Source organism: Pseudomonas sp. ANT_H4 (assembly GCF_008369295.1).
GTDB lineage: Bacteria > Pseudomonadota > Gammaproteobacteria > Pseudomonadales > Pseudomonadaceae > Aquipseudomonas.
Genome location: NZ_VOBG01000011.1, coordinates 1 through 112,134, shown reverse-complemented (window position 1 = coordinate 112,134; position 112,134 = coordinate 1). Strand labels below are relative to the sequence as shown.

Here is a 112,134-nt window from a genome sequence, read left to right as displayed (position 1 = left end):
AGGAGGCACTGGCCAGCGCCAGTATTCCGCAACGGCTCGCCGTGATCGGCTCATCCGTGGTGGCCTTGGAGCTGGCGCAAGCCTTTGCCCGGCTGGGTAGCCGCGTCACCATCCTGGCGCGCAACTCGCTGTTCTTCCGCGAAGATCCGGCCATCGGCGAGGCGCTGACCGCAGCCTTCCGCATGGAGGGCATCGACGTGCTTGAGCAGACACAAGCCAGTCAGGTGACCCACGCCAACGGCGAATTCGTACTGACCACCAACCACGGTGAACTGCGCGCCGACCAACTGTTCGTCGCCACCGGCCGCACGCCCAACACCCAAAGCCTGAACCTGGAAGCGGCGGGTGTACTGTTGGATGAACGCGGCGCCATTCAGATCGATCAGGGCATGCGCAGTAGCGCAGTGGATATCTATGCAGCCGGCGACTGCACCAACCAGCCGCAGTTCGTCTACGTCGCGGCGGCGGCTGGCACCCGTGCGGCGATCAACATGACCGGCGGCGAAGCTACGCTTAATCTCGATGCCATGCCGGCGGTGGTGTTCACCGATCCGCAGGTGGCCACCGTCGGTTACAGCGAAGCGGAAGCACAGCGCGCAGGCCTCGAAACCGACAGTCGCACGCTGAGCCTGGACAACGTGCCGCGTGCGCTGGCCAACTTCGACACGCGAGGGTTCATCAAGCTGGTCGCCGAAGCGGGTTCTGGTCGGTTGCTCGGCGTGCAGGCGGTGGCCCCGGAAGCGGGCGAGCTGATTCAGACGGCGGTGCTGGCTATTCGCAACCGCATGACCGTGCAGGAGCTGGCCGACCAGTTGTTCCCCTACCTAACCATGGTCGAGGGCCTGAAGCTCGCGGCGCAGACTTTCACCAAGGACGTAAAGCAATTGTCCTGCTGCGCTGGATGAATGGAGAGCACCATGAAATTTGCCCGCTACATTACCGAGATCGCCGAACGTCTCACCCCGACCAACCGGCCCAAAGGTTTTGCGGAGTTCTTGGTCGCGCTACTGGGTGAACTTGCCAAGGGACGCCCGATTTCGCGAACTACGCTTGCCAGGACTCTTGGCTGGCCCGCTGAGCAAGTGGCGGCTGTGCTCGAACAAGCCACCAGTACCGAATACGACAACGATGGGAACATCATCGGCTATGTCCTCACCTTGCGCGAGACGTCGCATGTCTTGGAAATTGACAACCGCCGGCTGTATGCCTGGTGCGCGCTGGACACCCTGATGCTCCCGGCGTTAATCGGCCGTACAGCTCGCGTCTCGTCGCATTGCGCTGCAACTGGAGCACCCGTTTCGCTTACGGTTTCACCCAGCGAGATACAGGCTGTTGAACCTGCCGACGTGGCAGTGTCACTGGTATTGCCGCAGGAGGCGGCCGACGTTCGTCAGTCCTTCTGTTGCCATGTGCATTTCTTCGCATCTATCCCAGCGGCAGAAGATTGGGCCTCCAAGCATCAAGGATTGACTATCGTAAGCGTCCAAGAGGCGTTCGGCGTGGGCCAGGAGCTTAATCGACATCTGTTGCAGACCCTTCCAATGAGAACATCGTGATTGGATTTCGACTCAATGTCCTACGGAGTGGGCATCGGATTTCTCTTTCCGACTTTGATCCGGTGATCCCAGCCATCGCCAAAGTCATAGACCTAGCGGAATGTCCTTTTCCCGTTCAACGCTTTGATCAGAGTCTTGCGGGTCTCCGAGTTCACGGGAGGCCCCCATCCATCGGAGTCGGGAATACCGTAACTCTCACCAGCTATTTCAAACTCATGCAGATGGTCATCGTGCCAGCCCATTGCGATCTGGATCACCGCGTGCAATTTGCCTAAGGTGATGTTCTCGGGCACCGCCACACGGCGCCAGATGGCAGGTTCGATCCACTTCAATTCAATGTGCAGTAGCAACAAATCAGGTTCGGGTTTTGGCAAGCGAACAGTTTTGACCATGGATCAGGCGGCCTCGCAGAGTTCCGTGGAGGCGAGAGAAACGTTCCAGGGCAGCAGTTCGTCGACCCGATTGATCGGGTGGTCGGCGATGCGCTCCAGCACGTGTGTCAAATAGGCTTGCGGGTTCAGGTCGTTGAGTTTGGCTGAACCCACCAGGCTGTAAATCGCAGCCGCTCGTTCGCCGCCGGCGTTGGAACCGACGAACAGATAATTTTTTCTGCCTAGCGCGACAGCACGTAGCGCGCGTTCGGCAGCGTTGTTGTCGATCTCAATTCGCCCGTCATCGCAATAGCGCACCAAGGCCTGCCACCGATTGAGGGCATAGAGAATCGCACCGCCCAATGCCGATTTTTTCGACAGTTGAGTCAGCGTCTGGTTGAGCCACGCGTGGAGTTGTTCCAGCAGCGGACTGGCTCGGCTTTGCCGAACCACTTTTCGCAGGTTGGGCGGTTGCCCTCGAATCTCGCTTTCGATGGCATACAGGGCCGCAATCCGTTGCAGCGCCTCGGCGGCAAGTGGTGAAGCCAGGTCTTTGTAGACCTCGTAAAACTTGCGCCGGGCGTGAGCCCAACACGCCGCTTCCTCAATGGTGCCCGTGGCATATAGTTGAGCAAAACCGGCATAGCCGTCCGCCTGCAAGATCCCGCTGAAGCGCTTGAGATGCGCGCGGGGATGTTGCCCCTTGCGATCCGGCGAGTAGGCAAACCAGACCGCCGCCGGTGTCGCGTCCCCCGTAGGTCGGTCGTCCCGCACGTACGTCCACAGGCGCGCCGATTTGGTCTTGCCGTTGCCCGGCGCGAGCACGCCAATCGGCGTGTCGTCGGCATGGACTTTGTGTCCGCTCATGACGTGGTGCTCAAGGGCGTTGATCAGTGGTCGCAGCAACTGACTGCTCTGGCCAACCCAGTCGGCCAGGGTTGAGCGCTCCAGCTCCACGCCCTCACGGGCGTAGATCTCGGACTGCCGATACAACGGCAAATGATCGACAAACTTCGAGACCAGCACATGGGCCAACAACCCTGGGCCGGCAAGACCTCGGGCGATCGGGCGACTCGGTGCCGGCACCTGGGCGAAGTGCTCGCAGCAGCGGCAAACCCACTTCGGACGGACATGGCGAATGACTTTGAAACGTGCCGGAACGTACTCCAGCACTTCGGACACATCCTCACCTAAATGGCGAAGCGTCCCACCGCAGCCAGTGCATTGCGACTCGGGCTGATGAACGTGGGTTTCGCGAGGTAGGTGTTCAGGCAATGGTTTACGGCGCGAAACTGCGCGAGGTGCCGGCTCGACTGGAGGTGTCATTTCGGCTTGGCTGATTTGCAGCTCATCAAGGCTCAACTGGAGCTGGTCGATCATCGCTTCCAGTTGCTCGGAGCTGCGACCGAACTGCGTACGACGCAGCTTGGCGATCATCATCTTCAAGCGCTCAATCTCTGCGTGCTGGGCAGCGATCAGCGCCTTCAAGGCTTGAAGATCATTCGGCAGGGAGTCGGTCACGAGGGTCATGCCCGAATATTACTGGGGATTTTTTCAGCGCGGCAAGTCAGACCGCGAGGACGGGTGCTGTACGAATTGGCCGGCGCCAATCAATGCCCTCCAACAGCATCGACAACTGCGCGGTCGTCAGCGACACGCTGCCGCTGGTTGCTTGCGGCCAGACAAAGCGTCCTTGCTCCAACCGTTTGCAAAACAGGCACAAGCCGTCGCCATCCCACCACAACAGTTTGATCCGGTCACCACGCCGTCCGCGAAAGGCGAAGATCTGACCGGAGAAGGGATCGGCTTCCAGTTGAGTCTGCACCATGGCCGCCAAACCGTCGAAGCCACGACGCATGTCCGTGACGCCAGCGGCGATCCAGATACGGGTTCCAGCGGGAGGGGCAATCATCGCACTAACTGCTGCAAGACGAGTTGCAGCGTCTGCGGGTCTGGTGCTCCGGTGATACGCAACTTGGCTTTTCCTACCTCAACTGCGATCTCGGAATGACACTCTGCCTGTGGCTGGAAGACTGGCGGCAGATCCATTGGCGCCTCGATCACCTGGACTGGCAAAAACGAAGCACTCTGGCTGACCGGGCCGAATAGCCCTTCTTGGTATTGCTGCCGCCAGCGAAAGACCAGATTGGCATTGACGTCATGTTCGCGAGCGATCAATGACACGGAGGCGCCAGGCTGGAAGGTGGCCTCGACGACTTGGCGTTTAAAGTCCAGCGGAAAGTTGGGGCGGCGACCGGCTCGACGGGCTGGGGCAACTGTATCCAAGATAGTGTCCACTAAAAAATGGTGTCCACTATCTTGGCCAATTTGGAGGGCTGTCAGGAGAGGGTGCTGGCCGGACGGTTACGAATGTTAAAGCTACTCCCCTCAATGAACCCCTCTGGTTTTTGCTCAACGGCCACTGCAACCTGCCCCATACTCATGCCAAGGGCAATGAGGGAAAGCCCATAAAAGCTTTTATTATTCATGTAGCACTCCAGGCTATAGCTTGGCAGAGTTTCTATGTGAAATATTTTTATGATTATGGGAGTGCAGGTAATTTACCCTGCGTTCCGTCGTCGATAATTCCACATGGAACATAACTGTAGCGTGACCTGAAAATTACTTTTTTGTCAGCAAAAAGTAAGGCGTTGTTGAATTTTCAGTGAGTTTTTTTACGCGTTCCTGTATTTGGCTGGTAAGCGATCAACCGCCATGAGGGCAATTGCTTCCCAACACTTGGTATTCGATAGTGTTGAGCTTGCCACTCGAGTCTTCGTAGGTCATACGCGAAGGGACCAACCCACAATACTTAGCGGCTGTTGGAGTCACGCTAACCACTTTTGCGATATCGAGGTCCAACCCATACTTATAGTGGACAATTTCAGGCACGGCTTTACCGTTTTTGCTGGCATATTGCTCCATTGTTTGCTGATTCTCTTGCAACATCCGACCGTAGACGCGATCCCCTCCGCCTTCAGCCAAGGCCGCGGAAGAAGCTGCCAATATTGCAATAGCGATGCCTGCATTCAATATTTTCATGATTTTCTCCGCGCTCTAACTAATTTATAGTCAAATAGTAGTCCGCGATACCTGTCAGAAGGCTGCCGCTAACATTACTAATCTGTCAGGTATGATCTTTGCTCTGTTAATGGCATTCCGAGCGGTGCACCTATTGTGGTTTACGCCTCGTCAGCTAAATAGGCTCGGATGGTGTTAAAACCCATGCGAAACGAAATGCTAACCGACTAGAAGCTGACAGAAATGTAATATTAATTTCTATCGACTGTCCGCCGAGCGTGGCCTAGGGTGAAATATGAACCATTGGGCAGGCGCTAACTTGAATGCTATGAAACAGTATCTTGCGCGCATTACGCTTGGCGTTTGTCTGCAATATCCTCATCCGCGATCAGTCAAAAATGATCAGCTGTTTTTAATGGAAATTGTCGAATGCCGCTGCTCCCAGTGCCACTGCTAGCGTTGTCTTTCCTTGGATGCAATGGAGAACATAGCTATGAGCGACACCCCGATGACCCCTCGCATGGTCACTCACCAACACCTGCTGCCTTGCGTTGAGGCGTGCAGTCACTGCCAAAAAACCTGTCTGAATACAGCGATGACCCGTTGCCTTGAGGTGGGGGGTAAACACCTTGAGGCCGAACATTTTCGCCTAATGATCAACTGCGCCGAAATCTGTCAGACGTCGGCCAATTTCTTGTTGAGTGGTTCCACCTTCCACCACCACGTTTGCGAGGTTTGCGCCGAGATCTGCGAGGCCTGTGCCAAGAGCTGCGAACAGGTCGGTGATATGGAAGATTGCGTCAAGGCCTGTCGCGAATGCGCAAAGAGCTGCCGCGAAATGGCTGGTGCCCAAGGTTAGTCGATCCCCCATGCAGGTACAGAAATAGCGATATCCGTGCGCGGGGGCAATGGTATGCATGTGCCAACCCTCCGGCCTCTAACAGGAGATTCACAATGTCACAGCATATCAAGCACAACAGTTCTGGTCGGTTCACTTTGTCGATGAGGGCGGCAGCGATGGCTGTCGCGGTAATGGTAGCAGCGCCGACGTGGACCAATGCCGCAGAACCCGCGAAAAGTGAAACGATGCCGATGACTTCCGAGCAGATGGATCAAACGAAGATCACGAAACAACTGGGCGGCATGTCCATGACCGGTGATGTGGATTATGACTTCGCGGCCAACATGCGCATGCACCACCAAATGGCAGTCGAGATGGCGCAGGCCGAACTCAAGAACGGGAAAAATCCGGAGATGCTCCGTATGGCCAAGGACATAATTGCCGCACAGAAGAAGGAAATGGCTGAATTCGATCAGTGGATTAAAGCGAATGAAAAACCATGACTATGGTGATGCCAAAGTCGATCTGTGCGCTGCATCCTTGAAAGAAATAGCCGCGCCGGTTTGGACGGTAATTTGCTGCCGATGCATATCACCTTGAACTGGTAGTGGACGAAAACTAAGCTCCGCTTGGTCTATAGATCTCCAGAACCATTCGAGATAGGCCAAAGGTCAGAGGCACTGATCTGAGCCCGAGACGATGCTCTGACTCTGTCACTGCGCCTTGAGAAGCCCAATCGCTTGAGCGCGGTAGAGACATTCCGAGTCCAGAACGTGGGCCAAAGCGTTCTTTTCGGGCTAATTTCGATGACTGCATGATGGCCGGTACTGGCTAATGACGCTGGCGTCCGACAGCATCGGCAACAACTGGAGAGCCAGATGACAAGCAAGCGGGCTCAATGTCATGTGCTGGATTGCCTTATTGTCGGTGCAGGCCCTGCCGGGCTGACAGCAGCTATCTATTTGGCGCGGTATCGCCGACAGGTTCTACTGGTCGATGCCGGCCAGAGCCGTGCAGGGCTGATCCCGATCACCCACAACTATCCGGGTTTTCCTCTGGGTGTTTCGGGCGCCGAGTTGTTGACACGGCTACGCAAACAGGCAGAGCGCTACAATGTTTATGTCCGACGAGCCACCGTGAAAGCGCTATCAAAGCAAGGAGACGACTTCATCGCCGATATCGATGATGACCGCGTTGTGGCGTCGACTGTGGTTCTTGCCACCGGCGTTATTGATAAACACCCAGAGATACCCGACCTGCGTGAGGCCACTCTCGGTGGCTATGTGCGTTGGTGTCCGATTTGCGACGGATACGATGTCATCGACCAGGACGTTGCGCTTCTCGCCTCCGCCAAGGAAGGCTTCAGACATGCGCTATTTCTTCGTACCTACACCCGCCAGCTCACACTATTTGTGCAACCGGGTGGCAGAGAACTAGACAACGAAGAACGTCTCAGAATTGCACAGGCAGGCATCCGGCTCATCGAGGATCCGATCGCGCAAATCCGCATGATCAAAGGGCATCGTGTGGCGCTACGCTTGGCTAGCGGTGGCGAACTCAGTTTCGACACCCTATACCCGATGCTTGGCTGCAACGCACGGACCGAGTTGGCGAAAAGCGTCGGCGTAAATGTTGACAGCAATGGCGAGCTGTTAGTGGACACCGACCAGCGGACGTCAGTCCAGGGGTTGTACGCGGCGGGCGATGTAGTCAATGCGCTCAATCAGATTAGTGTTGGAGTCGCCCATGCGGCGACTGCGGCGACCGCGATACACAACACCCTCAAGGACAACTATCGCTGACAAGTTAATATCCAAGGACGATCTGCTTCGGCCATACGGCGACAGCAAATACTGCCAAGTGGCGACTTTACGGTGCTGGCGAGGTGGGGCTCGGACTGAGCCGTGGCCTTTACCTAGGGGGGTGGTCGGTATTGCTGCGCTGCATGGTGGTAGCGTTAATGACAACCTGGTGGCTCCTGCCTGAGAAGCCCCCGCACCTCATCGTACAACTCTGTACCATAAGACTTTCAAAATGACGCCCCGGGGGCTATGCGCAGACTTTTTACCGCTAGGAGGGATTCCCTTGGAGAACGCAGTCGAAGCCAATTGGCATGGACATGATTACCAAGCTCGCTTTTTTTGGATTTATGCGTCGGCGCTTAGAGATCCCGATCAGACCAATGTGATTGAAGTATCCTACGAAACGGATGGGCCGAAAGCGTGCGATGACATCATCGTTTGCTATGATCCGGGCAGACCCAGCTACGGCCCTCACCGGGTGGTTGTCGATTACCATCAGATTAAGTACCACGTCGCCTTGGGTGGACGCTTTGGGTATGAAGATCTCATCAATCCGGCTTTCATTGGTGCTAAGTCCTTTTCAGTACTGCAGCGGCTCAAGCAGCAAAGAAAGATGCTCCTGCCAATTTCGCATTCACACTCGTAACCATCGATAACATCTTGGACGGCAATCCTCTCCCAGACATTATATCGGCGAAGGACAATAGCCTGCGCTTCGACAAGCTACTCATAGGCGGTGAGGCGGGCATCAAGGCATCGATAGAATCTTGCCCGATGAAAGCTGCCGGCATAGCGATGATGGGGATGTGGAGCCGGACTGTTGCCACGAGATGGGCAGCCCCTCCGATCATGGCGAGCCCTGCAAGCCCGGTCAGGAGTGCAAGACCTCCAGCATGCTGCAAGTGTCGATCGTGAAGCCTCCCGTCACGCAGTCCAGCCCCATTGCGGTTTCCTTCTCCAGCGATTTCCTTCCCGTTCAAGCCCTTTCCGGGGTATGGCGACCTCCGCGCGTTTGATTCCTGTTCCACACTGAGTTTCATCCCGCACCGTCTGGATGGCTTGCCTGCATGCGCTAGAGCGCTGCGCAGTGGATCATCGCAGCAATCGTGAACATACACCCAAACGCTATTGCACAGGCTGGCCCGTCGTGGCTGCCCTGGCGGTGACCGTGCAGGCATTGCCCAACGACCGCCCCTGACACTCAATGAAGCCTTATGGTTGGCCGAAGATAATGCCCCTTCGCTGACCGTCCAGGCGGCCAAACTGGAGATCGGGTTGCCGGCGGCGCTGATTGCCCAGGTGGAACGCAGCGGTAAGATTCAGCCGATCTTAGCCCTCACCAGCCCCATACCTGAAGAGCGCCTGGTCCGAACATGAAGATACTGGCGACAGTACTGAGCGCGGCCTGGTCGCCGCGATTCGTGAAGGCGCCGTGCAGCGTGTTCGACCCAAGGCCATGACAGTGGTGATCATTGCCGGCCTGCAGCCGATTCTCTGGGGCAGCGGTGCGGGTTCCAAAGTGATGAAGCGGATCGCTGCACCGATGACCGATGGTGGGAGGGGTGATCACCGCTCCACTGTTGTCGATGCTGGTGTTGCCGGCGGCCTATTGGTTGATGCGACGCAAAGGGAGGAAATCAGCGTCCGGCACAGAAAGGTAACTGGGCTGCCAGGAACCCGGGTAACTTGGCGATGAGCACGGGTTGCCCAGTCATTTCGGCACTTGATTCTTATCTACAGCTATTAAGAAAAGCTTCTTACACCCTGCAATTACGAAGATGTAATTTTCGCTTCATCTTAATGACAGGTTCGCACGTTTATACTTTTACCACGTGAGCGGAGGAGTTGAACGTGAGTATCTTAAAAGCAGTACTGGCAGTTTCGGTTATTTCCGCCTCGTCCTTGGTAATGGCCGAAGGCGGCGGCGACCGTGTCTATGGTCGCATGATTCAGGACAACGAAAAGGCGATGCAGGAGTACGCTGTATCCCGCGGCAAGAACCCGCCCGAGGTAACCCACTATCGGTACGGCATGAAGCTGGACATCGCCAAGCTCGTGCATATAACCTCTACCGGTTCCAGCTGCGAGGTTATGCCGGTTCAAATGACCTATGAGGACTCCAACGGCAATCTGCAGATTCTTGAGTATCGCGAAATGGGGACAGCTTGTCGGAATCAAAACTGAACTGCAGATTGAACTTACAGAACGCTGACTGAAAAGTAACTTAAAGTCGCTCTGCCGTTATTTGGCGTGTGTGAATATGGTGTGAGCACACGGACGATGCCCTGCGCACTATGGCAATTACTACAAGAAACTTGACAGAGATCACACTGCCAGAAAACATAGGAGCGCTACATGAGTAGTGAAGCCCTGTTGGGTCTATCACTGATTGCTCTCAGCGTCAGTGCCGGACAGGTCACAATGGCTACTGAAGAGAAACCAAAAGGTTTCGTCGAGGGCTGCGGCCTCACCATTTTGAACCGCAATATCTACTTCAATCGCGATTTCCGCAAAGGGCAGGCGAGCCGCACAGGCAACGGCTACTCGGAAGAATGGCCTCATGGGATCATAGGAGGATTTGTGTCTATCTTCACCGAGGGCGCTGTGGGCGCTGTGGGCTTTGGGGGCGACGCCTTTGCGATGCTGGGCCTGAACTCGACTCTGGCGACGGGCAATCCGGTAGTGGCGGCTCCTGCCTGAAAGCTTTTGCGGTATCACTATGGCCAACACCAGTATCGATGGCTTGGCCCTTCAGGGTGGCCGCCTCCATTCAATGAGCGAGCCCAATTTCAGCAGCATGCGCGATGGCCTCACTACGTTCTACGCAGGCACCGTCGACTCCCCCTGGATCGCTTATTTTGGCGGCGACTATACGGTCAACGACAACGTCGGCATCAGTCTCTATACAAGCCGACTCAAGGTGCCTGGAATCAGTACTACGCCGGCACCACGTTGAGCTAGCTGCTCTCAGATGATGTCGCCCTGATCGGTGGACTCAACTACTACAACGCCGTCGATGAAGGGAAACAACAGTTGGGTAGCTTCGATAACAACATCTGGAGCGGTAAGGTCGGGGTACAGTTCGGTGCTCATACCGTGATGGTCGGCATTCAGCGCAACAACGGGAGTGACGACTTCGACTACCTGCGCCTGTCCACTCGATCTACCTGGATAACTCCATCCAGTACATCGACTTCAACTCGCCCAAGGAGAAGTCCTGGCAGGTGCGCTACGACCTGGACGGGCAGGATACGGACTACACCAACGCCAACGAGGTTTACATGCGTCGCGACGAGGACGGCAATCCGCTGACCAATCAAAAGCGTTGGGAGAGCGACATCGAAGCCAATTAGGTTGTTCAAGCAGGAACACTGAAGGACGTGTCCTTCCGCATGCGCCAAGCGACTATCGGCGCAACCGATTTCGAGTCGGATCTGGATGAGGTTCGCCTCATCGTCGAACACCCGCTCGCAGTGCTTTAAGCTACGTCGGCGAGCGGCCTCCACCGGCGCTCGCCTTTTTTTCGTACCAAGGAAGACGATGAGCCATCCGGCTCTACAACAGCCTATTTCTAACCATCCAGGGCCTGAAGAGGAAAGAGGATGCTTAGGTTTATAGACAATTATGCTTGGCAGCATAAATTATAAACGCGAACATAATTGTCCATAAAGCGGCCATCAGCCTCGGCAGGCAGCTGGCTTCTTTTGGAGAAAATGGGTGTTTACGGAGCGCGTTGCCAGGATTCCGAGCGCCCGACCTTGAGAGGGAAAGTCGAGCGCTCGGCATCTAGCAGAGATGCTACTTGGTGGGGTAGTCGGCAATGACTTGGTCGGTACCGGCCTTGGTCAATCCGGTCACTTGATAGGCGTGCTGGGTGCCACCTGCCTCCATTCCAGGCGAGCCCGCCGGCATTCCAGGAACGGCTATGCCGACCAGATCATTTCGCTTGGAAAGCTCGATGACCTGGGCAGCAGGCACGTGGCCCTCTACGAACTTACCATCGATCACTGCGGTATGGCATGAAGCCAGCCGCGGAGCAACGCCCAGTCGCTGCTTAACCGAGGTCATGTCGTGCTCAACATGATCGATAACCTGGAAGCCGTTCGCTTCGAGGTGCGAGATCCATTTTTTGCAGCATCCGCAGTTGGCATCACGGTGCACATCGATTGTCAGGGCATCCGCTGCTTGAGCGGTCGACGCTACGAACAAGGCGGCCAGCACCGCCAGGCGCGCCCCTTTGCTTTTAACTTTCATGTACGTGCTCTTTGCCATCGGCAGGGGTGTGAGTTTTGGGGGCAGCTACCGGGGCCTTTTCCTCATGGGCATGCCCGGTGTCATGATGACCGGCACCGCTTTTCGCCTTTGAGCTATCTGCAGCATGGTGATCTGCACCGTTTGCAGGCTCAGCGGTATTCGAGGAGTGATGATCCGCACCGCCTGCAGCATCGCCGTGATGGTCGGCATTGGCATTTACTGCTGAACTGTCCGAAGCATGGTGATCGACGCTGGCGCTTTCATGCTGCCCCTCATGGTTGTGCATCTGGGTTTCGCCGCCCCCATGCTCGTGACCGCCGCTTGATGCAACCAGGGCTCGATACTGTTCAGCATTAAGTTTTGGCAGTTCGTTTAAGAATGCCACCATGCCCCAGATGTACTGATCGCCCATGCTCTTGCCCCAAGCAGGCATGCCCGTGGCTTTGATGCCATGCTTGATCACCCAGAAGGTTGCAGCCGGATTAGCATCGACACCGACCTTGGCCAGGTTCGGCGGAGCTGGATAGAGAGCTTGGCTTAGTTCGGTCTGGGCGACACCTGGGGCCAAGTGGCAGCCAATACACATGGAGTTGTAGTTGCCTGCCCCGGCACGGATCATGGCCTCGCCATTGAGGTTGGGAACCTGAATGTCCTGGGAGCGCACCTCAATAGAACGATCACGGGCCATCGACAGGAATGCATACACAGCTGGGAAGTGGGGATCATCGGCACCAACATTGACCAGGCCAAAATAGGCACCGGCAACAACCGCAGTGCTTCCGACGACGCCCGCCGCCACTAAGGTCTTAATTGTTCTTTTCATGTCCGCCCCTTAGAACCACATGCGAATACCGGCTACAAATCGAGCCTCGTTGGTATCTTCCCCTTCGTCGCCGGCAAAATCGGCGGTGTTGCCATAGGAGCGACTCCAGGTGACTCCGATATAGGGAGCAAATTCACGAACAATCTCGTAGCGCAGTCGCAAGCCCACTTCGGTATTGGCCAAACCAGAGCCAATCCCACGCTGAGGATCGTTTTTGCCGTAGAAATTCACTTCGGCTGTCGGCTGCAAGATCAGGCGATTGGTGAGCAGAATGTCGTATTCGCCTTCTAATCGAGCGGCGGTCTGGCCGTTTTCGCCGATGAAAGCGGTTGCTTCAGCTTCGAAGTTGTAGAGGGCCAAGCCCTGAATGCCGAAGGCGGCCCAAGTCTGCGGCGACTCCGGTTTGAAGTCCTGGCGGACACCCGCGACGACATCCCACCAAGGACCGATCGAGTGCCCGTACAAGGCCTCCAGCTCAGCATCTTCGGTGACGCCATTGGTGCGTTCGCCCTCGGAGCGAAGCCAGAGACGATTGATGTCTCCGCCGATCCAACCGATCGCATCCCAGGCTAGTGTGCTGCCTTCATCGGCATCCTGGTATTCGAGCTGGTCGAGCAGGAAAAAGTTGTTGATGGCACTGTCGTGCACCTTGTGGCCCGGCAAGGGCGGAAACGCGGCTTCACGATCTGCGTCCGTTAGAACCGGGATTGGGCTGCGGCTAGATCAGGTGCAGCCCGGCACACAACGCCGGGGCATCTGGTCGTCGATTCAACGCATTACGAACGTTCCCACCATCCCTGCCTGATAATGTCCCGGAAGGGTGCAGGCAAAGTTCAGGTTGGACGCATCGGCGAATGTCCAGACGAATTCCTTCGTCGTCCCAGGCTCAACGAGGATGGCGTTAGGATCGTCATGTTTTGCCTCAATGACCTCCGGATATCCCGGAGGATCGGAATCGCTAGGGGCAGTGAAGTGCTCCCGCCAGACGATCGACTTCGCCTTGCCCGTCGGCGTCAGCGTGCCGTCTTTGAATAGAGCCGCCATCTCGCGTTGATGTTTCAGCTGCGATTCGGCCTTGCCGATGTTGAATTCGTGCATCAGCGCCCCTTCGTTCTTTAATACGAAGCGGACGGTCTCGCCAGGCTTCACATCGATCGACTTCTGGCCGAAGCTAATGTCATCCATCTTGACGAAAACGGTACGCGTAGCAGGGGTTGCTTGGGCCTGTCGGCCAATGCTGGTTTCACTGCCAGGAGTTTGCGCAAAGGCTGGAGTTGTCGCTCCGAAGAGAAGTGCGGTGATCAACAGTTGGAGACGTGAACGTTTCATGATGAAACCTCACTGAGGTGGTTGGAAATCCTATGCTATTCCCCGGTTCCTGCCGGGGGGCTTACCCCAAAACTACAAATTAGTCAGCTTGAAAAAACGCGGCGCCGTTGTGGCGCCGCTAGGCCAAAGGAGCAATCACGGAAGGCCTTGAAGGGGGATTCTTATCGATGGCACTCTTTGTCAGCCATCATTAGCTTGTGCTCCCGCATCATCTGCCCGAGGGCGTCATCCACCAATTTGTCGTGCTTTTCCATCCAAGCGAGATGCTGTTCCGTAGATATACCGGGAGCTGGGTGTTCTTTGTGAAGCTGGCTCATCATCTCTTCGAGCATCTTCATGTGCTCCTTCATGTGCACATGGCGCTGGCCAGGAGGAGCCTTCTCCGCCTGGATCAATACGGCTTCGGCCTTCTCCCGCATTTTCTCGATGCGCTCTAGGGCGCGATCACTCCCTCCTTCAGCCCAGACAGCTGAAGACAGCAGGAGCGAAACAATCAGAAATAAAGATTTAAGCAGTTTCATAGGACAGTCTCCTCACAAGAAGCTGTGGCCGGCCCCTCTGGTTGTTGTTCATACGAGGGCCGAGAGCACAACCTAGTGCTCATGCATGCACCCTAGACAAAGCTCCCTGACAGAGGCATGAAGCTAGGATTACATTTTCGTAAGCTTCAGGTTGGGGGGGGGCATTTGGCTGCACACTCAGGTCACTCTAAATTTGGAAACCGCCCACATGAAACTTCTGGTAGCTGAAGATGAGCCAAAAATAGGCACTTACCTGCAGCAGGGCCTCACTGAGGCTGGGTTCAACGTCGACCGCGTCATGACGGGAACGGATGCACTTCAGCATGCACTGAGCGAAGCGTATGACCTGTTGATTCTGGACGTGATGATGCCGGGCCTGGACGGCTGGGAAGTACTGCGGATGGTGCGAGCAGCGGGGAAGGATGTCCCAGTGCTGTTTCTGACGGCACGTGACGGCGTCGAAGATCGCGTGAAAGGATTGGAGCTGGGTGCCGACGACTATCTGGTCAAGCCATTCGCTTTTTCCGAATTGTTAGCCCGGGTCAGGACGCTGCTCCGCCGGGGCAATAGCTCGCCCACGCAGACCACCATGAAAATAGCAGATCTTGAAGTTGACTTGTTGAAACGTCGTGCCATACGCAGTGGAAAGCGGATTGACCTGACGGCAAAGGAGTTCTCGTTACTCGAACTACTGCTGCGCCGGCGCGGCGAAGTGCTTCTGAAGTCTTTGATTGCTTCCCAGGTCTGGGACATGAATTTCGATAGCGATACCAATGTGATCGAAGTTGCAGTTCGGCGTTTGCGAGCGAAAATTGACGATGATTTCGACATGAAATTGATCCATACCGCCCGAGGTATGGGCTATATGCTTGATGCCCCGGAGTCGGAATGAACCATCTGTCACTGACAGCGCGCATGAGCTTGATGTTCATGCTTGCGGTGATCGCCGTCCTCACCGTAGCAGGACTGAGCTTCAATGAACTCAGTCGGCATCACTTCAGAATGCTTGATCGGCAAACGCTGATTGAAAAGCTCGAATCGACTCAGAAAATTTTGAGCAGCGCACGTGGTCGCGCAGGCTTCATTGAGGTGCAGCCTCAGCTTAATGCCCTGCTGGGGGCGCATGAAGACCTGGCGGCGATCATCCTCGCAAATGATGGCACAGTTCTTTTTGCCGAGCCGAGGCCTTTCAATGTCCCCGAGAAATATCGACTCCACACTGACCACGGCATGTGGGAATGGCAAGAAGGCGGGCACATGTACCGCGGGATAACAGCGCAAGTGTCTGGCCCTTATCAACCCGAGCCCCTCACAGCCTTGCTGATCCTCGACGTCACCAATCACATGCACTTCTTTGAGACGCTGCTGCGATGGTTCTGGATCGGGCTGATCATCAGCGCCCTGATAAGTGCCGCGTTAGGATGGGTTGTCGCTCGCAGTGGGCTGAGACCTTTACGACAAGTGACCCAGGTGGCTACGTCGATGTCCGCAAGGTCACTGAAAGAGCGTATCCCACTGGAGCCAGTCCCCCTTGAGCTGCAGCAGTTGGTCACCTCGTTCAATGCGATGCTTGCCAGGCTAGATGATGCGTTTGTTCGGCTTTCGAATTTCTCTGCCGATATCGCCCATGAACTGCGTACTCCGGTGAGCAACCTCATGACACACACAGAGGTGGTGCTTACCAAGAAACGCGATGTCGACGCCTATGAAGAGAACCTCTACTCGAACCTGGAAGACCTGAAGCGCATGTCGCGGATAATCGACGAAATGCTGTTCCTGGCTAAATCGGACAACGGCTTGATCATTCCGGAGCTGACGCGTATCGAGCTCAGCGAGGTGGTCGCCAAACTGTTCGAGTACTACCATCTGCTGGCGGACGAGTGCGGCATCCACCTGACCGTATCCGGTTCAGGCAATGTCCTGGGTGACAAGTTGATGCTGGATCGTGCGATCTCAAATCTGCTGTCCAATGCACTGCGTTATACCCCCGAAGGGAAGACGATCTCAGTAACGATCCGTCAGACTGGTAACGCCGTCACCCTAACTGTTGAGAACCCTGGCGAGGCCATCAAGCCTGAGCACCTGGGTAAACTCTTCGACCGTTTTTATCGCGCCGATCCCGCCCGTCGCGAAGGCAATCCGAGCAATGCGGGGCTTGGCCTGGCTATTACCCGCTCCATCGCTGAGGCTCATCAAGGCAAGATCTGGTGTACCTCTGCCAACGGCTGGACCGCCTTCCACCTGGAGTTCCCGGCGTTATGAGGGGCACGGGAGATAGTCAAGGCTGGTCACACTTGGCCCTTGACTCCGAAAGTTGACTGGAAAGCACCGCGTTATCTTGCAGAAGGAGCTGCTTGTCTGTGGTCAACTCGGTCAGTTGGGTTTCAACTCGGGTTAAGCGTTCCGCCAGCAGGGCACGCTCCCGCTCGCTTACGGCCAGGTTCGTCTGCGTCTCAGCCAAAGCCTGCGCGCCATGCCCATGACGCTGCTCCAGTGTCTGATGCATTTGTTTCACCTCGGTGAGTTGAAGTACCACCTGCCATGCGCGCTGCGGATTTGAGTGAGCGCTTCCTGGGTCGTGAGCAGCGTGTTCTGTAGGTGTGTTGCCGCTGACCGAAAACTGACCCATCAGGTCAGTTTTGACTGGCAGCATTACATCCCACTCATCGAACGCAAGCCCGGTGCGCTGCGCAATGGCGCGCCGTTTGTCGATCTGCCCAAGCCGTTGCGGCTTCTCAAGCAGGGCCTGAGACGTCACACCAACGGTGATCGAATCATGACGCAGGTAGTGGCTGCTGTGCCCATCGCTGGTCTCGACCCAGTGCTGGTGGCGGTGGAATTGGTGCTTGAGTCGGGAAGCCTGAGCGCCGATCACATCCTGAATGTTCTAGCCCGACTGACCTCCACTGCACCACCTCCTTCCGTAGAAACCAACCTACAACTCAAGGCAGCGCCTGTTGCCAATACGGCACGCTACGACCGGCTCCGTGCCACCGATGAGGAGACTCGCAATGCGTGATCTTATGGCGGAACTCAAAGAACTGCGTCTGCATGGCATGGCCAGCGCCTGGGAAGAACTGGCGTCCCAAGGCGAAGCCTCGACGGCGTCGTCGAAATGGCTGCTCGAACATCTGCTCCAACAAGAACAAGCAGATCGCGCCGTACGCTCGGTTAACCACCAGATGAACATGGCCAAACTGCCCATGCATCGTGACTTGGCAGGCTTCGATTTCAGCGCTTCCAGCGCAGATGCCCGTCTGGTCAAAGATCTGTCCAGCTTGGAGTTCACAGAGACCGCGCAGAATGTCGTGTTCATCGGCGGGCCCGGAACCGGCAAAACACATTTGGCCAGCGCCCTGGCCGTGTCCGGAATCACAACCCATAACAAACGCGTGCGCTTCAAACTTGGTTTCGGCTGACCAGTTCTGAGTCGATTGCTTGTTTTCGGACACTGCACTTCCTTCAGAACTGAGCTGCTTGCGCCAGTTGGACAAAGACATTTCGCTGACCCCTTCGCGCCGGGAAACCTCGGCCATCGACAGGTTCAGCGGGGGAAGCAGCATCTTGAGTAATGCGGCTCTGCGTTCAGGTGAATAGTACGGCACGACCAGTCTCTTTCCGCCCCCGATGTGCTTCGGAAAATTCGGAGAGGCGACAACTATCCTGACACCGGGGGGACTCCTCCGTTGCAGCGAATGCGATTATCCAGCCCTGTGGAATCGTACCGGCGTCAAAGCTAGAACAGATATTGGCCCATCAGCGAATACTGGGCGAGCACGAGGAGGCGGGACAGAGCATAGTGGGCCCAAATGTGCCACGCATAGTGGCTGAGGACTTGTAATGACTCGTTCGAGAAATCTAACCCCCGATGCTGTTGAGCAGATCGTCTCCATCCTTGACGGCTGGTCTGGGAAATTGACTTGGGACCTGCTGATCATAAGCGTCGCACGTCGTTTGCGGAGGACCTACACGCGTCAAGCGTTGCATAAGCATGAATGGATAAAGCGCGCGTTCATGTTGCGTAAGCAAATACTGTCAACTTCGGTTGGGACGAGAAAAGTCGTCAGCTCCGAAGTGCAAGTGGCAAACGACCGCATTGCACGTTTGGAAGGTGAAAATGGGCGCCTGAAAATGGAGAATGATCGACTACTCGAACAATTTGTGCGATGGGCCTATAACGCTTACAGCGGGGGCTTAGATGAGCAATTTCTATCCCGGCCTCTGCCCGTCATCAATCGAAAGCAGACGCCCTAGGCGGTGTACGAAAAGTAATGTCGTGAACATCGCAGGTGCACCCCCCGAAATCGATGGAGCCCTATATGGCTACTGAAATGCGGCGGAACACGGCATCTATGACGCTTCTGACCGATTACTCGAAAGGCCGCGCATTTTGCACCCTGCGCTTGAACTGCAAGATCGCGAGTTTATCCCTATTGTTCACAGGGAGTGTCAAAACTGCTCTGACCCACTCATCATATGACCCGGATTGTCATCTCGGCATGTTGTCCGCTGGCGGACGGAAACCCCATCGGCAAGTGCCGAAGCCTCAATATGGGACTTCGAAAGGCGTTAGCACCACCCACTTCCCATCCGTTGAAAATTCGGTTGCACAGGATGAAAGCTGTCCGAAGAGTTTGAAGGACACATCTGACAAGCAACCACAGATATGCGTGGAATCAGCCCTCGATAAAAACCTTCAACGGTGGTTCGTGCATCAGGAAGTTCTGGTGCGAGATGTTCCAGGCATAAGCGCCCGCGAGAGTGAATACCAGCAGGTCACCAATCGCTAGCTGCGCCACTGGTTGTTGTCTGGCAAGGACGTCCTTTGGCGTACACAACTGGCCCACCAGCGTCACGGACTGATCGCTGATTTGTGCCGGCTGCGAGCCTCGCAGTACCGTGAACGGATGGTCGTGGCCTTGAGCCGCAGGCGTGCGAAAGTGATGGGTACCGCCACGTCCGATGGCAAAAAACTCGCCGTGACTGCTTTTGATGTCCAGCACCTGCATGACGTAGTAACCACAGGCAGCGCTGATGAAGCGGCCGATCTCGAAACGTATGCGGGTCGCGCCCATGTCGTACTCATTGATCAACCCCTGCAGGCCCTGACAAAACCGTGGCCAGTCGAATGACTTGGCCGCGTCCTGATAGTTGATGCCCATCCCTCCGCCGACATTCAGTAGCGGCAGTTGCAGGTCGTGGTCGGCGCACAGCTGGCGGAAGGTCAGGAAGTAGCTGCGAATCAATTCAAGGTGCGCATCGACATCCAACTGGTGCGACAGCAGATGAAAGTGCAGCCCCTTGAGCTCCAGAGACGGTTCTTCGCGCAGCAATTGCAGGGCGCTTGCCAGACCTTCTTCATCCAGACCGAACGGCGTGGGTTTGCCACCCATGACCAATCGGCTCTGCGGTGTCTGGGCCAGCTTCAGATTCAGCCGCAGCATCACCGGAGCCCGCACACCGCGTTCGCGGGCGATGCGCGCCAGACTTCGCAGTTCGGTCACGCTCTCCACGTGAAACGCCGAAATCCGGTACTGCAGGGCGATATCCAGTTCGCGATCGAGTTTGCCGGGGCCACCAAAGATCAGCGGCTGGTCGGGGCACTGTTCATGCAGCCACGTCAGCTCGCCGCCGGAGGCAGCCTCGAAACCGTCCACCCACGGCGCCAGGGTTTTCAGCACCAGGGCTTCCGGGTTGGCCTTGGCGGCGTAGAACAATTCGCAGTTTTCGGGCAGTACCTGACGCATTGCCTTTACGTGCCGTTCAAGGGCAGGCAGGTCGTAGACGTAGGCGCACAATGGCGCGTCGTGTTCAGTCTTGAGCTGCTCGATGCGTTGGGTGACGGAGGCAGGAAGGCTCATGCGTGTTTCCTCTTTTCATTCATCGCCAGCGGGCTGGGCAGTAAGGTGTAACCGGCCTCGCGGTCGGCGCGCATCATCAGGCGCGTCATGAAGTTTTCCTTGCTTGGGAAGGGCGCGCCGGCGCACAACTCACGCAGTTCTGTCGGATGGCCCAGACGCGTGGATTGCGCGTGCAGCAGGTCGCCGATTCGGTCCCACAATTGTTGTTCCAGCGCGCCGCTGCCGTTGGCCAGATGGAAGATAGCTTCGCCGAGATTGTTCACCAGTGCGCAGTAGCCCACTCGTTGCCAGGCCTTTTGCGCGCTGTAGTACACCGAGCTGCGGGTACGTTCATCCAGCGCACTCAGGCGTTCAGCGGGCCAGATTTCAGGGACCAGCTTGGTGCCTTCCAGATCGCGAATCCAGACCTGGCTAGGCAGTCCGTTTTCCGCGAAGCCAATGACCGTGTTCTGCAAATGCGGCTCCAGCGCCACGCCCTGACGGAACAGGCAATACAGCACACCGCCGAGCATCTGACTGGCATAGGCATCCAGCCAGTTCAGCGTGGCTTGCTCAATGGTCAGGCCCGTGTTGTCGGCGTAGCGCTGTACCTGTTGGCGGCAGACACTGCGACCCTGTTTATCCCAGGTGAACAGTGCCATTGCCACTTGTGGCTGGTACCGCTCGCGGTCGACGACGGGAAGGTTTTCCCGGTAAACGATGCCGAAGCATTCGGTGACTTCGCGGGCCTCCTCCAGCGTACCCAGGGCGCTGAGGTCCAGGCTGGTGGCGCAGGGTTCGGGCATCAACATGAAGCCCGGTTGTTGCGTCGCCAACTCGCTCATGATGGGGCCGAGCAGGCGAGTGAGGGCGACGGCGCTGTCGAGTTCATACCAAGCGTTCTTGCGCACGCAGTTGGTCAGGCGCACGTGCATCGAGAACTTCATGAAGTAGGCCATCTGCGGATGGTAGAGCGTGCGCACCGACGACGTCGGGTACATGGCCTGACCCAGGGGGCCGAGGTAGGTGATCAAACCCTGTTGCTGCGCCCGCCGCACCAGCGGGTCGGCAAGCACGCGGGCGACCTCCCAGGGGTGGCACGGATAGGCGTCGTCGCGCCCCGACAGTTGGCGCAGAGTACTGCGTGGATCTTCACCCTGATGACGAATCAGCGTCGGATCAACCTTGAACCAGTGCAACTGAAAGCGCGCCCCAACTTCCGGCGAGCAGGCCAGCAAATCGTCATGGGAGATGCCCTCGCGACTTTTCGGTGTCGGATGCAGGGCATGGCCCCACAGTTGATGTTGCTCGGACGTCAGCAGGCTGTCGGCTGCTTGGTTGGCCGGGAGTGAATGCCGCAGAAAGGTGCGGGTGATCTGCAGGCTGTTGCCGATCTGTTGCAGCATCTCGCCGACGCGGTCGGCTCCACTCAGCGGGGTACAGAGCAGGCGCGCCAGTTCGTGGGCGTTCAACGGTCGCCAGCTCTGGTTATTGCCTTTGAAGTAGGGGGCGCTGATGTAGTGGCAGCGGCCCAGAAGACTGGCGCGGTCGATGCGTACGACCATGCGGCCACTGGGCAGGTGAATGCTGATGCAACGGCCATTGGCCTGGCGCAGGCTCATCGGCAGATCCTGGGCTTGATCGTTCAGGTTCACTTCGTTGCGGGGCAATGCGTATTCGCGCAAATAGCAATTGAGCAGGCACTCGATGCCATGCCGTTGGGCTTCGCCATCGAGGGCATGGTCATGCTGGGATACGGTGTTCAACGATACGGTATTGATAGCGAGCGTCATGCCGGAATCTCCCGGGAGGTCATCAATAGAGGGTGCGCGAGTACCATGGCCGCCATGGCCGCCAGGCACGCAACGAGAAAGGGGGACGCAATGCCGAAGGTCTGACTGACCAGAGCGGCTGCGACACCAGCAGCGGTACCGGCCCATTTGCCACTGGAGTCGAACCAGCCGAACAGGCGACCGGCGCTGCCTTTTCGGCTGCGTTGGCTCAGGCAGCGGTGCAGCCCGACAAAACTGAGCAACATGCCGGCTCCGCTGAGCAGACGCAGAATGAACAGGGGTTCGGCCTGCACGCTCCAGAATTGCAACGCGTTGCTGATTGCCAGCAGTGCCAGCCCCGGCAATAGCAGGTTGCCCTGATGCTTCTGAACCCAGGGCAGGGCCAGCAGGTAAACCAGATGCGGCAGGCTGTAGAGCACGCCGATCATGGCATCGCTGCCAATTCCCAGTTGCTCGCCGAAGGGCATGAAGTAAGGAAAGGTGACGACCATCGCGAAGCTGAACAGAAACTGCACCGCCATTAGCCGCGGCATGTCTTCCGGCAAGTCGCCCAATGCCTCTGCTTTTTTGCTGTCCAAGACATGCTTGGGGGCGTCCTTGGGCAGCGGCAGGATGAGTACGAAGGCCAGCAGCGGTAACCAGGTCAGATAGCGATACAGGCTCAATCCCATGCCTTGCGCGGTCAGCAGCCCCAACAGGATCGGGCCGCTGATCATCGCCAGGCGCGCCGAATACTGTGTCCAGTTCAGGGCGCGGGACAAATCGCCGCCCTTGAACTGGGTCGACAGGTAGGCGTTGGACGCCGCCATTGCGCCGCCGAAGGTGCCCTGGATGATCAACGCCAGGACGAACACCGTCAGATTAGGGCTGAAGCCTGCCAGCAGGAAGCCCGCGAACAGTCCGGTATGTGCACGCAGCAACGACAAGCGACAACCGTTGCGATCGGCCCATCGTCCCCAGATCGGCGCCGCCAGTGCGGTGCAGAGTGTCGGCAGTACGAACAGCACACCGATGGCCCAGCCTGGTGTGTCAGGTGCGAGGTCGGCGAGGATGCGCGGCAAGTACAACGGAATACCCAGTGCCGTGAAGGCCGACAGGTAATGCCCCAGCAGAACGCTGGTGATCAGACGCCGTTGCATGGAGCATCCTCCAGCAGGAAGTTCGCCGCGCTGTAGCCATAGAACTTGTTGATGTCACTGGCACCGGAATGCGCCTTGCTGAACAGGCTGCCGGCGCTGAGCAGGTATTTCACCGGCAGTTTCGGGCTGTCGAGCAGCCATCGACGCGCGTCGTCACAGTCGATGCCTTCTGCTTCGAGATGTTGCAGACAGGTCATGAGAGCTGACGCAGCGTGCCGTACAGACCGGATCGAGAGGCCAGGCCTGCGGTCGCTATCGCTTCCAGGATCGCAACAATATTCAGCTGCAAGGTGATGGTGCAGAACATCTCGGCCAATGGTTGGCTGCTGTCGACGCGAATGCGCTCGTCCTGCAAGACTGCCGGCAGATCAGCGAGATCCGGGCACGCATGGGTGAAGCGCTGAGGCCACAGGCGAGCGGCGTCGTTGTCCTTCATCAGCAGGCGCAATGGCTGACCTTGTTCGAACATCAAGACGGCGTTCTGCTGGTTGGCCTCCAGCGCGATGCCGTAATGCAGCCACAGCCGCAGATGGACCTGCAGCAGCAGATCGAGATAATCGTCCAGCCAGTGTTGCAACGAACCTGCGTAGAAGCGCTCGGCCAACTGTTCGAGGAAAAGGCGTCCATCGGCAAGCGGGCTGGCCAACGCGGCGACAGGTACGAGTGTGGTGTTCTCAAGACCCGTCGGGTAACGGCGCACGATATAGGCTAGGTGACGACTTTCGGCGGCATGACCACCGTGTTTTTCGTCAACGTGCAGATAACGTGACGCCAGTGCCGGATCGCGCTCGGTCAAGGCCTGCAGGGTGGTCTGGAACCAGTGACCGTCGTATAGGGTGCTGGGCTTGATCAGGCGCAAATTGCGCGTACCGAGCGTGCTGACTAACAACGGTAGTTTGATGTGCCACTGAGGTTGATTGATGCAGACCACCGTGCGCACGGACAGCGTAGGTTCGACCTGCATGGCCGAACGTGGAGCCTTGAGCGTGCCTTCAGGCAGGCCGTATTGCTCCAGTTCGCCCCATGTCAGCGGGTGTACTGGCAGTAATGAATGGCTGTTTTGCAAGGTCGGTGACAAGCCGACGTCCTCGAAGTCCGGCCAGTGCAGCGGCTGTGGGCTGGTCAGGGTCAGGGCGTTGTTGGGAATCGCCAGCCAGTTGAGTTCGAAGCGCGGCGCAAACTCCGGCGCGTAGCCTTTGAGCGCGGCGGCATCGAAGCCGCTTTTGGCCCGCGCCGTTGGATAAAACGGGTGATCCAGGTAGCTCGCCAGTTGATCGATCTTCAGCAGCCTCTGCGACCAGTCTTTCAGGGCAGTCACGTCGCTCAGCGCAGGGCCATGCTGGCGATACGCCTGATTGCACAGGGTCCGGTGTTCGGTCGCGCAATCTGCTTCTTTCAGGTACGCCGCGAACAGCGTCAGACTTTCTTCGTCCAGACCGTGGCTCAGATGGCCCAGCCAGAGCCCGTAGCCGTGTTGAACCTCGCCGTGGCTTTGCGGCGACACTTTGATCCAGGCGTCGCCTGTACCGATCCAGTCCTGCAACGGATACGCCTTGACCACCGGCAGCCATAGTTCGTCGGCGCCCAGATGGGCGATTCGCAGCCAGCTTGCGTCGGGCTGATGCTGCAAGTGTTGACTCAGTTCTTCCGGCAGCCGACAAATCTGTCCTTTGCTGACGATCCCACGGATGTCCTCGCGCAGGCAGCAATCGATGATGCGTCGACTAATGAGCGCCTGATCCGCGTCCTCCGGATGCAGGCTCATGCCACCACCCACTTCAGGTCGTTCAGGGTCGAATTCAGTTGCGCTTCGAGGCTCACGTCATCCGGCGCGATCAGTCTCAGTACGCCGACGTAGTCCTTGTTGGAATGGCTGATGGTCACGGTGTCGCCGGTATTGTGCAGTGCACGGTAATCGCACCAATGGCCTTCACGTTCGACGTTGAAGCTGGCGCTGGCCTGATCCAGACGCCCCGCGCGATCGGCAACAAGGTAATGAACGGTTGCTTCGGCTTGCGCCGGTTGCGCGTCGATCAGGTTGTCTCCCAAATGCAAAGCGACGATGCGGTCGAACCAACCCTGTGGCAGCAGCCGATCAAGCAGGAACTCGCGACCATCGCCGATGCTGCGATAGTTGATCTCAACCAGCACCGGGCCTTGAGCGGTCAGAATGAATTCGCTGTGGCAGACACCGAAATTGACTCCGAACGCTGCTACTTGAGCCATCGCGGCGGCACGATGAGCGCGGCTGAGTTGTCCATTCCAGCGCGCGGCGAGTTCTACAAAATGCGGCGGTGGTGAAAGGGTGACATCGAAGCCACCGATGGCTTGCAGATTGCGCCCGTCGCCCAGGGTTTCGAGGGTGAACAACGGACCTTCCATGTACGCCTCCAGCAACAGCGCCCGGTCCGGTTGCTGCTGCCAGAACTGCTCGCAGTAAGCGCTGAGCTCGGCGGCGTTTTGACACAGTCTGACGTCCAGGCTGGCGACGCCTTCACGAGGCTTGGCGACCACCGGCCACGGCGCAGCGGTCGGTAATGTGGCATTCGATGTGAGCACCTGGAACCATGGGCCAGGCAGACCTAGACGTTGCATGCGCTCGCGCATGGCCGCCTTGTTCTTCGCCGCATAGCACAGCCGCCAGTCCTTGCCTGGGCATTCGAATGCCTCGGCCACCATCGCTGTCGCGGTCTGCAGGTGATCGCTGTTGGAAAATACGGCGATGGGCTGCAAGTCCTGACTGTTGAGTGCCTCTATGACTGCTAGCGGATTGAACACATCACATTCGATAACATGCAGCTCTAGCGGCGAAATGTGCGAGGTGGCGAGCAGGCGCCGGTGCTCCTGAGCGTGGTCGGTGATGACCACGATCGGCAACCCGCGTGTATGGGCGGCAGGCAAGAAGCCCTCGAGAATGGCAGGGTGGGCGACGTGGGCAAGGATGACGAATGGACGTTGCATGGCAGTTTCCTGAGGGCAGCAGTTGCCCGTCCCGGAGGATCGGGCAACTGGTTTACAAGTGCGCAAGTGCGCGGTTTTAGAAGCGGTAGTTGACGCCTAGGGTGAGCGAGCGCTCTGGCGCGGGTTGACGACCCCACGGGCTGGTGTCGATACCGCGGAAGTAGTACTCGCGGTTGAACAGGTTGCTGATGCCCGCGGACGCGGTCAGGACGCTTTTGTCTGCCAGCTCGAACTCACGCTCAATGGCGGTGTTCCAGACCCAGTAAGCAGGCAGTTTGCCCACGCTGGCAGTGGCATTTTCATCGCTTGAGTTAGCGGCATCGGTGTAAGCGCTGCTGATGTACAGACCGTCGAGGTTGTAGGTCCAGTGCTCGGCAAAACGGTAACGGCCGTCTATCGTGAACTGATTGCGCGAAGCGTACGGCACCTCGTTGTCTTTGAATGTGCCGTTGCGTTGCTTGGCGTCGAGGTAGGCATAGCTGGCGTGCAGGTCCAGATCAGGCATGGCTTGCGGCGTCCAGAAAATTTCGCTCTCGAAACCCTGATGACGCGTGCTGCCAAGGTTGTCGAAACGGTCGGTTCTGGCGTTGTAGATGATCTGATCGTCGAAATCGATGCGGTACAGATTTAAGTCGACGCGCAGGCCGTCCCACGGCGTATAGCGCACGCCGGTCTCGTAGTTCCACGCCAATTCGGCGCCGACATCGCCTTCCTTGACGATCTGCGTGACTTGCGGTGGACGCAGGGACTTTTGGGCGTTGGCGTAGACAAACCAGGCGTCGGTCGCCTGGTAACCCACCGTTAGGCCCGGCAGCCATTCTTCGGATTTGTTCTCGCGCGAGAACCCGGTGATGCCGTCTGCGTAATCCATGCGGGCGTTTTCGTAGCGCACGCCGGGGGTGATGGTCAGGCGATGATCGAGCAGACTGATGGCGTTGCTGAGGTAGAACGCGCGGGCGTCGTCATCGAACTTCCAGTCCCGGAACGGCGTCGTCACGCCGGTAGCGACGCGCTGGCGGTTGACCTTGTAGTCGATGTCTTCGCTGACATAACGGGCGCCCAGCAACCAGGTCTGGCCAACCGTGTCACCATCGATGGTGGCACTGATGCGCGGCTCCGTGCCCCAGACTTTAAAGTCGCGTGGGCCGTCCTGTTTGGTCACCGCCGTACCGTCCGGAGTGAACGGCAGGCCGAGCACGAAGTTGCGGTAGCTGTCGTGGGCGAAGTTGGTCCAGCTATATTCTACTGAGTCGAACGGCCCCATGGCGCCCAGGCGCTGGGTGTAGGTGCCCCACACGCGATTGGTGTCGCCCTCGAAGCGGTCCAGCGGACGCGTCGATTGCCGTGGATCATCCTTGTAATCCCGCACGCTGAGTGCTCCGGCCAGGTCCATATCGGCCTTGTAGTGCTGGATACCGAAGCTCAGATCGCGATCGTCGTCGATGTTCCACAGGCCGCGCAGACGGTAGTTCTGCACATCGGTGTCGGAGTGCTCGCGCCCGTATTCGCCACCCAGGGTATTGAGGTCCAGTTGCAGGCCGAAGTTGTCGGTCAGGTAGCCGCCGGTGCCCACATAGTTGTCCCACAACTGGCGCCCGCCAGCGTTGAACGTCAACTTCTCCTGCAGAGTGGTTTCCCACTCGCGCGGAATCGGCTTGCTGATGAAGTTGATCACCCCGCCAACGTTGTTCGGACCGTATTGCACCGCTGCGCCCCCACGCACGACATCAATACGGTCTACAGTGGCCATGGTCACTGGAAACAGCGAAAGACCCGTCTGGCCGTACGGCGCCAGTGCTAGTGGAATGCCATCCGACAACGCTTGAATCCGGCCGCTACGACTCTCGTACAGCCCGCGTACCGATATCTGTGGCAAGGCGCCGGTGCCGGTTTCGTCAAAGATCTTGATGCCCGGTACCCGTTGCAGCGCGTCGTCCACACCGCGGACGCTGGCTTTTTTCAGTTCGCTGGAGTCGACAACGCTGCGACTGCCGGCATAGGTACGCACCTCCTGATCGCTGGCCGTCCCGAGAACGTCACCCTGAATCATCATGGGTGCCAGTTCCATGTTACTGGCAGGTCTGGTGGACAAATCGACGGGTTGATCGGCGGCCATGGCACCGTGACAGATGCCCAAAGTGATAAGACTGAGTGAAAAATGTAGGGAGTTTGTTGTTGTTTTCATGTGGACTACGTTGGCTCATTTTTACTGTTGGAGAGAATGCAGGCGGGCTTTCAATGCGTTATGCAGCAAGCCCCGGTCTTCACCGGCCAGAAAGCTTTGGACCCCGCGAGCGCGCCACAGCGTGTTCTGTTCAGCAGTGCGGGGGTTAGCGCAGAATGGTATTGCGGCGCTGAGGCAGGCATCAGCCATGTATTGCAGCGTTTGCCAGACTTGGGAATTGAGCGGGTCGGGGCCTAGACCGAGATCGAGCGACAGATCCAGTGCGCCTTCCAGAATCATGCCGACGCCCGGCAGTTGCAGAATCTCGCCGAGAGCGTCGACCCCGGCGCGGCTTTCGATCATGGGAATAATAGGGGTCTGACGATTGGCCAGATCGATGTATTCGGGTAATGGCAGGCGACCGAAACCGGTAATGCGTCCGCCGGTTATTCCGCGTTTCCCTAAGGGGGGAAAGAACGCCGCTTCAATGGCGCGCTGAACTTGCGCAGCACTTTCGGTGCGTGAAAGGACAATGGCTTCGATGCCGGCATCCAGTGCCCGACCGATCAGTTTTTCGTCCACTTGAGGTATGCGCAGCCAAGGCGAAATGCCAGCGGCCTCACATGCGCGGACACAATGCATGATGTCTTCTTCGGAGCGCAGTAAGTGCTCAAGATCGAGAATAACGAAATCGTAGCCCGCAAACGCGAGCATTTCGCAGAGCATCGGTGAAGGTAGAGAATTGAGCAAGCCGTAGACGTTGTTCCCTGCTTGTAACCGGGAAAACACCGGAGAGGTTCGTATCATTGACGCATATCCTTCAGGGTGGATGCGCGTTAATAATAATCATTCACAATCATAAGTAAACATTTTTAGTCGCCGATTCGTGATATTCGTGATGGTCCTCATAAAAATCCCGTTCTTGGTGTAATGCTGTTCACTGATTCGCCCCGGATTCCCGCCACGACTCACCCGATGGCATATGAGGGGGCTGGGGCGATTTCTGAGTTTTGTAGCAGGCAGATGTTCTACGAGGTGGATGGACCGGCAGTGGTGACACGGCTCGAAGCCATGCTTCAGCACATGAAGAGTCTGGCTCCGTTTTGCTGCCCCGGTGTATCTGAGTAGTTTTTTTATCATTTCAATATATGCATGAGTGCGCATACATGAACATAATTAATGAGCCCACGGATGTCATCGTTATTGGTGCGGGCCAAGCTGGGCTCGCGTGCGGTTGGCATCTGCGGCAGCAGAACCTCAGGTTTCTAATCCTGGATGCCGAGAGCCAGCCAGGTGGAAACTGGCGCAATTACTACGACAGCCTGAGACTTTTTTCCCCTGCTGCTTACACATCGTTACCTGGGATGCCCTTTCCAGCTGAAGTCAAGCTGTTGCCGCCGCCGCACTATTGACCCGGGTGCCGACGCTATGCTGACCCCAGTCCAGCAGTCTGAAAAGCGAAATGCAACAACGTGTTCGGCGTTCGAAACAGGGTCAATTAAATTCCGGTACCTGGGTCAAAAGTGCATCGGCTGCAACACCAACCTTTTATATTGATCCCATTTGCTGCGCTGCAGAATTTATCGTCGGCAATACTGTGAGGTAGGGGTTATTCATAGGAACGTCATTGAACAACCGAAGAGGGTCATTCAGCAAATAGCCATGCAGCCTGCGTGATTTGCGCGGTCCGGTGACTTCACAGGTCCAGATGTTCAGGCCGTTCTCCTGCTTTCGGTGCAAGTCCAGCTTCTCGAAGCGCTTTTGCACCCACTGCCAGTCTGTCACCTTATCTTCTTTGGCGAAGACGGCTGACTGTGGGTGTTCCTGTGCGTAACGTTGAAACAGCCCAGGACTCACCAGGTACACGGTATCGGCCACGGTATGCACCAGAGCCTTCGCGTCATTGATGATCAGTTTGCGGCTATCAATGTGCTGACGCAGCCAGACCATGAAATGCTCGCCTGACGGCGGTGGTCGTGAGCCTCGTTCCTGTGAGGCAGATGCCGGTGACGTAGCAGGCGCATCGGATTCTTGTTGAACTAGCGCTTGTTTGGGTTCGTTGTTGCCCGGTGGTGAAGGTCGAATGTGGGCGTTATCCGGCGAGGTGAACAACTCCAGTAGGTCATCCAGTCCATCCGCAGAGGCCGCGGTTGCGGCTGGTATCACTGGTGCGGATGAAGGCCTTCCGTTCACCGTCATCGCAGCGGCTTCGCCACTGGGCGATGTGCTGCGGCCGGCCGTTGCTGAAACAGCTTCTTTCTGTACCACCTTCACGGTGCCGCTAAACGGCGGGGGCCGCTCTGCGCTTTCCCAGATCAGGGCAGGGGCCAGCCGCAGCAAGGTGAATGTATGCGACCAACCACCCTCACTCGTGATGACTGCCTTCCAGATGGCCTTGTCATCAACTGTTGGCTGAAGCATGCCGTGATCTTGCAGAACGTTGAATACTGCGGTGTTACTCGACGGGATCCCTTCGATGCCCTGCGAAAGCAGGTGCGCGCGCAGCTTGTCTGAGACTGTCTTGCTGACGAGCCATAAGGCGTCCTGTGTCAGCCAGCCGTCCGAGGCCTGTGGCTGGTTCAACCTCAGCTCCTCCTTGAGCAGGAACCGCAGGCCTTCAAGCAGTTTGCGTTGCAGTGCATGTTTCGGTGCCGCCATCACCCTGGCCGGATCGCCCCCCAACTCCTGAGCGACAGAGGCTCGGTCAGCCTGGGTTACGAGCTCACCGAGCACGCCGGCATGTTCATATTGGCCTGCCAGCACATACAGTAACGACGACCACAGAGCGGGATAGTCGCTGAGCCAGTCCAGGATGTGACCATCAAGCAGGCGGTTGTAGAGTAGTCCGGTCGCAGCACTGTGCAGCCGGTACTCACGCTCCTTGCGATAGCGGAAGCGGTACGGATGCAACAACGGTCCGTGCCAGGGGTGCCATGTGTTGCCGTCGGCATATTCCACATGAAGGTCGATTGCGATCTTGCCAATATCGTGCAGGAGCGCTGCGTAGGCAATGGCGGCTGTCCAGGCTTCGGCTTGTGCTACTTGGTCCTCTGGTGTTGTGCCTGCTGGAAGAAGGTGCGATTGCCGCAGCTTGAGCGCGTAGGCGACGATTTCCAGCCCGTGATCGAGCATGCCGCCTGGATAGGCGTGGTGATGGCTTTCCGAGGCGGGGAATTGCTGGACCAACTCGGCGTAGCGTTCAAGTGGTGCGAGATACAGGGACCTGAACTGCTTGCGTGAGAGCGAAGTACGTTGCCAGATGTGTTCCAGCAGCTTCTGCCGGCGTGGGGTGGCCAGCAACGATGCGGCCGACTCAGGCCGCGTCAGCCCCTTACCTTTTACAGCCGCTTCCGTGGGCGCCATCGGTGCCGACGCCGAGCGTTTTCGTTGGAACAGCGCGAACATGATGTCACCTGAAGTTGCGGTGGACGGGAGAGCCTTTTCCTTTTACGGGTAGAGCCTTTCCCCTTGCCCCCATTCCATTGACCCTTCCCAGCCCTTTGACCTTTATCGAAGCCTTTACATGTAGCTCGGCTCGGGGAGTCGCTCTACAAGCTATCCGGCACGGGGTCAGTCCTTTTTTTGAGGTAAGCGCGATCCGCCTACCGGGGTCTGAAGATCTCGCCAATCTGTCTTGACGAGGAAAGGAATATTCCTTACCGTTGGAAAAACTGTCATCTGAGGAGCACGCCACGCCATGGCAGCCATTCATGAACTAGCCACGCTCACATCGAAGGGCCAGATCACGCTGCCCAAGCCGATCCGTCAGGCGTTGGGCGTCGATACCGGCGGCAAGGTAGCGTTCGACCTGGGCGAGGATGGGCAGATTGTCGTCACCCGTGCGAATGCCGAGCACGAAGATCCGGTCATCGGCGCGTTTCTGAGTCTGCTGGCCCGCGATATCGAGGCTGGCCAGCATGTTCGCGGATTGCCGGATGAACTGGCTCACGCCATGCTGAAGCAGGCTGGGCATGACGTGAATTTGACTAACGATATTGACGGCGAAGTGGCGCTCTGATGCAGCGACATGGATGGACGCTACTCTTCCATGACTGTGTGATCGAGCAGTTGCAGAAGCTGTATGCCGCCGCGCAGCGCGCGGAGCAGAATGACCCGATAGGATTTGCATCCAATGCCAACTTCAAGCTGTTCCGAGCTCTGAGCCAACTGATGCTTGAAGTCGTTCCCGGTGAGCCGGCGTGCGATGAGTACCGTCAAGGCAACACACTGGGGCCGGAATACCGCCACTGGCGACGGGCCAAGATTGGGAGACGATTTCGGCTGTTTTTCCGTTACGACTCGAGGGCCAAAGTGATTGTCTATGCTTGGGTCAACGATGAGCAAATGCTGCGATCCTCGGGGAGCAAGTCCGATCCGTATGCGGTGTTTGAGAAGATGCTGGGCCGTGGAAATCCGCCAGACGACTGGGGCGCATTGGTGACAGCCTGCCGGCAGGATTGGAGCAAACTGGAGTAATTGTTCAAGGCGCGTAGCAGGTGATGACTATGAGCACGAGGACTCGCATCAGCAATGCAGAACGCTTCGGCCGCTGGTTCGGCCGCGGATGGTGCGCTTATGTACGCGGAGAACGGCGTGTATCGGGCTGGCTGGTTGCGCAGGGCGTGCCTGCGCCAGCGGCGGCTGTATTGATCTGGGGTGTCAAGCTCGCGGTACTGGCTGTGCTGCTCTACACCGCTTTCTGGCTGGCTCTGCTGCTGGTGTTCGGCGTGGCCGCAGCTGGGGTGGCTCGCAATATCGATTGGGATGTTGAGCAGGAGACCGAGTGGCGCACAGGTGCTAGCGGATTCGGTTTGTATCGTGGCGACGTTCGCATCGATATTGGCGATCCTAATGAGGACGATTGATACGCCGGACTCGCTTTTTATTTCAGGGGTCTCGAAATCGTCCCGGGTCCCTTGGAACCAGCGGATTTTGCCCCATCCGTTCCCATCGTCATCATCTGGACAAGATTTCCAGCGCGTACACCAGCCCAGCTTAATGCTCCTACCCAGAATCCGGGCAACACAATGAACATCGTCCCCATGACGAAGTTCAGCAACAGATCGCCAAAGGCGTTGTTCAACCCCATCACTGGATCGAAATTAGTGACGGGCCGATTCCAACCCCAGCCCGAGCCGTAGAGCGCGTCGAGGATGGTGCTGTCGATCCAGCGAGCGAGCTGGAACCAGAAGTCGACGAAGAACAGCGCAAACTGGACCACGCTGATGGCGACCACGGTCTTCAGGTCGTAGGTGCCCATCAACAGCACCAGCGGGATGCAGATCACCAGGGCCATCTTCAGCAGCGCGAGTACCATCGGCAGCGCTTGACGCACCACGTCCATCGCCGGAAATGCAGGAATGGCTCCCACCGCAAGACCTACGTCGCCAGTCGTGCGGGTAACAATGTTCGGCAGGGTCTTGTCGATCTGGCCACCATAGTCGGTGTAAACCGTTCCCTGATTGAGCTTCTGTTGGCGCGGGGAGGCGATCGCACGGATCACCGAGTTATCCACTTCGGCACGACTCAAGAATCCGGCCCATCCGGCCATTCGGTTGAGCAGGCTGGGGTCGACTTGGGCCAATAGCCGTGTGCGCAACCCGTTACTGCCATCGCTCCACCACTGATGACATGTTGGATAACCCGCGCCGCTCGGCACCTGTGCGAGTCCGGCGTCTCGGTTGCTATCGTAGGGCCAGCCATCACGGGGTGTCTTGGCATGGTATGTGTCGTAGAAACCGTTGGTGTTGACAAAGTAACTGGAGCCGATCCAGGTCACGTCATGCATCTGTGCTTCATCCAGTTCCGGTCGACTCATGAACAATTTCGCCCTGGCGGGTCCATAGCAGTCGTGGGTGAAGTCCGCCACGTCCTGTGCGAGGAGGGGGTCGTCAATGCGCGTAGTGTTGATGTCCATCCTCATTTGCCGCAGATCTGTTCCGCACGGGATCGCCGCCACCGAGGCCCCTGTCACCGCGCGGGAGAGCGTATGCATGAAGGCCCACCACACCGGCACCTTGGCGCTCTGGTTGTTGAGCGTGCTGAATGACTGCGACCAGCCGGTATCCATAGGTTGTGGAACATTTACCTGGCACTGTGCCGATCGCGCCTGGTCGTACTTGATCGTGCCGAGGTCGATATCGATAAACGGGATACCGGCGAACATCAGCACGACGATGGCCACCCAGATGCGGTTCTCGATGCGCATCGAGGACAATACGCCCTTGTTGCCTTCGTCGGCCCCTTCAGTACGTGCTTTGAGCCATTCCTGGATAATAATGGCTATAAAGGGAATGGCGAACACGCCGCTGGAGACCAGCACCGACAAGATGCCGTTGTGGACGATCCAGGCAACCAGCGTCAGGTAATACTCCAAGTAGTCGGTAGTGAAAAGCGTCATGTTCCACGTCTCCCGCTAGACCGCCTGCATCAGCAGGCTGGCCTCCAGTGCGATGATCGCGATGACGCCGGCGATCTCGGTACGTAGCAGCCGGCGCTGTGTCGAGGCATCCGACTCGCGTGCCAGCAGCCGACGGTGCATCCACATCCAGCCATAGCCCGTCGCCCCGTAGAGACAGAGCCGCCACAGCAGGAAGTAGCCCGCTGCGTCTGCCAGCCAGCGCTCCCAGCCGGCAATGCTGCCAACCAGATAGAGGCCGGCGATGTTGGCCGTCATTGCCAGCGCAACGAGCGGCAGCGTCCACAGCAAAGCCCTGGCAACGCGCTTGTTGAAGAGCCAGTGCGGCCGCAGCCATGCTGCGTTCATGGCGCGCCTCCTGGATGGGAGCGCTGTAACTGGTCGAGGCGATCCGGCACCGGGTCGCCCTCGTAGATACCACGCGAGCCTGACGCACGCGTACCATGGCGCTGAATGATCGTCATCGGCGAGTTGTTTGCCAGCTCGCGCCTGATCTCCAGTTCGGTTTTGAGGTTAAGGATCTCGCGGTCGAGCGTGTCGCTTTCATGATTGACCGCTTCGACGGCCAATTGGTTAGCCGCTACGTTGGGTTCTTTCTTGCCGGTTAATAGTGTGCGCTGCAGCAGCAGAGCCTTCTCCAGTACCGACGCCAGCGCCACCTCGGACGCCAGGCGGTGGGCGAGGACATCTTGGTCGGGCTCGTCACGCAGGGCTTCGATAACGCCGCGGGTAACCGGCAAGGATGTACTGCCGGCTGCACGCAAGTTCTCAGCGGTGGTATGGCGGGCGCCGCTGATCAATTCCTGCAGCGTTTCCAGCTTGGTCTCGTACTCTTCCTGAATCAGCGGCGTCAACCCGACGCCTGGCACGGTCTGGGTCTTGGTGCAGGTCTCGCAGGTGCGCTGCTCCTGTTCGCCGAGCACGCGTGTGGCCCAGTCGGTGGACGCTTGCGGCGACGACCAGGTCTGGCACGCCAGGCTGTTGCAGCTCGCCGGGTCGATGGATGTTGGGTCGGTTGCACTGCGGCCATTGACCAGGTTGTAGCCGGCACGCGTTACGTCGCTGATCACTTTGATCGACGGCTGGCCGGCACCGCCAGCATTGCCGCCGCCCACCCAAGGCACACCATCCTTGCCCCGGCTGGTTTCAGCCTGTTCGATGGCCGACACCGCGTCAGTGCTCGTCACCGCCTGGCGCAACGCCATGCCCTCGGCGAGCTGGCTCCAGCCCATCTGGCCGCCTGCCGTGTCGGCCATCTTCTCGGCCATCGCGCGGCAGGTCAGTTTTGAACGATCAAAATCGAGCCTGGCTTGAAGAATACCGTTGGTTAACAGATTGTAGAGGCCGGGGTCTGCCCGCTGAATGATCAGCGCCGGCAACGATGCGACCGCGCTTGTCGCGTTCTGGATCACGCTGCTCATGATGTTCTGAAAACCATTGGTGAGGCCGTTGAGCTGGTTCTGGATCGTGGTGCTGATGTTCATGTCGCCGCACATCAGGTTGCTGTTCCAGCCTGCGCCCACACCGAGAGAATGCAGGCCGGCCGCGCGGCTCATGGATACCGCGCTGCCGCCACCAATCGAATACATGAGGTCGTCGCCAATCACGCTGCCGCTGTTCTGGAAACCGTCGGTTTGGGCCGATACCAGGTTGCTGACCAGCACCAGCGTGGCGGCCAGAAGGGCCACCTGCCACCGCAACGGCAATGGGTGGAAGAGGGTGACAGGACGCTTCATTGTTTTCCCCTCAGTTGAAGTCTGTACTGCCGAAGAACGTCTGCCCGCGGCGTTCGCAACAGCTGTATGGGCGCCAAAGCGCCCAGGCATAATCACCTTGCTGGGCCTGGGTCAGTGGTTCGCTGTGGGGGAACACCACGCAGCTGTTGGAAAGACGCGGCGTCAGCTCCTGCCACTTGCCGCTCAAGGCATTGCTTTCCTCCAGCGCGCCGGCCGGCCAGTAACCGGGCTGCGAGTTCGCGAGCAATGGCTGATAGACATGCAATTGCCCCCGCCGGGTGACGATGTCTCCGGCGCGTTGGGCGACCACGGCGCCGGCCTTGTAATCGTCGACCTGATGCAGAAATCCGCCGCGCGGATAGACGGTACCCCACAGGTTGAACGTGCTGCGCGCGCCGATCTCGCGCATGCCCGGAATCAGGGCCTCTGGGTACACGGCTTCGGGTACGTTGTAGCGCCAGGCCACGGTGTCGAGCGTGCTCAGCAGGTACGGCATGAACGCCGTGCCGGCACCTTTGCAGGCGTAACCTGAGGTGCTGGCAAATTGGCCGAACACATGGCCGCCGGGATGACCGATCACGTCGGCGTTCTTGAACTTCGCCATGTTGCTTTCATTGTCATGGTTAGTCGTGCCGTCGCCGCCTGCCTGGGCCGTCACGTTGGGTGCGCTCATGGCCCGCACTTCGAGCCACGGGTTCTCACCGGTGTTGGAGTAATTCGAAACCACGGCATCCGGAATATAGTGGCGCACCTTGGTGGAGGTCCGCACCGAGCAGCCGAACGGCGTGCAGAATAGCCAATAGCAGATCCCTACCACTCGGTATTCCAGGCACGATGGGGACAAAGTGGAAGACACGATGGTCGCGGTGTTGAGCGCGAATGATGACGAGGCGGCCGTCAACAAAATGGTGGCGATGCCGGTACGCCGAAGACGGGCACACTTCATGGTTGAGTCCTCCGGTAGGCCTCGATGCGTGCGATCGCCTTGGCGACGCCCGGCTCGCCATAAACTACGTAGCGTTGATCCACGACGATGGCGGGAAGGGTGGTGATGCCCAGGCGCCAGGCATCGGTCACGTCCTGGTAGGTCCTGGCCAGACGCTGCTCCAGCGTGGGGCCGCCGTGCTTGAGGCGCTGCTGTACCAACAGTGACGCTTGCTGGACATCACTTGGAAGATCGGTCGACAGTTCGGCTTCAATACGCGCGGGTGCATCCAGCTCGATCAATCGGTCAGGTGTACCTTGCACGGGATGTTGGCGGTCGCTGATGACCCATATATCCATTGCACTAGCCGCAGAGGCACACAGCGCTATGGCCAAGGCCAGGCACCTGATCGGGCCGGGGGAAAGAGAACACAACATGGCGCAGTATCCGGTGGTTCGTGACCTCGGTAGTGCAACGCATCGCGCTTAACGCGACGACAAACAATCGGAAATGGGAGGTGCCCGGTTTCCATGCGCCAATGAATCGCGGTATTTCGTGGACCGCAGATGCCCCATCGAAAGCATCGCTTCCGATGGGGGGTTGGAGCGTCAGCAAGCTGGCGCGAAGAGGATCAGATCAATCCGTGTTCGGCGAACGAATAAGGATCGCCTTTCCCGATGATGAAGTGATCCAGCAGACGGATATCGACCTGTCCCAATATCTCCTTCAATCGCTGGGTCAACGTTTCGTCCGCCGTACTGGGTTCAGTGCAGCCGGAAGGATGATTGTGGCAGAGCACCAGAGCGGCGGCGTTATAGTCCATACAGCGCTTGAGCACCACCCGTGGATAGACGCTGGCGCTGTCGATAGTGCCTTGGAACAAAGGCTCGTAGGCCAGCACCTGATGCTTCGAATCGAGGAACACGGCGCCAAAGACCTCATGCGGCTGTGCTGCGATTTTCAGCTGCAGGAAGTTGCGCACATCTTCCGGGATTTGCAGCGAGGGGCCACGAGTGAACACTCGCTGCTCAAGGATGAGCAATGCCTGTTCGATGATTTTATCGTCCTCCGGTGTGAAGACGGGACCGAGTGAAGCGCTACCACTGATCATGGCGAGGGATGTGGACATGGGAACCTCCTTTAGGAATTGGAGGCAGCCGTCCCTGGAGGGCGGACCCTCCGGGGACAGTGACGATAGGCATCCGCCACCGCTTGCGCGGATGGCCGTTCGCTCGGGGATGCGTGGCGAACTGGCGTGCAGTCAACGCGGTCGAAACCGCGGCATAGCCTTGAAGACTGCGGGCTATCTGGGCATGTCGCCGACGACGTCGGCAGGTATTTGGTGATGAGGTTGTGCTGTGCTTGGCGCTGTACCGTTGGCAACCAATAGGTCCAAGGCTGACAGTAACGCGTCGCCTTCGGCCGGGCCGGCCAGGATCAGTGACTGGCCGCTGTGGTGGTCGATCAGGTGCAGGGTCGGGGTGGCGCTCACGCCGCCATGGCGTGCTTCGTTGGCCTGCGCCTGGATGATGGTGTCGGGCCGCTTACTGGCGAGGCAGGCTTGCACGGTGGGGTCCTGGCCGGGGTACTCGGTATCGGGCGGCAGGCCCTGGCCATCGCTGCGGGTATGCTGGTAGATCCAGCTGATGGCTTGCCAGAACGCATCATGGCCGTGGGACTCGCCGATGCATTCGGCCAGACGCGCCTGTCGAGTCGCTGCCGGCTCGTGCATGGCTAGCGGCAGGTGGTGCCATTGCAGATTCACCTCCGGGTGCTGGTCGATCCAATGCCGCAGGATGGGGTCATAGGTCTTGCAGTAGGGGCATTCGAGGTCGGCGTATTCGACAATGGTGAAGCGCGCATTCGTGCGTCCATAGCGCCAGGGTGGGCCGGCCGGGTGCTGCGCAGCGGTGGCGTCCGACGTGTGGGTTGTCTCATGGTTGGCCCACGACCAAAGCCAGAGCACGAGCAGGCCAGCAATCACCCAGCCCAGCAGCCAGACTCCGCACGACCAGCGACGGTCGAGGAGAAGAGTGGGCGAAGGCATGGCGGGCTCCTCGACGTCAATCAAACAGGTCGTAGCGCAGCGGCTCGATGCCCCGCGCCCGGTCGATCTGCTCGGCAACCCGTAGCGCGGCTTCCAGTTCACTGATGCCGTGCTGCTGCATCAATTGAAAACGTTCGGCCTTCTCTTCGGGTTCCGTCATTGCCAGCGCCAGGTACAGGCTGGGCGGTACCGCACGGAACAGCAACTCCATTGATTTTGACAAAATTACCCCCTCGGTGAATTTTCCGGCTTCCTTGCGCGCGGACAGCATCAGGGCCTTCTGCGAGGCGTTCAGTTCGCGAAACCGGGCAATCTTCTCCACCTCGTCCGGGGGCATGCTCAGGCAAATCCACCACTCGATCATGTTGAGCATGGGTTCGGCGGCTTTCGGCAGGTCGTCCAGGTTCTGCGTTGCCAGCCAGTACCAGGCGCCCAATTTGCGCCACATCTTGGTGATCTTGACCACGTAGGGCGCGAGCAGCGGATTCTTGGTGATGATGTGACCTTCATCGGTGACATTGATGATCGGGCGGCCGAGGAACTGGTCGCGCTCGGCGATGTTGTTGACGGTGTTGATCAGCGAGATGTAGGCAATCGACAGCTGCGCGTTGTAGCCCTCGCGCGCGAACGTCGCCAGGTCAACAACCGTGATATCGGCCTCCGGCCAGGGCGTCCCCGGCCTGTCGAACATCTCGCCATCGACGCCCTGGCAAAACATGTCCATCGCATCGGCCATTTCCAGCAGACGGGTACGGCGTGTCTCGGGTAACGTCGAATCACGACCGCGTTCGCGCAGCGCATTGCGTACATCACGGGTCAGTACCGTGCGTTTTTCTATCACGCAGTGATGGGCGGCCTCGAGGATGCACTGGCGGATCAGGCTGCGATCGGCGCGGGTCATCCTGGCTTCCTCTTTGTCCTCCCCGCCGGTGATCATCAATCGTGCGGTGATCTCCAGTTCACCCAGCACATCACGTTGCTCGTCACCACTGGCATCGCCCTCGGCGGATTCTTCATCGAGCGCGTCGGCATCGAGTGTCTGGACCTGGCTGGGCGTGTCGACCAGGCGCCAGGCGTCCGCGAACGGCGCAAGGCTCACGCCTGCGCCAGGAGCAAGCCTGACACGATGCACCGACAGCCCCAGGCGCGCGGCGAATTCACCGTAGAGGCCAAAACTGTTACCGGCTTCCACGATGAACAGCCGTGGCCGGTAGATGGCGGTGATCTGGTTGAGAATGTTGTTGAGCGTGGCCGACTTGCCTGAACCGGTGGGGCCAAACAGGAACAGGTGCGCATTCATCTGGCGGTCGAGTCGGTTCAATGGATCAAAGGTGATCGTGCCGCCGCCACGGTTGAAGAAGGTGATCCCGGGGCGGCCGGTGCCGGCACTGCGCCCCCAGGTCGGTGCCAGATTCGCTACATGCTGCGCGAACATGAGCTGCGTGTACCACTGACGTTTGTCGTTGCCCGGGTCATAGACACAGGGCAACCAGCGCAGGTAGCTGTTGAGCGGCGCGACTTCATCCTCTTCGCGTACCGGTTGCAGGCCCGCGTTGAGCAGGACGTTGCCCAGTTGCAGACCGCGGGTATCGAGGTCTGCCACGTCCTGACCCCGCAGGTAGAACGCCAGCGAGGCGCGATACAGCTTGTGTGCACTGCCAATCAGCCCGCGCGCCTGCTGGACGTCCTTCAATGCCTGTTCCGAGGCCAGGGTTTCACCAACTGCCTTTTTCGCCAGGTGATTCAGGTGCGCCTCGAGGATGTCCTGCGGCGTGACGACCATCGTCAGGCACATCACGGTGTCTTCGGGCATCTGATCCATCAGGGCATTGATCGCATCACCGCCCTTGCGGGTTTCCCCGGTGATGTGCCCGGTGTTGGGCGGCGTGCGCAACCGGTCGACAACAACGGTCCGGTGGGGCAGGTCGTCGAAGTACCACAGGCCGTTTTCGACGTCAGAGCGGGGCTGGCCGAAAAACAGGCGCTGCGCGAAATCCGTACCACTGGCCAGTTCCAGCTCGCCGGGTTCGGACTCCGTCGGATAGGACGTGAGGCGGTAGAAGCGTTCGCGGTCTTCTAACGTGGGGCCGAGCATTGTCGGCCGAGGGTTGAACCAGAGTACCAGCCAGGCATGAATATCTGCCGCCTGCAGGCGACGGGCGCGTATGCCCGCATTGGACAGACCCCCGAGCAGCCGGTCGCAAATGACATTCAATGCCTGCTCGGGGGATTGCCCGCGTCGGGCGCGCGTACTCCCAGCACGCCGATACACCACCAGGCGGACGCGGCGCGTTTGGCCGCGCCAGGGTAACTTGGTGACTGTGCGGTCCTCGAACAGGCCGCCCTGCTTGGCAACGGCCCGCAGATGGTGACCGAAAAAGCGCAGGTAGAACTCGCTGAAGGCGCTGCCCTGTGCCCGTGGCTGGAGATAACTGCGCAGGGAGGCAAGGTACGGGTTCCAGTCGGTCTCGTCCTGAGCGTAGAGCTGCATCACCCAGGGCGAGTCATCCAGTTCATCGAAACTGTCCTGTAGTGCGTTTTCCAGGGCGTCGCGCGCCTGGGCAAGCCAGGCCGCCTCACGACCCTCAGTACCGACGGGTATCAACTCAAAAAATGCCGCGACGGAGACGCCGTCTTCGAGCAGCATGCATTTTGAATCGGGCAGGTATTCGACCCAGGGCAACAGATCGGCAAACGAGGGCGCGACGTCATAAAGCGCCTGCTCGTCGGCCTGTGTTGCGGAACGCTGCCTCCGGACGCCGATCTTGCCCGGTACCGGAATACCGTGCGCTTGCAGTTCGGCAACATGGCGCTCCCAGGCATCCGGGGTTGGCCTGTCTGCCTGAGCCGCCTCAGGTACGCGGGAGAATGGCCAGCGCATCAGTAATCCTCAACCCGCTCACCGGACATGGCGTACTGGACCCGCTGGTACAGGGGAAAGACGGTTGTGTACCCGGGAACGGGAGCGGGATCAGTGCCTGCCAGATGAGGAAAGACGTACATTACAAGGTCCGGATTGGGCAGGCGGTGGAACTGCCGGTAGATCTCGTTCTGCGCGGTGCGGGTATAGCTTGCGTTGACAGTCGGCGCAGCGTTCACATCGTCTTGCGTGAGTGACCGGCGCAGCGACTGCCGGGCGTCCAGCAACTGCTGGGCACTCTGCCCGCCACGCGCGGCACCTCCGGTCTCCTCGTTCCAGATATCGAGCATGGTGTTGCCGTCATGCGGCAGCATCTTTTCCTTGCTGGTCGAGCAGCCGGCCAAGGCCGCGGCCACCATGAGGACCGTTAGGCCGTTAATCCAGATCCTGCGCATGGGGAGCGCCTCCTAAACGGTGATCGACGCGACGACCTTTGGGGGCGTAGTCGATGGTGAGGGGTTGTTCGAGATGGACGGCGACCTGGGCGCCGGGCTTGACGTAGACGGCGGCGAAGGCCTGGCCGTAGAGCTTGTTCACCCACTGCGACATGTCCTGCACACCGCCCGCGAGGATGCGGCCCACCGCTTCGTTGCCGGTAATACCCACGGTGCCCATTGAGCCGTTGTTGTTGGCCGCCACGGCGACGCTGTCATTGTCCGATTTGATCAGCGATGCGGCCCCGGCACCCGCCGCCGTAATCAGCGCCTGACTGCCGAGGTACTGCTGGGCGTTGCTGCGGCGTTCACCTGAAACGCACGGGATGCCATAGGAATCGCTGATCCAGCCCAGACCCTCCTGGGTAGCGTTGCTGCCCCTGTTGTCCTGCTGCCGGTTGCCACCGCGCTCGCCCTCTTCGGGCACAGTGCGGATGGTGCCGTCATGGAACACGAACGTCACACTGCGGACCTGGCCGCGCACGCAGGACAGCGTCCAGTCGCCTGATGCGGTACCGCTGACTACCGCGCCGGCCACCTCGGGGAGGTCGATGCCGTTGGCGGTGAGGTTGTCGGGACCAATGAGGACCTTGAACGGGTAGGGGTCATTCACCGTACCGTCCACTGGCACGCGCCCGATCAAGGCAGTCATCGCAATCGAACCCATCAGCGTCGCGTTGGTTGGTACGGTGTAAACCGGCGTTGCGGTGGATACACCCGCCGCCTTGCTGCCAGCTTCCACGATGGTCTCCCGGGTCGCTTCCAGCGTCTTCTGCGCGGGCCCGAAACGGGTGGGGAAGCTGAAGCTGTCGCGCTTGCCGGAGGCGCTACTTTTGCCATCGCGCCTGGCATCGTCCGGTTCAATCCAGTGAATACCGTCACTGCCGAGTCCATCGCCGTCCCCGGGTTGCAGGCCCAGACCGATGGGAAGGTCGGCATCACCACGCTGACTGGACAGCCCTTCGATTTGGCGCTGCAGATCCTGCAGCAGGCCCTGGGCTTGCTGCCGCTCGCCGGAGACCTGTTCGCGGTCGTTGCGCAACTGGTTGCGTTCAGTCTCCAGCGCACTTTGGATGCGCCGGTCAATTGAGCCTTCACGCTGACGCAACCGCTCGTTTTCAGACTTCTGCGTTTTGTTGTCCGCCATCGCACCCTGCAATTCGGTACGCAGTTGTTTGACCTGACCTACCAGCGTCGCCACGGTGTCGCGGGGCGTATCGCCCTCGATACCCAGTGCCTTTGCCTCTTGCGACGTCAGCCGGGGAGTGCCGTCATGGGCCGGTTGGCCGTGATCGCCGGAAAACAACTTGATTCCGACGAACACCAGCAAGAGCGCCATGGGCACCATCAGCCACTTCAGCAGGCCATTACCTTTCATGACGAGCTCCGTCCTTCGGGGTTGGCGTTGAGGGGGACGGCAGGTTCAGCACCGCATTGATCGGGCTCACCCTCGGCAACAGAGATTCGGCCACGCCATGCCCTCGGGTCACCAGGTAAACCACCGAGGTGTCTTCCGGGGTACCGACAGGGCCCAGGGCTGAATGCTGAAACGTTGCGGTCATGAAATCACCCTGCAGTTCGCGCGGATCCAGGGCGAGCCAGCGGGTCGACCTGTTGGCCAACCTGACGGCGGTCACCCACAGATCATCCAGCCGCCAGGCGGCGATGGCTCTGGCCTGAACGGGCAGGGTGGGCAGCAGCGTGTCCAGGGGCAGATGGCGGCGCAGGTTCACGCGTGCCACGCCGGGAACGGACTCGACTGTGCGCAGCGGTGCGTACAGGTTCTGCGCGGCGTAGCGGGTCAGCACCACGGGCACGGGTGTTTCATGGGCAGCACGAGGTGGGCTGGTCGTCTCGGCGCTGCCATCAGAAGCCTGGGATGTCTGCGCCTCGCCGTAGCGTTGAGTCGGGCCCTCAGTCTCAACAATACGCACGGGCTCCATCGCCGCCTGGCCTGCCACAGCGGACTCGGCCGCGATGTCCAGCAGGATCAGTGTCCCGTTGTCATCATCCTGCAGTTGCAGGCGTGTTGGTTCGATGGGCTCACTGGCGCGCAGATAGAGCGCACCACCGGCACTTTGTACCCGCAGGCGTCCGGTGAGCGAGGCAGGCACCCCCACGCGGACGTTGCGGTCGATGAACACGATCCGCTCTTGATCCACGACCAGGGAAACCGCCAGGGGTAGGCGCTCCCAGCGCAGGATCTCCACGGCGTGGACTGCCGGCGACAGCACAACGGTGAGCTGCAGGCTGAAGGCACAGAGCAGGTGTTTCATGGCGTTTCTCCCATAGCGCCACCCAGCCCGCCCGGCGTGGTTCTGGCAGGTGTGACAGGGTCGGGGCTGATGATGCGTTGCGGTGCGCCGCTGTAGCAGTCCAGGGCCAGGCCGAAAGGGTTGCGCTCGGGGTCGACGTCCACCCGTACGACCTTGAGGGGGTAGCGAACAAGGGCCCGCTTGACTTGCTCGGCACCGTAGTATTCATCCGCCGTCACATCAAGCGTGACGATCCAGTCGCGGTCAGAGACGACTTTCACCCGCTGGGTCGGGTTCTCGCCGTAGCCGCGCCCCGGGATCTCATAGAGGCCTCGTACCCGCTGACGCAACTCACCTGCCGTACGGCGGTATTCATAGTCGTTGCGCAGAAAGGTCTGGCAGGCGGGGGTAAAGTAGGGCGCCAGTACATGGATGTTGCGCGCATAGTCTTCGTCACCGTTGGTGGGCCAGCGCTGGAGTTGCTGCCAGATGTAGAAAGAGAAGGCATAGACGCTTTCGGGTGGCACTTCCCACCACTTCCGGGTACTGCCGGAGCGCAGGTCGGGGGGGACGTGCACGGTCAGGTCACGCGGTGCGCTCCACCAGCCGCCGCCCATCACCAAGACGATGACAAGTAGTGCGCCAAGCCCCAGTCGTAGGGTCCTGATGTGCGACTGGAGGTGGGTAATTTCGTTCTTGAACCGGCTCACGCTGCCTTGGTCCTGCGCGTGCTCCAAGAACCCGAGCTGATCACCAGGGCGTGCGCGCCCACAAAAGCGGCTAAGGCTGGATAACGCTGTGCGATCCGCCACTGCAGTTGGCGATACAGCCAGGTGTCGGGTCTGCCACGTTTCTGGCGACGCAGCATGCCTCCACCTGCAAACACCCCGGCAGCGATGCCCAGCATGATGGCCGTGGGCACGATGGCAATCGTCGAAAACACAAAGGCCAGCGGCACGCCTACCACCAGACTGCCTGCTGCCGACAGCCCGGCGCAGATCCACAGCTCGTCTGCGGTAAGGCCGCGGACGACCACGGGGTGACGGTTGAGACGGTGTGGAAGAAACACCACCGTCCCGTCAGGCCGAATGTCCTGATGCGTGCTCATGGCATGACTCCTAGAGCACGCCGGTGGCTTCAGTGAGCAGCCAGACACCAACGACCAGCAGGACGGCGCCCACGGCCACCGTCAGGCCGAATTGCCCCCAGGTTTTGCGGCCCGTGTGGATCTCTGCATAGGTACCGTAGGCGTGGTAGCAGACGCCGACAAACATCGAGGCGACCACCAGCAAGGCGACGAGCATCACGATGTCGTAACCGTAATTGCGCAGCGTCTCCATGATGCCCGAGCCCGTGCCCCGTGACGGGTCTTCCAGGGTTGGGAGATCGGCCTGGGCAAGCGATGGCAGCATGACGAGTGTGGATGCCGAGGCCAGGACGGCCATACGTACCGAATGCAAGCGATGCGAGAGCGGGTTCATGATGTGCGCCTTTGCGTTAGGAGAGCAGGAAAAAAGTCAGCACGACGTACATCGCGATAAACCTCACCGCAACGCCGAGGAACTGACGCTGGGAAATCCGCTGTTCCGACCAGCCGACATAGGCTGTGCGCAGGGCCCATACGCCCCACAGCAGCAGGACTGCGAACACGACACCGAGTAGTACGCCGGCGACAGCAGAGGGAGTGAAGCCTGCATTGGCCTGAAAGGCGGCAAGCTGGTTGGCGTTCATTGGTCATCCCCCTGTTCGGCGTCCTGGCGGTAATCGCCAAGCAGTACAGAGGGATCGCGTGGCTGTGCACGCTGGGGCGACAGGTAATCGTCGATGCTCGACCGCATGCGCTGCAGGTCGGCGTCCAGACGCCGATAGTCGAAGTGATAGCGGGAGCGTGACTCGGGGGCGGTGCTGGCGGATTGTTTGGCCAGACGGTCAAGCAGGTCGAGCTGGCGGGCGACGGCGGCCAGGTGTTCACGCTCATACCCATCGTCAGCGGCGGCGGCGAGCTGAGTGATGAAGATACTGGTGAGCAGCAACGCTACGACCGGACGTCGCCATGCGTAAGCCGAATTGTGAAACCTTGCCATTGCGCCATTTCCGATGGACTCGAACGGCTCGATGCTGCGGGGATGGCTGGTGGAAAGCCGCAAACAATGGGGAGTTACTCCTCACCACTTTCCTTACATACATTTTTCGGTGGTGTTGCGTTGTGCATTCTGAAGAGAGTGGTATGGGCGACTGTTTCATCGCAGAACAGCTATCTCTTCATCTGTGTCTCTGCGTATCGAAATCGTGGACGCTAAGGGCTGATATATTTTCAGATTTCACTTTAGCATTCTGATTGGACTGCTAATCGCTTACTAGCGCTCCCGTGGGATGTTTATTGACAACAGTAACGAGACATGAGGTAATTGTTCTCATGGGAGCTGATAATGGCCTTAAGAATTCCTATGAGGATGATAAATGAGTACACCACTGCCGTTACCCGTCGAGCGGGCGCTCCGCAAGCTCGGCAGCGACATTGAGCTTGCACGCAGGCGTCGACGGATTTCACAGGCCTCGCTTGCAGAGCGAATGGGGGCTTCTGTATCCACTGTTCGGCGCATGGAGAAAGGGGATATGCGGGTGCCTATTCATTTCTTCGCCCGCGCCTTGCACGTGTTCGGTGAGGTACAGGCGCTGGCCAACCTGCTGGATACGGCGCACGACGACATCGGGCTGACGCTGATGGATGAACAATTGCCTAAACGTGTACGCAGTAAACCGCCGGCATCGGGGGCATTATGAAATCGGTTACTTCAGTTCGCCAGCAAGTCCAGGTCTGTCTTGGTAAGGCGGAAATACCTGTTGGCACTCTTATTTACGTCAAGCAGGGGCGCCGCGAGAACACCACCTTTGCCTATGAGCAGGGATGGTTGGGGAATCAGGATGGGTTCAATGTTTCTGCCGATCTCAGCCTGATCTCGGGTTATCAGCCACGTAGAGCTCCCTCAGCTCACGATTCGGTCTTTCATTTCGCCATTGCCGATACAGCACCGGACGCTTGGGGACGTCGGGTCATCGCACGTGACCATGCCAAGCGTCGTAAGGGTAATCCATCGCTCGCGTCGCTGACAGAGATGGACTACCTGCTGGCGGTTGACGATTTCAGCCGGATCGGCGCGCTGAGACTGCGCGATCAGAATGAACAATATTGCCGGACTATTGAAGATGGACGGCGCGCTACACCGCCACTGCTGGAATTGCAGCGCATCTACCAAGCCAGCCGGGCAGTTGAGAAAGGTCAGGAAAGCACTGAAGATTTGCGTTACCTTCAGGGCAAAGGCACATCGCTCGGCGGGATGCGCCCCAAGAGCACGGTGGTTGATGAGGATGGTGCACTCGCCATTGGAAAATTCCCAAGCGTGGGCGACGCCCGTAGCGTGACGCGCGGCGAAGTGCTGGCCTTATGCTTGGCAAAACAAGCAGGTATCAATGCCGCGCCGGCCCGTATCATAGAGCTGGATGGCGTACCGGTCGCTATCATCCGCCGTTTCGATCGCGATGGTGCTGATGGGCGTATTCCATACCAGTCCGCCGCATCTTTGCTGCAGGCGTCGCGCGAAGAGGATCGAAGCTATACCGAAATTGCCGATGCTATCCGTTCCGTGGGGCATGCACCGACCGCAGATGTGCAGCAGCTGTGGCGGCGACTGGTTTTTAACCTACTGATCACCAATGTGGATGACCACCTGCAGAACCATGGCTTTCTTCATGTGGAAAAGGGGCTCTGGCGGCTGGCACCGGCATTCGACGTCAATCCCTTCCCGGACAAAGAGCGAGAGTCGAAAACCTGGCTGTCGGAGGAGGATGGACCGATCACCGATCTTGAGATGCTGCTGGCGCGGAGCACCTATTTTTCGTTGAGTCGGGAGGATGCGTTGGCCGTGCTGGCAGAAGTGTATGACGCCGTGCTGGACTGGCGGCAGATTGCGCTCAGTGCTGTGGTGGGGTTGCAAGCGAGCGAGTTGGACGATTTTGCTCCAGCGTTTGAGCACGAGCAAATGGAGGCGGCGCAGGCATTACTGGCCTGAAATACCGGTCAGCACTTATAGGTATTTTTTGAAGCTGCCTGCTGCGAGGTCTGTTGCGGCACCTAACAGAATTGCGCAGGGAAGCAAGAGAAGAAGCGGGTGTGCGCTGACGGGCAGGGTCAGGTAAAGGACCCAAGGCATGACGGCGAGCGGCATCAGACTGGCCTTTGCCCGGTGGTAGACAAAGCCGGACTCACGGCCCGCACCAAAGCGCCTGATGTCCCGCCGCACCAGGCCATCGACCAGACCGACGAATGCTGCCATCAGAAATAGCGGAATGGTCAGTACCAGCACCAGCAGCCGGACGAGGAACACCAGTAGCGTGTACGCACTGGCGATCAGATAGTTCTCCAGGTACACATAAACCTGACTCAGATAAAAACGGAAATCCCGACCCGCTCCCTGGCTGGGTGAACTGGCCTTGGCGGATGTATCGCGCATCCAGTCGATGAGCCCGCTTTTGACGAACACCCATTGGTAAGCCGTTTCTACCAACCAGGACGCCGTTTGTCCCGGTTCCTGCACCACGGCGCTGCGTGTGAAGTGTTGTGAGAGTTGCGTCAGTTCATAGTCCAGCATGCCTTGCGCGTGCCGCCAGCCTTGATCGGCCCAGAACAGGTGCATACCCACGCATTCGATCACGATGGACAGAAACAAAGACCCCAACAGCACGCCCACAAACCGGAATGGCAGCGTGATGATGCCGGTGATCAAACCCTGCTGTTGGGTCTGCTGGCGCTGCGCTGTGTTGGCCGGGTCACTCACGGTTGCGCCTCTCAGCAGTCGTTTCGGCGGTCGCCATATGCCGGAACCCGTCAAGCAGGTCATCAGGTAGGGGGGCATCCTGCAGGCCCGGTAGTGCTTTGCTGTCCCACCAGTCACCCGCCTCGACGTAGTGTTGGCGCATGTACCCAGCAAGCTGCTGCAGGTCCCTGGGCATCACTTCGTCAGGGTCGGGTGCCGGCAGCGGCATGCGAATCTTCCAGAGGTTGCCGCCTTCGATCAGTGCAAAGCACTGCCCCTTGGGCAGGCCGACAACATGGGCGGGTTCGAGCAGGGGCACACTCGTCGTCGTGATGCGGTCCTGGGTGTTGCTGGTAAAATCGGTCTTGCCGTGAATGTCGGAGCTGTCGGTGGCGCCGCTCATCAGTGAGGTGGTGTACACCTCAACCTTGGGCAACTGTTTCGTGAGTAATTCGGCGGTCGCAGTTTCCCGCACCCTCAACATAAACAGGTTGTTGAAGTTACCGACCACCTGGCCGGCTTTGGCGCGGTTGCCGATACGCGCTTCAATGTCACTGAGCGTTTGCGTGTAGGCGGTGACCTGGAGACCGGCACCGCCGCCTTTGTTGACCATGGGGATGAATTCATCACCCATCAGTTCGTTGAACTCGTCGGCGTGCACGTTGATCGGTACTTTGACCCCAGACGCCGTGCCGGGTAGACCATCGTCAATACCGAACTTGTAGATGTGTCCAGCGACCGACACCAAGTCGCTGAACATGCTGTTGCCCACGGCGGCTGAAACCTCGGCATCCGAGAGTGCGTCCAGGCCCACATACACCACGGCCTTCTTCCGGATAATCTGCATCCAGTCGAAAATGGGACGGGGGTCGGCCAGATCGGCATAGTCCGGGGCCAGCAACTGAGAAATCTTGCCGGTCGTGAGTTTTTCCAGCAGGGGCAGCAACGAGGCGACGATTTTGTCGAAGTAGGTGCGGTCATAGCGTACCGCAGATCTGAGCCCGTCCAGCACCGGATCGTAGACCCTGACCTGTGACAGGTATTGTTCGAGCGCAATGACGCGCTTCTCGCGGCCGATCATGTTGCGGGGAGTGTTCTTGTCGTTGAGCCTGGCCTCGATCTGCACAATGACTTCCCACGCCTTCGGTTCGTTGCTCGCGAAGTAGTGCTGGGCGTACTCGATGAACAAGGCATCGATGTTCACTACATGCCGCTGGATCAGCAGGTAGTCGGGCCGCTGCCCCAGCTCGACGAGTGCACGGGCGATGATGTTGACGAAACGCCAGGCGAACTCGCGAAACGCCGCAGAGTTGCCCTCGCCGGAGAGTTGGCCGGCAATGCGCGTGGCCACCTCGCTGATGCGGCCAAACCGGCCCACGGCGTTGTAGCGCGCACTGATATCCGGCCAGCCAAGATGAAAAACATAGAACTCGCCTTCGCGTCCGGCGCGTTTGGCCTCGACATACACGCGCTTGAGCAAGTCTGCATCGCCTTTGGGGTCGAAGACGATGACCACTTCATGCTCGCCGGCTGCGTTACGCCGCCGGATGTCCTGGGTGATGAACAGCTCGGCGAGTCTTGTTTTGCCCACCCGCGTGGTGCCCAGGACGAGTGAATGCCCAACCCGTTCCCCCAGCGGCAGCGTGACGTCCACCTCATGCGGTTCAATGCCATGCAGGCGCGGCATGCCACCGACTGGAGGTAGCGGCCGCGCCGGATTAAATGGGCTGTCCCAGGTCGTCAGTCGGGCAAGTTTTGAGAGTGGAAAGGGTGCGAATTCCAGCCGCTCTTCCAAACGGCGGGCGATGCGGTAGGCGGCCGTGGGTTCCACATAACGACGAAACTCGGGGCGGTACGTTTGCATCAGCCGATGCGTGTGCCGCTGATCCCAGCGAAACCCTCGGCCGATGAACAGGCGCTGCTGACTGACCGGCACAGCACGGCTGGTCATCACGTACTTCGGCAGACGGCGGACATTGCGCCGATAGCGCAGGATGAACCATGCCTCACGGAGCCGAATAATGCCAAACAGCAGGAACGCCAGGGCTGATCCCAGGCCCAGCAGTGGATTTAACGCCAGCGACCATGGCGCCACCAGGCACAGAAGCGCGGCAACGGCGCAGACGGCCACGGTGTACAGCTCCACCGCTGGCCGTAGCAGGACTTCCACCGCATGAGGCTGGGCCATGGCGAGTGGCTCACTGCTCAATGCCGGTGGCAGTGACCAGCACGGGGTAATGGCGCAACCCCAGACGTTCTGCGAGATCGTCGCCCGATACCGGCGATAGTGTCAGGCCCGGGGCCAGCCCGCGCAAGGTGGCAAGTGCGTCTGCAGATGCCACGTTGACGACCAAGCCGACCGCATTCAATTCGCCCAGGATTGCTGCACGCTCGCGTAACCATTGGCGCGAGCGGTCGTCATCGCCGACCAGAAACATTGGCCGCAGCCCGGGGGCCTGGATGACCCTGCGCGGCTCCTCCCCCGGCGACAGGCGTCCGGAACGAACCGGCAGCATGTCTGTTTCGTTGAAACGTTGCTGTGACGGATGAGGTGCGGCGAGGGACGGGGCTAACGGCTGGTCCTGGTGGGGTCGCAGATTCAGTGATTGGTAGTAGGGCCATGCCGAAACACCGCCACGATCTTCGACCACGATCAACGAGGCGGCGTCTGCGAGCGCTCCCCCGGTGGCCAGGCATAGCAGGCCGAACAGCGATCGGGCGGCGATTCGCAGAGGAAGATGGAGCTTCATAGTGGTTTTCTCCTGGGGGAGTTTTCAGCGAGGGCGCCGCCGAGCACGCGCTGCAGGTGCTTGTGCACACTCATGCGGTAGCGGGCAGCCGCTGCCCCGCCTGCCGGGCGGTGGTAGCGTCCAATGGCGAGCAGCCAGTCCTCGCCGTCGGTGTGCTGTTCGCGCAGAATTTCCGCTGCGATAGCGAGGTTGCGATACGGGTCGAGTAGATCGCAGGGCTGCGGGTAGCGGTGCTTCTGATAACCCAGGTTGACCTGGCCGAGGCCGGCGTCGACCCGTGTGGGGGGAGCCTCCCGCAGCGCCTTTTGCAGACCCGTACATGCTTTGGCGCGGGAACTGAAACGGCGCGATACGCCCGCCACATTCAGGGTCCAGGGCCACGGCACCAGCCGGCCATCGCGTTGCAGGCCGCTCTCCTGCAACGCCACCGCATACAGCACCGCAGAGGGAATGCCAGCTCGGTGCGCGGCGATCTGGTACGCCGGAGGCGGTACGTCCTGCGCGCCGGCGGGGGCGATGATGGTCATCCAGCCCAGTACCACGAGCAGATGACGCCAGCGGGTCATTGCCGTTGCCGTTGCCATTGGCCATTGACCTGCCGCACAACGGCAGGCAGGTCCCCCGGCAGGCCCAAAGACAGCCAGCGTCCGGCATCGTGGTTGAGCGTGATTGAACCGTTGCGTACGCGATCTGGATTGATGCTGGCTCGCTTCGCCCAGTCGCGAATGAGCGTGTCGTTGGCGCGGCTGCCGACCATGTAGAGGTCGAAGCCGACATCAGATGCCTGCAACTGCTGAACCGCCAGGCCACATGGCGCGCAGCCGTCCTTGATGAACACGGCGATGCGGTCCGTGCTGTTGACGGTGGTGGAGGAATTGCCTGGAGTATGGCCGGGCAGGGTGACACGTTGCATGCCCGGGTGTAGACGTTGCCAGGCGGTGTCGTAGGCCCGCTGGTATGCCAGCGTCTTTTCGGCGCGGCGGGCTTCAACCTGAACCTGCAACTCGGCATAGCGACGGCGCTCCTTGTCGGAGCGCGCTTCGATGCCAAGTGCGGTCAATGGGTCGAGGTTGGGCGAAAAGAGGCCCAGCGGTCCCTGCATTAATTGGCGATAGCGAGCCCATTCTTCCGTGTGCAACCCCCAGTCACGGGCCTGTTGTTCGTCGCTGACGCGTGAGGTCGCTGTTTGTTCCTCGCTGGGCGCGACGGTGGAGGCAATCGTGAGAGCGTTCTGTGCGATCACCGGAGAGTTAAAGAAGGCGATCAGGCTCAGCGTTAACGCGCGGAAAACAAGATTGCTGTTCATCCGGAGCCCCTATGGCAGCGTCAATCGGTGCATCTGGCCACCGTTCTCGCGCTGGAACACGGCGGTCTGGCCATCGATGGCTTGCAGGCGCCAGCCGCTGTCGGTCTCACCGGGACGCAGGACGCGTATCTCGGAAAAGGCGGTAGTGCCGGTTGGCAGGATCGACAGGAATCGTTCGCCGCCGCGAAGCTCGGTCCCCATAACCGTGAACGGTAGGCTCGCTGCTTGGGTCGGTTTTGTCGGGTGTATCACACGGGCGCGTACCGATACTGGAGTCGTCTGGTTGGGTTTATCCAGACGACTGGTCAATTGGTCGATGCGTGTTTCCAGGGAGGAAAGGCTGGCTGCTGTCAGACGCTGATCAAGCCCGCTTTCAACGGCGGTCATCCGTTGGGCAAGAGCTTTGCTATCAGCCTCATAATGGGCTTGGGTCAAGGCGACAGGCTGTTTCTGCAATGAGTCGAGGCGCTGGCTCAGCTCAGTCAGACGGGTTTCCAGGGCAACAACCTGGCTGGCCTGAGCGTTGGCTCTGGCCTGGGTGGCCAGACTCGACAGCGAGACGTGGTTGACGATCGTGGCTGCGCTGATGAGGGTCAGCCATGCGATGCTGGCCGCACGTAACAGCATGCTGAGGGAGTCGCCTGGGGTGGATTGAAATCCCCTCATGGCCTGGCCTCCGTTTTCAATGGAGGCCGCGCTATGTCGACAGGGGCGACCGGTCCGGATTGGGGAAGTGCACCACCGGTGGTGGGCTGCACTGCGCGTGTGAAGCAGATCCGGCGTGCGCCGTCGTCGACCTCCAGATCCCAGGCAGGACCGGCCAGCGTGAGCAGGGCATCACGCAATAACAGCGGGCCCAGTCGGTAGTGCGAAGCCGGTAGCGGGAGCGCATTCAGCGCTGCGATATCACTGCTGGAACACAACTGGTAGCCAGAACGGAGCAGGACATGACGCAGGGCGTCCCCAACGGTGGCTGTGCGTGTGCCGGGAACGGTCACGTCGACGACCTGAAGCAGCAGGTCCTGTTGCGCTGATACCGGAGCCAACTCGACCAGGGTGTACCGACCATAACGCACCACTGAGATGAACTCCGGCACCCCGCGCGTGGACGTGCTGGGACCTTTCTCTGCGGGTTCAACCGAAGTGGGTGGAGTCGGAGCGGATGCCGTCGTGCAACTGGCCAGAGCGGCTGTCATCAGCAGGCAGAGTAAGACCCTGCTGGGGTGATTTTGGCTGAATGCTGGCATCGGTCAGTTCTCTGGAGCGTGGAACCGACACCATCGCCTCACAAGGCCGGTGTATCAGCAAACAATAGGATTCGCCGAGTCACCAGATTGATCATGCCTTTGACCTCGCTCGGAAACTCTGCCTTAGGCCAAGGGGGACAGGGGGGGCAGGGGGGGCAGGGGCCGAGTTAGGCCCCGGGGCGGTGAAAAAAGTGACTGACCGGTACTGGCGACCGGAAGTCGGTAGATAATTGCAAGAGCGGCCTCAGCGTTCCGACGGTAGCCGGATCATGGTGGCACTGCGGTCGGCCTCGGACATGATGCTAAGGCGGATTTCGCGGGTGACCACGTAGAATGAATTGAGCTGCCCGTCGATCTTCAGCGCGGCGTTGTTGGCGTACCAGGTCTCGTCGGAAACCTGGCCCCAGTCGCCATGCGCATGACGTTGAAAGAACGGCATTGGATCAAGGCGACCTTCACGCATCAGGCGATCGACGCCCTTGCTGAAGATCAACGCGCCAACCGGAAACAGCAGCTTGGAGTGGCGGCGGTGGTTTCTGGATGAATGTGCCATGGAAGTCTCCTTGTTGAGGACCACAGCACCCTTGGGGTGATGGGCCCCAACAGGTGGATAAACCGACAATCTCGGCCTTCAGGGTGCAACTGCCTCGACGAGTAATTGAATGATCGTGAGACTGCGTTGCTCGTCAGTGATAACCACCAACGCCAATCGTGGCGTCACTTGATAGCGTGAGGGCAATGCCCCCGGACTCAAGAGCAGCACTGGTGGCACGGCGCTCAGACTCATCAAGTTCGCCCCAGTCACCGTGCAAATGGCGATGCAGAAAGCGTTGGGGGGCGATCAGTCCCTTGCTGTCCAGCGACTGCATTCTGTCGCTGAGCTTCAGGGGGCCGCTTGAAAACCTGGGGGCAGAGGAGGGCCGCGCGGAGCGCAGACGTGGAAGGTATCGAAGGTTCATGGTAAAGCTCCTTTGGGATGAAGAAATCGATCGCCTACCTTTGAACAGGCGGTTGCTTCCGATTGTGGATTGAGGCGACACGAGGGCTACCGGGAGACAAACATCACTAGCACAGCCGTCGGCCATCAGGTCTGGGTATTCGTCGATGCGCAGTAGCGGTTGGATGGCGGATACATGAGGCATGGTGATGTCCTTTCGAAGAAGCAGGGACGGCACCAGCCCGCGAGGCCAGTACAGCCCCTTGGGGATTGAAGAACGCTCTGGCAGGAACGATGTGTGAGAACCGCGGACTCTGCCCGGAGTGGGCGCAGTCAGCGTGCGGTCAAGCTTTGAGTTGCCGCAGACCTTCGGCCAGCAACCACAACGCCCGATTGAGGCGCACGTTCTGATCGATGCCTTGCACAGGGCGTGTGCGTTGATGGCGACCGTTGGCGGTCCGACTAGACAGACCTCCTTTGACCAGATTTTCCTGTACTCGGTTAAACACCGACCACAGATCCGTGCGTTGGTCATCGAACCGGCGTGTCGCCAACACCTGGCTTTCAGTGATCGGCAGCACCTTGTCCGGGCTGTCGTACTTGAGCATCAGTGCCGAGCGCGCAAAGACCTCTGCTTCGCCATCGTCGAGCGTGATAGCTCGCATGGCTTCGTGGGAGTCCTGTACCTGGTCGAAGCCACGCAGGACTTCATAGGCGCCCTCGATGACATGTTCCGTCACGTTGCCCTTGTGAGGCACACGGACGTCGCCGACGATGTTGCCGCACACCAGACCGTTTTGGCAGACGAAGCGGAACATGCCAGCCAGCATCTGATAGCTGCTCGTGCCGTCGTGACTATTGAGCAAGATAATTTCATTGGCCTCTTTGCCATTGATCTGGCTCGCATGACGAAGCCGGAGCATGTGCTTGGTGAATTCACGACGGTCTTCGTGACGCACGCGGGTCTGGCACACCATGAAGGGCTCGAACCCTTCATCGCGTAGTTTCGCCAGTACAGCGCAGGTCGGTATGTAGCTGTACCGCTCGGAACGGCTTTCATGCGGGTTTTCCGCGAAGATGGAAGGGGCGATTGCGCGGATCTGGTCATCGGACAGCGGATGATCAGCACGTAGCACTGGGGAACGTGATGCAAAACGAGATGCAAGTTGCATGACAAACTCCTTGAAAATTGAGCAGCCGGCAACGACTGGCATGGAGCCAGGCGAACACGAGTGCATAGGACAAAAGCCCTGCAATGCAGGGGCTGGACGAAAATTGGCAGGGAGAAACCCATCTGCATGTCGGTCGTACCGATGCGGATGGATACGCCATTGGCGTAATAACCCATTCAGGCAATGAAGGAAGGCCGGGGCTTATGTCGGCCCGAAGTCAACCCCACGAGGGTTGAATCGAAGGACCACCCCGGCGTTACGGATTAGAACGACTCGGCCAGTGCTGGTGCTTGCGCATCGGTGGCTTCGTCGACAGGTTCTGCGACAGGCTCGGAGGTTTCCGAGCCGGGTGCTTCCTGGGTGACAGGCGTTTCGGAAGCCGCAGGGGCTTGCGATTCGCTTTCATCGGCCTTGGTCGATTTCGGCTCGGCTTTGTAAACCAAAGCACTGTCGACCTTGATCCAACTGATGAACAACAGACGGGCCTTGAAGCTCACGCCCTGTTCGCCTGCACGTTTACCTTTGGAGTAAGTGAAGGTGTCGGCCCACAGGTCGCTGAGTCGGAACCCGATCATCACTTTCTTCTCAGCCTCGACGGCCTCGATGCAGCGACGAACCAGATGTTGTGCTTCCGAGCCCGAAACGCGCGTATCAAAACGCACGTACGAGACGTCGTCGCTCGGACCATTGAGCGCTGCGATATCGCAGGCCAGGAACGGATCACCTTTCTTTGGCTTCACTTCGCGAACGCGATTGAGATAACCGAGGCCGGTGATGTGAAGATCAAAAAAGGTTTTTTCGGATGAAGTGGTCATGGTGAATCTCCAGACTTGAAGGACAAGAGTGCGGAGACACACCGACCCGGACGGGAGGTGTGTAACCCCCGCGTGGGTTGATGGATCCTGGGATCCGGTACAACTAGATTGGCATCACCATCGAAGACTCGATGGGCGTTCGCATCTGGGATGCCGAGTGCGAACTGGATTGATCAACGCGGACGGAACCGCGCCGTAGTCTTGAAGATCGTGACCACCTGGGCATGTTGCTGACAACGTCAGCGGAACATGGCTGTAACGTGGCACCCGTGCGATGTGCCCGCTACCGGAAATCGGTACTGGCGCGCATCCCCATTGTTCAGTCACCACAAAAACAGGCGATGGACTCTTTGTCGGAATCGAACATGTCGCGCTGGTGGGCGGCGAATCGGGCCAAGTCGGCATAGGTCGGGCCATCGTTGCGAAAGCGCGCGCCGCTGGGTTTGCTGGCAAGATTCAAAGACTCCATACGTATCCACCAGACGGCGGACCCCGGTTTGGCCTTGATCAGTGCCAGCCGCTGTCCCTGTGGCTTGAGAAAGCACAGGTCGCAGTTGCCTTCGAGCGTGCGGCCGTTCACGGTCAGCAATTCCAGATCGAAGGGCTGGGCCTGCCAGAAGGCGGTCACCTCGCGCACGCTCACGCCAGCCTCGGCCAACGGCATGCACATCGTCTCTCTGCTGGACTCTGTGGAATGACCGCGCGTCCTGATCTTCGCCACGCGGCGCTGCTCGTCAGCCCGGATGCCGATGAACTGATCCCAATCGGTCCAGCCCAAACTGCGTACGAACTTGTGCATTGCACGGATTTTCAGGGAGGTGGTGCAGCCCCGAGCTACCGGGTTGGGCAGGTACTGGCGCTTGCGGATTAGCGCCTCGAAGGGTTCGCCTTGCCGGCTGGCGCTTGCGAAATCGACCACCGCGAAGCCGGGCAACGCATCGCGGTATTCGAGCCATTGGATCGGCACCTGCCACCGTATGCTGCACTCGCGCACGAAACGCAGCGTGGCCTCCACTTCCTTGCCGGTGTTGGCGAAGCAGACCACGGTATCGATAGGCCGGCCCGCATTGGCTTGCAACACTCGCCACAGCATGTAGGCGCTGGTGCGACCAGCGCTGAAACTGATACAGGTGGGCTGGTCGATCTTGAACGGGTCGCGCATGTGGGCTGTCTCCAGGCTGGCGTGCCGGCGGGCACCGACGGCAGAGGGCGCTCCTTGTGAAAGGAACGAGAGACAGGCATGCGGTCACATGGCCGCTGTTCAGAAAAAGCCCCCGGATGGAGGCTTTGTGATCAGGTGGTGAGCTAGCCTTTACCTGGCTTGGACGCAACGGCTCGCAGCGAAAGCTGTATCGGCGTGGCCGACAATTCAAGATCGTCTTCACTGTTGAGGATGCGGGTGAAGACAACATCGTGGGGATCAAGAAACTCCCCGAAGTCATCCCCGCCAAGCTCGGTGCGGGCGAGTTCCCACCAGTTATCGAACGGATCGATGTCGGGATCGCAGCCAACGGCGTAGGCCAGCAGTTTTTGCTGCCCATCGGGTGTACGCTCGCCGAACTCGGCCAGGAAATACACCCCATGATCCTTGGCGAGGATGAGGCGGCCCTTGTGAGCGATAGCCTCGGCCAGCACGGGACGCAAATTTGTACCTTTGAATCGCAACATGGTGATCTCCATTGCTTGAGGAAAATGCTTCCCGCCAAGAAGGCAGGAAGCTGGACAGGTAAGGAGTGGCGTTGGCCGACTGATCAGTGCCGAATCGGCTTGCGCCCGTCCGACAGGATTTCCACCTGGATCTGCCGCCAATGCCCGTCGTCGATCAGGTGTTCCAGCGTTTCGCCGAGCATGTCGAAGTACACCTCGTCCACGCGCTGGATGAGTTCATCAGCGTGGCGCAACTCCACGGCGTAATGGTCGCCAGCACGGTCATAGAGCACCGTGACGCGGCCCTGGAATTTCTCCGTGGAGACCGTGAAGCTGATCGCGGGTGGCGTCTCGATGATGTTGTTGGGTAACGGGTCAACCCAGGTGAAATCCCTGGCCTCGGCATCCACCAGGAGGTGGGTGATGCGCCGGAAACCATCGGGAGCGGGCAGTTGCTCCAGTTGATGAACGAGCTCCTGCAACTCCGGGCAACGCAGTTCAGGAGCCGGCAACTTGGCCGGTGCTGATCCGAGAATGTGTGTCTTCACCGTGTAGGGAGTGCCGTCCGAGGCCACTTCTGTGCGCTCTTCGGGCGTATCCGCGCGAAGACCGTCGAAGCGGCGACGGACATAGGGTTGGACTTGTACCTTGATACCTTCGTCGGGCTCCTGGCTCACCTGGTGGCGATCCAGTACGGCGAATTCGGCACGACCGGTCTTGATCACAATGACCTGATCGGTCTTGGCGACAACTTTGCCCTCGAAGGGCTGCGGGTCCATACGGAAGCCGAGCGAGGATTCCTGCGGAAGGTCTTCGTAGATGCGGAACTTGAAGCTGCGAACATTGCGCGGAACATGGGCCGACACCAACGCTGGTATCTGCGTGCGAATGGATGAGTGATCCATGGGGAGACTCCTTTGAGGAAAACAAGGGACTCCTGCCCGCAAGGGAGGGTATCCCTTGGGGGGTGAGTAAATAGATGCTGCGTGCATCAGGGAGTACAGTGACCAGCGCGCAAAGCCGCACCGAAGTCTTGAAGGTCTCGACTACCTGGGATGGTGCCGGCTACGCCAGCAAACCTGTGCGCAGAATGACATCGCCATGCGGCGGCAGGCCCGCGTCAATCGGCAACCGGGGTGCCCCGCATTGGTTGTTTCATCCGGGCAGAAAAAAGCCCCTCGGTTGAGGGGCTAGAAGGTATGTCGTGGCAAGAGTCATTCTTCGTACAACGGCAAGCCGTCGAGTACCGGTGCGTCGGCGTCGAAGATCAGGATGCGGACATCAGCCAGCGCGGCCAGATGAAGAACATTCACCAGCGACTCTGGCATGCCTTTGTCGCATTGTTCCTGCCGCAACTGCTCGGCGGTGATGCCTTCGACGTACTGCAGGTTGGCATCGGTCCAGGGCGTGGCAATCACCTTGACGCCGATCGCCGGGCTGTATGGGATCCGGAAAACGACGAACAGAAAGCCGATCGGCGTGGCGATGTCTGCAAGCTCTGTCAGGTAGCAACCAGCTTCTTCGGTGATGTGCGCCGTGCTGATTTCCCAGCATCGGCTGTAGAAGCCGGTCTCAAAAGTCAGGCGCCGTACAACTTCCCGTGCGTCCTCAGCGGCGTAGGTATCGCCGATGTGGATGGGCTGCCCGGCATCGCTGCCGAGGACGGCGTAGACCACAGAGCGGACGATGCCTTCGGTTTGGCACTGTGCCTCAAGGTCGTCTCCGACCTCCTGGCCCTCCGTGATCAGGACGAAGTCATTGCAGAGAATGCAGGGAAACTGCGCGATTTGATCGTCCAGAAGGTGTGCTTGGCTGGGATGAAGTTGCCGCCATACGGGCGGGCTGTCGTCCTCATAGGTGATGCAGAGAGTACGAACGACATGCAGGTTTTGGTAGCCGCGGATGAAAGGATTGGGAGTCTGAGACATGGTATTTCTCCAGCAGAGGTTAGGCGGAGCCCATCCCCAACTGAGGATCGGGTCCCTGTGGGTGAATAAATGCAGGTGCTTCAGTCGAAGCACTCAGCGTCGGACGTATCAAGCAGAAGCTGCGCAACGCGCGCTCGCAGGATCGCTCGAATATGCAGGTCGGAGATGCCGACAAGCAGGCTCACCGTCTAGCGCTTGAGTAGGCACGATGTTTCATCGATCTGGTTCTGCAGCACGGCCTCGCGCAGTTGTTCGCCGAGATTCAGTGCCTGTGCTGAGTCGTGGGTGGAATATCACCTCGTTGTTGATGAGGCAGCCGTGGCCGCGGTGGATTGAATTCGCGTAAGCCGACACGACGGCAGTTCTGAACGGGTCAGTGCCATGCGTCGAATGAAGAAACGCGGGGTTGCGCGGGAATGAAGAGCATCGGCGCTAGGTGTGGCGCACATCCGCGTAAAACGATGCGAAGCGGACTGGATCGGTCTACGTGGAACCTCCACGTCGCAGCCTGGGGACCGTGGCTGCTGGCATGGTGCTGACCGGAGTTAGCAACAGATGGTGGCAGAATGGCAAAGCGGCTTCATGGCGTCTGCCGACAATGGGCTTTTTGCGCGCCCCTGTTATTGCAAGACCTGTTGCAGGTGTCGTCCGAGCTAGGCCGCAAGGCACGGCCATTGAGTTGCCAATGGCTTTGCAGCGAGGTGCACGCGATACGGCACCAGGGTGTAGTCGTCCGGTATGCCTTAAAAGCGGCGGCACTCCTTGGGCATTAGCCGGCGCCCCCGTCATTGGTACCTGTCCGCTGTGCCGGGGTATTCCCGTAGTAGCAGAAATAGGGTCGTAGTTCGGCACCGGTATGGGGCTTTTGTCATCATTACCGGTGCTGACGCCTAATTTATGGCGACATGCCACTCTCCCTGTTCGGCGGTCAAGTTCATGACTTTGATGCGGCGGCACATGCTGCCGTACCGAAGGGGTTGAAGGTGCATGTGTCCATCTTCTGTTCTGGTTGTGGCGAAGTCACCCGGTTCTGGACAGCCCGCAGGCAGACGGCGTTCAAGATGCGGAGAGGAACAAGGCGCTGGAGGCATTACGCCTCCAGCGGGGGACAGGAAAACCACCTGTGGCTGTCGCAGGGACTTGGCCGTCGTCAACGCCTGTCGCTGGAGCAGATCGCACCCGACCCGTTTCGTGGTTGGGGTCGATATCTTTCGGCGCACATCCGCGCACAAAAGGAGCCCGTTGTTTCACCGGCGGGCACCGGGGGCGAACACCGTCGTCCCCGAAGGGTCTCCTGGCATCTCGCGCACAAGGCGCCAGGAGACCCTTCGGGCCGGACGTAGAGAGTGCCGATCAGCAGGCCGTGTTATCTGGCCGGTCAGGAAAGCACCTTCAATCCTCTCGGCGACGCGAGTCGCAGGAGAGGGACATGCCATTGCAGAAGGCGGGGACATGCTTGGGACGCCCCGCGGGTCGCGGGGCCATGCCTGACAACCGCTGGAAAGTGCGGCTGGGGCAGGACGTGTCTGGCAGGCTTCAGGAAGCCCTGGGAGCGGTCCGCCGCTTGCGCGGAGCGGCTCGCTTGCCACTGGACGATTCGATCGCTACGGTGCCTTTACAGTCGGGATAACGGTTGCACGACCAAAAGGGACCGGTTTTGCCGGTTCGCTGGCGTGTAGCGCCGCCGCACAGAGGGCAGGCAGGGCCTTCCGGGATCCGGATCGCCAGGGTGGTGCCGCTGTATTGCTGGATCAGTTGCGTGATCCAGGCCGACTGTTTCGCAATGAAGGTGTCCAGGGTCAACTGCCCGGATTCGATCATGTCCAGTGCCTGTTCCCAGATAGCGGTCGTGCCCGGGTCGGCAATGGCCGCTGGAACAGCGTCGATCAGCGTGAAAGCCGCTTCGGAGGCGCGGACGGATCGACCTTTTTTGATCAGGAAGCTTCGGCTCAACAAGCCATTGATAATGTTTGCTCGGGTGGCCTCGGTGCCGATGCCCGTGGTTTCCTTCAACTTCTGTTTCAGGCGTGGGTCTGTCACCAGTTTGGCGACACCCTTCATGGCTTTGATCAACTCACCCTGCGTGAACGGCTTGGGCGGCAGTGTTTTCAGCGCTTTCAGATCGACAGAGCCGACTTGGCAATGTGTACCCTCGGATAGCGGCGGCAGGATCTGGCTGCGTTGGGCTGGCTCGTCGTCCGCACCGCCGGGTGTGCCCGGCCCGCTGTTGATTAGCGCCCGGTGCCATCCCAGGACGGCAACCTGCTTACCCGTCGCCTGCAGTGTCTGGCCGCCGGCTGACAAGGTGGCGACTGTTCTGTCGAATTCATGGTGAGGTAGAAACTGCGCCAGGTAATGCGAACGGATGAGCCCATAAACGGCCCGCTCCTTCTCCGACATGGCAGAAAGGTTGGTCGGTTCCAGCGTGGGAATGATGCCATGGTGAGCAGTGACTTTCGCATCGTTCCAGGCGCGTGAGCGTTGGGTGCGGTCGAGTTGGTCGAACAATGGGCGCAGGCCGGGATCGCTGGCAAGCATGGCGTCGAGCACTGTCGGCACCTCGGCCAGCATGCTCTCCGGCAGGTAGCCGGAATCCGAGCGGGGATAGGTGGTCGCCTTGTGCGTCTCGTACAGCGCTTGCGCGATGTCCAGTGTTTCTTGCACGTCGAGACCAAACTGGCGCGAGCAGACTTCCTGCAGCGTGCTGAGGTCGAACGGGAGAGGCGCGACTTCGCGGACCCGCTCGGTTTCCACCGACAGCACCTGAGCCTCACGAGCGCCGCCGATTTTGCTTACTGCCTGCTGAGCGGTTCGTTGGGCCAGGCACCGACCTGCAGTGTCTGTGGTGGCATGGGGCGGCATCCAGTTAGCGGTGAAAGAATTGCCGATGTGCGATAGCTGCACTTCGACGGACCAAAACGGAACAGACACGAACCGGGCGATCTCGCGGTCGCGACCAACCACAAGACGCAGCGTGGGCGTCTGCACACGACCGACTGAGAGGACGTCCTGGTAGCCGGCTTGGCGGCCGAGCACAGTGAATAATCGGCTGAGGTTCATGCCGATCAACCAATCGGCGCGAGAGCGGGCGAGTGCCGAGTAATACAGCGGCAGGGTCTCATTCGAAGGCTTGAGCGCTCCCAGGGCCTTGCGAATGGAGGCGTCATTCAGTGCAGACAGCCACAGCCGTTGAATGGAGCCACGGTAGCCGCATAGCTCGATAATCTCGCGAGCGATCATCTCGCCTTCGCGATCGGCATCGGTGGCAATCACCAGCTCGCTGGCCTGGCCGAGCAACTGTTTGACGACCTTGAATTGCGCGGCAGTAGAGGCCTTGACCTCGCTGCGCCAGCGCTCGGGAAGAATGGGGAGCTGTTCGATCGACCAGCGTTTGTACTGTTCGCCGTAGGCTTCCGGTGGTGCGGCTTCGATCAGGTGACCGATGCACCAGGTCACGACAACTCCTGGTCCGTTGTAGCAGCCAGTTCCGCGCTGTTTCGCACCCAGCACGCGGGCAATGTCTTTGCCTTGCGAAGGCTTCTCGCACAGATACACGCGCATGTAGCCTCCCCGGAGTTGGCGTGGTGTTCATCGAATGAGTACCAGCATGTCCGGGGAGAGCGCGAGAGACAGCAAACAAGGTGGACTCGATAATGACCGGCTTTTTGAACGGGGGGATTAAGGTTGCGACAGTTGAGTCCAGGGTCGTTTAGGAGATCGTCAGAGAAGGGGCTTCGTTTTGGTCGCGCGCGGGGAGTTCAGTGGACGTCTATGGCGCTATACCTTGGGTATAGAGGTGTTTGATAGAGACCGGTGCTTTTCAGGCCGACAGGATCTGGCGCATTGAAGGCGACCATAGACTGCTACAGCCGCCCTCGGATCAGGCATCGGGTTCTTCACGCCACTTCAGATAGTCATCAACCCAAAAGAAGCCGGCGGCGGCCGCATTGCGCTCAAGCGTCAATGCAGTCTCGCCGGGGCGAATCAGCACCTGCAGGTCTTCGGCAGCCCGGTGACGACCGGTGTGCCCGTCGGCTTCATCGAGGTCACCGTCTTCAAATTCGTAATAGGCAGAGCCCTCCAGCTCGTAAGCCTCCCAGGGCTTTGCAGCCCACAGGGTATGAAGCTGGTCAGCGCTCAGATCCTCACGCATCAGGTAGCACAGAGCGTCAGGATGGACCTCTTCGACCTGTACATGGAACAGCGTGGAAAATCGCTGCCGTGCAGCTTCGTCGGCCTCGGTCTGGGCTTTCTCATAAGCATCGATCTCGGCCCAATAAGCGGTTTCGTCGTCATGCTGGCGCTGCGCTGCGACACTTTGTGCTGTGTCAACCCGGTTCTGCGCCTCAATGAGCTTCTGGTCTGCCTCGGCACGCGTCAGGACCTCCGACCAGTCGGGTGCCGGGGAGCCGGTGTCAGCCACAGTAAGAAGCGTGTTCTGGTAGTCGATGAAGTCCATGTTTTCGTCTGGAATCGCACCGACCACGACAGGGTCGTTGCTGACATCTTCGATGGTCGGCGGCAGGCCGCGTTTCTCCCGACCGCTGCCGGCACGGTCGATCAGAAAGCGTTCACGCCAGGGCTCGCCACGCGCGCGCTTCCCTTCACCCTCCAGACTCATGGTGTACTTCATCAGCCACATGTGCGTGTAGCGCTGGCGTTGCTCGCTGTGCTGCAGGGCGAGGTCATGGAGGCGCTGATAAAACGCTTCATCGTGGCCGCAGTCGAGGCTGTCACCCTCGTGGGCAGCCTCGTGCTCGATGAGGGAAAAAATGTAGGCCGCAGTCCTGAGCGGACTGGACTTGAGCCGCTTCACAAGGGTGACGTCGACGGCGATGTAGCTGCTGCCATCGGTCCATGCCTCGGCAATATTGGACTGCCCAAGCAGAATATGCAGCGATTTACCGTCACGGACCTGCCCCCCGTATGCAGGGCGGCCACCCGTGCACAGGGCGGCGTAGTGATGCAGGCACCAACGCAACGCCGTCCAGGCGCGGCGTGTCTCGTGATCGAGCGCATCTTTTTCCGTCACGATATGGGTCCGCTCAATGAACGCGTCGCGCAGTGTGGAGAAAGCCAGCAAGTCCGGAACGAAGAGGCCGTTGAGCCACCAGTACTGTGTGCCATTCTGCTCCACGTCGTGGTGAAGATTGGCATGGACCCGAACGAGACACTCGACAAAATCCTGTGCGTTGTAGCAACCGAAGCGGTCGAGTGTGCTGGGGTGAACGATCACGGCGATACCTTCGCGGGCGATGGCTTCACCCTTCGGGACATCGAAGGCGTTATCGACGACCGCGAACCTTCCGCCTTGCCGCTGGTTGTGGCTATAGCGGCATTTGCGCAGAAAGTCCTCCAACGACACGTGCCGCTTGCCGGGCAGAAGCGTGACGACCTCTTCCTGAGAATAGATTTGAACGATGTTGGCATCGCCCGAAAGTAATGCCCGCGCGGATTTTTCACGGCGAGCCTCGGTTTACGGTGGTCACCATGACGGGACGCCATCTGGTCAGCCATTTGGCCAAATTGCCTGGCAATTGATTTCCACACCGGGCAGGTCTTGCGCAGGATTTCGGTACGGGACACGTTCAGGCATATGGCCTTCTTGGAAGCGATGAGGCCGCCCGCGCCCCACGTGTGAGCGGGATCGTGACGTACCAGTACGCCCTGGTTGTAGATGAAGACAGCACCGTCCGCTTTCACGCGATACCAGGCGAATTCGTCCTCAGCATCCCAGCGCTCGGTGCGGGGATCGCGTGTGATGCACCGGCCATTCAGCTCAACACTGACGGGGGTGTAACGCACCAGGTCCCGAACCTCCTGGATGGTCGACATCAGCTCCGCATCACTCAGGACTTCGTACCATTCGCCAGAGATCGAGCAGCCCGGCGACGCGTCGTGGAGGTCGTCAAGATCGTAGTGATAGCCCATCGCCCGTGTATCGACGGTCATCATCCAGGCGTTAGAACGCCAGACTGTTGTGGCATGGGCCATGATTTGGCCGCGTCCGAGCCGGAAACGGCCGTAGGTGGCGTCGCCTTCATCGTGTGGCGTGCCGAAACGACCGAAGTACCGAACGACATCTTCGCGGCGGGCAAAGCCCTGGCCGTCGTCGCTGCAGGTGAAGCCGGTGCGGGACAGCGAAAGATGTACGGCACTGGCCCTGGCATCGACCGAGTTCATCAGCAACTCGATGAGGGCTTTGCCGATGGAGCCCGCCTGGCTGTAAATGATGTGGTGGATGATCTGCGGATCGAGCTCGAATGGCAGACGCATGGACCCTCCTTGTAGCGTTAGGTCAAAATATTGATGAATACGCCGTCCATCTCATTGCCGATGCACAATGAAGCGCCCGGCATTCGATCTGTGCACCGGAAGAGGATGGACACGCGATCATTGATGCCGGCGATTACCGGGTTTGTCGAAAACCTAACCGAGCCACTGCTCATCCGTATTCAGCGTGCGTGGGCGTGATCAGACCGACGTAAGTGGCGTGTGATGGAGTTCTCAGGAGGTTCAAACGTGTCGTGAGATGGCGCGTCGGGAGCATCGTCATGTACCGCGGGCTGCGACCTCAGTGGACGTCAGTGGAGCAATTTGACATGATCCAGACCCAAGCGGGTGGGTGCAAAGTGGCGGTACAGCGAGTGATGGCCATTAAGCTCCCCCCTGATCAGCCGAAGAAAGACACTATGTGATGGGTCAAGTGTTAGTGGCGATTTGCAACGAGAGTGAGGTGATGGCGAAGACGCTGACCGATGCATACCTAGTGCTGCTGTTGGCGGCGACCATCCACGGTACGAATGCCGCCGTGCGTGATACGGCGAAGCGCTGTGCCAAAACGCTGCCGAGAAGCAAGCGGGATGTGATGTACCAGATCGTGGACAGCAAGGAGCCGCTGAGGCTTGTGTTCCATATCGCAGAGAATCTCGACTGATGTAGCAAGCGAGGAGAGTCTGCAAGAGTCGGAAGCAATGGGGCCGCGAATGGAGGCCGTAGGTTGGTTTTCCGGGAGCTTCTCCATGTGCCGCGAACTGTGGATCTCAGTGGAACTCCATGGACGCTGGCTGTTGCCCGGTGAGCGACTGGTGGTTGGCGCAATCGCTCAGCGGGAAAGGTGCACGCAGGGCGGGAATGATCACTCGTTCTCGGCTGGCTCCGCTGCTGCGGGTTTGGCCCCAAGCACGACCGCCTCAAGGCGATACGGCAGGATCCCGGCGCGGCGCGCTTCAATCTTGAAGGTCACGCGCTCGTTTTCCTCCGCATCCTCCCAATCGTCCTTCACGGCCCGCCCCTCCACCAGGACGCGCATGCCCTTCTGGTACAGCGCAGCCCAACGTTCGGCGTCGCGATGCCAAATCTCGACCGGGGCCCAGAACCCTCCGCGATCTTCAAAACCGTCCTTTGTCGGAATAGGGTTGTCGAAATAGACATTCAGGCGCAATAGCCTACGCGGCTCGTTATTGCCGTTCGGAAACTCGCGGAATTCTGGCGCCGAACCGATGTTGCCCTCACCGTAGAAATGCGTGCTCATGAGTGTGACTCCTTGGGGTTGGTGGCGTGGACACGCCGTTGGTAAGCCCCCTCGGCATGGGCCAACTTGCTGGCGCATGCCGAGGTTTGCCGGGCGATACTGTGGGTAAGGCTGATCTGCAGGTTCAGCACGATGCGCTGCACCTCGATGGCGAAGAGGTCGTCGATCAGCGATGCCGGTGTGCCGGGGCTGGCAAGCAGCTCCTCCCACAAAGCAGTACCCATGCGCGAACGATCGAGGTTGCGCCAACGCAGAAAGGTCGTGCCTGCGCCAGTGGTTTGCTGGGCCAGTTGCACGGCAAGCAGGTTGAAGGGGTGGCTGCGGGCCTGCGACAGCACCTTGCGCTGCGCCAGTCCGATTAGATCGTCCCGCAGCGCTTGGCACTGGCTGGCCCAGGTCGCAAGCTCCCCATTACCTTTAAAAGGCTTTAAAAGGCCTTTTAGGTAGGCAGCCTGTTCCAGCCTCTGGAAGTCCGCCTGTTCTAGTGCCAAGAAGCGGTTGGCTGCGGTCATGCTGGTTCGTCCTCACTGTCGACAGACGCAGGTGTACCGCCGTCCAGATCCTCCTCGTTTGATATGGCTGGTTCAACGGTGTCAATGTCGTTGGCTGGCGCAACCTCTGAAACTGTCGACAGGCCTGGCGCGGATGTCGGAGAAGGGCGATGGAGAAGCGGCGGTGCAAAGCGTGAACGGCGTGTGCCTTCGAGCACGTCCTGCGGCAGTTCGCCGTACTTCTCCAGGGCCGCGCGCGCCGCGGCGTTGTTCGCGGCAAAATCGTCACGCTTCGTGCCGGAGTAGCGGTATTGCTGCGCCAGGCTGAAAAGGCTGCGCAACGCATGCGCGCCTTCGCTGAGCCAGCGCTCCAGCGTGCTGCGGTCAATCAAGGCGGTGTGATGCGCCAGGATCAGACGCCGGGCCAGATCGTCGTAGTCGGCGAGCAGATAGACCGCCATGAAGCCGAGCTGCGAGGCCACGAACAGCGGCAGCTTTACCGGCTGGACGTTGAGGTTCTCGCCCAGGCTGAGTGCAGCCGGCACATCGGCCAGCGCCTGATCAACCTGTTCGCGTAAGGCCTGAAGCTGTTCTTTGGTGGTGCTGAGCTTGTCCTCAATGCGCAGCATCCACCAGTCGGAGTAGGGATCATCCTGCTCGGCGCCGCGTTTGAGCTTGGTCATGATGGCGACAAAGCCGTTGAGCCCGACAATGCCGGGTTTGCCCTCGGAGGGCGCGCGTCCGTGCCAGATGCGGGATGCATGATGGGTGTGCAGCGTCAGCGACATCGCGCTGCGCAGTGAACCAAGGTTCAACTGCAGGGAAGATTTGGGTTCGGTGGCCATCGTGACGACTCTCGGTAAGGAAACGAGTCGCCAGCATCGGCATTGACCGGAAGGGTGTCAGTCATCAAACCGCACCGCATGAATGCCTGTTTAGGCGTTCACACGGCTGCCGTGAAGTCTTGCGCTTCGCCGGGGCTGACCGGCTGCGAGATGTATATCGTGACCATTGCCCTTCGCAGTTTCTGGAAGGCTGCGTGTTCAACTATACCAGTGGTATAGGCGACCATGGCCTTCGGTGGACTCTTCAGGCGAATGATCCTGGGGCTGGTGGTGATGCATTGCAGGGAAGGCAGTCTGTTCAGCTATACCAGTGGTATAGGCGACAGTGGCTTTCGGTGGACTCTTCCTGCGAATGCCCCCAGGCTGGAGGTGATGCGTTGCAGGGAAGGCAGTGTGTTCAACTATACCAGTGGTATAGGCGACTATGGACTTTGGTGGACTCCTCCATGCTGATGACACGGAGCTGGAAGTGATGCATTGCAGGGAAGGCAGCGTGTTCAGCTATACCCGTGGTATAGGCGACCCTGGCACTCGGTGGACGCACGCGCAGGCCGCCGCAGCGTTTGGACAGATCGAGTCATGGCATGCTCGTCATCTAGAAAGTTTGCGACGGCTGTGTTCAGGGCAGGCGCATCAGTGCCCGCAGACGGGCGATATGCTCCTGTGCCACGGCGGGGTCCGCAGGTGGCGGTGATTTCTGGGGCTGCGACTCTGGTGCTGTCGTGACGCTGGCTGCCTTCTGTCCAGCCCAGGCGCGGAACTCGCTACGCATGGCTTTCTGGATGATGCCGAACAAGTACCCGGCGGGATTGTGTACCGTGCTGGCTTGGCAGCGGGCATCCCATTCGTCGAGGACAGCCTGATGCAACTGCGTATCCACGGCCTGTAGGGCGGCGAGTGCGCCTGATTGCTGCTCTGCTTTGAGTGACAGGAAGCGCTCGGGGAGCCGAAGCACTCCCAACTCGTGCGCGCGCGGTACAGTACGTACTTCTTTTATTTCTTTTTCTTTACGTACAGTACTATCGGTCTTCGGATTCCGAAGTGAGCCGGATTTACTGGGCTTTTCGCCTGCTTCGGATTCCGAAGTCGGGCGCGGCTGATTCCGAAGAAGGCTTTCTGGCCCTTCTTCGGAATTGTGGGCATCCCCAGGCTGTGGATAAGTCGCCGTCTGAACCCAACCCTGCGCGGCCAGGCGCTGCGACAGTACCTGTAACCGGGTGGGAAGCATCTGGCCGCTGAGCAACGGATCTTCAGCCATTTCTTTCAGCACATGCACACCGACGCTCTGGATGGACTTGCTAGCGTGGGCCAAGGACCGGCTGACCAGCCTCAGATAATCGGCGTCGAGCTGGATGGCTTCATAGGGCGTCAGGGGTTCATCGTGCAACACATAGAGGTTACCCAATATCCGTCCGGTCTTCGGGTCACGCCTGCGACGCACCAGGCTGATCCAGCGCGTCAGCCTTAGCAGGGTCAGCGCGCGGGCAACAGTTTCATGGGATGCGCGCGTCGTACACGGCATTGAGGCCAGCCAGGGAGCGAGCTGTTCATAAGTGGGAAAGGCCGTGACCCCGTCATCATTGAGCAGCAGACGGAAGACTTGCCAGGCGTTTCGTTCAAGCGGGGTCAGTCGATTGTCCAGCAACAACGCACGTGGCACGCTGTCATGACGATTACCACTGAAGATGAATCCATCAGACGGAGCTGGTGGTGCCGCTGCCATGGTCGGGGGAGGCGGCATGTGCTGCAGCGCCTGATCGAACAACTCCCCCAGCGATACGGGACCGCGTGAATGACGTGGACTGCCCATCAGATCAGCCCTTCATCAATCCACCCTCGGATAGCGCTCCAAATGACAGAGATGGGCAGGCCCGTAGACTCCGCAAGATCAGCTGTAATGGCAAGCATGGCCATGTCGTCGGTCAGCGCAGTGCCACGCTCTTTTACGGTTTCAGACCAGCGATGCCAGAGATCGGAGTCCTGCTCTTCTGTCAGAACCGGATGCCGGCCCTTGCGTTTCGGTAGCCCGATGACGTCGCGCCTGAGGGCGATTTCCTGATGGTTCAGGCCATAAAATCTGCTGATGAGTTCTGTGCTCGCACCCAGTCGCAGGAACCGATCGATCTCCTCGATTTCCCGTGAGAGATTGTCTACCTGGCTCAGAAGGCGTCGCAGCACTTCCGAATTCACGCTCACGGAACACCATGAGACGGTGGCGTTGGCCAGGAGGCTGGCCATGGCCGGATGCTTGAGTGCATCCAGAGCAGCATCGTCAAATCCCATGGACTTGGCCCGGCGCAACTGGCCATTGCGCAAATCGTGGAGCGCTTGCGCGATGACGGCCTGATTGAGCGGATGCGGTTCGGGCATGGTCGGCGCCCTCATGATCCGTTCAGGGCGGCATCGCCATCAGTGATGTCCGCCTCGATGTCCAGCAGTCGCCGGGCGAGTCGCACCAAGCGGAAAAGCTTCACCAGGCTCGTATCGCTCAATCTAGCGGTAGGTTGTGATGAAGGGCTGTGTTCCAGCCCCAGCAGAAGAGCGCCCAAATCCCCGGGCATCCGTAAAGGCGGAGTCCGGTCCGGCTGGTAGGGAACGCTCAGGCTATGCAGCAGCAGTAATGCACCACGGAGATTTGAGTGCGTGTTCGCATCGGTAGATATTCCCGCGCATGTGAAGCCGATGCCCTCGTCGCAGGCGACAATGGCCTCTTCCAGACCCGCTTCGTTGGCGATCTCACGCGCGAACTGAGCGATGTGGACGCGCAGCCGATCCGGCGTATCGAGGCCGGGATCGATGTACCAGACATCCGAGATGGGGTAGAGACCGCCTGCCTGAACAGGGATGGCCTGCAGCACGCTGGTTTCGAAATCAGGTGGCGTCTCGCCGACATGCTCGGTCACCAATCGTTGGATCGACTGTAGGCGCTCGGTGGTCTCGGCAGGTGAGACGATATGCTCCTGAAGTAAGGCCGAGTGATCGGCCTTAGCATATTGATCGTCATTCACGTCGGCCAGAGGATGTGTCGCAGGCCCCTCTTGAATCGAAAGGGTATCGCTTGCCGGTATCCTGGGTGCCTCTGTTACCCGCGGTGTGGATGATGACGTGGGCGGTGCGACTACGGATGGAGATGTTGGCTTGGTCGTGGAGACCGACCCTGTGGTCTCCGTACCTGGCGGTGTGTTCGGTTCACTAGTAAGCAACTGCCAGCGCTTTTCGGAATCGGTGATTTCGAACACCAGCGTGTCATAGTCCACCCCGAGCAACTCGGACATCTGGCCGATCAGTTCATCTTGCACCCGTTGCGCCGTAAAGCTCCCTGGGGAGTCAAATACCATCAGGACATCCTGGAACAGCGTTGCAAAATCAATGCTTAGATTGTTCTTGGTGACGCGCGCATCCCAGATCCGGGAACCGGCTCTACGCAGGCTGGTCAGTTGCTCGACTTGGGGGCGTCCCAGGCCGGCATAGAGCACGTTCGGTATCGCTGGCAGCAGGAACTGGATGGCCTCCTGCATGCGGCTGATGTGGGGCTGAGGCACGGGGTAGCCGTCAGCCTTGAGGCGTCGGGCAAGCTCTGACTGCGACAGCGATTTACCATCCTCCTGTTCATAGAGCTCACGGACTTTTTCAACACCCAGGGCACGTTCGATAAACGACAGGCCACCGTGAAGTTCGTTTTCTGCGAGATGTCCCGTCAGGGCGACGATCTCACCGCGCTCCGGCCATGGGCGGAACAGGCAGCCGATACGGAAGAATCGTTCGTCTTTGCTCTCACTCCACAGATCGCGCAGTATCGCCAGGCGCGTGTTGCCGCCGTTACGAATGATGTAGTGATCGGCACCGGGGCGACGGGTGATCGGCGGCGGGGCATCCAGCCCACGCTGGCGGATGGACGCTTTGATCTCCTCGTACAGCGGATTGCGCGTCAGCCGCGGGTCCAGTTCATAGGGGCGCAACTGGTCCAGCGTCACCACCATCGCGGTATCGGTGATCGGGTCTGTCAAGGTTTCTGCAACAGGGCCGGAGCGACTAAAACCGTCGCTCATCAGCTTGTTGGCCATCTCTTGCGGGGAGACATTAGCCATAGTCGGCTCCCTCTTGATCGGGGTGCTCGACCACCGTGGCGTGGCGTTGTGCGCGACGCAGCATGGCGCGTGCATTGCGTTCTGCCCGGTGATCGCTGGCTGTCGCGCTGGTATAAATCGGCGGTAAGCCCGGCTTGACGAATTTGAGGTGCCCCCCAGGTGTCCGGGAGACATTCCAACCCTCGCTCAGGGCATGTTCAATCAGCGGAAGTAGTCGCTTGTGGCCACGGGCCAGTTCATGGGCGTTTGACATGAGAGTGTCTCCCCTCAAACTTCCCGCTGACCAGGGCGAACTGCTCCTGCCATTGCGGGCACAGTTCACTGGCCAACCCGCGCACAATGTCCAGTGCGGCTGCCGCGACTCGGCCAGTGGGCCGTCGGTGCTCAACCCGATGGACCGGTAAACCACGCGTTGCCGCTCGGGGAAATGCCTCGATCGCGGGGATCTCGGTATGCAGGACGTGAACCCCTTCCTGATCTCTGAAGATCAAACGCAGTGTCTGCTGGATCAATTTTGCATTGGCTGATACAGCAGGTACGCGGTTGAGCAGGAGATGAAGGTGTGGCGGGTTAATGCCCAGATGCCGATAGGGGGCGATGTCTTCGATGAGCTGCAGAGTGCCTCGGCGCATTTCACGCGCGGCGAGAATTTCGGGCGTGACGGGCGAGACCGCCTGCTCGGAGGCAAGCACGGCCATCTCCAGCAGCACACTGCGAGCGCCTTGCGTATCGAGTAGCACCAGGTCGTAGTGCGGCTGAAACACCGGTAGCAGGTGCCGCAGTCGAAGCCGCCCGTCCGGTGCATGCAGCAAGAGGGTGTTCAACTGCCGATGCTCGTCATTGGACAGAATGACGTCCAGACGGTCTATGACGGTGCGCGATACCAGTCGCGCAATGTCGCGTTCGTTGCATGCCAGCAGCTCATAGATCCCGCACGGCGCGCGACGGGTAAGCTCGTAGTACGAGGACAATGTGGGCTGCATATCCAGGTCGAGCAGCAGGACCCTCAGGCCGGCATCAGCAATGAAACCGCCGAGGTTGGCGGCGACCGTGGTTTTTCCTACGCCGCCTTTGGTCGAGATAACAGAAATCACCTGCATGGCTTGCTCCTCTTCGGCAAGGAATGGGGAGCTCAGTCAGACGCGTTCTTTAAGACGGTCAGTGATCCACTGGTCGATCTCTGCGGAGTCCCAACCAACGGCGCGGACGCCAAGTTTTATGGCTTTGGGGAATTGGCCCGCCTTCATGAGGCTGTAAAGATAGGCGCGCTTGAAGCCTGTCTTGGCCTCAACTTCCGGGCGGCGAAGGATGCGTCGCTCCGGGGCTGGAGCAGGGTTCTGTTCAGACATAGCGGTCACTCCTTAATGCTCAGTGGCACTTCTCGGGTTGACCCGTATTGAATCGCTGCCACCCCTGAAGCACATCAAACAATAGGACGGTACTGACCACCGTATTGATGTTCCGTCATCCGGCTGCGAGGCAAAGCATTGCGGCCAACTCTATCCGTGGAACGGATACTGTTAAAAGGTTCGGCGTCTTGATAAATAGTCCGTCTGGCGGACGCTCGCTGTTTAATCTTTGCGCGAGTGAGCGCGGCATTTTCTGTCATGCGGGCGACAAAAAATGTCCGTCAGTAACGGTAGGTTGCGATTGACAAGCGCTACAAGCTAGCGCTTGTGCATGAGCCGGTGCACACCCACTGAATTCAAAGGCTATCCCCTTTATCTCGCGACGATGAAGGGGATATTTGGGTCGTGCTCCAGACAAAAATGTATGGAACTTAATGTGAGAGTCCAAAACTGAGGATGGGGTGATCATTCTTGCTCACGCATCGGTCATGCTTCCCCGATTTGTTGCGCTCTTTTAATGAAGCGCTCCAGTTCTGCTGAAATTGGCCTGTCAGGTACAACGATGAATGTTGCGGTGTCGGGGATATCGTCGATAACCGGCCGAACAATGACGTCAGGGTGGTTGTAAATGGAAAGCTGCGATTCCAACCCGATACCAATGCCATAGCCAGCGGCCACCAGCATCATCATGGGCTCATGACCAGAAACATGTTCAGCAATGGTGGGAGAGGGCAGCGAGTCGTCCTCAAACCAATGATTAATGACATTGCGTCCGCCGGCGCAATGTTCAGGATGGCAAAGAATCAGGGGGTACCGGAGTGCTTCCCCAAGAGGAACTTTATCCAGGGAAAGCAGCGGATGGTGAGTGGGAATAGCAATGGCAGGGCGTTCGGCCCAAACCCTAAACTTTGTGAGGCCATTGGTGGCTACTGTGCTGTCGACAGTGAAACCCGCATCTATCTCGTCGTGTAAGAGCGCTTTGTGCATCTCGTTGACGGTCATTTCAACGATCCGAATCTCGGTGGCAGGCTCCTCTTCTCGGCATCGAGCCAGCAGCTGTGTCAGCCGAGGCTGAGCCAGGCTGTCGGCGATGCCGATGCGTACCCGGCCGCGATAGCCCTGAGACGCCGATTGCACTCGTGTCAGGGCGTTATCCATGTAGGCAAGTACGCGGCGAGCCTCTTCACGGAAAATCTCCCCAGGCCAAGTCAGCTGTATACGCCCCTTGGTGCGATGGAGCAGTCGGACACCGAGATAGGATTCAAGATCTCTTATGGCTCTCGACAACGGGGAAGGTTCGATGTGAACTCTGGCCGCCGCACGAGCAAAGCTTTGTTCTTCAGCGACGATAAGGAAATAGCGCAGGTGACGTATCCTCATGGTGTATCTTCCTTTTTGCTTGTTGACATGCTCTTTGACAGCGGGCGGTGCACTGTTATTCGCGCACTGGTAGTGGTTTCGGTGAACCGTTGTGTGATGCAATCCACAAGTTTTGACGTGGCCGAAGTGGACACGCACAAATCGTAATTGTGTGTCTGCTTCCTTAAGTGTTGATCCTACCGGCGTCGCTGCGTGCCCCTTCAGTTGCGATAGGTGCTTGATCGGTGGGGCGGGCCAGCCGTGCGCGTTGGTGCTTTGCCGAGCGCAGATCACTGCTGGCAATCGCCGAGACGTTGCGTTACGAGCGGGGCTTGGGCTTGGGCTTGGGCTTGGGCTGGTCTGAGGATGAGGGGCGGCCTGTCATGACACCCTCACATGCACTGCCGAGCGACCGTCTCGTTGGGGCAACGAGGTCTTATTGCCCCTCCACGAACAACTCGCCTCAGGGGCGTGTGAAGGGTGAGTCATGGTTGTTGTTGGCCGTCTGTGGCCATCAATGGAAAAAAACTTGGTATAGGACTTGCCAATGGGCCAGAACAAGTCCAGAATAGCGTCCATTCCTGAGGTAGGAAGCAAGGAAAACCTTTTTAAATCAGAAGGTTAGAGGCTAGGTTCTAGTCCCGTTTCCCGCTCCATTTTTAAACAGTGTTGCCTTCGGGTGGCACTGAGTGAAACCAGGACCAAGCTTTCGAGCTAGGGTCTGGGCACTGGAATACACACCATGTGTTTCAGTTAGCGTGTCCCCTTCGTCTAGTGGCCTAGGACACCGCCCTTTCACGGCGGTAACAGGGGTTCGAGTCCCCTAGGGGACGCCATTTGCGGGAATAGCTCAGTTGGTAGAGCACGACCTTGCCAAGGTCGGGGTCGCGAGTTCGAGTCTCGTTTCCCGCTCCAAATTATGATCTACAGAGCTCCGTAGAGCTCTGTAAGTCTTAGAAAAAAGGACCTTAGGGTCCTTTTTTCGTTCCAGCGGTTTCCACTGACAGCCACGACTTTTAAGTCCATCTTTGCCAAAGACGTTATTCCCTCCCTGAGAAGGCCCGGACTTGCTTCCGGCAGAGGTTCTGTTACGCATTGATCATCGCTGCTGGGTTACTGCTGAATCCGGCGTTCGATCTGAATGTCGTCGCGCTGCCTCAGCCACCCGTACGCCACAATCCATTCCTGCGCATGCCTGAGCGCCGGCCATGCTCAAAATGTTATGTAAATATCCCGGCAAGCTGCAGGTCCAGCTTGGCCTCCGGTTGCTATTTTTGACGGGAGTCCGTGCGGGGGAGCTGCGGCTGGCGACGCACATGGTTGATGCGCTCGTCCTGGCTCCCGCGCTTGGGCACTTCCTACTCCAACCCCAATTGCACTCGGTTCGTGATCAAAAAACTCAGTTGAGCAGGGGCAAGGCCAGTCCGCATGAGGTGCATGAGGTGCAGCGCGAAGCGTTAAACGTTTAAGTGGTGGCGAGATCAATGGCTCATGTGTCGAGTCACGGCGAATCGATTGAGAAATCCATGGATTAGAAAAACAAGCGTCAGAGTCAGGATTACCGAGATCGACACAGAGGCAAATCTATAAAAGATATCGAACATGATGTCATGGGAGGGCGTCAGGTATTGCCCAAATAGAATGGCTAGTGTGGTGATGGCGCCAAAGCCTATTCCCGGAAGCCCTTTTTCCATGGAATGCCAGCGGGCGCAGACCATCAAGGCCACCCAGAACATCACTAAAACCAAGGGTAAAATGTCATGATGATTGTAGAGCAACAACTGCATGATAAAGCCCACGGCACATCCCATAAGCGTGCCTATTGCACGAATCCGTCCGGCGAAATGCGCGCCTTTCCAGTGCATGGGAAACAGGATCAGGATGCTCGCCACTTGCGCGGACAATGAATCTTTCAAGTCCAGGCATTGAAAGGCGACAAACGACGAGGTAGCGACCGTTGCGCCAAGCAGGGCTTCATGGCGCTGGCTGGGCAGGTCTTTTTCTATCGGTTGCCTGGGGCTGCGGGGAGCTGCATCTGGAAACAGGTAAAACATCAGGCCGGCGATCGCCGCAGAGAGCCAGATCGCCGCGCCATTACACCAGAGCAGATCGATGACATCAGTTTGCGGATAGCTGGAAAAATGCAGCAGAATCGAGAGAAACACCGCGCTCAGAGCGCTGAAGAAAAACAGTGGCCCTTTGGCCATCAGCGCAAAGCGGTATAGAAACAACAGGAACACGATGGGCACCGCCAACACCGGTCGACCACCGAACAGCCCATAAAGCACTCCGACCTCCACGCTGACCACCACGCCCTGTGCCAGGAACTGGCGGACCAGATGGGCATTCAAGGTCGGAACTAGGCCAAGGATCAACATCGGATAGACGCAAAAAAAAGCGCCGTATTCCAGATTGAAAATCTTGCAAATCAACAGCCCCAGCGTACCACCGCCGGCAATGCGCAGGCATTGACGCAGGTCGTTTTCGCTCAGCCGATGGGGGGTGCCAGTCTCAGTAGACATAATGGATGATGCTGACGAGGCGGATTTGCAGCGCACCCATCAAGCGCGCCACAACATTGTCGCTGGAAAAGAGCTGCACGGTTGCCTTCGCTCCAGAGGGTAACGAGGGCGGAAGTTCGGTATTGAACACTAGGTGGATGCGTTGGCGCTGCGCATCCCTTACCCAGCGATCCGATTGCAGGGGGGCGGCCAGATCGCCGTTTGCGTCGATCTGACCTTCTTTCACCCCCGACTCCAGGTTGCTGACTTTCGCAGCAAAAATTTCCCCTGGCCGGGCATCGAACACCACTGAGGCGGTTGTGCCTGGCTGCGCATAGCGCAACGCCTTTTCTCTGAAGTCGGCAGTGACATCGGCATTATCTTCCACCAGTGCCATGACGGATGCGCCTGCCTGGAGGTACGCCCCGGGACTGAGCTGAAGATTGCCAACCACACCGGCACGTTCAGCCCGGACTTCGCTGTATTCCAGTTGCAGACGGACCTGTTCCAGCGCGTTATGCGCCTGCCGGAGGTGCACATTGTCGTCGCCAGGGCCACCTCTGCGTGCCTTGATCTCATCAATGGTGCTGGACGCAGCCCGTACTTGCGCCTGGGCAATAATCAGGTTGGCGTTGATCTGATCCCGCAGTTGAGTGGAGACGAAGTTTTTGTCATGCAAGGTTCGAATGCGCCCCGCCTGAGTCGATAACTCCTGAGCTTTAGCCTTTGCTGCTGACCAGTCGGCCTGCGCTGCGCCGAGATTTGCATCGCGCTCTGAGTAATCCTGTCGCGCGCGCTCGATCATCAACTGCGCTTCCTTGACCTTCAAAGCAAAAGGCCGGGGATCCAGCCGGAACAGCAACTGCCCAGCCTTGACATGCTGATTATTGACCACTGTCACTTCTATCACTTGGCCAGACACTTGAGGTGCAATCCGCACAACGGAGCGAGTTAATTGCGCCTGTGGTGTGAGCGGCATATAGAGGTCTGCTACCAGGAAATAGACGAATAGGCCGGTCAATATCAAAATGGCAAAACGGACGTGTCGGGCAAATCGTTGGTCAGGGGTCATGGCAACTTGCATAAGGCGTTCATGTGCGATCCGTTGGATGATTATCTATCTATGATTGTTTAATCGTCGTCTCGAAATCGATGCGCCCAGAGGCCGCGAGACAACCAAAGGGATGAAGTGAGAAGGGGGACATTACAGATTGTACCCAGCGTAGGAAAAACAGGGCTATTCAAAATTTTGATAGTGCCAATTCATGCAGGGAATAGTTTGCGTCGCGTATAAATTGCTGTTTTGGTGATTGCTGTGTTGTGGTGGTGAAAGAGTGCGTTAGTTGGCTCTCGCGCTGGCGCCGTTTTAGTTATATAAATGATCATTAAGTGTTCCAGATATTACGGATTTGGTCGCCAGGCTCATTGAGCCCTTTATTTTCTTTCCAGTAAATTCCTCATATCTCGATGTGCTTGCGATAGTTGCAGAGGACGGAAATTTTTGTACGCTAAGCCATCCATAGTGGTCAGGACGATTGCTGGTCCCTAGTCGGTGTAGGGTGTTTGTTTCTGCATTTTTTGACGCTGCGGCGTCCACCTCTAGGACCTCTACTTGATAGGCAGAGAGCTTAGCGTACGAAAGTTTCCGCTTTCTCTATTCGACCCAAAAAGGTCCTGGCACCGAGGGGTATATTCGGCCATGACGTCGTTGGCGAGTCGACTGAAATAGACGCGGGTGTTGATTGTGCGTTTCCCGGATGCGGCTTTTAAGGATCGTCTGATTATCTTTAAAGCCGCATTCTATTAAGGTTGACAGATGAAACACAGCCCGTTCATTCGTCCGCTCGACTCCTCTTTCTCCACGCCAAAAGCTGCGCGAAAACTCCTCCATATGTTCGCGTTGGCTTTGGTGTTTGGCACGTATGCGGGGGCCTACAGCTACCTTCATGCGTCGCTCGATGAGGAGATTTCTTCACGTCGCAGCAACATGAACGACGCGATCTCTGATGCTCAGAATTTCTTCATCACTCGCCAGACACTACTTAAAAGCGTTGGGCTCGCGGCGGTGCGCAACATTACACAGCCGCTCGCAAACGCCAATGAAATCCAGGGAGAGGAAGCCCACATTATCCTAGGTGAACGAGATAGCAATACGTGGAGCCTATGGCTTACGCGCCGATTGCTTTCTTATATGGGCACCGAAAAAGTCAATTTGCTGTACGTTTCAGCCAGTGCCCAAGCGAAAGTCATTCGATTGTTCGATACTGACAATATTGCTGAAAAGCCCTCGGTGCTTTCTCGCCCAGTGCTGAACCTGCTGGCCAGAAGTGAGCAAAGCCAAGACGTATGGGTCACGGATCAACAAAGTCTGGACGCTCCCCTCTATATATTTTCACGTCTCGATGATCGCGATCCAGCGTCCGGCTGGCTCGGCCTGGAGGTTGAAAAACAGGACTTGGTCAACGCGCTGCACCATGAGAATGCGGGAGATTTCCTTCTGCTGGATGCCAGTAACCAAGTTCTCTATTCCAGCGCTGCTGGCCTTGCGATGCCTCGCTCTTTGAAGCAACTATCCAGCGGGCGAGCGTTTGGCCTGGTGGGCGGTACGTGGTTTCCCGGTCAACTTGCCATTATTAAACAACTTGGTTATTCGAATTGGCGGATAGTTTACGCGACGGAACTCACGACGTTGCTGCCGCCTCTGCTCGGACCCTTGCTCATTTGTTTGTTTATCTGCATAAGCGTCACCTGGCTGATGGGGCTGCTGGTCATTCGGATTGATCGCAGGCTTATTATTCCCGCCGGTCACCGCATAGAAGCCTTGGTGGAAAGTGAGGCATTCAGCCGCGCGGTCATTCAGATCGCGCCTATCGCGTTGTGCGTCCTGCGCCGTCAGGACGGCGAAGTGGTGCTCGAAAACCAGCTGTCGCAACAATTGTTGGGGCCTGGGAACGAGCGCAAGGACTTGTGCCATGGCTGGATACACAGAGCCTTCAGCGACTTGGAAAAAAATAACACTGACGAACTGCAGATGAGCGATGGGCGCCACCTTAGCCTGAGCTTCGCTGCCACACGCTACAAGCGCGAGGACGTTCTTATCTGCGCGTTCAGCGATATCAGTACGCGTAAACAGACAGAGGTCACGCTCGAACAGGCTCGACAGCTGGCCGATGCCGCTAACCAGGCAAAGACACTGTTCCTGGCGACGATGAGTCACGAGATCCGCACTCCGCTTTATGGGGTGCTTGGGACCTTGGAGTTATTGGCCCGTACGCAACTCAGCACCCAACAAACCAATTATCTCAGCGCCATAGAGGGCTCATCCGCCAATCTGTTGCACTTGATTTGCGATGTGCTGGATGTATCGAGGATCGAGGCCGGGCAATTGTCATTGGAGTTGGTACGTTTCTCGCCGCTTCAATTGATCGAGGATGTGATTCAAAGCTACGCCGGTGCCGCGCATGGTAAAGGGCTGCAACTTTTCGCCTGTATCGACCCGCGGCTGCCGGACTGGGTAAAAGGGGATGTCGCACGCATTCGGCAGATACTCAACAACTTACTCAATAACGCTTTGAAGTTTACCTGTAGCGGTCGGATTACTTTACGCGTGAAGCTGGACAGCCGCGACGACGAACGCGCCATGCTTCACTGGCAGGTTGCGGATACTGGAAAAGGTATTTCTCATGAGGATCAGCAGCATCTTTTCGAGCCGTTCTACCAGGGTGATGGCAATACCAATGTGGTAACCGGAGCCGGCCTGGGGCTTTCGATTTGCAAGCGCCTCATGCATTTGATGAACGGCACCATGCGCGTCGTCAGCGAGCCGGGCCTAGGTAGCAGCTTCACCTTGTGTCTGGCGCTTGAGCAATTAAGCGAAATGAAAGGCGATGCATTCTTTGGTGAGCTGTGTGCCGACGTCGTGTATGTGGTGTCGCCGGTTCGCGAATTGGCGGAAAGCGTCTGCGGCTGGTTGCGTCGCTGGGGCGCGCGCGCGCAGATCTGTGCTTCGGCTGCCTATGAGCATCACGCCGGCTCGGTACTGGTCGAACTGCATCCGGGGCGAGTGGAAAAACAGCTCAGACCGCAATGGACTGGCCCGCTGGTGATAGCGGCGAGCGATGAGCACGATGCGCATCATATCGATCACCCTCATCGCATGGTCAACATCAACCGGCTTTCGGCCCTGCACCGTGCTGTCAGCGAGGCTCAAGGCCAACTGGGGGAACAGGAGTTGCCCCAGGCGTCAACCCAAGTGACGTTCAACCTTGGGATGCGCGTACTCGTAGTGGAGGATAACCTCATTAACCAGTTAATACTGCGCGACCAGCTTGAAGAACTCGGGTGCACGGTCGAGTTGGCTAATGATGGTCTGGCGGCACTTGAAGCATGGCGTGTCTCGCAGTTTGATCTGATTCTGAGCGATTTGAATATGCCACACATGAATGGGTATGAACTCTGCGCCAAACTGCGCGAGCTGGGATGTTCAGTTCCGGTCATTGGGGCTACAGCCAATGCAATTCGTGATGAAAACGAGCGTTGGCTGGCGGTAGGCATGAATTATTGTCTGGTCAAACCTTTCACCTTGCGCACTTTGTACAGCTGTTTGCAGCCCTATCGGCGGAGTGAAGTTTGAAGGTCTATAACGTAATGATCGTCGAAGATCATCCCTTCCAGCACGAGTATCTGTACCACGTCTTTTCCGAGGTGGGCGGTTTGAGCGTCAACACCGTGTGGGGTGGTTCGGAGGCACTTCGCTGCTTGCAAAAGAAGGATTATGACTTGGTGGTCAGCGACCTTTTCATGCCCGACATGGACGGTGTCCAACTGATTCAGAAGATCGCTGCATTGCCGAAAAAACCGGCACTGGCATTGATGAGTACCGCTTCGCGGCGAATGTTGATCAGCGCTGGGTTGGCCGCAGAAAGTTCAGGCCTGACGGTGATAGGGCTTATCTCAAAACCGGTGGAGTTGTCTGCGGTCAGACAGCTACGCGATCGCCTGGATGAACTTTACAGCGCGGCTCCTCCTGCGGATCGGGTGGTACAGCAGGATCGGCAGTTGTTGGTGCGGGCCATGGAGAGCGGCCAGATACAAGCCTGGTTTCAGCCAAAGAAATCACTGCGCACCGGGCGAATATGTGGAACCGAGGCACTTGTCCGTTGGCGTCACCCTACGGTCGGGTTGCTGGCGCCGGGGGACTTTCTGGATGCGATCAACCATTTTAGGTTACAGGAGCAACTGCTGTGGCGGATGCTCGAAGACAGTCTTGTGGCGCAATCCCTCTGGCGTAGACGTGGGCATGAGGTGCCCATTTCTGTCAATTTGCCTACTCATTTACTGGACAGCCATGACTTTACCGACCGGCTGTTGGAGAAGGTGTTGGCGGCGCAGGCCGAGCCTCGCTCGATTATCTTCGAACTCATGGAAAGCTCGACGACCGAAGATCCGAGCAATTTCTACGCGGGCGCCTGCCGCCTTCGCATGATGGGTTTTGGCCTGGCCCAGGATGACTTTGCCAAAGGCTATAGCTCTTATTTCAATCTGATCTCTACCCCCTTCAACGAAATAAAAATAGATCGCTCTCTGGTCCACGGCTGTGTCGAAAATGACAGTCAGGCCAGCGCCCTGCAGAGCATCGTCGATTTATGCCACAAGCTTGGGCTGGTCGTCACTGCCGAGGGGGTCGAGACGCCCGCCGAGTTGGCCTTCCTGCGCAAGATCCGCTGTGATCAGGTGCAGGGGTATTTGATCAGTGCGGCGGTCGCAAGCGTGGATTTTATGAAGATGCTGGAAGCTGATGGCATGGGGCCAACACTTACCTGATAGGCTATTATCTCTTTGCAAAGCCGCCAGTGACGTGCCGTATTTGCGCCTGTCTTGTGTTGTTTCGACTGGGGCTTGTCGCCCCAAAGTGAGTTCGTATAGATGACCTCGGAAAACTCGGGTCTTGGTGCTCTGGCGATGAGTTTTCAACGCCTGAATAAACTCCTTTTGCTCGTGGTAGGCATTGCGTTGCTGCTATTGGGTATGTGCTTCTGGGCAGGTGATAGGGTTCTGGAGGAGGAACGGGATAAGGTCGAATCGCATTTTGAGCGTTTGGTCGAAAGCATTCATGAACATGAGGTTTTCCTGCGAAACGCGGCAATCGCTTACAACCAGACTAATCAAAATATCGCGGCTGATATCCGACCGATGTCAACGATCGAGTTGATGCGTCATGACGACGAATTGCTGTATCAGGTGCGAGGGTTGGCGATGTCGCTGCCCTTTACGTTGGCGCAGCGGGTGCAATATTCATCGGCACAGATGCAAGGCGCATTTTCGTTGGGCGTTCAACTGACCGATTACTACACCGCTTACTGGTCGGGTTCATACTATGGCGCCCCACAGTTGTTCATGTTTTCACCCACCCCACAGTTCAATATCGCTATACCCGGCATAGGTAGCACGCCCAGGCAACCCCGGCTCGGCATGGAAAACTTTTTCTCTGTAAGCGGGCGCCTCTACGACAGCCTAAAAGCCAGGAGTGACGCACTTAGTGATAATCAGGTGCGCTGGATGCGTGCACCCCAGGATTTGTTTCCCGGACGCAAGACCATCGTTGCGTACAGTGGAGTGGCCTTTCCTCGCTCCGTTATGCCCTCAGGAAAGGATGAAGGGCTTGCGTTTCTCGCCGCCTTGCTCAATGTTCAAATGGTCAACGACGCAGGCCATCAATTGGTTAGCTCGATCAACAGCCGCCTCACTTTGATTTCCCCCGTGGGGGAAACCTTGCTTGGGGCTGACTCGTCCTATGCACAATTACCCGACGGACTCAGTTTCGATCGTTATGGCCTGCGATTCAAATTGATGTCGGCGGGAAATGAGCCTTGGGTCGGGCTCTACACCATCAGCTACAATAATTTTTTCCGCTATGCTAGGTGGTCTTTGCTGACGGCTGCAAGCGTGTTTAGCGTCGTTTTGTTGTTGGGCTGGTGGGTCAATCGTCTTTATCGTGTCAGGGTCGTTGAACCTGCGCAGCGCGCCAACCGCCGTCTGACCGAGAGTAATGCCTTCAACCGTGTGATGCTGGACAATGCCCCGGTCGGGCTATGTGTCTTGCAGCGCAACACTGGTCAAGTACTTCTAGAGAATCAGCGGGCTCAACAATGGCCGATCACTCCTCAGCTGGTTAGTGTTATCAATCGTGATTACAGTGACGCGCCACCCGGGGAAGTGCAGATCGAAGTAGATGGGTGTTACTTGCTGGTCTGCGTCGTATCGACGCGCTATCAGGATGAAGACGTGCTGTTGTGCGGTTTCAACGACGTCACACGCCATGTCGATGATGCCAATCTAATGGAGCAGGCTAAGCGCTCGGCTGACGCGGCTAGCGAAGCCAAGACTTTATTTCTGGCAACCATGAGCCATGAAATTCGCACGCCCTTGTATGGGGTGCTGGGCAATCTGGAGTTGCTCGAACTGACCGACTTGAAGTCCGATCAACGCGAGTACTTGCAAACCATACATCGCTCCTCGGCGGCGTTGCTGCAGTTGATCAGCGACGTGCTAGATGTCTCCAAGATCGAATCCGGGCAGATGGCTGTTGAGTCAGTCGTGTTCTGCCCGTTGGATATCTTTGAAGACGCAGTACGTACTTATGCCGCTTCTGCAACCAACAAAGGTCTTCAAATCTACGGCCTCGTGGATGCCAGTCTTCCGCCGTTGATGCGAGGTGACCCTGGGCGCATCCGGCAAATCATCAACAACCTGTTGAGCAACGCTATCAAGTTCACCGACTCCGGCCGCGTTGTACTACGGGTTAAAGTCAGCGATCAGGACAACGGACACGCGTCGTTGCAATGGCAGGTATCGGACACTGGTGTAGGGATCAGTCACAAGAAAATTCCCGATCTATTCAAGCCTTTTTCGCAATTGGGGGAAGCTCAAAGCCCGGGAGGGGCAGGGTTGGGTCTATCGATCTGCATGCGCTTGAGTCAATTGATGTCGGCGACCCTCAGGGTAGTCAGTGAGCCAGGTCTTGGTAGCAGCTTTTCCTTGAACATACGGCTGCCGGTAGCGACAGGTGATTTGGCTGGAAACCGTGAGATCGACCTCCAGGGTATAACTGTATACGTTCGGGCGCCGATCAAGGAAATGGAGCAGTCGCTGGTCGATTGGCTTGGCCGGTGGAGGGCGTGGGCATCGCCGTTGCCACCTTCGTTCAGTGGTAATCCTGGGGAAGTGTTGTTGGACATGCTACCCGGCTCAGCAGGCCTGGACGATTGGCGTGGCGAGCGCGTCATCGCTAGCCTCGCGGGTGCACTCGAGCCCGAGAATGACGGCAGTGGATGGACGGTAAATGCCTACGATATCAGAGGTATTGCCCGCGCCCTGGAGCGTGCCTGCCACAATCCCACCCACAGCTTCATACCCATGCAGGCTGAAGAGCTGCCCCACGTCGGACTGCGTGTTCTTGTCGCTGAGGATAACCCCATCAACAGAGGTCTCCTGCGTGAGCAGCTGCAAGCGCTCGGCGCCCAGGTTACAACAGCAGAGACGGGTGAGCAGGCACTGCAAGCGTGGGCGCCGAAACTGTTCGATCTGGTGATCACTGACTTGAACATGCCGGTAATGGATGGCTATGAACTGGCTCGCGCATTACGCTTGCGTGACGTCGATATCCCCATCGTCGCCGTTACTGCCAACGCGATGAGAGAGGAAGGGGAGCGCTGTCTTGCGGTGGGCATGAATGCCTGGCTCGTCAAACCGTTGAACCTGAAAATTTTGCGCGAGACCCTTGCCCGGTATTGCCCGCCCGCCACAGCTGCCACGCGACAGGAACAACCCTGTTCGATGGTGCCGGGTGACCTGGATGGCTGGATAAAGCTATCGGTACTTATGCAGCAGTTGCTGGTCGATACTTTGCAGGCCGATCTGGATAACGCGCAAAAGGCGCTTGATAACGAGGATACATCCGGCTTGGTCAGTCTCTTGCATCGCCTCAATGGTTCGTTTGCTTCGGTGCGTGCGCGGGCACTTTCCGCAGCCTGTAATGAGTGGGAAGTCGCACTTTCCACTGAGGCCTTGAGTGCCACCTCGATTCCTGCCGTCCATAGCTTGTTGGAGCGACTGTATTCGGTCCTGCTCGTTTTGCGCGGTGCTCTTATTCAAGAATGAACTGTGTTCGGGTGATTACTACATCATGCGTAAAATCAAAGTTGTAATAGCCGATGATCATCCAATCGTGTTGGTTGGAGTACGCGAATTGATGTCCAGAGACCAGCGCTTCGAAGTTGTGGCCGAGGCCACCAGTTCAACGCAGTTGGTGGCTGAACTTACCTCTCATGCACCCGACGTGGTACTGACCGATTTCAACATGCCAGGTGATGCAACCTATGGTGATGGACTCAAGCTCATCAGCTACCTGGTCAGGCAGTTTCCGAAGACGCAGATAGTGGTACTGACGATGATATCCAGCAGTCTGATTCTTTCAAGGCTTCATCAGCTGGGTGTAGTTGCCGTCTTGCAGAAGAGCCAGCTGCAGGACGAGATCCAGCATGCTTTGGATGCGCTGAACGCGTATCGTCAGTCCCAGAGCCCTGATATGGTCGCCAGTTCGGGTTCCTTGAACATCAGTGATATTGATGGGCGCTTTTCCAGTCTGTCCCCTAAAGAGCTCGAGGTGCTGCGTTTATTTGTGGCTGGAAGCAGTGTCGGCAGCATTGCTCTTCAACTCAAGCGAAGCGCCAAGACCGTGAGCGCACAGAAGATGGCGGCCATGCGTAAATTGGAAGTGGCCAGCGATCTTGACTTGCTGACGTATTGCATCAAGGCCGGTCAGTTTCTCTGACGACTCACTGGTAGCTCATTTCCATCAGTAGCGTTGCCGTGAACGCGCCCGGTGCGGGCAACTCTTCTCCCAACAAGAGCGGTTTGACTCGCAGAGTCAAGCCAATCGAAGTGCCGGTGGCGAGCATGCTCAAGGCCGTGTCGAGGCTCGGCGTGACGTTGCCCAAGTTCAGCGAAGTACTACTCAAAAGTACCTGAAGGCCTAATTGCGGCAAGCTAGTGCTCAGTATCTGGGTGTCGAACTGGCCACTTCCTGGTAATAGTTTGAGTATCACGCGGCTGCCTATGGCGCACTCGAAGCTCAAATGCACCTCGGTGGTAGCACCGCGACTTGCGCTCAGGTCATTGCGCGATACCTGTCCGAGATCGATCAGCATGGTTCCCGGGAATTGCGGCGTGCACGGCGGTTTGACCAGCTTGCCGCTGATTTGCAGTTCATAGTCCATGGAGCTTACCGCCAGTGCCGGCGTAGCGGCCAGGCACAGCATGAGCGCTATTGAACCCACATCAAACCAAGCGCGCCAGGATCGAGCGGTCGCTTTCACGGGGCGCTCCTCACAGGTACTCGATGGTCAGGACCAGGGCGGAAGAGTAACTGCCCACGGCGACAGTGCCAGTTGAGACCAGTTTGGCGTTCAGACTCAGATCGACGCTGCCGCTCAGGCCAGTAAAGGCCTTTTTTACCCCCGCCAGATTGGCGGCACTCGAGTCGGAAACATACAGCAGTGAGACACCCAGGTTGGTTATGGACGTTTTGGCCACCGTGTCGGAGATCGTTCCGTTGGTCGAGGCAAAACTCATGTTGAGCGACGACCCTGAAGGACAGGTCATTTTCACCGGGACCGAAACCGTCGGCGCGCTACTGATCTGGTCGGTACGAACGCTGCTGAAGCTTACCGTCAAGTTAGTCCCAGAGGTCACTGTGCAGGGAGGGCGCGTCAAGGTCCCGCTGACGCTGATGTTGACGGTGTCGGCCGCAAGGGCCGGGACGGTGATGACTGCGGCCACCGCTGCCAGCAAGTAATTTTTGATCATGAATCGAGATCTCCAGGGGTCATCGATAATTGATGGTCAGCGTGTACTGATTTTGAAAGGTGCCCGTCGGGAACGCCTGAGTAAGGACGTATGGAACGAAGCTGATAGCGACCGTATTGCTGCCCTTGGCAAGCTGCATCGTCCGTGTGGCATTCAGCGTAACGGCGGAGGCGGTATCGGCCCATTGGGCTTGCAGGAACAGGCCGGTCAAGCTGGTATAGGAAAGGCCCGCAGCGGCGCTGTACACAGTTTGCGAAGACGTAAGCACCAGGTCCGCCGTCTTCGCGCTCAGACAGGTCACCGAGATATTCGCGGTTTGTTTAGCGGACGCGTAATCCGCGCTGCTGAGCGAGCCGAAGTTCAGCGTTGCCGAATTTACGGAGCTCAAGCTACAAGCCGGGGCTGTCACGGTGTAGATGATCGGCAACTCGAATATCCACTCTGCGTAATCCATCCAGTTAATAGACGTCACACCAAACTGGAAATGGAAGTTGTAGTTGCCCGCAGCTGGCGCTGTCCCCTTGAGCGTCAAGTTGTAGGGCAGCACAGTGCCTACCTTGGCTTCTTTACACACCGAACCCGCACCCAGACAAACACCCGTGTTGGAGCCTAACGGCACTTCCGGCAACGTAGTGGCGGTGTAGTTGTTGATAATGGAAAAACGCGGTTGCCTAGACCCACTGGTCAAGGTGATCAGTTGATTGAGTGCGGCGCCGTACGGAAACCTGCGCGTCACGGTGCAACTTCCACTGATATTGATTTCGACCTGCTGGCCTGCCTCGAAGGTGTAACGAGGGATCGTTTTGGTGCCGCAATTGAGATTGCCGTTAACCAGAGCCTGAGCGGGCGCAGCTATAAAGCCAAATGTCGCGGCAGCGAACAGGGCCATCGCCAGTGCGCGTTGCCAGCGGTAATACATGGCTATCGCTTTAGACGCGCGGATGCTTGAGCGTGGCCATTCACTCGTCATGACGAACTCCTTTGCCGATTGTCATGTCATTGGATTTAACTGTGCACTTGATTGTAATTTGTACGATCGACGCCTCACCCTGATCGGTCGAAGGGAGTTCAAGCGCTTGAGCGCACCAGATATTATTGTTGACCTTGAGAACCAGCTCGGAGCGCGGCGGTACACCCGTGAGATAGACCCGGCCGTTATCCGCCATCATGGCGCTGATCAGGCGTTCGCCATCGCCCCCGAACAACTGGACGTCGGCGGCAAACGGAGCCGGCTGGCCCGACGGATCAAGCACGGTGAGAAGTACGCGTCGACCGATGCGCGTATCAAATTTCGCGAGCGCAAACGCCCCTCGATTAGGTGTTATTTCCTGCACCAGCTTGGAGATATCGGTGTCGTCGGAAAGCGAAGCGGTGTCCAGCGCGATGCGGTTCTTGCGGTAAGGCTGCGCCGACGGAACCACTGTGTAGCCGACGCCATTGGTACGAATACCGCTTTTGTTCAATACGGCGACCTCAGCGGCTCCTGGGGTTGCGACGATGACATTGGTCTCCCCCAGAGGCTGGGTGAACATCAGGTTGTTCTTGTACGCCACCACACCGCCTTCAATACCGTACTCCAGTTGGCGGGTATCAGCGGACTGATTGATCGCGCTATGCACGATAGTGTTGGCGGCGTTATAGCGGGCGGCTAAGGATCCACCCGTCACATTGTCGTCCCGGGACACATGCTGGGTGACCCCGACGCTGTAGGACAGCGCGTTGTTCTCATATGTCGAGCCACTGAGCGCGGTCGAGCGTACTGCGGTGCCTTGGGAACCCTGGGTGGTGCTGACTGAGACACGCTTGCCGCTTTCGGGTGCGCCAAGCGGCAGGCTCAGGCTCAGCGACAGGCTGCGGCTGGTGGCGTCTTGCGATACGCTCTGAGCCACTCCGAGGGAGTAGGCCACACGGCCGATGCTGAAGTTGTATCCAACCTGAATGGAGGTGTTGCTTTGGCTGGCATTCCAGTAATCGGACTTCGACAGGTTGGCATACAGTCCTCCCATGGTGCCGAACTGCTGAGACACACTGGCGTTGAAACTGCTTTTTGTGTGGCCGTATTGAGCGCTGTCATACCACCGGGAGTTGACCTGGCTATCGAGTGCTTCGGTGAATGTATAAAAGCCCTTGGTGGAATATCGATACCCAACGAGGCTGAAGTTGGTGTTGGTCGCCGACAAGGATTTGGAATAGCGAAACCGATACGACTGACCTGAGAGGTGCTCCTTGGCTCCCCCGATGTTGTCACTTTGAGCGTGGGTGACATCCAGAGATATAGCCCCCACCCCCGCAAAATCATGAGCTAACCCGAGCAGGCCGGACGTGTAATTTTCGCTGATTTGAGTCCCGCCAAAGACGGTGCTACCGCCGCTCAAACCCCTACGCAAAGTGGCCTGTACTAACGCTGGCTTGGCCGTTTCGGCGTCCTCGTCACTTGGGCGGTATTGGCCGACCGCAATCGAATAGCTCTGCTGGCTCTCACGTAACATGTAAGGCACCGATGAAAAGGATTGGATGAATTGTTGGCGCTGACCGCTGGGTCCTTCGACCGTCACCTCCAGATCGCCGTTGCCGGCGGTGGAATAAAGATTGGTCAGCGCAAAGGGCCCAGAGGGCACCCATTGTTCGTTGATGACATAACCGCGCTGGCGAATAGTGACGAGGGAGCGGCCCGTGGCAATGCCGCGTATGACTGGGGCAAAACCCCGACTTTGTTCGGGAAGCATGTCCAGGTCCGAAGCAATCTCCGCGCCCCTGTAAGGAATGGACTCGAATAGGTCGCCTTCAGTGGATGTTTCCCCCACCGTAGCGATCGCCATCCAGTTGCCCATGTCCCGCTGGGCATAGGATTCGAGGGACTGCCACTTACCCGGGGCTGCGGTGCTTTTATGCCACGTAGAGTAGTTGCGCAGCCGCCAAGGACCGGTATTGAAGCCGCTGCGTAGGCTGGCAAATTGATTGTTCTGCTGCAAGCCACGGTATTGGCTCGTGCTGCCGGAAAAACTGTAGTTGGTAAAGGCTACTTGTTCGCCGTTACTCCACTGTTGACGGCGCACCGCAAAAGGTAGCGGGCCGATGTAGGCCTGGGGGATCTCGAGGCTCAACCGCTGGCGGTTGAAGTCATAGCGATAGCTGATGTCGGCAATGGGACCGGTAAACAGGACGCAGCCATTCTTTGTGTACTCCGCAGTAGATAAGCGCTCTGCCTTTATGCCTTGCCTTTGAAGAAAGGCAAGGTCAAAGCACGGAAAAAGTCCGGTGGCTGATGGCTGCGCAACGGTTTCCTTGATGAACTGCAGGTCTCGTCGGTCAATGAGCTTCTCATTGACAATAACGTCAACGCGGTAAGTTCCCGGTAGTTGCCCCGAACTCATGGCGTCGACTTGTTGAATAACTTGTGCCGAGCCCTGACCCCCGCCGATTTCAAGGAATGAGGCATCGAAGCGGTAAGCCGCGTCAACTTCCGACATCAGCAGCCCGCTACCCATTATCACAAGGTAACCGGCCGCCTTGCCGCTGCTCTTTAGAGGAGGGGAGGGCGAGCGAAGCATGTCACCAATCCTTAGTTAGCTTCCGATGGTCATGTCATCCAATCAATGAACAACAACGCTGGGTGCCGTGTTCGAACTTCCATACTCGTCGATGTAACTCAGCGATAAGTTATCACCGTTGAATGCAGGCGTTTGCAGGTGCATGGTGCAGAAAGGGGAAATAACTTCGGGTACCGATTTCATCGGCAGACCATTGATTTTTACTTCATCTACGACAATATTGAAGCCTGAGTCGTTTCGCACGCTAAGCTTGCCTTTGCTTTGCGACCACTTCAGTTGTTGTACGGCATCTTTGACTTCGCCTTTTAATGTAAGTGGGCGGTAAAAAAGTTTGATCGTAGTCTTCAGGGCAATCTGTAGCACGTTTTGCGTCGCCAGTGATTCACTCAAAGCCGGAATGGCTTTTACATTGAGTAGAAAAAGGCTTTCCTGGTTTTTTGGCAGTGCCGAATCATCGATTCGAATTATGCGCAAAATATTTTCTTCATTGGTATCCAAGCGAAAAAGGGGGGGCGTAACGATAAAGTCCGACACACTTTTACTTTCATCGTCGCCATAGCGACTGACCCATGACTGCACTAGAAAGGGCGCGTCATCGCCTTTGTTGCTCAGCGTCAAGTTGGCCTCTTTCTCGGCACCTTTGTACACCACGCGAGTGGCGCCGACCGTTACCGCTGCCTGGGTTTGTGAAATGCACATCAATGGCACCAGAAAAAATGGGACAAGGTATTTGTAGAGCATTGACTAATCCTCGGTGCCCCTGTGCAGCGTATAGCCGGCACAGGGGCGATAGCATTACTTGTAAGTTACGTCGAAGCTGGCCAACGCATAGACCTGACCTGTGCCGATACCGCTGGCGGTTACATTACCGTCGGTATCAACCGTATCTGCTGCCGTACGAACATAGGCTGCAGTGAAGTCGTATGTATTAGTTTGCGGACGCAGTACATAGTCAGTCGTCGGAGTGTTAAGCGGCAGCTTTGTCCCGGTGCGCGCATCATTTATCTGAATGGCAAGGCCTGAAACCTGATTGGAACCGGTGAGGCCCAGCAAGGTAGCGTCTGTGACGTCTTGTTGGCCGCTGAAGGTAATAGCTACGTTCTTCTTGGTCGAAGTGCTGCAGTTTTCGAGGCTGATCGAGAACGGTGTGGCGTTAGCAGTCGACCCTACGTCTGCCGCAAAGCTGGACAGTTGAACCTGACCCAGGCTGACCGTTTTACTGACACTGTCGGTCGTAATAGTGCAGGCATTATCACTGACACTTCCGGTGAACTCGACCTGGCCGTCGGCGGCGTGGGCTGCTGCTGCGAGAACCATCAACAGCGACGACGCGCACAGCGCTGAGTACTTTACTGTGTTGTTAATCATGGGGTGTAGCTCCTGTACGTAACTATCCAATATGAGGTACTTGCGGTTGCACTCCGGCAAGTACCGTTATCATGTGGCGAGCCTAGTGCCGAAACTATAAGGAGATTCTTAAATAGTCTTGTGACGTGTTTTTCAAAGGTTAAGGGTGGCGGAATAATAGGGTGCGATTTTTAAGGATCGTCTTATGTTCATGGCGCGCAACCTTGTGCACTATTGCAACCCCAATTTCACACATTGATTATTGCCCCTGCGACCTCATGTCATTGGGCTTGGAGTGCTTTTATGAAAACTAATATAGTTTGGATGTCTTTGGCTGCGTCGCTGGTTTGCTCTACAGCTGCCAATGCTGCCGATGGCACCATCAACTTCACTGGCAATATCTCAACTGCCGCTTGTACGGTCAGCACCGCCAGTGCTTCACAAACCGTCAATCTTGGAACGGTCACGGCTTCCACGTTCACGGGCACCGCTGGCGTGGCAGTAGCGCCAACTCGGTTCACCATCGCGCTCAGTGCGTGCCCGGATACCCTGACCACTGCCAACATCAAGTTCGACGGTGTCGCCAATACCGCTAACAGCAATTTGTTGGCCTTGAGTAGCGGGCAAACCGCCACCGGCGTGGGTATTGGTATCTATGAATCCAACGGCAGCACGCTCATTCCGCTGCAAACCGCCGCTGCGCCTATTTCGTTCGACGCAACCGGCAACGCCTCGGTCGATTACGTTGCCAAGTATGTGTCGACGGCAGCCAGTGTCACCGCAGGTACCGCCAACGCCGTTACCAACTTCACCATCGCCTACAACTGATGAAGCTGCTGCGAGGGGCTCCCTCGCAGCTACTTTTCGATAGATGTGTCGCTAAGGAAAAACATGATGAAACAGTGGTTAGCCAGTGTGTGCGTGGCGGCTGGAGTACTGGCATGCGTCGGTCACGCGCAAGCTGGCGTGGTGATTGGTGGCACTCGTCTGGTTTATGACGCGAGTAAGCGAGAGGCTAGTTTATCTATCAGCAATCCAGAGAAAGTTACACCTTATCTTGTTCAGTCCTGGGTGCAAAACATGTCCAGCACCGACACGACCAAGGTTCCGTTCGTTATCACGCCACCGCTGTTTCGACTGGATCCAGGACAACAGAATGCGCTGCGCATCGTGAAGGTTGGCGGTGATCTATCGGAGCGTCGAGAGTCGGTTTTTATGCTCAACATAAAGTCGATTCCCTCGTCCAAACAGTCCGAGCTCAACCAACTGCAGATTACCGTCAAGGCGCAATTGAAGTTGTTCTACCGACCCTCTTCGCTCAAGGGTCAGAACGCTGATGAGGCCTATAAGGCTTTGACATTTAATCGTCAGGGCAAACAGCTGCAGGTCAGTAACCCCACACCGTTCTATGTGTCGTTCTACAGCGTCAAGGTGGGTGGCGTAGCCATTGAAAACCCGCAAATGGTCGCACCTCAAGGCACGCTGCAGTGGCCGGTAGCGGTGCCTGACAATTCCACCGTGACTTGGCAAGCCATTACCGATTACGGCGGTATCACGCTGCCAGCAAATGTTCAGCTGTAGATCCCCGGTACTTCGGCCGGTTGATAGCAATAGCGAACATTTCATTGTTGTGCCGCCGTTACGGCGAGCGGGCGCGCCTTCCTCCTGTGGAGGGACATCAAGATTTAGTGGGAAAGTTAAATGCTTGGTATCTCTGTGTTTCATCGGGTGTGGCGACGATCGCATTGCAAGCCCGTGTTCGTAATGACGACCTTTTTGCCCCGAGTTCTGAGCGCATCTATAGGGATGGTAGTGCCGCTCTTTTGCGAAAACGCATTGGCCGATGACTACTTCAATCCCAATGCCCTTGAGCTGAGCGACCCGTCTCATCCTGCCATTAGCCTCGCACAGTTTTCCCATACAGGCGGACAATTGCCGGGCCGATATCGCGTCGATATCTACCTCAACGATCGCGAGATTGACACTCGAGATGTTTCATTCGTTAAACAGGGCGATACGCTGCAAGCGGAGTTAACGGTGCAGCAGTTAAGGGATATGGGCGTAAAAATTGCGGCCTTTCCAGAGCTAAAAGCGCTTGATGACGCCGCGGTCATTACTGACTTGGGACACTATATTCCGGCCGCCATTAGTCAGTTGAAGTTTTCGGAACAACGCCTTGATGTCAGTATTCCCCAGGCGGCGCTCAATATCGAAGCGCGTGAATTCGTCGACCCGAGCACATGGGATGAAGGCCTCCCGGCGGCGCTGTTCAATTACAGCTTCAGTGGTTCCAACACCCACTATAACTCCACGTCGGCCACAACCAATAGCGAGTACCTGAACCTGCATAGCGGTGCCAATCTGGGCGCCTGGCGCTTTCGCAACTATTCGACCTACACCGACAGCGGGCAGGGCAGTAGTGGTTGGAGCAGCATCAATACCTACGTGCAGCGCGACATTCAGCGTATCAAGGGCCAACTCACGCTCGGCCAAGGGTTCACGCCGAGCAATGTCTTCGATAGCGTGCAGTTCAAGGGTGTTCAAGTCGCCTCTGACGACAACATGCTGCCAGACAGCTTGAGGGGCTTTGCGCCGGTGGTACGAGGTATTGCCCAGAGTAACGCTCAGGTCACGGTGCGCCAGAACGGCTACATCATTTATCAGACCTACGTGGCGCCCGGGGCATTCGCAATCTCCGACTTATATCCGACATCCTCCAGTGGCGACCTTGAAGTCATCATTAAGGAGGCAGATGGCACCGAACGGCGTTCGGTTCAGGCGTTTTCTGCGGTGCCTACGATGGTGCGCGAGCGCCAGCTTAAATACGCGGTTACGGCGGGTCAGTTCGCGTCACAAATCCAGGGTGCAGAAACACCCACTTTTATGCAAAGCACTTGGGTATATGGTCTGCCCTGGTCTACCACGGTGTATGGAGGCCAGCTCTTCGCCAATAACTATGATGCGCTGGCGGTGGGTGTCAGCCGCGGATTTGGTGATATCGGCTCCTTGTCATTCGATGTGACCCAAGCCCGCGCCCAACTCAAGGATGGTTCCGATCAACAAGGGCGCTCTTATCGTGTGCAATACGCCAAGGACATCCAGGCCACCGGTACTACGTTCACACTGGCCGGCTACCGCTATGCCACTGATGGCTATTACGACTTCCAGGAAGCCAATGAGGCCCAGGCCTCGGGATTGGACAGCCGCTTGCAGGGTTATATAAAACGCAGCAAGACCCAGCTCAGCGTCAATCAGTCCATAGGTCGTTACGGCAATGTCTATCTGTCCGGTTACCAACAGGATTACTGGGCGCGCAGTGGTTATGAGCGCAATATCAGCGCGGGCTACAACGTCAGTCACAAGGGTGTTTCCTATAACCTTAGTTATACCTTCAGTCAGTCGCCAGGTCTGAATACCAACGATCAACAATTGGCTTTCAGCGTCCAGATTCCTTTGGATACCGTACGTCCAAACCTATGGGCCACATACAGCGCCAATGCTGACAAGCAAGGCCTTGTGTCGCAGCAAGCAGGTATTAGCGGTACGGCGATGGCCGACAACAACCTGAATTACAGCGTCCAGCAGACCCATGGAACCGGCGCCGGCAATAGCGGCAGCATGAGTGCTGATTATCGCGGTACCAGTGGCCTGCTCAATGGCAGCTACAACTACAGTGAAGGTTTGCGCCAGATCAACTATGGCGTGCAGGGTGGTGTTGTCGTGCACCCCTATGGAGTGACGTTTTCGCAGCCTTTGGGTGACACGCTGGCATTGGTCAGAGCACCGGGTGCCAGTGATGTGAAAGTTGAAAACAACACGGGCGTCTACACCGACTCCAACGGTTATGCAGTAGTCCCGTATGTCAGCACTTACCGCAAGACCAGCATCGCACTCGACACCCAGACACTACAGGAGGATGTGGACGTTAAAACTACCTCGCAAACGGTCATTCCCACTCAGGGCGCCGTGGTATTGGCCAACTTCGTGACCCGAGTAGGCAGTCGTGTGCTGTTCAGCCTCACTTATAAAGGCCGTGCGATTCCATTTGGTGCGGAGGTTGATCTGGTCAAGAACAACGTAGAAGTCGAAAGCAATTCCTCGATCGTGGGGGGTAACGGCGAGGTGTACCTGAGCGGCATGCCGCAGAGCGGCCACCTGGCGGTGCGATGGGGCCTTCGTTCCGAGCACCACTGTCGAGCGGAGTTTCACTTGCCGTCGCCAATTAAGAGTAAAAGCACGAATGTCTCCGCGGCAGTTCAAAGCCTGGATGCAGTGTGCCACTGACATGAGAGAATTAATGTTCAATACAAAGCGTTTGATTCAGGCCGTATTACTCGCGCTGATTGGCGGCTTCATGTTCGTTCCTCAGGCATTGGCTTATACCTGCACGACCGTGACGACTTCGAGCACTGTCACGATTCCTAATATGACGGTGAGAAGAGACGTCGCCGTTGGTTCCGTTATAGGAACGGCAATTTCAACCGGAAAAATCTCTGCTTTTAACTGTACTGATAGCGCGCCAGCGTCAAACGATCAAAAAATTGGATTCAAGGGCTATGGCACGAAATCTACTCAGATCAACGGGGGGAACGTGTACAGGCTGGGTCCTGCATCGACAGGCATTGGTTATACTATCTCTGCCAAGTCAGATGATTGCAGTACTACGTTGTTGTTAAGTAGCAGTAACGATATTGCTTATTCTTGTGGGGCTGTACCAAGTCTTCCTACCCAACCTGTTGCCGAAACGCTCATATTCACGTTTTACAAGATTGGTGATGTTGCGGCGACCAGTGTTCCCGCGCAGCAACTGGCAGGGTTGCTTTTGCTAAATAGTGCGATAACGACACAGGCGCCTGAGTCCGCGATAATGAGCAGTGCGTTCAAAGTAACCAGCCTTGGGTGCACCTTGACGAATACAGCGATCAGTGTGCCCATGGGCACAGTAAACAGTTCAAACTTCAGCGGCACCAGCTATGGTTCAACGATGTCGGCGAAGGCTTTTTCCATCCCCCTGACCTGTGATTCCGGTACTGCAGTGACGATGCAGATCGATGCTGGGGCCTCCGGTACAGTGGCTTACAAGATGGGGGTACTAAAATTGGATTCGGCAACCTCTGGCACCGCCGCCACTGGCGTGGGATTGCAGATTCTGCGCAACGGCAGCCCGTTGGTCCTTGGAACTGCAATCAGCATCGGTACACCTTCGGCAACAGGTGCGTTCGATATCCCTCTCAGTGCCCGCTACTTTCGTAGCGCAGCAACAGTGACCGCCGGGCAAGCGAATGCCAGTGCGACCTTCACCATGACGTACAACTAGTTTATATAGGCGTTCACCTGTTGATCTGTGCCAAAGGTAACGATGATACAGGGGGTGATTCTGAGGGCAGACCCGCCAGAATGGCGGGTCTGAACGGGGAGTCAGAGCTTCGGCAACTGCCCAATACGGCCCATCATTTCGGTCACGACCTGCAGGTCCAGCAGGAACTGGTCGACGGTCTTGAACTCGTTGTCGGTGTGGCCGGTGTACTTGACGTCCGGCATCGCCAGGCCGAATTGCACGCCATTAGGCAGTTCATGTACTGAGGTGGCGCCGGCGGAGGTGCCGTACTTGTGTTCCAGGCCCAGGTTTTCGCTGGCCACGGCCAGCAAGGCCTTGACCCACTCACCCTCAGGGTTGCGGTACATCGGCTCGGCGATCGAGTAGTCGAAGGCCACCGCAATGTGGCTCTTCTTGCTCCAGGCGCCAAGCTTATCGGCGATTTCTTTTTTGAGCGTTTCCGGGGACTTGCCGACCGGCACTCGCAGGTTGACCGCGAGCTTGAAGGCTTTGTCATCCATCCCGACATAGGTCAGGGAAGCGGTCAGCGGGCCCATAAACTTGTCGGAAAAGCCGACCCCCAATTTGCCACCCAGGTAGTCCAGGCCCCAGTTGTTGGCGGCGTAGCGGGCGGCGTCGGTGATGTGGTTGTGCTTGAGCGCGACCTTGCCGTCGAGGCTGTTGATGAAGTCCAGCATCCTTGCCACCGGGTTGACGCCTGATTCGGGCTCGGAGGAGTGGGCGGAAACACCGGTGACCGTCAGCTTGACGTCCTTGCCGACGACCTTGGCGGTCACGCCGAAGTTGCCGCCATTGCGCTTGGCATAGTCGGTACCGGCCTTTTGCAGGCTGGCGGCCAATTCAGCGGGCTTGTCGCTCACAAGAGTGGCGACCGAAGTCGATGGAATCTGGTTGGTTGCCAGGCCGCCCGTCATCAAGGTGATTTCGGCGCCAGTGCCTTCTGCCTTACGCCGGGCAAAGTTCGCCATGACGGTGCCGTAGCCTTTCTCGGCGATCACTACCGGGTAGCCGCCATCCAGCGCCAGGTTGTAGTTAGGTGTCGGGTTGCGTTCGAAGTAATAGGGGATGGCGTCGCCGGTGGTTTCCTCAGTAGTGTCCACCAGTAGCTTGAAATTTCTCGCCAGTGGCAGCTTCTCTTCCTTGATGATCTTCATGGCGTAGAGCGTCACCACGATGCCGTTCTTGTCATCCTCGGTGCCCCGGCCATACATGCGGTCGCCCACCAGGGTGACCTTGAACGGATCGAGGTGGGTGCCGTCTTCCAGGACCCAGTTCTCTGGCGTTACGGGCACTACATCGGCATGAGCGTGAATGCCCACGACTTCATCGCCACTGCCTTCCAGGGAGATTTCATAGACGCGATTATCGACGTTGCGAAAGTTCAGGTTGAAGGCCTGGGCAAGGCCTTTGATCTTGTCGGCGATCTTGATGAATTCGGGATTGTTGTGCTGGTCAACGCCGTCTACGCGAAAGGTTGGGATGGCCACCAGCTCACGAAGGGTCTCGGTGGCCGCGCTGCCGTATTTCACCCGTGCATAGAGGCCAAGCAGGCGATGGATCTCGTTCTGCTGTTCAGGGGAAAGGGTCTTGTTGCCGAGGAAGGCACTGATTGCCGGGCCGATATCGGCGGTTTTGGCCAGGTCGCTCTTGGCCAGGCGGTCCAGGAACTGCCTGAAATCCGTGACCGATGTGTCACTGAAAGTCTTGAGAATGGTCGCGCTCTGTTGCGGGCTGATGTTGGCCTGCGCAACCGTGGTGAACGACGAAAGGCTGGCCAGGATCAGGGTGGTCGCAGCCAGGTGCTTGAGTGAGAAATCCATTGCTGGGGACATTCCTTTGCAGGTTGAAAGTGAGAAATATCTGATAGATGAGACGAAACATTTCCAAGCTAACACCATGAGGGAGCGGTAGGGGAGCCCCAGAAGTAGTATCTGTCGCACAGCAATGCAAAAGCGGCGCAGAAACGAAAAGCCCCAGGGGATCAGCTGTGTGCTAGATCCAGACGTCATTCATCATCGTCCGTTCTCCCCCTTGATCGCCGGTGTTCAGCACTCCACAGGGCTCTATCAACAGCAGTTTGACCTCTCCCTCAGCATAAGGCTTGTGCTCAACCCCTTTGGGCACCACATACATTTCGCCTTGATTGATCAGCACCGCACCATCGCGAAAATCGATGCGTAACCTGCCCTCCAGGACGATAAAGGTTTCATCCGTATCGGCATGGCTGTGCCAGATGAAATCGCCTTCGATTTTCACAGCCTTGAATTGGTAGTCGTTCATCTGGGCGATGACCTTGGGTGTCCACTGTTCGCTGAACAGGGCGTACTTTTCTGAAAAGTTGATCGCGGTGTATGGGGGGATAGCGGATGAGTCAGGCATGGTGGTCTCTCGGGTGTTCAAGAAGTCGAAGCCTGACGTTAATCGCGCCGTGCCCACGCGTATTGCACGATTGTGCATCCACCACCTGATGCCCGTTACGCCGACAAGCGGCAACGACTACCGACCTAATGAGGGCTATTTTGTCAGCCTGATAGCGTTGACGAGCGGTTTTGTAAACAATAGCGGCAGATCCCAACGCGCCTATCTCCAGGGGCGCCGTCGCTATTTGTTTTCTACCGAGATGCCCATGTCTGTTCTGATCCGCGATACCGTTTTGCCTCACCCACTTCAGACCGAGGTTCAGCCATGAGCGATACCACGGTCGAGCTGATACAAACCGGCCCGGAGCAGGCTCAACTGATCCGCAACCTCTACCAGTTCTATGCCTATGAGTCCTCGGACTGGGAGCAGGAAGACGTTGAAGTCGATGGCCGTTTCTATATCCATGAAGAGCATCTGGCCCGCTACTGGCAAGACCCGCAATGGAGCGCCAACCTGCTGTTGGTCGACGGTTTTATCGCCGGCTTCCTGTTGATTGAGCAGAGCGAGTTGCCGGGGCTCAATGCCCTGGAGCTGGCAGACCTGTTTATCTTGAAACGCTATCGGCGCCAGGGTATCGGCCGCGCCCTGGCCACCCAGGTTCTGACCAGCGGCGAGGCCGACTGGCTGGTGCGTTTTTATGACCAGGATGAAGCCTCGCAAGCGTTCTGGCGCACGGTGCTGGATAACCTGCCACGGCCGGTGCAGGCCATCGAGCTGGATGACGAGCCGCAATTGTTGAGTTTTCTGGTAACGCGAGCGGTGCATTGAGGGAAGGCTTTCGGTTGCTGGCACTTTGCCTTGTGTGCTGGCATGCTCTCGCCCATTTGGGCAGTGGACGCTGCCCTGGCAGACGTGGTCATGGAGAGCAACGTGGGTTTAGAAAAAAAGGCCAAGGCAGCACAACTCAGTGTGCTGAGCAGGTATGACGTACTCGCCGATTTTTCCGGTGAGGAAGAAGCCGTGCTGGACCGCATCCTCAAGGGCAAGGTAGCGATAGGCGCCGCGCAGGCCATGACTTTCGCGGGCTGGTGCGATGAGATGCTGGGCCTGGGCCGGCGTGTGCCGGTGGCGCGTTTCGATGACGCAGTGACCGGGCAAACCCGCATCAGCACGCTGGCGCTCGGTCTTGACCTGGCCAAGTCCCTCAAGGCGCGGGACAAGCTACTGACTGCGCCAATCAAGGGCCACCAGCAACACATCCAGCAGTTGCAGGATCAGTTGCGCGTGCTGACGCATCAGGAGGCTGCTGCGCTGGAGAGTGAGGCTTCGGGGCGCTTGCGCTATTGGTACGGCGATGCGACTGAACGTTTGCAAGTCATCTTGTGGGACATCAAGGACATTGAAGGGCCAATCCAGGAGTATCAGGGGAAGTCCAACAGGGATTACCGCCAGCTTCTCCTAGAGATCATCCTGAACGCATTGTCGTCATTGGATCACCTGGGCTTTTTTATCAATGTGGAGTTGCAGGATGCCTCGGATAAAACGCCTGTTCCTGCGCCGGTAATGCTGCATCGTGGTCAACCGCTTGCGGATGATCCCTACGATCAGGAACGCTTCAGTTTTGAGGTTAAAGACGTTCAGGCCGATATGCTCGATGTGGCCAGCGCGCGTGCGCGCCCTTGGCAGGCGCTGGACGCCATCGATCAGAAAACACGTTTCAATTGCCGCGTAGAAGTCGCCGTCAGTAAAACTCCCGACCTAAGCGAGGGCGAGTTGCTGCACTTGTCATGCTTCCTGCACAAACTGTTCGAGACGCTGGCCAGGTCCGGCGACAGCCGGCCACGCGGTGCCTTGCGTGAAGCAGTGATTCTCTGCCTGTTACTTGCCTGGACAGCGCCGTGCATGCCTGCCCGAAATCACCGCCAACAGCAGCAGTTGCTCGGCTTGCAAGACACCTTCTACCGTGACATTCGACCGAAGAACTCGGACAAGTCGAGAGCTGCGTCGGACGTGTCGGCAGGCCAGATCGTCGAGCATCTGTTGCGGATCATGTGGGTGCAGATCCAGCACTGAGGGGCGCCAGCAGGTCGACGGCCGCCAAGAAAACCGAGCATCACCAGGCAGCCTTCCAGGGCTAGGGCCGCGATGATGAGCGGCAAGGCGTGATACCCGTCCAAGTAGACCCCCGGACAGCTCGGTGATAAAGGCGCGGCGAGCGAGCCGCGCCTTGTGATGCAAGGAGGGGCAAAGACTCAGCGACTGAGAAACGCCAGCAAGTCTTCATTCAAGGTCTGAGCGTGGGTAGCGGCAAAACCGTGGGGCGCGCCCGGATAGACCTTCAGCTCGGCGCCCTTGATCAGCGAGGCGGCAACCTTGCCGGTGGTTTCAAACGGCACGACCTGGTCGGCATCGCCATGGATCACCAGGGTCGGCACATCGATCTTGGCCATGTCCGGGCGAAAGTCGGTTTCCGAGAAGGCGGTGACGCAGTCCACGGTAGCCTTGAGGGACGCCAGCAGGGCGATGTTCAGCGTCTGGGCCAGCACACCGTCCGACACCTTCTGGCCTTGATTGAGACCATAGAAAGGGGTGCTGAAGTCAGCGATAAATTGCGCTCGATCCTTCAGCAAACTCGCCTTGATGTCATCGAACACGGCACTGTCGACACCTTGCGGGTAATCGGGCTTTTTACCGAGCAGCGGTGTCACCGCGCCCAGCAGCACCAGGCCTGCGACACGCTTGCTGCCGTGGCGGGCGATATAGCGGCTTACATCGCCACCGCCCATGGAAAAGCCCACCAGGGTGACTTCCTGCAAGTCCAGGTGGTTGATCAAACCTGCGATGTCATCGGCGAAGGTGTCGTAGTTGTTGCCGGTCCACGGCTGGTCGGACCGCCCGAAGCCACGCCGGTCGAAGGCAATGGTGCGGTAGCCGCGGCTGCTCAGGTACTCCATCTGGTATTCCCACATGTCGGCATCCAGCGGCCAACCGTGGCTGAACAGCACCGGTTTACCGGTACCCCAGTCCTTGAAATAGATTTGAGTACCGTCTTGGGTGGCGAACGTGCTCATAGAAACTCCTTGGGTTGTGGGTCAAGAGTGGCAAGGCTCACTATTGCTGGAAACCAGGCGATGGGCTTGTACGGATGTGCTCGATTGAACGGTTCAGCCGCTATGCTGGTCAACTGATCTTCAATGTCTTAAATGAGGTGAACGAAATGGTCAAGACTTACAGTTACGCCGCCCGTGACTCCAAGGACTCGCTCAAGCCCTTCACCTTCGAACGTCGTACGCCGGGAGCGGACGACGTGCAGATCGACATCCTCTATTGCGGCGTTTGCCACTCGGACCTGCACACCGTGCGCAACGAGTGGAACAACACCCTTTATCCTTCGGTCCCTGGTCATGAAATCGTCGGCCGGATCACGGCGGTGGGGGCCAATGTCAATAAATTCAAAGTTGGCGACCTGGCCGGTGTCGGCTGCATGGTCGACAGCTGCCAGAAGTGTGCGTCCTGCGCCGAGGGTGAAGAGCAGTACTGCGAGAACGGTTTCACCGGCACCTACAACGGCCCGGTGTTTGGTGGCGAGAACACCTTCGGCGGTTACTCGGACAGCATAGTGGTTAAGGAGAAGTTCGTCCTGCGCATCTCCCACGACGAAGCCCAACTGGCGGCTGTCGCTCCTTTGTTGTGTGCTGGCATCACCACTTATTCGCCGTTGCATCACTGGAAGGTGGGCCCCGGTCAGAAAGTCGGGGTAGTCGGACTGGGTGGCCTGGGCCATATGGCGGTCAAGATCGCTCACGCCATGGGCGCGCATGTGGTGCTGTTCACCACCTCGCCCAGTAAACGTGAAGATGGCTTGCGCCTGGGCGCCGATGAAGTGGTGGTATCAAAGAACCCGGATGAAATGGCCAAGTTTGCCAATAGCCTGAACTTCATCCTCAACACCGTGGCTGCGCCCCATGACCTGGACGCCTTCCTCAACCTGCTCAAGCGCGACGGCACCATGACGTTGGTCGGTGCGCCAGACAGTCCGCATCCATCGCCTTCGGTATTCAACCTGATCTTCAAACGCCGCAGCCTGGCGGGTTCATTAATCGGCGGTATCCAGGAAACCCAGGACATGCTGGATTTCTGCGCCAAACACGGGATTGTCTCGGATATCGAGATGATCGATATCCAGAACATCAATGAATCCTACGAGCGCATGCTCAAGGGCGATGTGAAGTATCGATTTGTGATCGACATGGACAGCCTCAAGCAGGAAAGCCACGCGGCCTGATCTCGTTACTGCGGCATAGCAGTCGAGTGGAACGAGGCTGCGTCCGAGGACGCAGCCCTCGCCAATCTCACGGATGCTCCAGGTGACACCGCACTTGCTGATGCACACTGCCCGCCAACCGTTGCGGCTGCTCGCAGCCTTCGGCGCGGCGCGGGCAGCGTTCGAGAAAAAAACAGCCGCTGGGCAGTACCCGATTACCCGGTAGCTCCGTGGGCGCGCTGATGTATTCATCGTCCAGCGGCACCCCCAGCCGTGGCACTGCGTCCAGCAACAGGCGCGTGTACGGATGGCGTGGCAGCTCCAACACCTGCTTGGCACAACCCAACTCGACGATCTGCCCCAGGTACATCACCGCGACCCGGTCGGCCATGTGCCGCACCACCGAGACGTTGTGGGAAATCAGGATATAGGTCAGGCCCAGGCGCCGTTGTAGTTCGGCCAGCAGGTTGAGGATCTGCGCCTGGACCGAGATGTCCAGGGCCGAGGTCGGCTCATCCAGCACCAGAATGCTCGGGTTGGACGCCAGGGCGCGGGCGATGGCGATGCGTTGCCGTTGGCCGCCGGAGAATTGGTGGGGAAAACGGTCCAGGTATTCGGCGCGAATGCCCACTTGCTCGGCGACCTTGGCGGCGATGCCGCGCATCTGGTTGCGGGGTGTGCCGCCGAGGGAGAACAGCGGCTCGGTGATGATCTTCCAGATAGGCAAGCGTGGATCGAGGGACGATTGCGGGTCCTGGAACACAATCTGCACATTGGCATGGCGCTCCCTTGCGCTGCTGTAGACCCAGCGCACATCACCGGCGCTGGGCGCCACCAGGCCCATCAGCAGTTGGGCGAGGGTGCTTTTGCCGCAGCCGGATTCGCCGACGATGCCCAGGGTTTCTCCGGGGCGGGCCTGCAAGTCGATGCCGTTGAGCGCGTGGGCAAAACCCTGGGGACGGCCCAGCCAGTCGTTGCGCACCGGGAACTTTACCTGCACGTCCCTGAGGGTCAGTAATGGATCTTGGGAAACAGTCATTACACAGGCTCCGCAACGGACAGCCAACACGCACTTTTACGTTGGCTGGTCGGGTCGATCAGGTTAAGGTGCGGCCGCTCGGCACATTGGTTCATGGCCTGGGGGCAGCGTTCGCGAAAGGTGCAGCCAGCGGGCAGGGCGGACAGGTTCGGCACTTGCCCTGCAATGGTCAGCAAGTCCTCGCCGGGCTCTACCTGTTCGGGCAGGCCGCTGAGCAAGCCTTGGGTGTAAGGGTGGCGCGGATCGCCCATCACCAAGGCTGTCGGCCCTTCCTCCACCACCGCGCCGGTGTACATCACGTAGACCCGGTCGCAGAACTGCGAGACCACCGCCATGTCGTGGGTGATCAACAAAATCGCGGTGCCGTGCTGGCGAGCTTTTTCCCGCAGCAGCAACAGCACCTGGCGCTGCACGGTGACGTCGAGGGCGGTGGTCGGTTCGTCGGCGATCAGCAGTTGCGGATCGCAGGAAAATGCCAGGGCGATCATCACCCGCTGACGCATGCCGCCGGACAGCTCGAAAGGGTAGCTGTCGAGGATCTGCTCGGGGTCGGCAATATGCATGTCCCGCAACAGGGCGACGGCCTTGGCCTTTGCCTCGGCCTTGCTCAAGTGTTGGTGGTGGATGATCACATCGAGCATCTGTCGGCCGATACGCCGCGTCGGGTTGAGGGCGGTCATGGGCTCCTGGAAGATCATCGCTGCGTCACGGCCACGAATCTGCAGCAGCTCTTTTTCGCTGGCACCTAGCATGTCACGGCCGAGCATGTGCAAGCTGCCGTTGGTGATCCGGTAACTGCGTTCGGGCAGCAGGCGTAGGCTGAGCATGGCAGTGACGGATTTTCCGGAGCCGGACTCGCCTACTACACCAACGATTTCTCCCGGATTAACGTGCAGCGATACGCCGTTGAGAGCCTGGACATTATTGCGATAAGCCGGGAATTCCAGGCTCAGGTTGTCGATGGCGAGCACCGCTTGGCTGGACATGGTCATTTCCCCTGTTGCCGTGGGTCGAGCAGGTCACGGACACCGTCACCCAGTAGGTTGAAACCGGTGGCGGTGATCAGGATCGCCAGCCCCGGAAAGGTCGAGTACCACCAGTTGTCGAGAATGAAATTGCGCCCGGTGGCGACCATCGCGCCCCATTCGGCGGTGGGCTGTTGCGCCCCCAGGCCGATAAACCCCAGGGCCGAAGCCATGAGAATGGCGCTGCCGATGTCCAGGCTCAGTTGCACCAGCAACGGCGGCATGGCATTACGGCCCACGTGCCAGGAGACGATATGCCAGCGCCCGGCGCCAAAGGTCTGGGCCGCCTTGACGTAGCCCATCTGGCGGATGGTCAGGGCTTGCCCGCGGGCCAGGCGCACGTAGAACGGAATGCGCACCACGGTGATCGCCAGCATTGCGTTGAACAGGCTGGGGCCCAGCGCGGCGGCCAGGGCCATGATCAGCACCAGCGATGGCACCGAGAGCATGATGTCCATTAACCGCATGATCAAACCGTCAAAACGCCCGCCGATGATCCCCGACAGGCAGCCCAGCACGCCGCCGGCCAGGCACGAAGCGAAGGCGACGAACAGGCCGACGCCCACCGATTGGCGGCTGCCATACAGCACCCGGCTGAACAGGTCGCGGCCCACTTCATCGGTGCCAAACCAATGAGCGGCCGACGGTGCTGCCAGGCGTTGGGCCAGGTTCAGCGCATTGGGGTCGTGGCTGGCCAGCCACGGGGCGAAGGCCATGCAAACCAGTACCACCAACGTGATGGTCAGGCCGGCGATGGTCAGCGGGCTGCGTCGCACCTGATAACCCAGATAGGCCAGGCGCGCACGCAAGGTTGGGCGTTGGGCCAAGGGCACCGGCAAAGGCATTGTCAGCGGAGCAGTCATCTCAGTTAACCTCGCCGATACGTGGATCGATGACCCGGTACAGCAGGTCGATCGCCATGTTGAGCAGCACATAAATAAACGACACCAGGATCGCGAAACCCATCACCGCCGGGAAATCCAGGGACTGGATCGACTTGACCACATAGGCGCCCATGCCCGGCCAGGCGAACACGGTTTCGGTGAGCACCGCGCCGTAGAGCAAGTCGCCCAGGGTCAGGCCGAGCACGGTGACCGAAGGGATCAGCGCGTTGGGCAGGGCGTGGCGCAGGATTACCGCCCAGCGCGACAGGCCATAGGCGCGGGCGGTGCGGATGTAGTCCTCGCCCAATTGGTCGAGCATCGCCGAACGAATCTGTCGGGCCACCACGCCCAGGTTGACGAAGCCCAGGGTGATCGCCGGCAGGATCAGGTGTTGCAGGGCATTGAGGAACAGCGGGATATCACCGGCCAGCAATGAGTCCACCAGGTAGAACCCGGTAATGGTGCGCGGTGGTTCCAGGCCTTCGTCCAGCCGACCGCTGCCGGGCAACCAGCCGAGTTGCCCGTAGAACAACACGATTAAGCCCAGGCCGAGCCAGAACGCCGGAGTGGAAATGCCGGTGACCGCCAGGGTGCGAGCGATCTGGTCGATGGCGCGGTTGTGATAGACCGCCGACAACACTCCCAGCGGCACGCCCACCAGCACCGACAGCAGCAGCGCGGCGATGGCCAGTTCCAGAGTGGCGGGGAAGAACGCTTGCAGGTCTTCCAGCACCGGGCGGCTGGTGCGGATTGACGTTCCTAGATCGCCGTGGAGCAGGTCGCTCATGTAGCGGGCGTACTGCTGGTACAACGGCAGGTCGAGGCCCAGTTGGTGACGGATGTTCTCGACGATGGCGTCGCTGGCCCGGTCACCGGCAATCAGCCGCGCCGGGTCACCCGGGATCAGATGGGAGATGCAAAAGGTAATCAGTGAAACCCCGACCACGACCAATAACAGGCCGAACAGGCGTTTGCGCAACATATTCAGGAAGGCCATGGGGGCTCCTCGTTGTGGCGAGCAGGTTTGCTAGGTGTGGCGAGCGGGCTTGCCCGCGTTGGGCTGCGTAGCAGCCCCAGAATCAACCACCTCGTTCTCCCTGGCAGAATGCGGTGACCTCAGTGGGGCCGCTTCGCGACCCAACGCGGGCAAGCCCGCTCGCCACAAAAGCCCTGGTGCTGTTTACTTACTGATCTCAGCCACGTTGAACACCTGTTCCAGCATCGGATGGAACACGTAGCCCTTCACCGAGTCACGCATCGGCAGGCTGTAGTTCTTCTGGTACAGGTAGGCGTAGACGCTGTCCTTGAGCACGATCTTCTGCGCCTGCTGGTACAGTTCGATGCGCTTGGCGGTGTCGTTGTTGGCGGCGGCATCGCGGATCAGCGTGTCCACTTGCGGGTTGCTGTAGAACTCGACCTTATGAGGCTAAACCCAATGGATACAGGGGTTTCAGCCGATGAACGTCAACCACCGCTCCCAAACTGGGACAAACCTGTTACAAACTGCGCTCGCCAAGCCGTACCAC

Annotated in this window: 108 protein-coding genes, 2 tRNA genes and 11 pseudogenes (1 of these 121 only partly in view); 39 read left to right on the top strand and 82 right to left on the bottom strand. The window is 58.3% G+C overall.

The window, feature by feature from the left end:
* Both merA and merB read left to right on the top strand, forming a co-directional pair.
* Positions 1-905, top strand: partial view of a mercury(II) reductase gene (merA, locus tag FQ182_RS16130; RefSeq protein ID WP_003425044.1) — the 3' portion only. It extends 778 nt beyond the left edge of the window; 905 of the gene's 1,683 nt are visible here — the last part of the coding sequence; its start codon lies beyond the left edge, outside the window; its stop codon occupies positions 903-905.
* A gap of 12 nt (positions 906-917) precedes the next feature.
* Entirely contained in the window at positions 918-1,556 is a 639-nt protein-coding gene (merB, locus tag FQ182_RS16125; protein WP_003425042.1) for an organomercurial lyase MerB, read from the top strand.
* A 92-nt stretch (positions 1,557-1,648) separates the two neighbouring features.
* On the opposite strand, the gene FQ182_RS16120 is transcribed toward merB, so the two are convergent.
* The 7 genes and pseudogenes from FQ182_RS16120 to FQ182_RS29825 all read right to left on the bottom strand — a co-directional run bounded on the left by FQ182_RS16120 (position 1,649) and on the right by FQ182_RS29825 (position 5,867).
* Complete coding sequence (locus FQ182_RS16120; protein ID WP_003425039.1) at positions 1,649-1,948, bottom strand: plasmid pRiA4b ORF-3 family protein; 300 nt, start codon at positions 1,946-1,948, stop codon at positions 1,649-1,651.
* 3 nt (positions 1,949-1,951) lie between these two features.
* Entirely contained in the window at positions 1,952-3,457 is a 1,506-nt protein-coding gene (locus FQ182_RS16115) for an IS66 family transposase (RefSeq protein WP_003425038.1), read from the bottom strand.
* Positions 3,458-3,494: 37 nt separating this feature from the next.
* The gene (gene tnpB, locus FQ182_RS16110) at positions 3,495-3,839 is read right to left on the bottom strand and encodes an IS66 family insertion sequence element accessory protein TnpB (RefSeq protein WP_003425037.1); all 345 of its coding nucleotides are present in this window, start codon (positions 3,837-3,839) and stop codon (positions 3,495-3,497) included.
* A 196-nt stretch (positions 3,840-4,035) separates the two neighbouring features.
* Positions 4,036-4,132 (bottom strand): annotated as a pseudogene (locus FQ182_RS30970) (transposase); the annotation flags it as partial.
* A 134-nt stretch (positions 4,133-4,266) separates the two neighbouring features.
* On the bottom strand, positions 4,267-4,416 hold the full coding sequence (locus tag FQ182_RS29830; protein WP_178114470.1) for a hypothetical protein: 150 nt from the start codon (positions 4,414-4,416) through the stop codon (positions 4,267-4,269).
* A 217-nt stretch (positions 4,417-4,633) separates the two neighbouring features.
* Positions 4,634-4,969: a DUF2790 domain-containing protein gene (locus FQ182_RS16100; protein WP_092234816.1), complete on the bottom strand. Its 336-nt coding sequence runs from the start codon at positions 4,967-4,969 to the stop codon at positions 4,634-4,636.
* Between the two features lie 628 nt (positions 4,970-5,597).
* The gene (locus FQ182_RS29825; RefSeq protein ID WP_159439627.1) at positions 5,598-5,867 is read right to left on the bottom strand and encodes a hypothetical protein; all 270 of its coding nucleotides are present in this window, start codon (positions 5,865-5,867) and stop codon (positions 5,598-5,600) included.
* A gap of 35 nt (positions 5,868-5,902) precedes the next feature.
* On the opposite strand from FQ182_RS29825, the gene FQ182_RS16090 reads away from it, so the two are divergent.
* From FQ182_RS16090 to FQ182_RS30950, 10 genes and pseudogenes are all read left to right on the top strand, one after another.
* Positions 5,903-6,292, top strand: a complete 390-nt coding sequence (locus FQ182_RS16090; protein WP_235861011.1) for a DUF305 domain-containing protein — start codon at positions 5,903-5,905, stop codon at positions 6,290-6,292.
* A 375-nt stretch (positions 6,293-6,667) separates the two neighbouring features.
* Positions 6,668-7,591, top strand: a complete 924-nt coding sequence (locus FQ182_RS16085; RefSeq protein WP_092234819.1) for an NAD(P)/FAD-dependent oxidoreductase — start codon at positions 6,668-6,670, stop codon at positions 7,589-7,591.
* Between the two features lie 283 nt (positions 7,592-7,874).
* Complete coding sequence (locus tag FQ182_RS16080; RefSeq protein ID WP_092234822.1) at positions 7,875-8,237, top strand: hypothetical protein; 363 nt, start codon at positions 7,875-7,877, stop codon at positions 8,235-8,237.
* 38 nt (positions 8,238-8,275) lie between these two features.
* Positions 8,276-8,607 (top strand): annotated as a pseudogene (locus FQ182_RS30330) (hypothetical protein).
* A gap of 202 nt (positions 8,608-8,809) precedes the next feature.
* The gene (locus tag FQ182_RS30965) at positions 8,810-8,968 is read left to right on the top strand and encodes a hypothetical protein (protein WP_268876935.1); all 159 of its coding nucleotides are present in this window, start codon (positions 8,810-8,812) and stop codon (positions 8,966-8,968) included.
* Positions 8,940-9,252, top strand: a pseudogene (locus FQ182_RS16065) (efflux RND transporter permease subunit); the annotation flags it as partial. The gene FQ182_RS30965 and the pseudogene FQ182_RS16065, both read left to right, overlap by 29 nt.
* 190 nt (positions 9,253-9,442) lie before the next feature.
* Positions 9,443-9,775 carry a DUF2790 domain-containing protein gene (locus tag FQ182_RS16060; protein WP_092234825.1) on the top strand — a complete coding sequence of 111 codons (333 nt, stop codon included), beginning with the start codon at positions 9,443-9,445 and terminating at the stop codon, positions 9,773-9,775.
* A 171-nt stretch (positions 9,776-9,946) separates the two neighbouring features.
* Positions 9,947-10,291 (top strand): OprD family outer membrane porin, encoded by a 345-nt coding sequence (locus tag FQ182_RS30960; RefSeq protein WP_371923887.1) that lies wholly within the window; start codon positions 9,947-9,949, stop codon positions 10,289-10,291.
* A 19-nt stretch (positions 10,292-10,310) separates the two neighbouring features.
* The gene (locus FQ182_RS30955; protein ID WP_371923886.1) at positions 10,311-10,547 is read left to right on the top strand and encodes an OprD family outer membrane porin; all 237 of its coding nucleotides are present in this window, start codon (positions 10,311-10,313) and stop codon (positions 10,545-10,547) included.
* 5 nt (positions 10,548-10,552) lie between these two features.
* Positions 10,553-11,073 (top strand): annotated as a pseudogene (locus FQ182_RS30950) (OprD family outer membrane porin).
* Between the two features lie 316 nt (positions 11,074-11,389).
* Here FQ182_RS30950 and FQ182_RS16050 read toward each other — a convergent pair.
* The 5 genes and pseudogenes from FQ182_RS16050 to FQ182_RS16030 all read right to left on the bottom strand — a co-directional run bounded on the left by FQ182_RS16050 (position 11,390) and on the right by FQ182_RS16030 (position 14,518).
* Positions 11,390-11,845, bottom strand: coding sequence for a DUF411 domain-containing protein (locus FQ182_RS16050; RefSeq protein ID WP_092234828.1), 456 nt, complete (start codon positions 11,843-11,845; stop codon positions 11,390-11,392).
* On the bottom strand, positions 11,835-12,668 hold the full coding sequence (locus FQ182_RS16045; RefSeq protein ID WP_092234830.1) for a cytochrome c: 834 nt from the start codon (positions 12,666-12,668) through the stop codon (positions 11,835-11,837). Before FQ182_RS16045 ends, FQ182_RS16050 begins: the two co-directional genes overlap by 11 nt.
* A 9-nt stretch (positions 12,669-12,677) precedes the next feature.
* Positions 12,678-13,388, bottom strand: a pseudogene (locus FQ182_RS16040) (copper resistance protein B); the annotation flags it as partial.
* A gap of 48 nt (positions 13,389-13,436) precedes the next feature.
* A complete protein-coding gene (locus tag FQ182_RS16035; RefSeq protein WP_092234833.1) occupies positions 13,437-13,997 on the bottom strand; it encodes a plastocyanin/azurin family copper-binding protein in 561 nt (186 codons plus the stop codon).
* 161 nt (positions 13,998-14,158) lie between these two features.
* Entirely contained in the window at positions 14,159-14,518 is a 360-nt protein-coding gene (locus FQ182_RS16030; RefSeq protein ID WP_092234836.1) for a co-regulatory protein PtrA N-terminal domain-containing protein, read from the bottom strand.
* A gap of 208 nt (positions 14,519-14,726) precedes the next feature.
* Between FQ182_RS16030 and FQ182_RS16025 the strand changes: the two genes are divergently transcribed.
* Both FQ182_RS16025 and FQ182_RS16020 read left to right on the top strand, forming a co-directional pair.
* A complete protein-coding gene (locus tag FQ182_RS16025) occupies positions 14,727-15,410 on the top strand; it encodes a heavy metal response regulator transcription factor (RefSeq protein ID WP_149413305.1) in 684 nt (227 codons plus the stop codon).
* Positions 15,407-16,780 (top strand): heavy metal sensor histidine kinase, encoded by a 1,374-nt coding sequence (locus FQ182_RS16020; RefSeq protein WP_092234838.1) that lies wholly within the window; start codon positions 15,407-15,409, stop codon positions 16,778-16,780. Before FQ182_RS16025 ends, FQ182_RS16020 begins: the two co-directional genes overlap by 4 nt.
* Before the next feature lie 16 nt (positions 16,781-16,796).
* On the opposite strand, the gene FQ182_RS16015 is transcribed toward FQ182_RS16020, so the two are convergent.
* Positions 16,797-17,024: a hypothetical protein gene (locus FQ182_RS16015; protein WP_139273562.1), complete on the bottom strand. Its 228-nt coding sequence runs from the start codon at positions 17,022-17,024 to the stop codon at positions 16,797-16,799.
* 123 nt (positions 17,025-17,147) lie between these two features.
* Here FQ182_RS16015 and FQ182_RS16010 point away from each other — a divergent pair.
* Positions 17,148-17,537 (top strand): annotated as a pseudogene (locus tag FQ182_RS16010) (IS21 family transposase); the annotation flags it as partial.
* Positions 17,530-17,919 (top strand): annotated as a pseudogene (locus FQ182_RS16005) (ATP-binding protein); the annotation flags it as partial. The pseudogenes FQ182_RS16010 and FQ182_RS16005, both read left to right, overlap by 8 nt.
* Here FQ182_RS16005 and FQ182_RS16000 read toward each other — a convergent pair.
* Positions 17,920-18,123: pseudogene (locus FQ182_RS16000) on the bottom strand (transposase); the annotation flags it as partial.
* 235 nt (positions 18,124-18,358) lie between these two features.
* On the opposite strand from FQ182_RS16000, the gene FQ182_RS15995 reads away from it, so the two are divergent.
* Positions 18,359-18,772, top strand: a complete 414-nt coding sequence (locus FQ182_RS15995; RefSeq protein ID WP_092234844.1) for a hypothetical protein — start codon at positions 18,359-18,361, stop codon at positions 18,770-18,772.
* A 422-nt stretch (positions 18,773-19,194) separates the two neighbouring features.
* Here the strand turns inward: FQ182_RS15995 and FQ182_RS15990 are convergent, their stop codons facing one another.
* The 8 genes from FQ182_RS15990 to FQ182_RS15960 form a co-directional block, all read right to left on the bottom strand.
* Complete coding sequence (locus FQ182_RS15990) at positions 19,195-20,379, bottom strand: type III PLP-dependent enzyme (protein WP_092234847.1); 1,185 nt, start codon at positions 20,377-20,379, stop codon at positions 19,195-19,197.
* Positions 20,376-22,151 carry an IucA/IucC family siderophore biosynthesis protein gene (locus FQ182_RS15985; RefSeq protein ID WP_092234850.1) on the bottom strand — a complete coding sequence of 592 codons (1,776 nt, stop codon included), beginning with the start codon at positions 22,149-22,151 and terminating at the stop codon, positions 20,376-20,378. Before FQ182_RS15985 ends, FQ182_RS15990 begins: the two co-directional genes overlap by 4 nt.
* Positions 22,148-23,290: an MFS transporter gene (locus FQ182_RS15980; protein ID WP_092234853.1), complete on the bottom strand. Its 1,143-nt coding sequence runs from the start codon at positions 23,288-23,290 to the stop codon at positions 22,148-22,150. The genes FQ182_RS15985 and FQ182_RS15980 overlap by 4 nt, the downstream gene beginning before the upstream one ends.
* Positions 23,275-23,487: a hypothetical protein gene (locus FQ182_RS30325; RefSeq protein WP_256666216.1), complete on the bottom strand. Its 213-nt coding sequence runs from the start codon at positions 23,485-23,487 to the stop codon at positions 23,275-23,277. The genes FQ182_RS15980 and FQ182_RS30325 overlap by 16 nt, the downstream gene beginning before the upstream one ends.
* The gene (locus tag FQ182_RS15975) at positions 23,484-25,055 is read right to left on the bottom strand and encodes an IucA/IucC family protein (protein WP_256666215.1); all 1,572 of its coding nucleotides are present in this window, start codon (positions 25,053-25,055) and stop codon (positions 23,484-23,486) included. The genes FQ182_RS30325 and FQ182_RS15975 overlap by 4 nt, the downstream gene beginning before the upstream one ends.
* Entirely contained in the window at positions 25,052-26,251 is a 1,200-nt protein-coding gene (locus FQ182_RS15970) for an acetyl-CoA carboxylase biotin carboxylase subunit family protein (protein WP_092234859.1), read from the bottom strand. The genes FQ182_RS15975 and FQ182_RS15970 overlap by 4 nt, the downstream gene beginning before the upstream one ends.
* 76 nt (positions 26,252-26,327) lie before the next feature.
* Entirely contained in the window at positions 26,328-28,436 is a 2,109-nt protein-coding gene (locus FQ182_RS15965) for a TonB-dependent siderophore receptor (RefSeq protein ID WP_092234862.1), read from the bottom strand.
* 21 nt (positions 28,437-28,457) lie between these two features.
* Positions 28,458-29,222, bottom strand: coding sequence for an HpcH/HpaI aldolase/citrate lyase family protein (locus tag FQ182_RS15960; protein ID WP_178114469.1), 765 nt, complete (start codon positions 29,220-29,222; stop codon positions 28,458-28,460).
* Between the two features lie 359 nt (positions 29,223-29,581).
* On the opposite strand from FQ182_RS15960, the pseudogene FQ182_RS15950 reads away from it, so the two are divergent.
* Positions 29,582-29,824 (top strand): annotated as a pseudogene (locus tag FQ182_RS15950) (FAD-dependent oxidoreductase); the annotation flags it as partial.
* A 139-nt stretch (positions 29,825-29,963) separates the two neighbouring features.
* On the opposite strand, the gene mobH reads toward FQ182_RS15950, so the two are convergent.
* Positions 29,964-31,820: a MobH family relaxase gene (gene mobH, locus FQ182_RS15945; RefSeq protein ID WP_149413304.1), complete on the bottom strand. Its 1,857-nt coding sequence runs from the start codon at positions 31,818-31,820 to the stop codon at positions 29,964-29,966.
* A gap of 292 nt (positions 31,821-32,112) precedes the next feature.
* On the opposite strand from mobH, the gene FQ182_RS15940 reads away from it, so the two are divergent.
* Genes FQ182_RS15940 through FQ182_RS15930 form a run of 3 tightly spaced genes read left to right on the top strand, consistent with a single transcriptional unit; the run spans position 32,113 to position 33,280 of the window.
* Complete coding sequence (locus tag FQ182_RS15940; RefSeq protein WP_092234868.1) at positions 32,113-32,433, top strand: type II toxin-antitoxin system PrlF family antitoxin; 321 nt, start codon at positions 32,113-32,115, stop codon at positions 32,431-32,433.
* Entirely contained in the window at positions 32,433-32,891 is a 459-nt protein-coding gene (locus FQ182_RS15935) for a type II toxin-antitoxin system YhaV family toxin (protein WP_092234871.1), read from the top strand. Before FQ182_RS15940 ends, FQ182_RS15935 begins: the two co-directional genes overlap by 1 nt.
* Before the next feature lie 29 nt (positions 32,892-32,920).
* Complete coding sequence (locus FQ182_RS15930) at positions 32,921-33,280, top strand: DUF3742 family protein (RefSeq protein ID WP_092234873.1); 360 nt, start codon at positions 32,921-32,923, stop codon at positions 33,278-33,280.
* A 17-nt stretch (positions 33,281-33,297) separates the two neighbouring features.
* On the opposite strand, the gene FQ182_RS15925 is transcribed toward FQ182_RS15930, so the two are convergent.
* The 16 genes from FQ182_RS15925 to FQ182_RS15850 form a co-directional block, all read right to left on the bottom strand.
* A complete protein-coding gene (locus FQ182_RS15925; protein WP_092234876.1) occupies positions 33,298-34,815 on the bottom strand; it encodes a conjugal transfer protein TraG N-terminal domain-containing protein in 1,518 nt (505 codons plus the stop codon).
* 15 nt (positions 34,816-34,830) lie between these two features.
* A complete protein-coding gene (locus FQ182_RS15920; protein ID WP_092234879.1) occupies positions 34,831-35,181 on the bottom strand; it encodes a hypothetical protein in 351 nt (116 codons plus the stop codon).
* On the bottom strand, positions 35,178-36,569 hold the full coding sequence (locus FQ182_RS15915) for an integrating conjugative element protein (RefSeq protein ID WP_092234882.1): 1,392 nt from the start codon (positions 36,567-36,569) through the stop codon (positions 35,178-35,180). Before FQ182_RS15915 ends, FQ182_RS15920 begins: the two co-directional genes overlap by 4 nt.
* A 10-nt stretch (positions 36,570-36,579) precedes the next feature.
* Positions 36,580-37,515, bottom strand: a complete 936-nt coding sequence (locus tag FQ182_RS15910; protein WP_092234885.1) for a TIGR03756 family integrating conjugative element protein — start codon at positions 37,513-37,515, stop codon at positions 36,580-36,582.
* Complete coding sequence (locus FQ182_RS15905; RefSeq protein WP_092234888.1) at positions 37,512-37,931, bottom strand: TIGR03757 family integrating conjugative element protein; 420 nt, start codon at positions 37,929-37,931, stop codon at positions 37,512-37,514. The genes FQ182_RS15910 and FQ182_RS15905 overlap by 4 nt, the downstream gene beginning before the upstream one ends.
* 194 nt (positions 37,932-38,125) lie before the next feature.
* Positions 38,126-38,623: a DNA repair protein RadC gene (radC, locus tag FQ182_RS15900; protein ID WP_092234890.1), complete on the bottom strand. Its 498-nt coding sequence runs from the start codon at positions 38,621-38,623 to the stop codon at positions 38,126-38,128.
* Between the two features lie 174 nt (positions 38,624-38,797).
* Positions 38,798-39,541 carry a thioredoxin domain-containing protein gene (locus FQ182_RS15895; RefSeq protein WP_092234893.1) on the bottom strand — a complete coding sequence of 248 codons (744 nt, stop codon included), beginning with the start codon at positions 39,539-39,541 and terminating at the stop codon, positions 38,798-38,800.
* 16 nt (positions 39,542-39,557) lie between these two features.
* Positions 39,558-42,422 carry a conjugative transfer ATPase gene (locus tag FQ182_RS15890; RefSeq protein WP_092234896.1) on the bottom strand — a complete coding sequence of 955 codons (2,865 nt, stop codon included), beginning with the start codon at positions 42,420-42,422 and terminating at the stop codon, positions 39,558-39,560.
* Positions 42,422-42,856, bottom strand: a complete 435-nt coding sequence (locus FQ182_RS15885; protein WP_092234898.1) for a TIGR03751 family conjugal transfer lipoprotein — start codon at positions 42,854-42,856, stop codon at positions 42,422-42,424. Before FQ182_RS15885 ends, FQ182_RS15890 begins: the two co-directional genes overlap by 1 nt.
* Positions 42,837-44,273 (bottom strand): TIGR03752 family integrating conjugative element protein, encoded by a 1,437-nt coding sequence (locus FQ182_RS15880; RefSeq protein ID WP_092234901.1) that lies wholly within the window; start codon positions 44,271-44,273, stop codon positions 42,837-42,839. The genes FQ182_RS15885 and FQ182_RS15880 overlap by 20 nt, the downstream gene beginning before the upstream one ends.
* Complete coding sequence (locus tag FQ182_RS15875) at positions 44,263-45,171, bottom strand: TIGR03749 family integrating conjugative element protein (RefSeq protein ID WP_092234904.1); 909 nt, start codon at positions 45,169-45,171, stop codon at positions 44,263-44,265. The genes FQ182_RS15880 and FQ182_RS15875 overlap by 11 nt, the downstream gene beginning before the upstream one ends.
* Positions 45,168-45,860, bottom strand: coding sequence for a PFL_4703 family integrating conjugative element protein (locus FQ182_RS15870; RefSeq protein WP_092234908.1), 693 nt, complete (start codon positions 45,858-45,860; stop codon positions 45,168-45,170). Before FQ182_RS15870 ends, FQ182_RS15875 begins: the two co-directional genes overlap by 4 nt.
* Positions 45,857-46,258, bottom strand: a complete 402-nt coding sequence (locus FQ182_RS15865) for a TIGR03750 family conjugal transfer protein (protein WP_092234911.1) — start codon at positions 46,256-46,258, stop codon at positions 45,857-45,859. Before FQ182_RS15865 ends, FQ182_RS15870 begins: the two co-directional genes overlap by 4 nt.
* Positions 46,259-46,268: 10 nt before the next feature.
* A complete protein-coding gene (locus FQ182_RS15860; RefSeq protein ID WP_235861065.1) occupies positions 46,269-46,595 on the bottom strand; it encodes a TIGR03745 family integrating conjugative element membrane protein in 327 nt (108 codons plus the stop codon).
* Between the two features lie 52 nt (positions 46,596-46,647).
* On the bottom strand, positions 46,648-46,881 hold the full coding sequence (locus FQ182_RS15855; protein ID WP_092234917.1) for a TIGR03758 family integrating conjugative element protein: 234 nt from the start codon (positions 46,879-46,881) through the stop codon (positions 46,648-46,650).
* The gene (locus FQ182_RS15850) at positions 46,878-47,234 is read right to left on the bottom strand and encodes an RAQPRD family integrative conjugative element protein (RefSeq protein ID WP_092237365.1); all 357 of its coding nucleotides are present in this window, start codon (positions 47,232-47,234) and stop codon (positions 46,878-46,880) included. Before FQ182_RS15850 ends, FQ182_RS15855 begins: the two co-directional genes overlap by 4 nt.
* Before the next feature lie 376 nt (positions 47,235-47,610).
* Here FQ182_RS15850 and FQ182_RS15845 point away from each other — a divergent pair, with 376 nt between their 5' ends.
* Positions 47,611-47,934, top strand: coding sequence for a helix-turn-helix transcriptional regulator (locus FQ182_RS15845; RefSeq protein ID WP_024718120.1), 324 nt, complete (start codon positions 47,611-47,613; stop codon positions 47,932-47,934).
* Positions 47,931-49,220 carry a type II toxin-antitoxin system HipA family toxin gene (locus FQ182_RS15840; RefSeq protein WP_167362631.1) on the top strand — a complete coding sequence of 430 codons (1,290 nt, stop codon included), beginning with the start codon at positions 47,931-47,933 and terminating at the stop codon, positions 49,218-49,220. The genes FQ182_RS15845 and FQ182_RS15840 overlap by 4 nt, the downstream gene beginning before the upstream one ends.
* A gap of 15 nt (positions 49,221-49,235) precedes the next feature.
* Here the strand turns inward: FQ182_RS15840 and FQ182_RS15835 are convergent, their stop codons facing one another.
* The 17 genes from FQ182_RS15835 to FQ182_RS30710 form a co-directional block, all read right to left on the bottom strand.
* Positions 49,236-49,985, bottom strand: coding sequence for a TIGR03747 family integrating conjugative element membrane protein (locus FQ182_RS15835; protein ID WP_092234923.1), 750 nt, complete (start codon positions 49,983-49,985; stop codon positions 49,236-49,238).
* Positions 49,978-52,152, bottom strand: coding sequence for a type IV conjugative transfer system coupling protein TraD (gene traD / locus FQ182_RS15830; RefSeq protein ID WP_092234926.1), 2,175 nt, complete (start codon positions 52,150-52,152; stop codon positions 49,978-49,980). Before traD ends, FQ182_RS15835 begins: the two co-directional genes overlap by 8 nt.
* Positions 52,153-52,162: 10 nt before the next feature.
* Entirely contained in the window at positions 52,163-52,714 is a 552-nt protein-coding gene (locus FQ182_RS15825) for an integrating conjugative element protein (protein WP_092234928.1), read from the bottom strand.
* The gene (locus FQ182_RS15820; protein WP_028622309.1) at positions 52,711-53,298 is read right to left on the bottom strand and encodes a transglycosylase SLT domain-containing protein; all 588 of its coding nucleotides are present in this window, start codon (positions 53,296-53,298) and stop codon (positions 52,711-52,713) included. The genes FQ182_RS15825 and FQ182_RS15820 overlap by 4 nt, the downstream gene beginning before the upstream one ends.
* Positions 53,277-54,020 carry a TIGR03759 family integrating conjugative element protein gene (locus tag FQ182_RS15815; RefSeq protein ID WP_028622308.1) on the bottom strand — a complete coding sequence of 248 codons (744 nt, stop codon included), beginning with the start codon at positions 54,018-54,020 and terminating at the stop codon, positions 53,277-53,279. The genes FQ182_RS15820 and FQ182_RS15815 overlap by 22 nt, the downstream gene beginning before the upstream one ends.
* Before the next feature lie 9 nt (positions 54,021-54,029).
* Positions 54,030-54,686: a hypothetical protein gene (locus FQ182_RS15810; protein ID WP_028622307.1), complete on the bottom strand. Its 657-nt coding sequence runs from the start codon at positions 54,684-54,686 to the stop codon at positions 54,030-54,032.
* The gene (locus tag FQ182_RS15805) at positions 54,683-55,267 is read right to left on the bottom strand and encodes a hypothetical protein (RefSeq protein WP_169870711.1); all 585 of its coding nucleotides are present in this window, start codon (positions 55,265-55,267) and stop codon (positions 54,683-54,685) included. Before FQ182_RS15805 ends, FQ182_RS15810 begins: the two co-directional genes overlap by 4 nt.
* A gap of 244 nt (positions 55,268-55,511) precedes the next feature.
* Positions 55,512-55,820 carry a hypothetical protein gene (locus tag FQ182_RS15800; protein WP_092234931.1) on the bottom strand — a complete coding sequence of 103 codons (309 nt, stop codon included), beginning with the start codon at positions 55,818-55,820 and terminating at the stop codon, positions 55,512-55,514.
* Positions 55,821-55,953: 133 nt separating this feature from the next.
* The gene (locus tag FQ182_RS15795) at positions 55,954-56,226 is read right to left on the bottom strand and encodes a hypothetical protein (RefSeq protein ID WP_092234934.1); all 273 of its coding nucleotides are present in this window, start codon (positions 56,224-56,226) and stop codon (positions 55,954-55,956) included.
* A gap of 322 nt (positions 56,227-56,548) precedes the next feature.
* On the bottom strand, positions 56,549-57,376 hold the full coding sequence (locus tag FQ182_RS15790; protein ID WP_092234937.1) for a DUF932 domain-containing protein: 828 nt from the start codon (positions 57,374-57,376) through the stop codon (positions 56,549-56,551).
* A 263-nt stretch (positions 57,377-57,639) separates the two neighbouring features.
* A complete protein-coding gene (locus FQ182_RS15785; RefSeq protein ID WP_092234940.1) occupies positions 57,640-58,191 on the bottom strand; it encodes an STY4534 family ICE replication protein in 552 nt (183 codons plus the stop codon).
* A gap of 319 nt (positions 58,192-58,510) precedes the next feature.
* Complete coding sequence (locus tag FQ182_RS15780; protein WP_028622303.1) at positions 58,511-59,353, bottom strand: Nin-like protein; 843 nt, start codon at positions 59,351-59,353, stop codon at positions 58,511-58,513.
* A 143-nt stretch (positions 59,354-59,496) separates the two neighbouring features.
* Positions 59,497-59,859: a DUF3085 domain-containing protein gene (locus FQ182_RS15775; RefSeq protein ID WP_092234943.1), complete on the bottom strand. Its 363-nt coding sequence runs from the start codon at positions 59,857-59,859 to the stop codon at positions 59,497-59,499.
* An 83-nt stretch (positions 59,860-59,942) separates the two neighbouring features.
* Positions 59,943-60,743, bottom strand: coding sequence for a GTPase (locus FQ182_RS15770; RefSeq protein WP_092234946.1), 801 nt, complete (start codon positions 60,741-60,743; stop codon positions 59,943-59,945).
* A 309-nt stretch (positions 60,744-61,052) separates the two neighbouring features.
* Entirely contained in the window at positions 61,053-61,766 is a 714-nt protein-coding gene (locus FQ182_RS15765) for an ABC transporter substrate-binding protein (RefSeq protein ID WP_092234949.1), read from the bottom strand.
* Positions 61,767-63,302: 1,536 nt separating this feature from the next.
* Positions 63,303-65,327 (bottom strand): DNA topoisomerase III, encoded by a 2,025-nt coding sequence (locus FQ182_RS15760; RefSeq protein WP_092234951.1) that lies wholly within the window; start codon positions 65,325-65,327, stop codon positions 63,303-63,305.
* A gap of 1,671 nt (positions 65,328-66,998) precedes the next feature.
* Positions 66,999-68,042, bottom strand: coding sequence for an ATP-binding protein (locus tag FQ182_RS30710; RefSeq protein ID WP_306108727.1), 1,044 nt, complete (start codon positions 68,040-68,042; stop codon positions 66,999-67,001).
* A 463-nt stretch (positions 68,043-68,505) separates the two neighbouring features.
* Between FQ182_RS30710 and FQ182_RS15750 the strand changes: the two genes are divergently transcribed.
* Complete coding sequence (locus tag FQ182_RS15750) at positions 68,506-68,703, top strand: hypothetical protein (protein WP_235861014.1); 198 nt, start codon at positions 68,506-68,508, stop codon at positions 68,701-68,703.
* A gap of 201 nt (positions 68,704-68,904) precedes the next feature.
* Here the strand turns inward: FQ182_RS15750 and FQ182_RS15745 are convergent, their stop codons facing one another.
* The 10 genes from FQ182_RS15745 to FQ182_RS15695 all read right to left on the bottom strand — a co-directional run bounded on the left by FQ182_RS15745 (position 68,905) and on the right by FQ182_RS15695 (position 77,453).
* A complete protein-coding gene (locus FQ182_RS15745; protein ID WP_092234957.1) occupies positions 68,905-69,300 on the bottom strand; it encodes a single-stranded DNA-binding protein in 396 nt (131 codons plus the stop codon).
* On the bottom strand, positions 69,297-69,812 hold the full coding sequence (locus FQ182_RS15740; protein WP_092234960.1) for a DUF3158 family protein: 516 nt from the start codon (positions 69,810-69,812) through the stop codon (positions 69,297-69,299). The genes FQ182_RS15745 and FQ182_RS15740 overlap by 4 nt, the downstream gene beginning before the upstream one ends.
* On the bottom strand, positions 69,809-70,636 hold the full coding sequence (locus tag FQ182_RS15735; protein ID WP_092234963.1) for a PFL_4669 family integrating conjugative element protein: 828 nt from the start codon (positions 70,634-70,636) through the stop codon (positions 69,809-69,811). Before FQ182_RS15735 ends, FQ182_RS15740 begins: the two co-directional genes overlap by 4 nt.
* Positions 70,637-71,255: 619 nt before the next feature.
* Complete coding sequence (locus tag FQ182_RS15730; protein ID WP_092234966.1) at positions 71,256-72,446, bottom strand: STY4528 family pathogenicity island replication protein; 1,191 nt, start codon at positions 72,444-72,446, stop codon at positions 71,256-71,258.
* On the bottom strand, positions 72,446-73,006 hold the full coding sequence (locus FQ182_RS15725) for a DUF2857 domain-containing protein (protein WP_092237371.1): 561 nt from the start codon (positions 73,004-73,006) through the stop codon (positions 72,446-72,448). The genes FQ182_RS15730 and FQ182_RS15725 overlap by 1 nt, the downstream gene beginning before the upstream one ends.
* Positions 73,007-73,017: 11 nt before the next feature.
* Positions 73,018-74,724 carry a ParB family protein gene (locus FQ182_RS15720; protein WP_092234969.1) on the bottom strand — a complete coding sequence of 569 codons (1,707 nt, stop codon included), beginning with the start codon at positions 74,722-74,724 and terminating at the stop codon, positions 73,018-73,020.
* Positions 74,717-74,977, bottom strand: coding sequence for a hypothetical protein (locus tag FQ182_RS15715; RefSeq protein ID WP_092234972.1), 261 nt, complete (start codon positions 74,975-74,977; stop codon positions 74,717-74,719). The genes FQ182_RS15720 and FQ182_RS15715 overlap by 8 nt, the downstream gene beginning before the upstream one ends.
* Positions 74,961-75,824: a ParA family protein gene (locus FQ182_RS15710; protein ID WP_092234975.1), complete on the bottom strand. Its 864-nt coding sequence runs from the start codon at positions 75,822-75,824 to the stop codon at positions 74,961-74,963. Before FQ182_RS15710 ends, FQ182_RS15715 begins: the two co-directional genes overlap by 17 nt.
* Before the next feature lie 36 nt (positions 75,825-75,860).
* Positions 75,861-76,073, bottom strand: coding sequence for an AlpA family transcriptional regulator (locus FQ182_RS15705; RefSeq protein ID WP_046482923.1), 213 nt, complete (start codon positions 76,071-76,073; stop codon positions 75,861-75,863).
* A 486-nt stretch (positions 76,074-76,559) separates the two neighbouring features.
* Positions 76,560-77,453: a LysR family transcriptional regulator gene (locus tag FQ182_RS15695; RefSeq protein ID WP_092234976.1), complete on the bottom strand. Its 894-nt coding sequence runs from the start codon at positions 77,451-77,453 to the stop codon at positions 76,560-76,562.
* A gap of 739 nt (positions 77,454-78,192) precedes the next feature.
* Between FQ182_RS15695 and FQ182_RS15690 the strand changes: the two genes are divergently transcribed.
* The 3 genes and pseudogenes from FQ182_RS15690 to FQ182_RS30320 form a co-directional block, all read left to right on the top strand.
* A tRNA-Glu gene (locus FQ182_RS15690) sits at positions 78,193-78,268 on the top strand.
* A 3-nt stretch (positions 78,269-78,271) separates the two neighbouring features.
* A tRNA-Gly gene (locus tag FQ182_RS15685) sits at positions 78,272-78,347 on the top strand.
* Positions 78,348-78,464: 117 nt separating this feature from the next.
* Positions 78,465-78,742, top strand: a pseudogene (locus FQ182_RS30320) (integrase); the annotation flags it as partial.
* Between the two features lie 171 nt (positions 78,743-78,913).
* On the opposite strand, the gene FQ182_RS15675 reads toward FQ182_RS30320, so the two are convergent.
* Both FQ182_RS15675 and FQ182_RS15670 read right to left on the bottom strand, forming a co-directional pair.
* Positions 78,914-79,954 carry a DUF2955 domain-containing protein gene (locus FQ182_RS15675; protein WP_149413313.1) on the bottom strand — a complete coding sequence of 347 codons (1,041 nt, stop codon included), beginning with the start codon at positions 79,952-79,954 and terminating at the stop codon, positions 78,914-78,916.
* Entirely contained in the window at positions 79,944-81,005 is a 1,062-nt protein-coding gene (locus FQ182_RS15670; protein ID WP_149413312.1) for an HlyD family secretion protein, read from the bottom strand. The genes FQ182_RS15675 and FQ182_RS15670 overlap by 11 nt, the downstream gene beginning before the upstream one ends.
* A gap of 744 nt (positions 81,006-81,749) precedes the next feature.
* Between FQ182_RS15670 and FQ182_RS15665 the strand changes: the two genes are divergently transcribed.
* The 4 genes from FQ182_RS15665 to FQ182_RS15650 all read left to right on the top strand — a co-directional run bounded on the left by FQ182_RS15665 (position 81,750) and on the right by FQ182_RS15650 (position 89,765).
* A complete protein-coding gene (locus FQ182_RS15665) occupies positions 81,750-84,566 on the top strand; it encodes an ATP-binding protein (RefSeq protein WP_149413302.1) in 2,817 nt (938 codons plus the stop codon).
* Positions 84,563-85,756, top strand: coding sequence for an EAL domain-containing protein (locus FQ182_RS15660; RefSeq protein WP_149413301.1), 1,194 nt, complete (start codon positions 84,563-84,565; stop codon positions 85,754-85,756). Before FQ182_RS15665 ends, FQ182_RS15660 begins: the two co-directional genes overlap by 4 nt.
* A 102-nt stretch (positions 85,757-85,858) precedes the next feature.
* Positions 85,859-89,092 (top strand): hybrid sensor histidine kinase/response regulator, encoded by a 3,234-nt coding sequence (locus FQ182_RS15655; protein ID WP_149413300.1) that lies wholly within the window; start codon positions 85,859-85,861, stop codon positions 89,090-89,092.
* 25 nt (positions 89,093-89,117) lie between these two features.
* Complete coding sequence (locus FQ182_RS15650; RefSeq protein WP_149413299.1) at positions 89,118-89,765, top strand: response regulator; 648 nt, start codon at positions 89,118-89,120, stop codon at positions 89,763-89,765.
* A 4-nt stretch (positions 89,766-89,769) separates the two neighbouring features.
* Here FQ182_RS15650 and FQ182_RS15645 read toward each other — a convergent pair whose 3' ends face one another.
* From FQ182_RS15645 to FQ182_RS15620, 6 genes are read right to left on the bottom strand one after another with little or no spacing between them, the layout of a single operon-like run.
* Positions 89,770-90,309: a fimbrial protein gene (locus FQ182_RS15645; protein WP_149413298.1), complete on the bottom strand. Its 540-nt coding sequence runs from the start codon at positions 90,307-90,309 to the stop codon at positions 89,770-89,772.
* 10 nt (positions 90,310-90,319) lie between these two features.
* The gene (locus FQ182_RS15640; RefSeq protein WP_178114468.1) at positions 90,320-90,799 is read right to left on the bottom strand and encodes a fimbrial protein; all 480 of its coding nucleotides are present in this window, start codon (positions 90,797-90,799) and stop codon (positions 90,320-90,322) included.
* 19 nt (positions 90,800-90,818) lie between these two features.
* The gene (locus FQ182_RS15635; RefSeq protein WP_149413297.1) at positions 90,819-91,769 is read right to left on the bottom strand and encodes a fimbrial protein; all 951 of its coding nucleotides are present in this window, start codon (positions 91,767-91,769) and stop codon (positions 90,819-90,821) included.
* Positions 91,759-94,350, bottom strand: a complete 2,592-nt coding sequence (locus FQ182_RS15630) for a fimbria/pilus outer membrane usher protein (protein WP_149413296.1) — start codon at positions 94,348-94,350, stop codon at positions 91,759-91,761. The genes FQ182_RS15635 and FQ182_RS15630 overlap by 11 nt, the downstream gene beginning before the upstream one ends.
* 42 nt (positions 94,351-94,392) lie before the next feature.
* Positions 94,393-95,091 carry a molecular chaperone gene (locus tag FQ182_RS15625; protein ID WP_149413295.1) on the bottom strand — a complete coding sequence of 233 codons (699 nt, stop codon included), beginning with the start codon at positions 95,089-95,091 and terminating at the stop codon, positions 94,393-94,395.
* A 54-nt stretch (positions 95,092-95,145) separates the two neighbouring features.
* Positions 95,146-95,718 (bottom strand): fimbrial protein, encoded by a 573-nt coding sequence (locus FQ182_RS15620; protein ID WP_149413294.1) that lies wholly within the window; start codon positions 95,716-95,718, stop codon positions 95,146-95,148.
* Positions 95,719-96,000: 282 nt separating this feature from the next.
* On the opposite strand from FQ182_RS15620, the gene FQ182_RS15615 reads away from it, so the two are divergent.
* The 4 genes from FQ182_RS15615 (at position 96,001) to FQ182_RS15600 (ending at position 101,014) form a co-directional block, all read left to right on the top strand.
* Positions 96,001-96,525, top strand: a complete 525-nt coding sequence (locus FQ182_RS15615) for a fimbrial protein (RefSeq protein ID WP_149413293.1) — start codon at positions 96,001-96,003, stop codon at positions 96,523-96,525.
* Positions 96,526-96,591: 66 nt separating this feature from the next.
* On the top strand, positions 96,592-97,278 hold the full coding sequence (locus tag FQ182_RS15610; RefSeq protein ID WP_218575098.1) for a molecular chaperone: 687 nt from the start codon (positions 96,592-96,594) through the stop codon (positions 97,276-97,278).
* A 183-nt stretch (positions 97,279-97,461) separates the two neighbouring features.
* Positions 97,462-99,981, top strand: coding sequence for a fimbria/pilus outer membrane usher protein (locus tag FQ182_RS15605; RefSeq protein ID WP_178114467.1), 2,520 nt, complete (start codon positions 97,462-97,464; stop codon positions 99,979-99,981).
* A gap of 13 nt (positions 99,982-99,994) precedes the next feature.
* Positions 99,995-101,014, top strand: coding sequence for a fimbrial protein (locus FQ182_RS15600; RefSeq protein ID WP_178114466.1), 1,020 nt, complete (start codon positions 99,995-99,997; stop codon positions 101,012-101,014).
* Positions 101,015-101,115: 101 nt separating this feature from the next.
* On the opposite strand, the gene FQ182_RS15595 is transcribed toward FQ182_RS15600, so the two are convergent.
* Complete coding sequence (locus FQ182_RS15595) at positions 101,116-102,855, bottom strand: dipeptidase (RefSeq protein WP_149413290.1); 1,740 nt, start codon at positions 102,853-102,855, stop codon at positions 101,116-101,118.
* A gap of 172 nt (positions 102,856-103,027) precedes the next feature.
* Positions 103,028-103,414 carry a cupin domain-containing protein gene (locus tag FQ182_RS15590; protein ID WP_149413289.1) on the bottom strand — a complete coding sequence of 129 codons (387 nt, stop codon included), beginning with the start codon at positions 103,412-103,414 and terminating at the stop codon, positions 103,028-103,030.
* 13 nt (positions 103,415-103,427) lie between these two features.
* On the opposite strand from FQ182_RS15590, the gene FQ182_RS15585 reads away from it, so the two are divergent.
* Genes FQ182_RS15585 through FQ182_RS15575 form a run of 3 tightly spaced genes read left to right on the top strand, consistent with a single transcriptional unit; the run spans position 103,428 to position 105,469 of the window.
* Positions 103,428-103,724, top strand: a complete 297-nt coding sequence (locus FQ182_RS15585) for a hypothetical protein (RefSeq protein WP_149413288.1) — start codon at positions 103,428-103,430, stop codon at positions 103,722-103,724.
* Positions 103,721-104,224: a GNAT family N-acetyltransferase gene (locus tag FQ182_RS15580; protein ID WP_149413287.1), complete on the top strand. Its 504-nt coding sequence runs from the start codon at positions 103,721-103,723 to the stop codon at positions 104,222-104,224. Before FQ182_RS15585 ends, FQ182_RS15580 begins: the two co-directional genes overlap by 4 nt.
* Positions 104,225-104,266: 42 nt before the next feature.
* Positions 104,267-105,469, top strand: coding sequence for a hypothetical protein (locus tag FQ182_RS15575; RefSeq protein ID WP_178114465.1), 1,203 nt, complete (start codon positions 104,267-104,269; stop codon positions 105,467-105,469).
* A 179-nt stretch (positions 105,470-105,648) separates the two neighbouring features.
* Here the strand turns inward: FQ182_RS15575 and FQ182_RS15570 are convergent, their stop codons facing one another.
* Positions 105,649-106,467, bottom strand: coding sequence for an alpha/beta fold hydrolase (locus FQ182_RS15570; protein WP_149413286.1), 819 nt, complete (start codon positions 106,465-106,467; stop codon positions 105,649-105,651).
* 146 nt (positions 106,468-106,613) lie between these two features.
* Here FQ182_RS15570 and FQ182_RS15565 point away from each other — a divergent pair, with 146 nt between their 5' ends.
* The gene (locus FQ182_RS15565; RefSeq protein WP_149413285.1) at positions 106,614-107,681 is read left to right on the top strand and encodes an NAD(P)-dependent alcohol dehydrogenase; all 1,068 of its coding nucleotides are present in this window, start codon (positions 106,614-106,616) and stop codon (positions 107,679-107,681) included.
* Between the two features lie 67 nt (positions 107,682-107,748).
* Here the strand turns inward: FQ182_RS15565 and FQ182_RS15560 are convergent, their stop codons facing one another.
* From FQ182_RS15560 to FQ182_RS15540, 5 genes and pseudogenes are all read right to left on the bottom strand, one after another.
* Positions 107,749-108,699, bottom strand: coding sequence for an oligopeptide/dipeptide ABC transporter ATP-binding protein (locus FQ182_RS15560; protein ID WP_149413284.1), 951 nt, complete (start codon positions 108,697-108,699; stop codon positions 107,749-107,751).
* Entirely contained in the window at positions 108,699-109,691 is a 993-nt protein-coding gene (locus tag FQ182_RS15555; protein ID WP_178114464.1) for an ABC transporter ATP-binding protein, read from the bottom strand. The genes FQ182_RS15560 and FQ182_RS15555 overlap by 1 nt, the downstream gene beginning before the upstream one ends.
* Positions 109,688-110,569 carry a D,D-dipeptide ABC transporter permease gene (ddpC, locus tag FQ182_RS15550; RefSeq protein ID WP_149413308.1) on the bottom strand — a complete coding sequence of 294 codons (882 nt, stop codon included), beginning with the start codon at positions 110,567-110,569 and terminating at the stop codon, positions 109,688-109,690. The genes FQ182_RS15555 and ddpC overlap by 4 nt, the downstream gene beginning before the upstream one ends.
* Positions 110,570-110,588: 19 nt before the next feature.
* On the bottom strand, positions 110,589-111,605 hold the full coding sequence (locus tag FQ182_RS15545; RefSeq protein ID WP_149413282.1) for an ABC transporter permease: 1,017 nt from the start codon (positions 111,603-111,605) through the stop codon (positions 110,589-110,591).
* A 183-nt stretch (positions 111,606-111,788) separates the two neighbouring features.
* Positions 111,789-112,034: pseudogene (locus FQ182_RS15540) on the bottom strand (ABC transporter substrate-binding protein); the annotation flags it as partial.
* Between the last annotated feature and the right edge of the window lie 100 nt (positions 112,035-112,134).

Coding starts and splice junctions, on each gene's coding strand:
- FQ182_RS15915 (WP_092234882.1), bottom strand. CDS start 36,569: ATGAAGCGTCCTGTCACCCTCTTCCACCCATTGCCGTTGCGGTGGCAG.
- FQ182_RS15545 (WP_149413282.1), bottom strand. CDS start 111,605: ATGGCCTTCCTGAATATGTTGCGCAAACGCCTGTTCGGCCTGTTATTG.
- FQ182_RS15920 (WP_092234879.1), bottom strand. CDS start 35,181: ATGAACGCAGCATGGCTGCGGCCGCACTGGCTCTTCAACAAGCGCGTT.
- FQ182_RS16020 (WP_092234838.1), top strand. CDS start 15,407: ATGAACCATCTGTCACTGACAGCGCGCATGAGCTTGATGTTCATGCTT.
- FQ182_RS15560 (WP_149413284.1), bottom strand. CDS start 108,699: ATGACTGTTTCCCAAGATCCATTACTGACCCTCAGGGACGTGCAGGTA.
- FQ182_RS16035 (WP_092234833.1), bottom strand. CDS start 13,997: ATGAAACGTTCACGTCTCCAACTGTTGATCACCGCACTTCTCTTCGGA.
- FQ182_RS15580 (WP_149413287.1), top strand. CDS start 103,721: ATGAGCGATACCACGGTCGAGCTGATACAAACCGGCCCGGAGCAGGCT.
- FQ182_RS15710 (WP_092234975.1), bottom strand. CDS start 75,824: ATGCAGGTGATTTCTGTTATCTCGACCAAAGGCGGCGTAGGAAAAACC.
- FQ182_RS15635 (WP_149413297.1), bottom strand. CDS start 91,769: ATGACGAGTGAATGGCCACGCTCAAGCATCCGCGCGTCTAAAGCGATA.
- tnpB (WP_003425037.1), bottom strand. CDS start 3,839: ATGATTGCCCCTCCCGCTGGAACCCGTATCTGGATCGCCGCTGGCGTC.
- FQ182_RS15595 (WP_149413290.1), bottom strand. CDS start 102,855: ATGGATTTCTCACTCAAGCACCTGGCTGCGACCACCCTGATCCTGGCC.
- FQ182_RS15720 (WP_092234969.1), bottom strand. CDS start 74,724: ATGGCTAATGTCTCCCCGCAAGAGATGGCCAACAAGCTGATGAGCGAC.
- FQ182_RS16085 (WP_092234819.1), top strand. CDS start 6,668: ATGACAAGCAAGCGGGCTCAATGTCATGTGCTGGATTGCCTTATTGTC.
- FQ182_RS16015 (WP_139273562.1), bottom strand. CDS start 17,024: ATGCATCAGACACTGGAGCAGCGTCATGGGCATGGCGCGCAGGCTTTG.
- FQ182_RS30955 (WP_371923886.1), top strand. CDS start 10,311: ATGGCCAACACCAGTATCGATGGCTTGGCCCTTCAGGGTGGCCGCCTC.
- FQ182_RS15750 (WP_235861014.1), top strand. CDS start 68,506: ATGGCGAAGACGCTGACCGATGCATACCTAGTGCTGCTGTTGGCGGCG.
- FQ182_RS15570 (WP_149413286.1), bottom strand. CDS start 106,467: ATGAGCACGTTCGCCACCCAAGACGGTACTCAAATCTATTTCAAGGAC.
- FQ182_RS15740 (WP_092234960.1), bottom strand. CDS start 69,812: ATGACCGCAGCCAACCGCTTCTTGGCACTAGAACAGGCGGACTTCCAG.
- FQ182_RS15800 (WP_092234931.1), bottom strand. CDS start 55,820: ATGGCACATTCATCCAGAAACCACCGCCGCCACTCCAAGCTGCTGTTT.
- FQ182_RS15880 (WP_092234901.1), bottom strand. CDS start 44,273: ATGAAAGGTAATGGCCTGCTGAAGTGGCTGATGGTGCCCATGGCGCTC.
- FQ182_RS15760 (WP_092234951.1), bottom strand. CDS start 65,327: ATGCGCGTGTATCTGTGCGAGAAGCCTTCGCAAGGCAAAGACATTGCC.
- FQ182_RS15605 (WP_178114467.1), top strand. CDS start 97,462: ATGACGACCTTTTTGCCCCGAGTTCTGAGCGCATCTATAGGGATGGTA.
- FQ182_RS15910 (WP_092234885.1), bottom strand. CDS start 37,515: ATGAAGTGTGCCCGTCTTCGGCGTACCGGCATCGCCACCATTTTGTTG.
- traD (WP_092234926.1), bottom strand. CDS start 52,152: ATGGCCCAGCCTCATGCGGTGGAAGTCCTGCTACGGCCAGCGGTGGAG.
- FQ182_RS16045 (WP_092234830.1), bottom strand. CDS start 12,668: ATGAAAAGAACAATTAAGACCTTAGTGGCGGCGGGCGTCGTCGGAAGC.
- FQ182_RS16100 (WP_092234816.1), bottom strand. CDS start 4,969: ATGAAAATATTGAATGCAGGCATCGCTATTGCAATATTGGCAGCTTCT.
- FQ182_RS15770 (WP_092234946.1), bottom strand. CDS start 60,743: ATGGATCACTCATCCATTCGCACGCAGATACCAGCGTTGGTGTCGGCC.
- FQ182_RS15590 (WP_149413289.1), bottom strand. CDS start 103,414: ATGCCTGACTCATCCGCTATCCCCCCATACACCGCGATCAACTTTTCA.
- FQ182_RS15960 (WP_178114469.1), bottom strand. CDS start 29,222: ATGATACGAACCTCTCCGGTGTTTTCCCGGTTACAAGCAGGGAACAAC.
- FQ182_RS15600 (WP_178114466.1), top strand. CDS start 99,995: ATGTTCAATACAAAGCGTTTGATTCAGGCCGTATTACTCGCGCTGATT.
- FQ182_RS15875 (WP_092234904.1), bottom strand. CDS start 45,171: ATGAAACACCTGCTCTGTGCCTTCAGCCTGCAGCTCACCGTTGTGCTG.
- FQ182_RS15895 (WP_092234893.1), bottom strand. CDS start 39,541: ATGCCTTCGCCCACTCTTCTCCTCGACCGTCGCTGGTCGTGCGGAGTC.
- FQ182_RS29825 (WP_159439627.1), bottom strand. CDS start 5,867: ATGCATACCATTGCCCCCGCGCACGGATATCGCTATTTCTGTACCTGC.
- FQ182_RS30960 (WP_371923887.1), top strand. CDS start 9,947: ATGAGTAGTGAAGCCCTGTTGGGTCTATCACTGATTGCTCTCAGCGTC.
- FQ182_RS15790 (WP_092234937.1), bottom strand. CDS start 57,376: ATGCAACTTGCATCTCGTTTTGCATCACGTTCCCCAGTGCTACGTGCT.
- FQ182_RS15930 (WP_092234873.1), top strand. CDS start 32,921: ATGAGCACGAGGACTCGCATCAGCAATGCAGAACGCTTCGGCCGCTGG.
- FQ182_RS15555 (WP_178114464.1), bottom strand. CDS start 109,691: ATGACCATGTCCAGCCAAGCGGTGCTCGCCATCGACAACCTGAGCCTG.
- FQ182_RS15925 (WP_092234876.1), bottom strand. CDS start 34,815: ATGACGCTTTTCACTACCGACTACTTGGAGTATTACCTGACGCTGGTT.
- FQ182_RS15695 (WP_092234976.1), bottom strand. CDS start 77,453: ATGAGGATACGTCACCTGCGCTATTTCCTTATCGTCGCTGAAGAACAA.
- FQ182_RS15990 (WP_092234847.1), bottom strand. CDS start 20,379: ATGAGCCTTCCTGCCTCCGTCACCCAACGCATCGAGCAGCTCAAGACT.
- FQ182_RS15980 (WP_092234853.1), bottom strand. CDS start 23,290: ATGCAACGGCGTCTGATCACCAGCGTTCTGCTGGGGCATTACCTGTCG.
- FQ182_RS15640 (WP_178114468.1), bottom strand. CDS start 90,799: ATGATCAAAAATTACTTGCTGGCAGCGGTGGCCGCAGTCATCACCGTC.
- FQ182_RS15775 (WP_092234943.1), bottom strand. CDS start 59,859: ATGTTGCGATTCAAAGGTACAAATTTGCGTCCCGTGCTGGCCGAGGCT.
- FQ182_RS15905 (WP_092234888.1), bottom strand. CDS start 37,931: ATGTTGTGTTCTCTTTCCCCCGGCCCGATCAGGTGCCTGGCCTTGGCC.
- FQ182_RS16115 (WP_003425038.1), bottom strand. CDS start 3,457: ATGACCCTCGTGACCGACTCCCTGCCGAATGATCTTCAAGCCTTGAAG.
- FQ182_RS15855 (WP_092234917.1), bottom strand. CDS start 46,881: ATGAACGCCAACCAGCTTGCCGCCTTTCAGGCCAATGCAGGCTTCACT.
- FQ182_RS15815 (WP_028622308.1), bottom strand. CDS start 54,020: ATGAACAGCAATCTTGTTTTCCGCGCGTTAACGCTGAGCCTGATCGCC.
- FQ182_RS15785 (WP_092234940.1), bottom strand. CDS start 58,191: ATGACCACTTCATCCGAAAAAACCTTTTTTGATCTTCACATCACCGGC.
- FQ182_RS16030 (WP_092234836.1), bottom strand. CDS start 14,518: ATGAAACTGCTTAAATCTTTATTTCTGATTGTTTCGCTCCTGCTGTCT.
- FQ182_RS15865 (WP_092234911.1), bottom strand. CDS start 46,258: ATGAGCACGCATCAGGACATTCGGCCTGACGGGACGGTGGTGTTTCTT.
- FQ182_RS15985 (WP_092234850.1), bottom strand. CDS start 22,151: ATGACGCTCGCTATCAATACCGTATCGTTGAACACCGTATCCCAGCAT.
- FQ182_RS15995 (WP_092234844.1), top strand. CDS start 18,359: ATGACTCGTTCGAGAAATCTAACCCCCGATGCTGTTGAGCAGATCGTC.
- merB (WP_003425042.1), top strand. CDS start 918: ATGAAATTTGCCCGCTACATTACCGAGATCGCCGAACGTCTCACCCCG.
- FQ182_RS15935 (WP_092234871.1), top strand. CDS start 32,433: ATGCAGCGACATGGATGGACGCTACTCTTCCATGACTGTGTGATCGAG.
- FQ182_RS15650 (WP_149413299.1), top strand. CDS start 89,118: ATGCGTAAAATCAAAGTTGTAATAGCCGATGATCATCCAATCGTGTTG.
- FQ182_RS15860 (WP_235861065.1), bottom strand. CDS start 46,595: ATGGCCGTCCTGGCCTCGGCATCCACACTCGTCATGCTGCCATCGCTT.
- FQ182_RS15780 (WP_028622303.1), bottom strand. CDS start 59,353: ATGCGCGACCCGTTCAAGATCGACCAGCCCACCTGTATCAGTTTCAGC.
- FQ182_RS15810 (WP_028622307.1), bottom strand. CDS start 54,686: ATGAGGGGATTTCAATCCACCCCAGGCGACTCCCTCAGCATGCTGTTA.
- FQ182_RS15730 (WP_092234966.1), bottom strand. CDS start 72,446: ATGGGCAGTCCACGTCATTCACGCGGTCCCGTATCGCTGGGGGAGTTG.
- FQ182_RS15655 (WP_149413300.1), top strand. CDS start 85,859: ATGACCTCGGAAAACTCGGGTCTTGGTGCTCTGGCGATGAGTTTTCAA.
- FQ182_RS15940 (WP_092234868.1), top strand. CDS start 32,113: ATGGCAGCCATTCATGAACTAGCCACGCTCACATCGAAGGGCCAGATC.
- FQ182_RS15965 (WP_092234862.1), bottom strand. CDS start 28,436: ATGAAAACAACAACAAACTCCCTACATTTTTCACTCAGTCTTATCACT.
- FQ182_RS15970 (WP_092234859.1), bottom strand. CDS start 26,251: ATGCAACGTCCATTCGTCATCCTTGCCCACGTCGCCCACCCTGCCATT.
- FQ182_RS15840 (WP_167362631.1), top strand. CDS start 47,931: ATGAAATCGGTTACTTCAGTTCGCCAGCAAGTCCAGGTCTGTCTTGGT.
- FQ182_RS29830 (WP_178114470.1), bottom strand. CDS start 4,416: ATGAATAATAAAAGCTTTTATGGGCTTTCCCTCATTGCCCTTGGCATG.
- FQ182_RS15670 (WP_149413312.1), bottom strand. CDS start 81,005: ATGACCCCTGACCAACGATTTGCCCGACACGTCCGTTTTGCCATTTTG.
- FQ182_RS15575 (WP_178114465.1), top strand. CDS start 104,267: ATGCTCTCGCCCATTTGGGCAGTGGACGCTGCCCTGGCAGACGTGGTC.
- radC (WP_092234890.1), bottom strand. CDS start 38,623: ATGTCCACATCCCTCGCCATGATCAGTGGTAGCGCTTCACTCGGTCCC.
- FQ182_RS15850 (WP_092237365.1), bottom strand. CDS start 47,234: ATGGCAAGGTTTCACAATTCGGCTTACGCATGGCGACGTCCGGTCGTA.
- FQ182_RS16050 (WP_092234828.1), bottom strand. CDS start 11,845: ATGAAAGTTAAAAGCAAAGGGGCGCGCCTGGCGGTGCTGGCCGCCTTG.
- FQ182_RS15795 (WP_092234934.1), bottom strand. CDS start 56,226: ATGAACCTTCGATACCTTCCACGTCTGCGCTCCGCGCGGCCCTCCTCT.
- FQ182_RS15745 (WP_092234957.1), bottom strand. CDS start 69,300: ATGAGCACGCATTTCTACGGTGAGGGCAACATCGGTTCGGCGCCAGAA.
- FQ182_RS15565 (WP_149413285.1), top strand. CDS start 106,614: ATGGTCAAGACTTACAGTTACGCCGCCCGTGACTCCAAGGACTCGCTC.
- FQ182_RS15725 (WP_092237371.1), bottom strand. CDS start 73,006: ATGCCCGAACCGCATCCGCTCAATCAGGCCGTCATCGCGCAAGCGCTC.
- FQ182_RS15890 (WP_092234896.1), bottom strand. CDS start 42,422: ATGCGCTGGCCATTCTCCCGCGTACCTGAGGCGGCTCAGGCAGACAGG.
- FQ182_RS15665 (WP_149413302.1), top strand. CDS start 81,750: ATGAAACACAGCCCGTTCATTCGTCCGCTCGACTCCTCTTTCTCCACG.
- FQ182_RS15805 (WP_169870711.1), bottom strand. CDS start 55,267: ATGCCAGCATTCAGCCAAAATCACCCCAGCAGGGTCTTACTCTGCCTG.
- FQ182_RS30710 (WP_306108727.1), bottom strand. CDS start 68,042: ATGCGTCTGCCATTCGAGCTCGATCCGCAGATCATCCACCACATCATT.
- FQ182_RS30325 (WP_256666216.1), bottom strand. CDS start 23,487: ATGACCTGTCTGCAACATCTCGAAGCAGAAGGCATCGACTGTGACGAC.
- FQ182_RS15820 (WP_028622309.1), bottom strand. CDS start 53,298: ATGGCAACGGCAACGGCAATGACCCGCTGGCGTCATCTGCTCGTGGTA.
- mobH (WP_149413304.1), bottom strand. CDS start 31,820: ATGTTCGCGCTGTTCCAACGAAAACGCTCGGCGTCGGCACCGATGGCG.
- FQ182_RS15845 (WP_024718120.1), top strand. CDS start 47,611: ATGAGTACACCACTGCCGTTACCCGTCGAGCGGGCGCTCCGCAAGCTC.
- FQ182_RS16025 (WP_149413305.1), top strand. CDS start 14,727: ATGAAACTTCTGGTAGCTGAAGATGAGCCAAAAATAGGCACTTACCTG.
- FQ182_RS16090 (WP_235861011.1), top strand. CDS start 5,903: ATGTCACAGCATATCAAGCACAACAGTTCTGGTCGGTTCACTTTGTCG.
- FQ182_RS15765 (WP_092234949.1), bottom strand. CDS start 61,766: ATGTCTCAGACTCCCAATCCTTTCATCCGCGGCTACCAAAACCTGCAT.
- FQ182_RS15615 (WP_149413293.1), top strand. CDS start 96,001: ATGAAAACTAATATAGTTTGGATGTCTTTGGCTGCGTCGCTGGTTTGC.
- ddpC (WP_149413308.1), bottom strand. CDS start 110,569: ATGCCTTTGCCGGTGCCCTTGGCCCAACGCCCAACCTTGCGTGCGCGC.
- FQ182_RS15705 (WP_046482923.1), bottom strand. CDS start 76,073: ATGTCTGAACAGAACCCTGCTCCAGCCCCGGAGCGACGCATCCTTCGC.
- FQ182_RS15975 (WP_256666215.1), bottom strand. CDS start 25,055: ATGAGCCTGCATCCGGAGGACGCGGATCAGGCGCTCATTAGTCGACGC.
- FQ182_RS15620 (WP_149413294.1), bottom strand. CDS start 95,718: ATGATTAACAACACAGTAAAGTACTCAGCGCTGTGCGCGTCGTCGCTG.
- FQ182_RS15735 (WP_092234963.1), bottom strand. CDS start 70,636: ATGGCCACCGAACCCAAATCTTCCCTGCAGTTGAACCTTGGTTCACTG.
- FQ182_RS15885 (WP_092234898.1), bottom strand. CDS start 42,856: ATGCGCAGGATCTGGATTAACGGCCTAACGGTCCTCATGGTGGCCGCG.
- FQ182_RS15675 (WP_149413313.1), bottom strand. CDS start 79,954: ATGTCTACTGAGACTGGCACCCCCCATCGGCTGAGCGAAAACGACCTG.
- FQ182_RS15715 (WP_092234972.1), bottom strand. CDS start 74,977: ATGTCAAACGCCCATGAACTGGCCCGTGGCCACAAGCGACTACTTCCG.
- FQ182_RS15625 (WP_149413295.1), bottom strand. CDS start 95,091: ATGCTCTACAAATACCTTGTCCCATTTTTTCTGGTGCCATTGATGTGC.
- FQ182_RS15825 (WP_092234928.1), bottom strand. CDS start 52,714: ATGAAGCTCCATCTTCCTCTGCGAATCGCCGCCCGATCGCTGTTCGGC.
- FQ182_RS16120 (WP_003425039.1), bottom strand. CDS start 1,948: ATGGTCAAAACTGTTCGCTTGCCAAAACCCGAACCTGATTTGTTGCTA.
- FQ182_RS15610 (WP_218575098.1), top strand. CDS start 96,592: ATGAAACAGTGGTTAGCCAGTGTGTGCGTGGCGGCTGGAGTACTGGCA.
- FQ182_RS15630 (WP_149413296.1), bottom strand. CDS start 94,350: ATGCTTCGCTCGCCCTCCCCTCCTCTAAAGAGCAGCGGCAAGGCGGCC.